This window comes from Actinoplanes sp. SE50/110, from assembly GCF_900119315.1.
Classification (GTDB): domain Bacteria; phylum Actinomycetota; class Actinomycetes; order Mycobacteriales; family Micromonosporaceae; genus Actinoplanes.
Genome location: NZ_LT827010.1, coordinates 7,744,362 through 7,858,636, shown reverse-complemented (window position 1 = coordinate 7,858,636; position 114,275 = coordinate 7,744,362). Strand labels below are relative to the sequence as shown.

Here is a 114,275-nt window from a genome sequence, read left to right as displayed (position 1 = left end):
AGCGCACGACATCATGATGTTGATCTTGCTCTGGGTCTTCTGGAAAAGAGTTGCCCGGGAGCGGCGGGAGCAGCGATCAGTTATCGGCCGCAGCGCACGACATCATGATGTTGATCTTGCTCTGGGTCTTCTGGAGGGAAGCTGCCCGGGAGTGGTGATCGATTATCGGCCGGAGCGCACGACATCCGCCTGGCAAATTTGATCTTGATCTTCCGAGGACGCACCGGCGAGCACGGTGAAGGGGCGCCTCTCGCGAGACGCCCCTTCGATTCCGTCTTCAGTTGGGGGACCGCTGTTAGTTGCTGGAGTTCGACATCATGTTCGCACCGCGCCAGGTGAACTCCGGATCGGCGGAGAACTGCACCGCGATCTTCACCAGATCCTCGGCGTAACGGTTGGCGTGGTGGCCGCAGAAAACGAGGTCACCTCCACCAGCCAGGGTCAAACGGAGCTTCCCGGCTGCATTGCAGCGGTCGCACCGTTCATCGGCTGCTGTGCCGGCCAGGCTTCCCGCTGGCGGCGTGAGAGTCGGGGTCATCGCCTTCCTCCTCTGTTCGTCACCGATGAACATGTTCCTCGGCTACTGCTAACACATGGTGCAACACTCTGCACCCTTGCGGCCTTCCCGTAGTGCCCCGGGGGGACCGAGGTCACACCGATTGCGACTAGTGTGCCGTGTTCCCAGGGTGCCACGTCAACGATCACTTCTGCACAACGGTCTGATCACCACCCGTTGATGTACGGGTGGTGACCAAACGGACACGTAATGTTGACCGATCGGTCTAGTCGAGGTAGTCGCGCAGAACCTGCGACCGTGACGGGTGCCGCAGCTTCGACATCGTCTTCGACTCGATCTGCCGGATCCGCTCACGGGTGACGCCGTAGACCTGGCCGATCTCGTCCAGGGTCCGCGGCTGCCCGTCGGTCAGGCCGAACCGCAGCCGGACCACGCCCGCCTCCCGCTCGGAGAGCGTCTGCAGCACCTGCTGGAGCTGGTCCTGCAGCAGCGAGAAGGAGACCGCGTCGACCGCGACGACCGCCTCGGAGTCCTCGATGAAGTCGCCGAGCTGGCTGTCGCCCTCGTCGCCGATCGTCTGGTCCAGCGAGATGGGCTCACGCGCGTACTGCTGGATCTCCAGCACCTTCTCCGGCGTGATGTCCATTTCCTTGGCCAGCTCCTCCGGGGTGGGCTCACGGCCCAGGTCCTGGAGCAGCTCGCGCTGGATGCGGCCGAGCTTGTTGATGACCTCGACCATGTGCACCGGGATGCGGATGGTGCGGGCCTGGTCGGCCATCGCGCGGGTGATCGCCTGCCGGATCCACCACGTCGCGTAGGTCGAGAACTTGTAGCCCTTGGTGTAGTCGAACTTCTCGACGGCGCGGATCAGGCCGAGGTTGCCCTCCTGGATCAGGTCCAGGAACGCCATGCCGCGGCCGGTGTAGCGCTTGGCCAGCGAGACCACGAGCCGCAGGTTCGCCTCGAGCAGGTGGTTCTTGGCCCGCTCGCCGTCCCGGTTGATCCACTTGAGGTCACGCTCGAAGTTGCGCTCGAGCGTCTCCTCGCCCTCCTCGGCGGCGCGCAGCCGCTCGGCGGCGTAGAGGCCGGCCTCGATCCGCTTGGCGAGCTCGACCTCCTGCTCCGCGTTGAGCAGCGGAACCTTGCCGATCTGCTTGAGGTAGGCGCGGACCGAGTCGGCCGAGGCGGTCAGCTCGGCGTCCCGGCGGGCCTGCTTGAGCGCCTCGGACTCCTCGTCGTCCCACTCGAAGTCGCCGTCGGTGGCCGAACTGGCGGCGTCGGTCGCGGCGGCCGCGACGAGCGCGGGCGGCTCCTCGACCACCACGTCCTCGATCTCGGCGGCCAGCTCCTCGGGGTCGATCTCCTCGCCCTCGGGACCCTCCTCGCCGGGCTTGGCGGCTTTCGCCGGGGCGGCCTTGGCGGTGACCGCGGCCTTCTTCGCCGGGGCCGCCTTGCGCGCGGCCGGCGTGGCCTTCGCCGGGTCGGTGGACGGGGCGGCGGCCTGCTTCGGGGCGGGCGCGGCCTTCTTCACCGGGGCGGCGGTCTTGGCGGTCGTCGCCTTCGACGCCGGGGTGGCGGAGCGGGCGGCGGCCACCTTGCGGCGGGTGCTGGCCGAGCCGTCGACCACGACCGTGATCCCGGCGTCCACCAGGCCGCGCAGAATCTTCTTGGCCTGTGCCGGGTTGACGGCGGCGGACTCGAGCGTGTGCGCGACCTGGGCCGAAGTGAGCTGCCCGCCCGCACCCTGGGCATGGGTGATCAGGGCCTCGGTGAGAGAGCGAACGTCGGCACCGTTCTGGTGGGCTTCTGTCACGAATGACCTTCCGGAGGCGATGAGATTGGGCACGGCCATGGTCCAGCGCAGCACGCCGGAGGCGAGTCTCGCCGGGTTGATGTGGGAACCCCCGGGTCACGGACCGTCCCGCAGTGAGTGTCCGTGAAGCGTGGGCAGGGGTGAATTGTAGCGCCGTCGAACGAGATCCTCCCCCCGCAGCACGCCGCCGGGGCCCGACGACCTCGTCGGCACGGGCTCTGGGCGAGAATCGTATCGGCGGAAAGGACCCATACGTGAGCGAGATTTCTCCGGGATCGACACCCGGCGAGCTGCTGGAGATCGCTGTCCGGGTGGCCCGGGAGGCGGCGGCCACGGCGAGCCGGATGCGCGGCGAGGCGATCGGCGACGTGCAGACCAAGAGCACCGACACGGACGTGGTGACCGCGGCCGACCGGGCGGTCGAGCGGCAGGTGGTGGCGGCGCTGCGGGCCGAGCGGCCGGGGGACACGGTGCTCGGCGAGGAGTACGGCGGGGCGGCCGGCGCGGCGCCCGGCGCGGTCCGCTGGATCCTCGACCCGATCGACGGCACGGTCAACTATCTGTACGGGCTGCCGCAGTACGCGGTCTCGCTGGCCGCCGAGGTCGACGGCGAGGTGGTGGCCGGCGTGGTGCGCAACGCGGCGACCGGCGACGAGTGGACCGCGACCCGCGGCGGCGGCGCCTGGCGGGACGGCCGGCGGATCAGCTGCTCCACCGAGACCGTGCTGGGGCAGGCGCTGGTCGGCACCGGATTCGGCTACGACCCTCGGCGGCGGGCCCATCAGGGCCGCGTCTTCGCCCAGATGATCACCCGTGTGCGGGACATCCGGCGCCTGGGTGCGGCATCCTTGGACCTCTGCCTCGCGGCCGAGGGCAGACTGGACGCGTTCTTCGAGAAAGGTCTCAATACGTGGGATCACGCGGCCGGTGGGCTGATCGCGGCGGAGGCCGGCATGGTCGTGTCCGGCCTGGGCGGCGCCCCGGCCGGTCCGGAGATGGTGCTGCTCGCCCCGCCGGCGCTCCATCCCGCCCTGCACGACCTGCTGGTGGAGGTGGACGCCGCCGGTGGGCCCTAGGGCCGGTCCTAGTCGTTCTCGGGCTTCTTGGTGACCGGCTTGAGGCAGGCACCCGGCGGCAGGGTCGGCTCGCCGATCTCGACCAGCGACTGGTTGACCTCGGTGGTGGTGGCCAGCTGCTGGAAGTCGCTGCCGATCACCACCTCGATCAGCTCGCCCTTGCGCTTGTCGCTGTACACCATCTTCGCCTGAGCCAGGAAGTACGCCTTGACCAGCTGCGCCTTGCCGACCGTGTCGGGGCCGAAGCGGATCTCCGCCACGCCCTTGAGCTTGCTCTTGCTCTTGCCCGGGTCCTTGACCGTGAAGCGGCGGTTCTTGAACTCGGTGGAGACGCTGTCGGCCAGGCCGGCCCGGTTGGTCCCGTTGAGGATCTGCAGGGTCACCTCGGCCGGGTCGTCGGGCAGGTGAATGTCCGCGGCCGGAGCGCCGGCGGCACACTTGCCGCCGGCCGCGATGTCCGCCTGATCGTCGCGCACCAGCGCGACGATCACGAAGACGATCGCGGCAACCGCGAGCACGCCGACGACGACGAGCGCTCGGACGCGCGCAAAACTCATGGGATTGGCTCCAGATCAGACGACCGGCCGCGGTGAGGTCGCCGCGCCTGTCGAGAGGTTAGCGTGGGTCCGCCAGCCGCGCGGAAACAGGCGATGCTTCCGGCGCGCCGACGATGATCCAGACGCTGGTACCCCTACTTTGATGTCGCCTCAGTCACATCGGGAACAATGTGCCGCCAGTGGGCGTACAACCTTGCCGCAACGGCGGTAAGGTTCCGCGCTCGCCGGGCCCGAACACGGTGTTCGCGCGAGTGTCAGAAATCGTCTGGCGGAACCGGGAACCGAAACCCTGTCATGGGCGTTACTAACGCCAAGTGACACATCGATACAGGAGAGTGAAAACCGATGGCCACCGACTACGACGCCCCGCGTCGCGATGAGGTCGACCTCGGCGAGGACAGCCTCGAGGAGCTCAAGTCCCGCCGCGCCGACTCCCAGTCCGGCGCGGTGGACGTGGACGAGGTCGAGGTGGCGGAAAGCTTCGAGCTGCCCGGTGCCGACCTCGCCGACGAGGAGCTCACCGTCAAGGTGCTGCCGATGCAGACCGACGAGTTCCGCTGCTCCCGCTGTTTCCTCGTGCACCACCGCAGCCAGCTGGCGACGGAGCGCAACGGGGAGCTGATCTGCCGCGAGTGCGCCTGACCGGCGTGCTCGCGCGCAGAGCGCCGACACCCGCCCGCGGGCGGGCCCACACGGGGATGGACACGGGGTTTGACCCTGGTGCGGTACCGGGCACAGTACCGGTGACGACGACGGGAAGGACGACGATGGATGCCACCGGCGACGACGAGGAGCTGGGCCGCACCGTTGCGGCCCTGACCGCCGACGACCTGGAGTCGTCCGGCCGTCGGCGCCTGCTCGGCCGGCTGGTGGGTGACGTGCGCCGTCGTGGCGTGGGCCGGTTGTTCAAACCCCGGGCCGCGCTGCGCTGGATGGCCGAGGTGGTCACCGACGTGGCGCCGCACATCCCGGTCCGTGACCGGGAGACGCTGCGCCGGCATTTCCCCGGCCTGGACGACGACGACCTGGCGGATCGGCTGATCCGCAACGCCGCCCGGGCCACGGCCGGCGTGGGCGCGGCCGGTGGCGGGGTGGCCGCCGTCGAGTGGGTCGCCGCGCCGGTGCTGCTGTCCGCGCCGGTGCTGCTGTCCGCCGAGACGATCGCCGTGGTCGCGATCGAGATGAAACTGATCGGCGAGCTGCACGAGCTGTACCGGGAGCCGATCCCCGGCAACGGGACCGAGCGTGCCCTCGCCCTGATCCAGTCCTGGGCCGGCCAGCGCGGGGTCAACCCGCTGGTGCCCGGGACCGGGGTGGCCAGCGTGCTGGGCACCGCCGCCCGCGGCGAGCTGCAGAAGACCCTGCTCCGCCGGTTCGGCCGCAACCTGACCTCGATGGGCCCGATGCTGACCGGCGCCGCGGTCGCCAGTTACCTCAACCGGCGGGCCACCCGCTCGATCGGCGACAAGGTGCGCGACGACCTCAGGAAGCGGGCTCTGACGAGGCCTGACCGGCCCGCGCTGGACGACTGACCGCGAGCAGCGCGGTGGCCAGCTCGACCGGCCGCCGGGTGCTGACCACCCAGTACGGCGTGGGGTCGGCCGGGTCGTCGAGCAGCACCTGCACCGCGCCGCCGATCCACGGGCGCTGCACCACGAAGGCCAGCGGGTGCGCGCCGACGCCCAGCGCCTCCCGCTTGCCCGCCGCGTCCAGGGCCACCACGTCGGCGATCACCGCGACCGGCAGTCGCGCGTCGTCGACCAGGAACTCGCCCTCGCGCACGGCCACCCGCAGCCGGCCCAGCGGGAGCGGGAGCAGGACCGCGAGCGGGACGAGCACCGCGTACGGCAGCCAGCCGGGCAGCCCGGGCAGAGCCAGCGCCACCTCGGTGCCCAGGATCGCGCCGATCAGCAGGCCCGCCGGCCACACCCACCAGGGCAGACCGAGGCGTTCCTGATAGGCCGGGGTGCTGCGGGCCGGGGACTCGGGTGTCACCCTCGAAGGGTACGGCGCGCCTCCGTACCCGGGCACGGCAGGATGGCAGGGTAGGCACCGCCCCGGAGCGTCATCGAAGTGAAGGATTCCCGCGTGAGCGACGTCGTCATCCCGGTCCGGCTGATCGACCCGGATCTGCCGCTGCCGGCCTACGCACACCCCGGTGACGCCGGCGCCGACCTGGTCGCGGCGCAGGACGTGGAGATCGCGCCGGGGGAGTGGGCCAAGATCGGCACCGGCATCGCGGTGGCCATCCCGGAGGGTTTCGTCGGGCTGGTGCACCCCCGTTCCGGTCTGGCCGCCCGCCTCGGGGTGACGGTGCTCAACGCGCCCGGTACGGTCGACGCCGGTTACCGTGGCGAAATCCTCGTCAACCTGATCAATCACGACCGGGCGCGGGCGGTGAAGATCTCCCGCGGCGACCGGATCGCCCAACTCGTGGTGCAGCGGGTGGAGCGGGCGGCGTTCCACGTGGTGGACTCGCTCGACGACACCGCCCGGGGCACGGGCGGGCACGGCTCGACCGGTGGATTCAGCGAAGGAAAGGCTGGCAGTGATGTTCTCCCGTAAGCGCGAGGGCGCCAAGCACGTACGCGCGGCCGACGCGCCGCCCTCCAAGGCGCTCGCCCAGAGCCTGGCGGCCGATGGGGAGGCCCCGGCGCCCGAGTTCGGGCCCTGGGACGTCAAGCACGCTCCGGGCGACGTGCAGCGGCTCGACCTGGGCAGCCTGCAGATCCCGGCGATCGAGGGCGTCGAGGTGCGGGTGCAGGCCAACCCGGAGGGCGGGGTCGAGCAGATCGTCCTGGTCGACGGCGAGAGCGCCCTGCAGCTCGGGGTGTTCGCGGCGCCGCGGACCGAGGGGATCTGGGACGAGGTCCGCGAGGAGATCGCCGGCGCGATGACCGCCGACGGCGTGGCGGCCCGCGAGGTGACCGGGCGGTACGGCACCGAGCTGCTGGCCCGGGTCAACACCCCGGAGGGCCCGGCCGACGTGCGGTTCGTCGGGGTGGACGGCCCGCGCTGGATGGTCCGGGCGCTGTTCCAGGGTGCGGCGGCGGCCGACCCGGGCCGCGAGGGTGTGCTGGGCGTGGCGCTGGAGGGCCTGGTCGTGGTCCGCGACGACGAGCCGCGCCCGGTCCGCGAGCCGCTGCCCCTACGGCTGCCCCGGGAGATGGCCGAACAGAACCCCGCACAGCAGGTTTGACCCTCGATCGGGTTACCGTGAACACATGACCACCGAGCAGCGCACCGGCCTGCGCCGGTTCCTGGACAGGTTGACCGCGACCGACTCCGAGCTCGATGCCGAGGAGTTGCAGCGGGATGCGGTGAAGTGTGGCGCCATGCCGGCCGGGCAGTGCCGGCGTGGCCAGGTCGTTTCGGTGTCCGGCCGGTTGCGCACCGTGGCGTACACTCCACGGACCAACCTGCCCACCCTGGAGGCCGACCTCTGGGACGGCAGTGACGTGGTCACGCTGGTCTTCCTGGGCCGCCGGTCGATCGCCGGCATCGAGCCCGGGCGCCAGCTCACCGCGCGCGGCCGGATCGCGATCCGGGACGACCGCAAGGTCATCTACAACCCGTACTACGAGCTGGAGGCGCCGCGGTGACACCCGGCAACGAGCCGCGCCACGTGGCGCACGAAACCGTCGAGGAGCGGCTCGCCGAGGACATCGTCGAGGAGCTCGACCTGCACCCGGCCCCCGCTCCGGACGAGGAGGAGGCGCTCCCGCCGCTCAGCGAGCAGATCGCCGACCAACTGGGCGGGGTGCGCGGGCTGATCGAGTCCAGCATCCCGGTGCTGGCCTTCGTGCTGTTCAACGTGCTGCTCGGCGAATCGGTCGCCGGCCTGGACAAGCAGACCGCGCTGACCTGGGCGATCGTCGGCTCGGTCGGCTCGGCGGTGGCGATCGGCGGGGTCCGGCTGGCGCGCCGGCAGCCGGTCCGGCACGCGGTCAACGGGTTGTTCGGCATCGCTCTGGGTGCCTACTTCGCATGGAAGAGCGGCGACGCCAAGAACTTCTACCTGCCCGGCATCCTGCTCACCTTCGGGCAGGCGGCAGCGCTGCTGGTGTCGGTGGCCTTCCGTAAACCGCTGATCGGTTACGCCTGGGGCATCATGGCCAACAAGGGCCGGCAGGACTGGTTCGGCAACGCCCGGCTGTTCCGCACCTTCCAGTGGCTCACCCTGGTCTGGGTGGCGTCCCTGGCGCTGCGCGCCGGCATCCAGTTCTACCTGTGGAAGCTCGGCGAGGCGAACGCCCTGGGCATCGTCCGGATCCTGATCAGCTGGCCGATCTACGCCGCGACGTTCGCCTTCACCGCCTGGGCCATCCACCGGGTCACCTCGGCCCAGAAGAGCTCCTAGCCGGCGGCGCCCAGCACCACGGCGCGGATCTGGTCCTCGACCTCCGAGGTGCAGACGAAGATCAGCTCGTCGCCGGCCTCCAGCGGGTCGTCCGGCGTCGGCACCACCACGCGCTTGCCGCGCAGGATGGCCACCAGCGCGGCATCCCGCGGCATCGGCACCGAACGCAACGGCTTGCCCTCGTACGGCGCGTTGCGCGGCAGCGTGATCTCCACCAGGTTGGCCTCACCCTGCCGGAAGGTCATCAGCCGGACCAGGTCGCCGACCGTGACCGCCTCCTCGACCAGCGCGGCCATCAGGCGCGGCTTGCTGACCGCCACATCGACGCCCCACTGCTCGGTGAACAGCCACTCGTTCTCCGCCCGGTTCACCCGGGCCACCACCCGGCCGACCGCGAACTCGGTCTTGGCCAGCAGCGACACCACCAGGTTGGCCTTGTCGTCGCCGGTGGCCGCGACCACCACGTCGCAGGACGCCACGTCGGCCTCCTCCAGGCTGCTGACCTCGCAGGCGTCGGCCAGCACCCACTGGGCCTGGGGCACCCGCTCCGGGCAGAGCTGGCGCGGCTGCCGCTCGATCAGCATCACCTCGTGACCGTTGCCGATCAGCTCCTGGGCGATCGAGCGGCCCACGTTGCCGGCTCCCGCGATGGCGATCCGCATGTCAGTGCCCCTCGTTTCCGGCGCGCCCGGCGATGTCCAGGACTTTGTTCACGGTGTCGTCGGTGACCAGCGCGAAGACCTGGTCGCCGTCCTGCAGCACGGTGGACGGCTGGGCGAGCGCGGCCATCCCGAAACGCATCAGATAGGCCACCCGGGCGCCGGTGCCGTCCTCCAGCGCCTTCACCGTCCGCCCCACCCAGTCGCTGTGGATCGGCACCTCGATGATGCTGACCACGCTGGTCGGGTCGCGGAAGACCTCGTTGTGGGCCTCGGGCACCAGGTAGCGGAACATCCGGTCGGCGGCCCAGCGGATCGTCGCCACCGTCGGGATGCCGAGCCGCTCGTACACCTGGGCCCGCTTGGCGTCGTAGATCCGGGCGACCACCCGGTGCACGCCGAACGTCTCGCGGGCCAGCCGGGCCGAGATGATGTTCGAGTTGTCCCCGCTGGAGACCGCGGCGAAGGCGTCCGCCCGCTCGATCCCGGCGGCCCTCAGCACGTCCCGGTCGAAACCGATCCCGTTGACCGTGATGCCGCCGAACTCCGAGCCCAGGCGCCGGAACGCGTCGGCGTTCTGATCGATCACGGCGACTTGATGGCCCCGCGTGTCGAGGCTGTGCGCGAGCGTGGAGCCGAGCCGGCCACACCCCATGATCACCACGTGCACGGTTGGTGCCCTCCCGAATCGCCTACGGTCCCTGTTGAGCGTGCCATGCCCTTCTGCGGCGCGGTGTCCGGGGCGGGCTACGCGAAATGACGCCCGGCCGTACCCTTGGCACTCGTGGCAAGTACCACCTCCCTAGCCAAGCGGCTGCTTCTGGGCCGGCCGTTCCGTTCGGACAAGCTGCAACACACGCTGCTGCCGAAGCGGATCGCGCTGCCCGTGTTCGCCAGCGACGCCCTCTCCAGCGTGGCGTACGCACCCGACGAGATCCTGCTGACCCTCTCGATCGCCGGGGCAGGCGCCTTCGCGATCTCTCCCTGGGTGACGCTCGCGGTCGCGGTGGTGATGGTGACCGTGGTCGCCAGCTACCGGCAGAACGTGCACGCCTACCCCTCCGGCGGCGGCGACTACGAGGTGGCCACGGTCAACCTCGGGCCGCGCGCCGGGCTGGGGGTGGCCAGCGCGCTGCTGGTCGACTACATCCTCACCGTGGCGGTCTCGGTGTCGTCCGGGGTGAAGAACCTCGCCTCGGTGCTGCCCTGGGACTGGGTGGGCAACGACCGGGTCGAGATCGCGGTCGGCGCGGTGCTGCTGCTGACCGCGCTCAACCTGCGCGGCCTGCGCGAGGCCGGTCTGGCGTTCGCCATCCCGACGTACCTGTTCATCCTGGTCACCGTCGGGATGATCCTGACCGGGCTGTTCCGCGTCTACATCCTCGGCGACGACCTGCGGGCGCCCAGCGCCGGCCTGCAGATCACCGCCGAGTCCAGCCACCTCACCAGCTTCGCCTTCGTCTTCCTGTTGTTGCGGACGTTCTCGTCCGGCTGCGCGGCGCTGACCGGTGTCGAGGCGATCTCCAACGGGGTGCCCGCGTTCAAGCCGCCGAAGAGCAGGAACGCCGCGACCACGCTGATGCTGCTCGGCGGCATCGCGATCGTGATGCTGTTCGGGATCATCGCGCTGGCCCGGATGACCCACCTGCAGTACGTCGAGGACCAGACCACCCAGATCATCTCCGGGCCGGCCAACTACGAGCAGAAGACGGTCACCGCCCAGCTCGCCGAGGCCGTCTTCGGGCACGGCTCGGGCCTGGTCGTGCTGGTCGGCGCGGTCACCGCGCTGATCCTGTTCCTGGCCGCGAACACCGCCTTCAACGGCTTCCCGGTGCTCGGCTCGATCCTCGCCCAGGACCGGTACCTGCCGCGGCAGTTCCACACCCGGGGCGACCGGCTGGCGTTCAGCAACGGCATCCTGTTCCTGGCCGGCGTCGCGATCGTGCTGATCGTCGCGTTCCAGGCGGAGCCGACCCGGCTGATCCAGCTCTACATCGTCGGCGTCTTCGTGTCGTTCACCCTGTCGCAGGGTGGCATGATCCGGCACTGGAACCGGCTGCTCAAGATTCAGCGCGATCCGGAGCGCCGCCGCCAGATGATCCGCTCCCGGGCGATCAACGCGTTCGGCATGGGCCTGACCGCCGCCGTGCTGATCGTGGTGCTGATCACCAAGTTCCTGCTCGGGGCGTGGATCGCGATCGTCGCGATGATCGTGTTCTACGCCCTGATGCTGGCCATCCACCGGCACTACACCCGGGTCTCCGAGGAGCTGCAGCCGACCGAGGAACGACCGACGCTGCCCTCCCGCAACCACGCGGTGGTGCTGGTCAGCAAGGTGCACCTGCCGACGCTGCGGGCGGTCGCCTACGCCCAGGCGACCCGGCCGGACACGATCACCGCGGTCACCGTCAACGTCGACGACAAGGACACCCGGGCCATCCAGGCCGAATGGGAGCGCCGCGAGCTGCCGGTCCAGCTGACCGTCATCGACTCGCCGTACCGGGAGATCAGCAAACCGATCATCGACTACGTCAAAGGCGTGCGGCGCGCGTCACCGCGCGACGTGGTCACGGTCTTCGTTCCCGAGTACGTGGTGGGCCGCTGGTGGGAGAATCTGCTGCACAACCAGAGCGCGCTGCGGATCAAGGGCCGGTTGCTGTTCGAGCCGGGGGTGATGGTCACCAGCGTGCCGTGGCAGCTGCGGTCCAGCCAGGACCGGGACCTCGACCGCCTGGACCGTGGCCTGAGCCGGGCGCCGGCGCGGGGGCCGCGGTTCCACCCCGAGGCGACGGCCGTTCCCGATCAGCCGGCCGAGGAGAAATCGTGACGTCGCCCGTCGTCTCACCCGCTGATGATCTTGTCGAGGGCGACCGGATCGAGCTGACCGTGGGGGCGCCGGCGCACGGCGGGCACTGCGTGGCCCGTTTCGGCGGCCCGCACGGCCGGGTGGTGTTCGTCCGGCACGCGCTGCCCGGCGAACGGGTCACCGCGGAGATCACCGAACGGCACCGCGGATACCTGCGCGCCGACGCCGTCGAGATCCACGAGGCGTCGCCGGACCGGGTCACCCCGCCGTGCCCGTACGCCCACCCCGGCGGCTGCGGCGGATGTGATCTGCAGCACGTCTCCGGCGACGCCCAGCTGCGTTGGAAGACGCAGATCGTCCGCGAACAGCTGGCCCGGATGGCGAACCTGCACACCGACGACGATTTCGTCCGCGTGGAACCCCTCCCCGGCGGCCTCCTCCACTGGCGCAGCCGAGTGCGGTACGCGGTCGACGCCGCCGGCCGACCCGGGCTGCTCCAGCACCGGTCACACCAGGTAGTGCCGATCGACCGGTGCCTGATCGCCCACCCGGCCATCCAGGAACTCGACCTGCTCGCCCACCCGTGGCCGGACGCGGCCGCGCTGCAGGCGGTCGCCACCACCGGCGGCGACGTCGTCACCCAGCAACGCCCGGCCGCGACCTCCGGCGACCCGACCGCCTTCGGCGACCCCACCGAGGCTGCCGGCGGCGCCGGACTGGTCCGTCTCACCGGGCCGGAACGGGTCACCGAGGTGGCCGGCGGCCGCCGCTGGGACCTGGCGCCCGACTCGTTCTGGCAGGTCCACCCGGAAGCAGCGGCCACCCTTACCACGGCGGTGCTGGACATGCTCCGGCCGGCTCCGGGCGAGACCGCCTGGGACCTGTACGGCGGGGCGGGCCTGTTCGCGGCCGCCGTGGCCGCCCGGACCGGCGCCCGCACCACCATCGTCGAGTCGTCCGCGCTCGGCGTCGAGGCGGCCCGCCGCGCCCTGGCCGACCTGCCGTCCGTCGAGGTGGTCCAGGCCACCGTCGAGACCGCGCTGACCCGCCGCCGGATCACCGGGCCTGTCGACCTGGTGATCCTGGACCCACCGCGGTCCGGCGCCGGCGCCAAGGTCGTCCACGGCCTGGCCGCCGCCTCCCCCCGGGCGATCGCCTACGTCGCCTGCGACCCGGCGGCGCTGGCCCGGGACGTGAAGACGTTCCGCTCGCTGGGCTGGGAGCTGGCCGAGCTGCGCGCCTTCGACTGCTTCCCGATGACCCAGCATGTCGAGTGCGTCGCCCTGCTCCTGCCCGCCTGACCGCCCGGCCGGCTCGTCCCGCTCGCCGTCCCCGACCCTCCCGGCGCGCCGTCACTCGTGCTGCCGGGTCGGACTGCCCGGCCCCTCGCCGGCACCGCCGGACCGCCTGGTTCCCGGCGGCCGGCGGGACCGCCCTTTGCCGCGCCGCCGGATGGCCTGGTTCCCGGCGGCCGGCAGGGCCGCCCTTTGCCGGCGCCGCCGGATGGCCTGGTTCCCGGCGGGCGGCGGGACCGCCCTTTGCCGGCGCCGTCGCACGGCCTGGTTCCCGGCGGCCGGCCGGTTCCCCTTCGCCGGCCGGCTCCCGGTGTCGCCTCGGGGCGTGGTGACGACCGGAGGCCGGCGGAGGAACCGGGGCCGGCGGCGTGGTCCCGCGTGAGCCGCCGCTCCGGCGCGGACCGGCGCTCACGGTCGTCTCCGGGCGCGGTGCCGACCGCGTGGGCCGGCCGTGACCGGGGTCAGGGGTTGGCGCGCTCGGCCGCGGCGACAGCGTTGCGGAACAGCATGGCCACCGTGGTGGGGCCGACGCCGCCGACCCGGGGGGTGATCGCGCCGGCGACCTCGGCGCAGGACTCGTCGACGTCCGGGAGCAGGCGGCGGCCCTCGTAGCGGACGCCCGCGCCGATCACCGTGGCGCCCGGCTTCACGTGCTCCGGCTGGATGATGTGCGGGACGCCGACCGCGGCGATCAGGATCTCGGCGCGCCTGGTGTAGCGCGGCCAGTCCTTCACACCGGTGTGCACGACGGTGACGGCGGCGTTCGCGGTGGGCCGCTTCTGCGCCAGCAGCATGGCGAGCGGGCGGCCCAGGGTGGCGCCGCGGCCCAGGATGACCACCTCACGGCCGGCGACCTCGACGCCGTGGTGGGCGAGCAGCGCCTCGATCCCGGCCGGGGTGCAGGGGAGCGGGCCGGGCAGGCCGACCGCGAGACGGCCCATGTTGAGCGGGTGCATCCCGTCGACGTCCTTGTCCGGGTCGAGGGTCTGCAGGGCGGCGTCGTAGTCGAGGTGGGCCGGGATCGGATACTGGATCAGGACGCCGTGCACGCTCTTGTCGTCGTTGAACTCGGCGATGACCTGGAGCAGGTCGGCCTGGGTGACGTCGCCGGAAAGATGCCGGTGCGGGGACTCGAAGCCCAGCTCGGCGGCCTGCTTCTGCTTGATCCGGATGTATCCGGCGCTGGCGTCGTCGTCGCCGACCAGGATGGTGGCCAGGCTGGGCTGGATGCCGCGCTCCTTGAGCTTGGCGACCCGGTCGCGGACGTCGGCCAGGACGGCCTCGGCGACGGGCGCGCCGGGCAGGAGGCGGGCGCCGGTTGTCTCGGTGGTCATGTTCCTCATGCTCCTCGGCCGGGGAGCCCAGGCGGTCGACTCCCGTGACGAGCTCCCCGATGGTTCGGACCATCCTCGTGCCGCCAGTCGCTGCTTGCCTCCAGGATGCCGGATCCGCGGTCCCGGTGAAGCGGCGGGGTCATTCGACAGCCGGTGCGAACGCGCGGCGGTGGATCGCGCGCGGCGGTGGATCGCGCGCGGCGGTGGGACGTGCGCGGTGGTGGGCCGCGCACGGCGGTGGTGGGACGCGCGGCGGTGGTGGGACGCGCGGCGGTGGTGGGGGCGCGACGGTGCCCGGCCCGGCGGCTGTGGGCCGTGCGAGGCGGCCGTCGTCGGCGGTCACAGGGCGGTCGGAGGGCCGGCGAGCGGCGAAGGCGGAGCGGAAGCGGAAGCGGGGGAGGCGGCGTCGACGGCGGGTGGTGGGGTGCCGCCGGCGTGCGGGTCGTCGTCGAAGGTGGATTCGTCGAACGGCGCTTCGCCGGACAGCACCCGGGCCGCCTGGTCGCGGTCGATCTCGTGGGTCCAGGTGCCGATGAGGATGGTGGCCACCGCGTTGCCGGCGAAGTTGGTGAGGGCCCTCGCCTCGGACATCAGGCGGTCGATGCCGACGATCAGGCCGACGCCGGGAACCAGGTCGGGCCGGTGGCTCTGCAGGCCGCCGGCCAGCGTGGCGAGGCCGGCGCCGGTGACGCCGGCGGCGCCCTTGGACGCGACGATCATGAAAAGCAGCAGGCCGATCTGCTGGCCGATGGAGAGCGGCCGGTCGAGGGCGTCGGCGATGAACAGGGACGCCATGGTCAGGTAGATCGCGGTGCCGTCCAGGTTGAACGAGTATCCGGTGGGCACCACGATGCCGACCACCGGGCGGCTCACCCCGAGGTGCCCCATTTTGGCGATCAGCCGGGGCAGCGCCGATTCGGACGACGAGGTGGACAGGATGAGCAGGAATTCGCGGGCCAGGTAGCGCAGCAGCCGCCCGATCGACACTCCGGCGACCAGCCGCAGCAGCAGCCCGAGCACCAGGAAGACGAAGATCGCGCAGGTCACGTAGAAGCCGACCATGATCGCGGCGAGGCTCTTGAGCGCGGCGAAGCCGGTGGCGCCGACCAGGGCGGCCATCGCCCCGAACGCGCCGATCGGGGCCAGCCACATGATCATCGCGAGGATCCTGAAGACGACCCGCTGGGCCAGCGCCACCGCGGCGATCACCGGTTCGCCGCGGGCGCCCAGCGACTGCACGGCGAATCCGACGAGCAGCGCCACCAGCAGGGTCTGCAGCACCTGGGTGCTGGTCAGCGCGGAGATCAGGGTGTCCGGGATGATCCCGAGGACGAAGTCGACGCCGCCCTCGGCCGTTCTGCTCACCTGGGCGGTGCCGGTCTTGGCGAGTTCCTGGCTCAGGTGCAGGCCGGCGCCGGGGTGCAGGATGTTGCCGACGATCAGGCCGATCGTCAGCGCGACGGTGGACATGATCAGGAAGTAGCCGAGGGCCAGCCCGCCGACCCGGCCCACCTGGGCGGCGCGCCGGATCGAGCCGACGCCGAGCACCAGCGTGCAGAAGATCACCGGGGCGATCATCATCCGGATCAGGCCGACGAATCCGGTGCCGAGCGGCTTCAGCTTGACCGCGAAGTCGGGGAAGGCGAAGCCCACCGCGATGCCCAGGGCCATCGCGAGGAGCACGCAGAGATAGAGGAGGTGGCTGCGGTCCCGGCGCCGCGGAGCGGGGGCATCGACGGACATGCATTGATCTTACCCCTGTCTGTGAACTGAATCACAGCTCAGTGCCGGACCTCCAGCCGAACGGGGAATGTGCAGGTGCTGTGGAGGAATCGGGGCTGACCGTTCGCTCCAGGTCGCGCGCAGGCGCCACCCCGATAGACTCCTCCCTCATGAGCGACTCCCCTTCGACCCCGGCCGGCCTGCTGGCGAGCGTCACCGGTCCCGGTGCTCTCAAGCGACTGTCCGCGGAGCAGCTGACCCTGCTCGCGGCCGAGATCCGTGACTTCCTCGTGGCCAAGGTGTCGAAGACCGGGGGGCACCTCGGACCGAACCTGGGCGTGGTCGAGATGACCCTCGCCATGCACCGGGTCTTCGACTCGCCGCGCGACAAGATCCTCTTCGACACCGGCCACCAGGCGTACGTGCACAAGATCGTCACCGGCCGGCAGGACGGTTTCGACCTGCTCCGCCAGCGGGGTGGCCTGACCGGCTACCCGAGCCAGGCGGAGAGCGAGCACGACCTCATCGAGAACTCGCACGCCTCCACCGCGTTGTCCTACGCCGACGGCCTGGCCAAGGCGTTCGCGCTGCGCGGCGAGGACCGGCACGTGGTGGCCGTGGTCGGCGACGGCGCGCTCACCGGCGGCATGTGCTGGGAGGCGCTCAACAACATCGCCGCCACGAAGAACAGGCTGGTCATCGTCGTCAACGACAACGGTCGGTCGTACGCGCCGACGATCGGCGGCCTGGCCGACCACCTCTCCACGCTGCGGCTCAACCCCGGCTACGAGAAGGTGCTCGACCTGGTCAAGGACGCGCTCGGCTCGACCCCGCTGGTCGGAAAGCCGGTCTTCGAGGTGCTGCACGCGGTCAAGCGCGGGATCAAGGACGCGGTCAGCCCGCAGCCGATGTTCGAGGACCTCGGCCTGAAGTACATCGGGCCGGTCGACGGTCACGACCAGCAGGCGATGGAGTCCGCGCTGCGCCGGGCCAAGGGGTTCAACGCGCCGGTGATCGTGCACGCGGTGACCCGCAAGGGCTACGGCTACCGTCCCGCCGAGCAGGACGAGGCGGACTGCCTGCACGGCCCGGGCGCCTTCGACCCGCAGACCGGCGCGCTCACCGCCAAGCCGTCGCTCAAGTGGACCAAGGTCTTCGCCGAGGAGCTGGTGAAGATCGCCGACGAACGCCCCGACGTGGTGGGCATCACGGCCGCCATGGCCGAGCCGACCGGCATCGCCGCTCTCGCCAAGAAGTACCCCGACCGGGCGTACGACGTGGGCATCGCCGAGCAGCACGCCGCGACCAGCGCCGCGGGCCTGGCGATGGGCGGCCTGCACCCGGTGGTGGCGGTCTACGCCACCTTCCTGAACCGCGCTTTCGACCAGGTGCTGCTGGACGTCGCGATGCATCGGCTGCCGGTGACCTTCGTGCTGGACCGGGCCGGCATCACCGGGCCGGACGGCCCCAGCCACTACGGCATCTGGGACATGAGTGTCTTCGGCGCCGTCCCCGGCCTGCGCATCGCCGCCCCGCGGGACGCCGCCACCCTGCGCGAGGAACTGCGCGAGGCGGTCGCGGTCGACGACGGCCCGACCATCGTGCGGTTCCCGACCGGTGCGGTCGCCGCGGACACCCCGGCGGTGCGCCGGGTCGGTCAGGTCGACGTGCTGCGCGAGGCGGAGAAGAAGGACATCCTGCTGGTCGCGGTCGGCTCGTTCGTCGGCCTCGGGCTGGACGCCGCCGAGCGGCTCGCCGAGCAGGGGTACGGCGTGACCGTGGTCGACCCGCGCTGGGTGCGCCCGGTGCCGATCGAGCTGACCGGCCTGGCCGCCCAGCACCGCCTGGTGGTGACCCTGGAGGACGGGATCCGCGCCGGTGGTGTCGGTGACGCGGTGGCCGCCGCGCTGCGCGACGCCGGGGTGCACGTGCCGCTGCGCGATTTCGGCGTGCCGGCCGGTTTCCACCCGCACGGCACCCGGGCCGAGATCCTCGCCTCGCTGGGTCTGACCGCGCAGGACGTCGCGCGGGACGTGACCGGCTGGGTGTCCGGCCTGGACGCCGGCACGTCGGTGGCGGCCCCGGCGATCTGACCGACGCGGTGGCGAGCGTCTCCGTTATTCAACCGTTATCTTTGACGGATGGGTGCGGAGACGGTCATCGACCTCGGTCTCGACCGGGGGGTTCCGGAGTCCTACGAGCGACCCCGGCGGGCCACCGTCCCGCAGTGGTTCGCCCCGGTGCTGCTCGCCCTGCTGCTGCTGATCAGCTCCAGCGCCTCGGCCGCCCCGCCGAAACCCCCGTTCACCCCGCTGCTGCGGATCCCGATGGGCCCGGCCGATCCGTATCTGATCACCGCGGCCGGCCGCCTGGTCACCCAGACCGGCGACGTGGTCACCGCCTACGACCTGACCTCCGGGGCGCTGAGCTGGCGGGCCGGCCGGTCCACCCCGGTCCTGCGGCTGCGCACCGGCGACGGGATGCTGCTCATGCAGCCGTGGACCATCGGCGGCGCGGCGGCCGGCACCACCGCGATCTCGCTGGCCACCGGCGAGCGGCAGTGGGTCAATCCGCGCAGCGTGATCACCTTCGCGGGCAGTGACGCGCTGATCGCGGTGACCGGCACCCGGAGCCTGTCCGGCAGCGGCCGCCGGGTGCAGGGTTTGATCGAGGTGCTGGACACGCTCACCGGGGACACCCGCTGGCGGGTCCGCGTGCCGTCCACCGCGGTGGTTCTCGGGGTGCCCGGCCCGTCCGACGCCGGCGCCCGGATGCTGGTGGTCCGCGACGACCGCACGGCGGTCCTGCACGACGTGGCGGACGGCCGGGTGCTGGCCACCCGGGAGCTGCCGTCGGCGAACTACGGCCCGGACAACCCGGTGGTGGCCGGCGGCACGGTGCTGCTGCGGCATCCGGGCGTCTCCGGGATGGAGGTCTCCGCGTACGACCCGCTCACCCTGCGCCCGCTGTGGACCGAGGAGGCCGACGGCACCCTCGATGTCCGCCCGTGCGGTTTGCTGGCCTGTCTGCTCGGTGGGGGCGGGGTGCGCGCCGTCGACCCGGCCACCGGGGACCAGCGGTGGGCGCAGCGCGGCTGGCAGGCGGTCGAGCAGCGGGGCACCAGCCTGCTCGCCTACCGGGAGGCCGACGGCGCGCTGCCGGCCGCCCTGGTGGACAGCGCGACCGGCCGGGTGCTGACCGACCTGACCGGATGGCGTCCGCTGGCCGGGGCGAATCGGGCCGGCCGCCTGCTCGTCATCCGGGCGGTGCCGGACGGCGCGCGTACCATGGTCGCGGTCGCCGACCCGGTCGGCGGGCGGTTGCGCACGATCGCCGGCCTGCCGCCCGGCACCGGCGGGTGCGAGGCCGCTCCGGACCGGCTGGTCTGCCGTTCCGCGGCGGGTGAACTGGTGGTGTGGTCCTACGACGAGACGGCCGGTGCGCGCTGATCCGGTGGGCCGGAAAAGCCGTATCAGGAAGTCGTGAAAGCACGACGTACCGGGGAAAGGGTGTGCGGTGGCCCTGATCGATCTGGACCGCGTCGCCCCGCCCGGCCCGCCGCGTGCCGCGCGTCCCCCGATCCGCGCCTATCGGCGTGGCGGCCTCCTGCTTGCCCTGGTCCTGCTCACCGTGCTGGGTGGCGCCGTGCCCGCGGCCGGCATCTGCTGGCGCTATCTCGGCGCGATCACCTCGCCGCTCGCCCCGGACGGGCCGATCGAGCTGGCCGGCGGCCGGGTGTACACGGTGGGCACGGCCGGCGCTGATCCGGTGGTGACCGCCTGGAGCACGGACGACCCGCCGCGGCGGCTGTGGAGTGTCCGCGCCCCGGTCGGCGCCGGCCCGGGTGTGGTCCCGCCGTCCTCGGTGACCGTCCGTCCGGCCGGTGACGTCGCGCTGCTGACCGCCGGGGTGGCCACCACCGCGGTCGACGCCGCCTCCGGCCGGATCCGCTGGTCGTCGCCGATCGCGGTGACCGTGCTGGCCGGCAGCGGCATCGGCGTCACGGTCGACCGGGTGTTCCGCGCCGGCACGGTGTACGACCAGGCGTCCGGCGCCCCGGGCCCGCTCTACTTCTCGGCGACCGGCGAGCCGCACACCGAGCCGCCGCTGCGCACCGACGTCCGCGGCCTGGACCTGGCCGACGGGCACACCGTGTGGACGGTCGCGCCGGGCGGCGCGGTGACGGTCGACCAGGTGCCCGGGCCGGACCCGGCCGTGCTGATCACCTCGTCGGCCCGGCTCAGCCTGGTCTCCGGGCGGACCGGCGAGCCGGTGCGCCAGGCCGACCTGCCCCGGTTGTCCGGGCACGGGCCGGCCGGTGGCGCGCTGCTCGGCGACGTCGCCCTGGTCAGCTATCAGAACCCGGGCCGGCAGGTGGCGTACCGGGCGCGCACCCTGCAGCGGCTCTGGTCGCGCCCGGTGCCGGATCTGGTCGCCGACCCGGCGGACTGCCAGGGGGTGCTCTGCGACGGCGGGCACGGCAACCTGCGGGTGCTCGATCCGGGCACCGGGCAGGCCCGCTGGCGGACCGGGGAGGACGTCGACCTGGCGATCCGCGCCGGGTACGTGCTGGAGACCGACGCCGCCTCCGGTGAACCGGTCCGGCTCACCGACCCGCACACCGGGGCGACCGCGGTCGATCTGGACGGCTGGTCGGCACCGGTGGCCGGGGCGGCCGACGCGCCGCTGCTGCTGCGCCGCCGGGACGGGCACGGCGGGCAGGCGTTCGCCGCCGTGGTCCCCGGCCACGCGGCGGTCCGCGAGCTGGGCTCGGCCGGGGTCCGGCTGGGCGACTGCGACGCGGACGGGCACTATCTGGCCTGCCGCTCCCCGGAGGGACTGCGGCTCTGGGCGTACCGGATCTGAGTCGCACGGCCGCCCTTCCGGGCGTGACCTGGCTTGCGGGGTCGAAGTGCGCGGACGCTCCTCGACAGTCTCGGAGCCAATTCGATGGTCGGCTGGTGGGGACATCTTGAGACGCGGCGCAGCAGGCTCTTCCTGCTTGATCGTCATCGTCTCGGTGGACGAACCACATGGTCGGACAGGGCGATCAGCTGGTATCTGGCTAGACACCTTACCTGTGGGTCGTCGCCGACCAGGGCGGTGACGACCGGGCGGGCCTCGCCCGGTGAGTGAGCCAGGAAAGCCGGCCAGCCGGCGCCGTCCTCATCACCGCGGTCTTCGGCGACGGATTTCGTGTCCACCGACATTGTTCATGGCGCGCGGGTAGGGCGTGGACGTTGGGCTCCATCCAGCGGGCCAGAACGGCGCTCATAATTCGCCTGACCGGCTGCGGCCGGCGACACTGGGATGTCCGAATGCAACGGGGCGCCCGGCTCCCTGCTCTTCTAGCAACAGCGGAATGGTCGCCTGTTCCAGGTTCGACGGAGCCGCACTGCTTCATTGCGATGAGTCGTCAACGCTCATCAGTTGTGCACTCGGACGGCCACTCATTCGAACGTTCGTTTGAAATAGGGCGTCCACGCTGGCCGCGCCGGTAGTTGCTCTGGGCGTGACAACGCGTCGTGTGAGACACGTTCTCCTCACAAGAGGATATCAATAGACGTTTAGAGAGACTGCTCGGTGTAACAGAGATCTGCGGCGTCTGATTCTTCCTGAAGAGCTCTGTAGAACTCCTCGCGTTCACTGTCGTCCATGGTCGGCCTTACCGCTGAAGCTTCTCTGGGGTCAGCCTCCGAGCGAAAAGCAAAAACCATTCCCGGCTCAAGCGGTCCTGGTGTATCGAACTCTCGTTGCACAGCGCTCTCCGGGATCCTGTCTGGTCTTCCTCGCTGCGCCGGGATCTTCGGTGCCTGTCGCTTCTGGCGGTTGGCGAGGAGATCACGGATTGCATTCACGGCATGCTTACCCTTCGGGCAACGGAGGATCTTCGGATCAGCAACGCGTTCTAAGCGATGTCATTCCAATGAGCGACTTCACGGAGATAGACTCGCGTCCTGACTGTGCGTAGGACGATCAAGCTGACAGCCGTGACGCCTCCCACCAACCCTAACAATAGCCAGCCAGCGTCCACATCAGGAAGAGTCCAGATCCCGACTACCCCCTGATCATGAAGTGTCAGATGAGCTTCTGCCCACGCCTGCTGGCGACGTTCTAGGATATAGAGCATCGCACTCGCAACCGAAACGAATTGGGTAATGGCCAATCCGACATATGTTGCTAATGAAGATTGACGGACGCGCTCCATACTGTATCCCACCCAGGCGGCCATCGCGGCGGGTGCCGCGAGAAGGAGAGCTGCCGCATCGGACGAGACCTCGGTAACGCTGGGTCGCAAGAATGCAAAAACTGCCACGAGTGCTGTAGTCACCATGGCAACACGAGCCACGCCTCCAAGGGCGCCTGGAGGGACCTCGGCGAATTCAACGATCGAGGCTAGTGGGTCCTGGGATTTCGCGTCGATGCGGGCGAATCCGCGAGAATACAATCGAGCGTAAGGGAGGCCGGTTCGATATCGAAGCCGGAGATAGCAGGCAGCATAGCGGCCCTCCATGTCTTCCGCTCGGAGGAACTCTTGCTTCGCGGTATGCACCACTTCGTGATTGGCGACATATTGCCCGGAAGTGCCTCTCATGGAGAAGTGGTACGAAGCTGCGCGGTAGATCAATGGCATGGGAATTTTGAATTTGTACGGAAGAAGGCCGCACCGCACCCGCACCCGTTCCCTGAAATTTGCCACCAAGCCATAAATGGGCAATGTCTGGCGATACTGGAGATGAACCCTATTGGTGGGGGCGTCAACGGGCACGTCCACAGCTACCAAGTAATGTCGGGAATAATACGTGCACAGCTGCTCCAGTCGACTGCCGAATCGCCTCGCCGCAGGCGTACTCGTCAGGATGACCCCGCTCACGATGCCGCGAAACTCCTGCTCAGACGCCTGGTCCGATGCGCGCCCGCGCCTATAAACCATTCTCAGAAGCGCATTTAGAGCGAGAGGCCTTTTGGAGCGGTCGAGTAGCTCGTCCAAGGACACGTTATAAGCTTTGCTGTAGCAGGCTATTATTGCATGCGCTAGCAGGCCCCGAGTCTCGCTTTGCGGCAGAGTGGGAACGACAGCGTCGTCCGCTGAAACAACTTCGAAGGAATCCAGAAGTGTGCCCTTGCGAGCTTCGATCACGGGAACGGGTATCAGCGATGATCCCTGCGTAGAGGGCGTAAAGGTGCGGTCCAGGGCGTAATCTATAGACGTCTGACATGCTAGACTTTGATCTAGTAGTTGAATCTCGTCGTAGGCTCTGACAAGAAGTCTATTGTCGAGCAGCAATTTACTGAAAAGTACCTTGGCTTGATTGTCCTTGTATTTGGCTGCCACGGCGGCAATGCTGCGTTGGATTTCGTCATCGAGCGCATTGTCGCCTGGGTTGTCCGGCTTGGGCCTGCCGGGGCCGCCGCCCAGTCTTTGCGGCCAGGCCACGAATATCAGCGCGGCAGCAAGCAGGGCGGCGACGATGCCGAAGAAGAAACGCAAGGTTGCTTGCGCCGGACCCGGCATTTCCTCTAACGGCCCGTCGAAGATCGCCATCCATCCGAGCACCAGGGCGGCGATTACAAGAAGCGCATAAGCGATCCTCTTGGGCTTGGTGTCGAGATTCACCGCGTGCGCTCCCTCCGGCCGGTCGAATATTCCTATCGCGATAGCGTTATGGGATCAATCAACTACTTGGCGTATTGACGACCGGCAGGCGCAAGAAGAGGCAAAGCGGGCATAGTGTGGAAAGTCCCTTGATTTTCATTCGGATGGGTGCATAGCCAGTGTCTTCGTTTTTAAGTGTTGACCATGTAATCCGTCGGTTTGGTGCCGCTTGAGGAAGGCTCTTTTCCGCGCCGTTATTCGGGGTGGTCAGATGCTCGAAAGTGTCCGTACGGCCGATGCCCGATGGTTAGCGGCTTCGGAAGGAGAGGGAGCCACCCGGCAAGCGCGACCCGCTACGACCAACTCGCGGCGCGCTGCCAGAGAGTCCTAACTCTCAAGATCATTTGCAAGTGGCTATCACCTGCTTTCGAGACACGCCCTTGTAGCCTGCACGTACGCCCTCGTCTGATGGAGGAACTGCGGTGCGCGTGCTGGTGGTGGAGGACGAGCGGACGATGGCCGACGCGATCGCCCGCGGGCTGCGGCGGCACGGGATGGCCGTCGACGTCGCGTATGACGGCGCACAGGGCCACGAGATGGCCTACGTCACCCGGTACGACGTGGTGGTGCTGGACCGGGACCTGCCCGGCATGTCCGGTGACGAGATCTGCGCGGCCCTGGTCGACTCGGGTGCGCTGACCCGGGTGCTGATGCTGACCGCCAGCGCCTCGGTCGCCGACCGGGTCGAGGGCCTGCAACTGGGCGCCGACGACTACCTGCCGAAACCGTTCGCCTTCGACGAACTGGTGGCCCGGGTGCAGGCGCTGGGCCGCCGGGCCACCCCGCCCGCCCCGCCGGTCTTCACGGTCGGCAACCTGGTGCTCGATCCGGGCCGCCGGGCGGTCACCCGGGGCGAGACCCCGGTGGATCTGACCAACAAGGAGTTCGGGGTGCTGGAGGTGCTGCTCAAGGCGAGCGGCGCGGTGGTCTCCAGCGAGGAACTGCTGGAGCGGGTCTGGGACGCGAACACCGACCCGTTCACCACCACGGTCCGGGTGACCGTGATGACCCTGCGCAAGAAGCTGGGCGATCCGCCGCTGATCGACACGGTGGTCGGGGCCGGCTACCGGGTCGTGACCACATGACCGTCTATCAGGGGCAGCCGGTCCAGCACCGGGAGAGCTTCCTGCGCCGGCTGGCCCGGCCCACCCTGCGGCTGCGGCTCACCCTGCTGAACGGGATCCTGCTGGTGGCCGCCGGCGCGGTGCTGGTGGTGCTGGCCTGGTTGCTGGTCGACGAGCCGCTGCACCCGGCCGACAGGCTGCGGGTCGGGTCGAGTGTGACGCTGAACGACGGCACCACCCGGGAGGCCCGGTCCTGGCAGACCGAGACCATCGACGAGGCCTCCGACCAGTTGCTGGTCAAGGGGCTGAGCGCGCTGGTGGCGATCAGCATCATCGGGATCGCCGGCGGCTATCTGGTGACCCGCCGGGCGCTGCGGCCACTGCACCAGGTCACCCAGACCGCGCAGCGGCTCGGTGAGGAGACGCTGGACCAGCGGATCCGGTATGCCGGGGCGGACGACGAGGTGGCCGAGCTGGCCCGCACCTTCGACGCGATGCTGGACCGCCTGGCCGGCGCGTTCGAGTCGCAGAAGAGGTTCGTCGCTAACGCCTCGCACGAGTTGCGCACCCCGCTCGCGGTGATGCGCACCGAGATCGACGTGACGCTCAGCGACCCGGACGCCGACCTGGCCGAGTACCGCCGGATGGCCCGGGTCGTCCGGGACGCCTCCAGCCGGGCGAACGGGCTGGTCGACGCGCTGCTGGTGCTGGCCCGTTCGGAGGCGCAGTCCGGCCGGCGACTGGTCCGCAAGGTGCCGGCCGACCTGGCCACCAGCGTGTACAACGCGTTGTCGGCGGTGAAGGAGGAGGCCGAGCGGATGCGGCTGGAGGTCACCACGGACCTGGCCGCGGCCCCGGTGGTGGGCGACCCGAGTCTGCTGGACCGGCTGGCCGGCAACCTGATCGAGAACGCCATCCGGTACAACCACCTGCTCGGCCGGCTGTGGCTGCGCACCGTCTCGGTGGACGGGCAGGCGCGGCTGATCGTCGGCAACACCGGGCACGAGGTGGAGCAGGCCGAGGTGCCCGGGCTGTTCGAGCCCTTCCGCCGGGGCGGCTGGGAGCGGACCGGGTCGCGGGGCTCCGGCCTGGGCCTGTCGATCGTGCGGGCCGTCTGCGACGCGCACGGCGGCACGGTGTCGGCGATCGCGCTGGCCGACGGTGGCCTGGAGGTCACCGTCTCGCTGCCGGCCGCCGACACCACTCCGGTGGTGGCGGCGACCGCCAGCGTGCCGAGGGGCCGGAGCTAGCCGACCTTCTCGATTTCGGCGCGGATCGCGGGGAACTGCTTCTCCGCGGCGCTCTTGGACGTGTAGTACCACACGAGCATGCCGACGCTGCCCGAGTCGGACCAGGCGCAGACGGCGACCGGGACCGAGGAGACCTTGCCGTCGCCGCACTTGGCCGAGCCACCGAACGAGCCGGTGTCCACCGCGGTGATGTGCTCGGCCGAGAAGCCGGTCGTGCTCATGCTGGTGAAGTTGCGGTCGAGCTCGAGCTCCGGGTCGGAGATCGGCGCGGCCACCGCGATCGTCATCACCATGTTCTTCTTCACCGGGGTGCCGTAGAACGCGCCGAGCGACTTGGTGGCGCCCGGGTAGCCGTCCTTCAGACCCTCCTGCATGGTCTTGGTGATGGTGGCGAACTCGGCGGTGGTGAGTTTCGGCCGGCCGCCCAGTGTCTTCGGCTCGACGACGGTGATGTCGGCGGCCGGCTTGGCCGCGCCGCCCTCGGTGGCCTTGGTGGACGAGGTGCTGGTGGCCGTGGCGGTGCCCTTGGACTTGTCGTCCTTGGCGAGCAGGTTGATCGCGACCACGCCGCCGACGCAGAGCACCAGCACGATGGCGATCGAGATCAGCGTGATCGGCAGCGCCTTCGACTTCTTCGGCGCGGGCGGGATCGGCGGGAAGCTGGGCTGCGGCTGGCCGTAGGCGGGCTGACCGTAGGCCGGCTGCTGCTGACCGTAGGCGGGCGGCTGCTGGCCGTAAGCCGGCTGCTGCTGCCCATAGGGCGGCGGCTGCTGGCCGTAGGCCGGCTGCTGGGGCTGCGGGTAGGCGCCCGGGAACGGCTGGGTCGGCGGCAACCCCTCCTGGGGCGGCACGTTCGGGTTGGGCACGCCGGGGAACGGCTGGCCCGGGTAGGGGTCCTGCGACATCGACTAACTCCAAGTTGAGGGAACGCGCCGCAGCCTATCGGCCCGGTGTGACAAAATAACGCCCCCGCCCGGGTTACGGGCGGGGGCGTCGGAAATCGGTCAGGACCGGCGAACGTCCGCCAGCCCGTTCGGCAGGAAACGCTGACCGGTGATCTGCTCCGCGATACCGCTCCGGTCCAGGTACGGCGTGATTCCGCCGAGGTGGAACGGGTAACCGGCGCCCAGGATCATGCACAGGTCGATGTCCTGCGCCTCGGCGACGACACCCTCGTCCAGCATGATCCGGATCTCCTCGGCCAGCGCGGCGAGGGCCTTGGCCCGCACCTCGTCGCCGGTGAGCACGGTGTCGCCGACCTCGAGCAGCTTCACCACGTCGGCGTTGATCTCGTCGTCGACCAGCAGCGGCAGGCCGGCGTCGACGATCCGCTTCAGGTTGGGGCTGTCCACGTACCGCTCCGGGAAGGCGCGGTGCAGGGTCTCGCCGACGTGGTACGCCACGGCCGGGCCGACCAGCTGGAGCAGCGCGATCGGGCGCATCGGCAGGCCCATCGGGTCGAACGCCTCGTTCACCACCTCGAGCGGGGTGCCGGCGTCGACCGCCTTGAAGACCTCGCTGGTGAACCGGGTGAGCACCCGGTTGACCACGAACGCCGGGGCGTCCTTGACCAGCACCGAGGACTTCTTCAGCTCGCGGCCCACGGCGAACGCGGTGGCCAGCGTCGCGTCGTCGGTCTGCTCGCCGCGGATGATCTCCAGGAGCGGCAGGACCGCGACCGGGTTGAAGAAGTGGAAGCCGACGACCCGCTCCGGGTGCTGCAGGCCGGCCGCCATCTCGGTGATCGACAGCGAGCTGGTGTTGGTGGCGAGGATCGCCTCCGGCTTGACGATGGTCTCGAACTCGGCCCAGATCTTCTTCTTCAGGTCGAGGTTCTCGAAGACCGCCTCGATCACGAAGTCGGCGTCGGCGAACACCGACTTGTCGACCGAGCCGCTGATCAGGCCGCGCAGCTTGGCCGCGGTGCCCTCGTCCAGGCGGCGCTTGCCGACCAGCTTGTCGATCTCGCCGGTGACGTACGCCACGCCCTTGTCGACCCGCTCCTGGTCCAGGTCGGTGAGCACGACCGGGACCTGCAGGCGGCGCAGGAACAGCAGGGCGAGCTGGGAGGCCATCAGACCGGCGCCGACGATGCCGACCTTGGTGACCTTGCGCGCCAGGGACTTGTCCGGCACCCCGACCGGGCGCTTGGCGCGCCGCTGGACCAGGTCGAACGCGTACAGGCTGGCGCGGGCCTCGTCACCCATGATCAGGTCGGCGAGCGCCTCGGTCTCGGCCGCGGTGCCGTCCTCGAACGTCGCCTCCTTGGCCAGAGCCAGCAGCTCCAGAGCCTTGTTGGCGGACGGGACCGCGCCGTGCAGCTTCTCGTCGAGCTGGTTCTTGGCGAACCACAGCACGCCGTCCCACATGTCCCGGTCGATCTCCGGGCGCTCGACCGTGACCTCGCCCTTGACCACGCCGGCCGCCCAGGCCAGCGAGTCCTCGAGGAAGTCGGCGGCCTCGAACAGCGCGTCGGCGACGCCCAGCTCCCTGGCCTGCTTCGGGCGCAGCACCTTCTGGGTCAGCGGGTTCTGCAGGATGACCTGCGCCGCGCCGGCGATGCCGATCAGGTTCGGGAGCAGCTGCGAGCCGCCCCAGCCGGGGATCAGGCCGATCGCGACCTCGGGCAGGCCGAGCGCGGTCGCGCCGGAGGAGACGGTGCGGTAGTGGCAGTGCAGCGCCACCTCGAGGCCGCCGCCGAGCGCCGCGCCGTTGACGAACGCGAAGGTCGGGATGGTGCTGTTCCGGAGCCGGGCGAACACCCGGTGCCCCAGCTCGCCCAGCTCGACGGCCTGCTCCCGGGAGGAGAGCAGCGGCATGCCGGTGATGTCCGCGCCGACGCAGAAGATGTAGGGCTTGCCGGTGACCGCGATGAACGCCGGGTCCGCCGCGAGAGCCCCGGTGATCGCCTCGTCCAGCGACTGGAGCCCGGCCGGGCCGAAGCTGTTCGGCTTCTTGTGGTCGAAGCCGTTGTCCAGGGTGATCAGCGCGGCCGGCTTGTCCAGCCCGGGTACCCGGACGGAACGCAGCAGCGCCTTGGTCACTACCTCGTTCGGGTTCTCGATCACTTCTTGAAGCCTTCCCAGTTCGGGTTCTCCCAGATCACGGTGCCACCCATGCCGATACCGATGCACATCGCGTTCATGCCGTACCGGACCTCGGGGTGCTCCTCGAAGTGCCGGGCGAGCTGGGTCATCAGGCGCACGCCGGAGGAGGCGAGCGGGTGGCCCACGGCGATCGCGCCGCCCCACGGGTTGACCCGCGGGTCGTCGTCGGCGATGCCGTAGTGGTCCAGCAGGGCCAGCACCTGCACGGCGAAGGCCTCGTTCAGCTCGAACAGGCCGATGTCGTCGATGGTGAGGCCGGCCTTCTTCAGCGCCTTCTCGGTCGACGGGATCGGGCCGTAACCCATGATCTCCGGCTCGACACCCACGTAGGCGTACGACACCAGCCGCATCGCGACCGGCAGGCCGAGCTCGCGGGCGGTGGCCTCGTCGGCCAGCAGCGCCGCGGTGGCGCCGTCGTTGAGACCGGCCGCGTTGCCCGCGGTGATCCGGCCGTGCGGGCGGAACGGCGTCTTCAGCGTGGCGAGTTTCTCCAGCGAGGTCTCGCGCGGCGCCTCGTCGACGGTGGCCAGGCCCCAGCCCAGTTCGGACGAGCGGATCGCGACCGGCACCAGGTCCGGCTGCAGCTTGCCGTTGGCGTACGCCTTGGCGACCTTGAGCTGCGAGTTGAGCGCGAAGAGGTCGGTGCGCTCCTTGGTGATGTGCGGCAGCCGGTCGTGCAGGTTCTCCGCGGTCGCGCCCATCACCAGGGCGGACGGGTCGACCAGCTTCTCGGTCAGGATCCGCGGGTTCGGGTCGGCGCCCTCACCCATCGGGTGCCGGCCCATGTGCTCGACACCACCGGCGACGGCGATGTCGTACGCCCCCATCGCGATGCCGCCGGCGACGTTGGTCACCGCGGTCATCGCGCCGGCGCACATCCGGTCGACGGCGTAGCCGGGAACCGTCTTGGGCAGTCCGGCCAGCAGGGCGGCGGTCCGGCCGATGGTCAGGCCCTGGTCGCCGGTCTGGGTGGTGGCCGCGATCGCGACCTCGTCCACCCGGTCCGTGGGGAGCTGGGGATTCCGCTTGATCAGCTCTCGGATGCAGCGGATCACCAGGTCGTCGGCGCGGGTCTCGGCGTACATGCCGCCCGCCTTGCCGAACGGGGTGCGGACGCCGTCGACGAAGACGACCTCGCGTACTTCACGGGGCACAGCAAGCCTCCAATGCGGGCGTGAACCCAAATGTGTGAAGAATGCTACTCGCCAGTAACTAGCGGGTGCCAGGCCCGTGCCGAAATGTCACAGCGCCGTTTCCGCGAGCCTCACCATCGGCCAGGCGAGGCGTGGCCGGAGAGTTTCCGGGAAGAAGATAAAGATCAATTTCCAGGAGCTTTGTGCCTACGTCCGCCGGGGTCCGGATCGCCGCTCCCGCGGGGACCCTCCCGATCCGAGCAGGGCGCTGCGCGCCCAGAACGCTCAGACCGAGAGGGCGACGTCCGTGGGTGGTCGCGGTCAGTGCACGACCCTCGTGGTTCTGGAGCTCTCCAGTTTCCGTGGGTGGTCGCGGTCAGAGCACAAGACCCGCGACCGCAAGATGGTCAGTCGGTGAAGGGGGCGGGCAGGACGCCGGCGAGCTGGCCGGCGATGAGGCCGACCTGCCAGTTGCGGGCACCGAAGCCGCGCAGCGTGTCGCTCACCGTCTGCGCCGAGACCTCGTCCGGCGGCGACCAGGCCAGCCGGCGGATGAAGTCCGGACTGATCAGGTTCTCCGGGGGCAGCCGGTAGGTCTCCGCGGTGCCGACCACCACCTGGCGGCAGCGGGCCAGCCGGGCCGCGGCGATCGGATCCCGTTCGGCCCACCGGTGCGGCGGGGGCGGCCCCTCCACCGGCTGGTTCACCGGCAGCGCGTCGTCCGGCAGTGCCCGCGCCTGGTCCAGCGCGTCCAGCCAGGTCTTGACCAGCCGGCGGACCGAACGCCCGCCGAAGCCCGGGATGGCCAGCAGGGTCCGCTCATCCTTCGGATCGGCCTCGGCCGCGGCGACGATCGCCGAGTCGGGCAGCACCCGGCCGGGCGCCGAGTCCTTCCGGGCGGCGATCGCATCCCGCGCGTACCACAGCGCGCGGACCCGGGACTGCGCCCGCGCACCTCGCACCCGATGGATGCCGGAGGTGCGGCGCCACGGGTCGGGCCGGACCCGGGGCGGCCGGTCGGCGCTGGCCACCAGCGAGGCGAACTCCTCGGCTGCCCAGCCGGCCTTGCCCTGCTTGTCCAGTTCGGTGGCGAGCAGGTCGCGCAGGTCGGTGAGCAGTTCCACGTCCAGCGCCGCGTAGGTCAGCCAGGACTCCGGCAGCGGCCGGGTCGACCAGTCCGCCGCCGAGTGGTGTTTCTCCAGCGAGTAGCCGAGCAGGTGCTCGGTGAGCGCGGCCAGGCCGACCCGCTCGAACCCGGCCAGCCGGGCGGCCAGCTCGGTGTCGAACAGCCGGCGCGGCTTCATCCCCAGCTCGGCGAGGCACGGCAGGTCCTGGCTGGCGGCGTGCAGCACCCACTCGGTGTCGGCCAGGGCGGTGTCCAGGGTGCGCAGGTCGTCCAGCGGCAGCGGGTCGATCAGCACGGTGCCGGACCCGGCCCGGCGCAGCTGCACCAGGTAGGCCCGCTGGGTGTAGCGGTAGCCGGAGGCGCGTTCGGCGTCCACGGCGACGGGGCCGGAGCCGGCGGCCATCCGGGCCACCACCTCGGCCAGGCCGTCGGCGCTCTCCACCGGGGCGGGGGTGCCATCGCGGGGCGCCGTCAGGGGAACAGCCTCGGAACCGCCAGAACTCGGGTCGGGCGGCACGGCGTGCGGTCCGTCCCCTGCTGACTCCGGCGCGTCCCGACGGCGCAGGGGTGTTTCGTCGGTCACTCCGTAACCGTACGGGGGTGGCCCCCCTGCCGTGCGCAGCCGGGTCCCGGCGCGCCGATTCTCGATCGACTTCCGGGTTCAACCATTGCGCGGTTTGCTCCGTATACCCGGGTGCCACGCCGACACCACCCGGGAGGCCGTGCGGATGACCGCCACCTACGAGCCCTTCACCCCCGAGCCGCGCCGCCATCGCGCCGAGGAGTCCTGGGGCGGTCAGTACCAGCGCTGGGAGCCGGCCGCGCCGGAGCCGCGGTGGCCGCAGGAGCATCCGCAGTGGCCGGAGCAGGCGCGGTACGAGGAGCCGCGCCCGCAGTGGCAGGAGCCGCCGCGCTTCGAGGAGCCGCGCCCGCAGTGGCAGGAGCCGCCGCGCTTCGAGGCGCCCGCCCCGGCTTACGAAGCGGTGCCGGCGAAGCCCACGGCGTCGAAGGCCCGGCCGGTCGTGATCGGCCTGGTCGTCCTCCTGCTGCTGGTCATCGGCTGGCAGGCGTACCGGATCGAATCCGTGATCAAGAGCAGCAACGACCTGGCCGCCGCGGTCAGCAGCGAGCAGAACCACAGCGCGGATCTGCAGAAGTCGCTCACCGGCGTGTTCGACCCGGAGGGCATCTCCACCGCCACCCTGCCCAGCGTCTACCGGGTCCGGGCCGGCGACTTCACCGGCACCGCCTTCTCGGTCGGCACCAAGGCGAAGAGCGGCACCGCGAACCTGCTCACCAACTTCCACGTGGTCGAGTCGGTGTACAAGGCCGGCACCCGGACCGTCCAGCTGGAGCAGGGCAGCACCCGGATCAGCGCCACCATCGTCAAGGTCAGCGAGACCAAGGACCTGGCCCTGCTGGTCGCCAAGAAGACCATCAAGCCGATCAAGGTGGCCACCACCAAGGTCAAGGCCGGTCAGCAGATCGTCGTGCTGGGCAACCCGCTGGGCCTCGACGACACCGTCACCACCGGCGTGATCAGCGCGTTCCGCGAGAACGACGCGGACGGGCCGACCATCCAGTTCGACGCTCCGATCAACCCGGGCAACTCCGGCGGCCCGGTGGTCAACGCCAACCGTCAGGTGGTGGCGCTGGCCACCGCGAAGGCCCGCGACGCGGAAGGCATCGGCCTCGGCATCCCGATCGCCACCGTCTGCGCCCTGTTCGACGTCTGCTGACAGCCGGCCTCAGGTCGCCGGGGCGCGATGCCGGTCGCTCAGCGACGACACCCCGGGCGGCGGCAGGCCCGCGGTCGAGGCGAGCATCGCGCACCACCCGTACAGATGGGCCGTGACGTCGTCCGAGGTCGGCGTCCAGGACGCGCGCACCTCCAGGTCGGCGGTCGGCGCCGGCCCGGCCAGCTCGCCGAACCGGGTCGACGCGGTCTGGGTGATCGTCCCGCCGATCGCCGTGCACGCCGCCGCGTGCTGGTCCAGCGCGTCGGTCAGCCACGTCCAGGCGACCGCCGGCAGCAGCGGGTCGGTCGCCAGGTCGGCTTCCAGCTCGGCGGTGACCAGGGTGACCAGCCGCAGGTCGCCGCGCCAGGCATCGTGCCCGGCCGGGTCGTGCAGCAGGATCAGCCGGCCGCTGGCCACCTCCTCGCCGGAGCGGAGCACGGTGGCACTGAGCGCGAACGAGTACGGCGCGAGCCGCTGCGGCGCGGCGATCTCCTCGAGCAGGATCTCCGGCCGGGGCGAGTCCGCGCGCAACGCGGTCACCGCACGGGTGAACGCCTCGGGAACAGCGGAGGGGGACGCCATGGAGGAAGAGTATGCCGATCTCCGCCCGGGCCGCCCTCGCCGCGCCGCCGGGCGTCGCTCACTCACGTGGCACGATGACCCGGTGACGGTTCTCGACGATTCCCCGTTCGTCCGCGCGTGCCGCGGGCTGCCCGGCCCGCACACGCCGGTCTGGTTCATGCGGCAGGCCGGGCGCTCCCTGCCGGAGTACCGGAAGCTGCGCGAGGGGATCGGCATGCTCGACTCGTGCCGCCGCCCCGACCTGGTCACCGAGATCACCCTGCAGCCGGTCCGCCGGCACCGGGTGGACGCCGCCATCCTGTACAGCGACATCGTGGTCCCGATCGCGGCGGCCGGCGTCGATCTGGACATCGTGCCCGGCACCGGCCCGGTGGTCGCCGAGCCGATCCGCACCGCCGCCGACCTGCAGCGGCTGCGTCCGATCACCGCGGACGACGTGGACTACGTCGCCGAGGCGGTCCGGCTGCTGGTCGCCGAGCTCGGCGCCACCCCGCTGATCGGCTTCGCCGGGGCGCCGTTCACGCTGGCCAGCTATCTGATCGAGGGCGGGCCGTCACGGACCTACCTGAAGACCAAGGCGATGATGTACGCCGAGCCCGAGCTGTGGCATGCCCTGCTCGCCCGGCTGGCCGAGATCACCCTCGCCTTCCTGCGCATCCAGATCGACGCCGGGGTGAGCGCGGTCCAGCTGTTCGACTCGTGGGCCGGCGCGCTCTCCGAGGCCGACTACCGCGAGTTCGTGATGCCGCATTCGGCGCGGGTGCTGCGTGGCCTGGACGACGCCGGTGTGCCCCGGATCCACTTCGGTGTCGGCACCGGGGTGCTGCTGGAGGCGATGGGCGAGGCCGGCGCGGACGTGGTCGGCGTCGACTGGCGCACCCCGCTCGACGTGGCCAGCAAGCGCCTCGGTCCGGACAAGGCCGTGCAGGGCAACCTCGACCCGGCGATCCTGTTCGCCGGCTGGGACGTCGTCGAGCGCGAGGCCCGCCGCGTCCTCGCCCAGGGCCAGTCGGCTCCGGGTCACGTGTTCAACCTCGGCCACGGCGTCATGCCCGAGATGGACCCCGACATCCTCACCCGCCTCACCGCGCTCGTCCACGAGGCATCCGCACGCTGAGTTCATCGGCTCACAGCGGCGGACCCCGGGTGCCGGGGTGCGCGGCGGGCTGGGAGGGTGGAGGCGTGCGGAAGCGGATCGCGGTTGTCGGCGGCGGGATCGCCGGGCTGGCGGCCGCTGTCCGCCTGCGGGACGTGACGCGGGCGGACACCGAGATCATCGTGTACGAGCAGAGCGGCGCCCTGGGCGGCAAACTGCGCACCGGTGAGCTGGCCGGGCTGCGCGTCGAGCGGGGCGCCGAGTCGTTCCTGAACGGTTCGCCGGACGGTGGCCCGTCCGCGGCGGTCCGGTTCGCCCACCGGGTCGGCCTCGGTGACGCCCTGGTGCACCCGGCGGCCCAGCCGGCAGCCCTGGCGATCGGCGGGGCGCTGGCCCGGATTCCGGCCGGCACCCTGGTCGGCGTGCCCGGCGACCTGTCCGCGCTGGACGGTGTCGCCCTGCCGGAGGCGGACGCGGACGCCGACACCGGCCACCCGCTGCTCGCCGCCGGTCAGGACATCGCGGTCGGCGAGCTGGTCCGCTCGCGGTACGGCGCCGAGGTGGTGGACCGGCTGGTCGACCCGATGCTGGGCGGGGTCTACGCCGGCCGGGCGGATCGGCTGTCGCTGCGGGCCACCATGCCGCAGCTGGCCCGCACCGCGGAGACCGAGCACACCCTGCGCGGCGCGGTCCGGGCCGCGCAGGCGCTGAGCCGGCGCACCCCGGGGCAGCCGGTGTTCGCGGCCGTGGACGGCGGGATGAGCCGGTTGATCGGGGCGGCGGCGACCACGGCACGCGCCCGGATCAGTCTGGGACTGCCGGTGCGCGGGATCACCCGTACCGGCAATCGATGGCATCTGACCCTGGGGCCGGCACCGCAGCCCCAGACCGACGAGGTCGACGCCGTGATCCTGGCCGTGCCGGCGGCGCCGGCGGCCCGGTTGCTCGCGGATCTCGCGCCCGGGGCCGCGGCCGCGCTCGGCGACCTGGAGTACGCGAGCGTCGCGCTGGCCGGGATGGCGCTGCCGCCCGGCACGCGGCTGCCCGAGCTGTCCGGCTTCCTGGTGCCGCCGGGGGAGGGGACGCTGGTCAAGGCCGCGACGTTCTTCACCCGGAAATGGCCGCACCTGACCGGGCCGGACGGTCCGGTGATCGTCCGGGCGTCGCTGGGCCGGGCCGGGGAGCAGGAGCGGCTGCAGCTGAGCGACCCGGCGCTGCTGGCGATCGCGCACCGGGAGCTGAGCGAGCTGGCCGGGACGCGGCTGCCGTCGCCGACCGCGTCCTGGATCCAGCGGTGGGGCGGTGGCCTGCCGCAGTACGCGCCGGGTCATCCGGATCGCGTGGCGGCCGCGCGGGCCGCGCTGCCTGCGGGGATCGCGCTCGCCGGGGCGGCTCTCGACGGTGTCGGCATCCCCGTCTGTGTGGCCAGCGGGGAGCAGGCGGCGGACGATGTGAACAGTTACCTGGAGGCAAGTGCATGAGCGAGCAGACCAATGCGGCTCGGATCAACGAGCTGAACGCCACCATCCGCTACACGATGTGGTCGGTCTTCCGGGCGTCCAGCCCGCTGCCGGCCCTGCGCGACGAGCTGGCCGGCGAGGTCGACACCCTGTTCGAGCAGCTCGCGGCGAAGGATGTGACGATCCGCGGCACCTACGACGTGTCCGGGCTGCGCGCCGACGCCGACCTGATGATCTGGTGGCACGCCGCCGACTCGGACGACCTGCAGGAGGCGTACTCGCTGTTCCGGCGGACAGCCCTGGGCCGGCACCTGACCCCGGTCTGGTCGCAGATGGCGCTGCACCGGCCGGCCGAGTTCAACAAGAGTCACCTGCCGGCCTTCCTCGCCGGCGAGGAGGCGCGGCCCTACCTGTGCGTCTACCCGTTCGTCCGCTCCTACGAGTGGTATCTGCTGCCCGACGCCGAGCGGCGCGAGCTGCTCGCCGAGCACGGCCGGCAGGCGCGTGGCTACCCGGACGTGCGGGCCAACACGGTGGCCTCGTTCGCGCTCGGCGACTACGAGTGGATGCTCGCGTTCGAGGCCGACGAGCTGCACCGGATCGTCGACCTGATGCGTGACCTGCGGGCCTCCCGGGCGCGCCGGCACGTGCGCGAGGAGGTGCCGTTCTACACCGGCCGTCGCCGCTCGATCAGCGAGATCGCGGCTAGCCTGCCGTAGCGGGACGGGCCATGGGTACGTGGGGGATGCCGTCCTCCACGTACTCCGGGCCGGTGGGCTCGAAACCGTACCGGCGGTAGAAGCCGACCAGGTACGACTGGGCGTCCAGCACCGCCGGGCGGTGGCCGACGACCTCCAGGGCGTGCGCCATCAGCCGGCCGGCCAGTCCGGCGCCGCGGGCCGTCTTCGCGGTGACCACCCGGCCGATCCGTTCCGTCCCATGGTCATCGAGAATCCGCAGATAGGCCCGAATCTCCCGATCACGGGAGAACCATAGGTGTCGGGTACCGGGCTCGGTGTCGCGGCCGTCCAGGTCGGGGTAGGCGCAGTTCTGCTCGACCACGAACACGTCACTGCGCAGCCGGAGGATGTCGTACAGCGTGCCGGCGGGCAGGTCGCGGAAGGACGCGACCCGCAGCTCGTCATGCGGTGCGGGGTGCATCGGCACAGCGTATGCGGCGCGTCGTCACCACCGTCGCCGGTCCCGCGTTGTAGTGATGAGGCTACGGCCTGTGGAGGACGCGATGATCAAGCGCAGCAAGTTGTTCGGCAACAAGACCCGGGTGACCTTCAGCCTCCCGGCGGACGAGCCGTCCGGGGTGGTCAGTGTGGTGGGCACGTTCAACGACTGGCAGCCGGGCCGGCACGAGCTGCAGGTGCGCCGCAACGGGACCCGCACGGTCAGCGTGCCGCTGGACCCGGGGGAGTACGAATTCCGCTACCTGGCGACCGGCGGCGTGTGGTTCGACGACCCGGAGGGCAGCGAACTCCGCCTATAAGCGTTTCACCGCGTGCGGTGAGGAGATGTGCTGGAGTCCGTCAACCGACTCCCGACGAAGGGCACATCGTGGCAGACGTCAAGCTCGCGATCATCTACTACTCGGCCACCGGCACCCTGCACAGGATGGCGCAACGCCTGCAGGAGGCGGCCGAGAAGGCCGGTGCCGACGTGCGCCTGCGGCAGGTCGCCGAGCTCGCCCCGCCCGAGGCGATCGCCTCGAACGCGGCCTGGAGCCAGCACTTCGACACCACCAAGGACGAGCCGCGGGCCGCCGCGGACGACGTGGTCTGGGCCGACGCGGTGCTGTTCGGCACGCCCACCCGGTACGGCAACGTGGCCAGCCAGCTCAAGCAGTTCATCGACACGCTGGGCCCGCAGTGGGCGCAGGGACAGCTGGCGAACAAGGCGTACGCCGGGTTCACCGCGTCGATGACCGAGCACGGCGGCCAGGAGTCGACGCTGCTGGCCCTCTACAACACGATCTACCACTTCGGCGGGGTGGTGGTGGCGCCCGGCTACACCGACCCGCTGAAGTTCGCCGACGGCAATCCGTACGGCGTCTCGCACGTCACCGGCGGCTCGAACGACGCGCCGCTCACCGACGTGCAGTACGCCGCCCTCGATCACCTGGCGCGCCGCATCGTCCAGATCGGTGGCCGCCTGCGGGCCTAGTAGGTTCTGCGTATGGCCGTGGACACGCAGTACGAAGATCTTCTCCGGCGGGTGCTGGAGACCGGCACCCGCAAGAGCGACCGGACCGGGACCGGCACCCGCAGCCTTTTCGGCGAGCGGCTGCGCTACGACCTGTCCCAGGGGTTTCCGCTGGTCACGACCAAGCGGGTGCACTTCAAGTCGATCGCGGTGGAGCTGCTGTGGTTCCTGCGCGGCGAGACGAACGTGCAGTGGCTGCGCGATCAGGGCGTGACGATCTGGGACGAGTGGGCCTCGGAGTCGGGCGAGCTCGGGCCGGTCTACGGCTACCAGTGGCGGTCGTGGCCCACGCCGGACGGCCACGTGGACCAGATCTCCGAGATCCTGGACACGTTGCGTACCGATCCGGACTCGCGCCGCATGATCGTCTCGGCCTGGAACGTGGGGCAGCTCGACGAGATGGCGCTGATGCCGTGCCACGCGATGTTCCAGTTCTACGTGGCCGACGGCCGGCTGTCCTGCCAGCTCTACCAGCGCAGCGCCGACCTGTTCCTCGGCGTGCCGTTCAACATCGCGTCGTACGCGCTGCTCACCCGGATGGTCGCCGACCAGGTCGGGCTGACCCCGGGCGACTTCATCTGGGTGGGCGGCGACTGCCACATCTACGACAACCACGTCGAGCAGGTGCGCGAGCAGCTCGGCCGGCAGGCGTACCCGTTCCCGGCACTGGAGATCGCGAAGCGGCCCAGCCTCTTCGACTACGAGTACGCCGACTTCACCGTCGTCGGCTACGAGCACCACCCGGCGATCAAGGCGCCGGTCGCGGTATGAGCGTGCACCTGATCTGGGCGCAGGCGCACCGCCGGGTGATCGGGGCGGGCGGGGACATCCCCTGGCACGTGCCCGGCGAGCAGGCGATCTTCAAGGAGCGGACCGCCGGGTCGACCGTGGTGATGGGACGCGCCACCTGGGACTCGCTGCCCCGGCGGCCACTGCCGGGGCGGCGCAACGTGGTGCTCACCCGCGATCCCGGGTGGACCGGGGACGGGGCCCACGTCGTACACAGTCCGGATCTGATTGGCGAAGTTGACTTCTGGGTGATCGGCGGGGCCGCTGTCTACCAGCTGTTTCTGCCGGTCGCCGAGCACATTGTGCGGACGTCGATCGAGCTGGACGTGGAGGGCGACACCTTCGCGCCGGAGCTGGGCCCGGACTGGAAGGTGACCGCCTCCACGGGGTGGCTGACCGCGCCGAACGGGATCCGCTACGTGGTGGAGGACCTAGCTCGGGTCTAGCCTGATCGACAGGCTGTTGACGCAGTGCCGCGTGTTCTTGTCGGTGAAGCCCTCACCCCGGAACACGTGGCCCAGGTGCCCGTCGCAGCGCGCGCAGCGGATCTCGACGCGGACCATGCCGTGGGTGCGGTCCTCGATCTCCTTGACCGCGCCCGGGATCGCGTCGTCGAAGGACGGCCAGCCGCAGTGGCTGTCGAACTTCGTGTCACTGGGGTACAACTCCGCCCCGCAGCCGCGGCACCGGTACATGCCCTCGGTCTTGGTGTTCACGTACTCCCCGCTCCAGGGCGCCTCGGTGCCGGCCTGGCGGAGCACCCGGAACTCGTCCGGGTCGAGCCGGATCCGCCACTCGTCCTCGGAGGTGGGCAGGGTGGTCTCATCGGTTGCCATGCCATAAACCGTACGTCGGAACGTGTCGCACCCGGCGTGCGGCGGCGCACCGGGCCGGGCCGTTGAGCCGTCTATGGAAGCTGCATCCCCGACGTTCCGGCCGACCTTCCAGCAGGCTTTCGGCCACGGCCTCTATCTGGGCGCGCTCAGCGCGGTGGCGAGTGTCACGACGGGGGTGATCGCCACCGTGGTCTGGCCCGGGCCGGTCGGCCCGCCGGCCTGGTCCTGGGCGCTGCTGGTGCTGGCGCCGCTGGTGCTCGGCGTGGTACTCGGGATCACCCTGGGTCGACGCACCGGGGTGGAGGTCGGCAGCCGGGAGATCCGGACCTCGTCGCTGCTCGGCGAGGGCGAGGTGCCGTGGAACCGGGTGGTGGACCTGCGCGCTGAGCGGCGCGGCCGGCGCAACGTGGTCTCGGTGTATCTGGATTCCGGGGCGAGCGTGCAGCTGAACGCCCCGTACAGCGGGGGACTGTTCGCCGCCGACCCGCAGTTCGAGCTCAAGGTATTCGCTTTGTCGCATCTGTGGCGCAGCCACCGTTTCGGTGGTCTTCCGAGTTGATGACGCGCCGGAGGGTCTTTTCGGGTAAAACGGGCAATCCCCGCTAAGCTCCCGTGCGACCATGCAAACGTACGCAACAGCAACAGAACGGATACTCCTCATGAGCTTTGTTCGTCGACTGGCCGTGGGAATCCCCGCTGCCGGCGTCACCGCCTTCGCTGCGCTCGCCATCTCGTCGCCCGTCCTCGCCGCGTCCTTCGACGCCGCCCACCCGGCCGTGCACGCCAGCGCCGACCGCGGCAACGCGGGCTACGGGGCCGCATCGCCGGCGACCACCACACCGGCCGCCACCGCGCCGGCCGCCACCACACCGGCCGCCGGCGGTCCGACCGCGACCGTCGTGGCGACCACGCCGCCGGCCGCGGTCAGCCCGGCCGCCGCCAGCCCGGACACCGTCGGGGGCACCCGCGGGCACGCCGGATACGGCGAGGTGAGCCCGACCGGTGGCGCCAAGACCGTGCCGGGCGGGGTGAGCCCGACCGAGGTGCCGTCGCCGATCACCACCAAGGGCAGCGGGGTCAGCTCCGGCTCGCTGCCGCTGACCGGCCGCCCGGTGGGCGCGACCGTCGCGGTCGGCGCGGTGCTGGTGGCCGGCGGCGCGGGCGCGCTGTGGTACACCCGCCGACGCAAGTCCGCCTGATTCCGTCTATGTCCGATTTGTGAGGGTCACCCGGTTTTGTCGGGTGGCCCTCACGTTTTTCGGCCGCGCGGCCTGGTGCCCGGGCCAGACTCGTGGCGCCGGGTCCGTGCCCGCCTCGCAGCGCCACACACCCGGGTCTTCCTCGCGGCGCCACCTCCGGCTCCCCTTTCCGCGGCGCGCCCGGGTTGGTTCTTCCAGGGCGCGCGCGGAGGGTGTTTTCGCGGCGCTTGGGTTCGTCCTTCCGGGGGCACGCGCGGGCGGTCTTTTCGCGGCGCGCCTAGGTTCGTCCTTCCGGCGGCACGCAGGGCTTGTCTTCGGCGGCACGCTCGGGACTTCCTTTTGGCATAGGGTCGGGGCATGCCGAAAGCCGCTGCCGAGGAACACGAGATCGCCGGCCACCCGGTCCGCCTGAGCAGCCCCGACAAGATCGTTTTCGCCGAACGCGGCTTCACCAAACGCGACGTCTTCGAGTATTACCGTTCGGTCGGCGACGGCATCCTGCGCGCCCTCCGCGACCGACCGACCACCCTGCAACGCTTCCCCGACGGCCTGGAGGGCGAAGCGTTCTTCCAGAAGCGCATCCCCACCCGCGGCGTTCCCGAGTGGATCCGGACCGCCACCATCACCTTCCCGAGCGGCCGTACGGCGGACGAGCTCTGCCCCGCCGACCTGGCCCACGTCGCCTGGGCCGCGCAGATGGGCACCGTCGTCTTCCACCCGTGGCCGGTCCGCGGCGGCACCCCCGACCACCCCGACGAACTCCGGATCGACCTGGACCCGCAGCCCGGCCTCGGTTTCAGCGACGTGACCGCGGCCGCCGAGGTGGTCCACGAAGTCCTCGACGACCTCGGCTGGGTCGGCTTCCCCAAAACCTCCGGCGGCCGCGGCGTGCACGTGTACATCCGGATCGCCCCCCGCTGGGATTTCGTCCAGGTCCGCCGGGCCGCCATCGCCCTGGCCCGCGAGGTCGAACGCCGCCGCCCGCAGGCGATCACCACCGCCTGGTGGAAGGAGGAACGCGGCCAGCGTGTCTTCCTCGACTTCAACCAGATGGCCCGCGACCGGACAATCGCCTGCGCCTACTCCCTGCGAGCCAACCGGCGGGCCACCGTGTCCACCCCGGTGACCTGGGCCGAACTGCCCACCATCACCCCGGACGACTTCGACCTGCGCACCGTCCCCCACCGCTTCGCCACCCTGGGCGACCCACACGCCACCATCGACGACGTCCACCACGACCTCACCCCGCTCCTGGAGTGGGTCGACCGCGACGAGAAAAACGGCCTGGGCGACATGCCCTACCCCCCAGACCACCCCAAAATGCCGGGCGAACCCCCGCGAGTCCAGCCCTCCAAAAAGAACCCCGCCAACTGGCAGTCCTAACCCCCAGCTACTCTCCACGGCCGCTCTCCACGGCCGCTCTCCACGGCCGCTCTCCACGGCCGCCCGGCAGGGGCCGGCCCCACCCTCGAACCCCAGCCCTCGCACTCTTCGCCGCCGTCCCGCCCACATCCAGCGACGCTTCCACCATCGCGTGCGGCGGTGTCTTGCCGGTCGTCGCGCGTGCGTGGGTGTCCTGCCGGTTGTCACGTGCGTGTGCGGCAGTGTCTCGCCGGTCGTCGTGCGTGTGCGGCAGTGTCTCGCCAGTGGTCGTGCGTGTGCGGCAGTGTCTCGCCAGTCGTCGCGCGTGTGCGGCAGTGTCTCGCCAGTCGTCGCGCGCGTACGCGGAGCCTTCATGGTGGCCGAGCACATGCGCATATTCGATGGAAAATCTCCTCAAGGCAACCCTCAAAAATTGACGCAAACATCTTCAGGGAGCCGCCCGCAAAATATCTATTCCAGATGAAATGTCTACCATTATTAAGCTCGACCACCGCCCAGTGACCACAACGAACTCGGCGCCAACTCACCTGAGCGAGTGTCACCTGGACCACCATCACACGCCAGCCCACCAAAACAATAAAAATCCCAGCGCGCCCACACCCGACCGCAAGCCGCGCATCACCAGCTGTGTTGGGGTTGGGTGCGACCTTCCGCTTGATCACCGCTGCTGGGAGCGGCTCCGGTCGAGGCGTTGGTGTGGGAACTGAATTTGTTGGTCGCGGTGGGCTGTCAGCCGCCGCTGCTGCTGGGAGCGGCTGCGGTCGAGGCGTTGGTGTGGGAACTGAATTTGTTGGTCGCGGTGGGCTGTCAGCCGCTGCTGCTGCTGGGAGCGGCTGCGGTCGAGGCGTTGGTGTGGGAACTGAATTTGTTGGTCGCGGTGGGCTGTCAGCCGCTGCTGCTGCTGGGAGCGGCTCCGGTCGAGGCGTTGGTGTGGGAACTGAATTTGTTGGTCGCGGTGGGCTGTCAGCCGCTGCTGCTGCTGGGAGCGGCTGCGGTCGAGGCGTTGGTGTGGGAACTGAATTTGTTGGTCGCGGTGGGCTGTCAGCCGCTGCTGCTGCTGGGAGCGGCTCCGGTCGAGGCGTTGGTGTCGGAACCGAATTCGCTGGTCCCGGCCTCGCATCAGCCGCCGCTGGAGGGAGCGGTTCACCGCAAGGCGCAGGCCTCGAAACCGGACCGGCTGGCCGAAGCCGGGCACCAACCCCCTGCCGCCGTTGATCGTCCTGAGCGGTGACGGCCGCCCACGCCTCCGCCGCACTCCACCCGTTGCGGACCAGCTTCCGTGTGTGCCTTTGTCGCAATCCCCACGCGCGATGCCGCTCATGTTGCCGCCGGAATTCCTCTTTCTCCGGCGAATAATTCCGCGCCGCAGTGCGGTCCCGCATCCGCGCGACCTCAGCCCGGCTGAACAACGACAACTGCCCCACTCCCCAATTATCCCGCCCCCGAGAAGAGAAGTGTAAGGCCCGTCAAGTGCCAAAAAAAAGATTCTCGCGCCCGCACCGAGGAAACGAGTGCCGGGTGCTGGGTGGCCGACGAATATGCGGCCCCGCCGTCGCCGCGGAATGGTGGTCTGGTGCGACCAGTGGTGGCCTTCGGCGTCGGTTCAGTCGACGCGAGTTTCAGAGTATGAGTTTCATGCCGACATGCGAGGCGGTGAAGCCGAGCCGTTCGTAGAAGCGGTGCGCGGCCACCCGCTTGTTGTCCGACGTGAGCTGAACCATTGCGCAGCCGCGTTCCTCGGCCCGGGCGATCGCCCAGCGCATCATGGCCGCGCCGTGGCCGCCGCCGCGCAGGTCGGCACGGATCCGGACCGCCTCGATCTGCATCCGCCAGGCACCGCCCCGGCTCAGCCCCGGCAGGTAGGTGAGCTGGCAGGTGCCGGCCACCACCCCATCCTGGACCCCGACGATCAACTCGTTGTGCGGATCCGCGGCGATCGCCTCAAACGCCGCCCAGAGGGCCGCCCCGATCTCCGCCGGAACCTCGCCGAACCCACGACCGCGACTGATCTCATCGTCCGCGAGCAGAGCGAGTACGGCAGGAACATCTTCACGACCAGCAACCCGAAACTCCATGATCACCAGTCTCCCAGCCGCCTATCCAGCGTTCCTAGGCTGGACCACCCTAGGATCCGGCAACCCCGGGACCAAACTGCCCTACCTGCCACAACTGCGTCGAACGCGCGCTACGTCAGGCGGCTGGACCCCGAGCTTCCGCTGCTTGGGGCGTGCTGCCTGACGACCGTGAAATTCGCTGCGTGGGGGCGTGCTCCGAAGGCGGCGGGTGTGGCACCGAATGTGTGGACCTTCGGGTGTACGCGGCGCCGCCGCGCGATGGCTCGCCTGCTTCGGGTGAGCCCTGTCTTGAGGCTGAGATGTCCTAGGACGGGCCCACCCTAGGACGGCCCCACCCTAGGACGGCCCCACCCTAGGACTGGGCGATCCTAGGACGGGACCACCCTAGGACTGGGCTGCCCTAGGAGTGGGCTGCTCTAGGAGTGGTGGAACGAGCCGACGGTCAGCACCCCGTGAAGGTGGGTGTGGGCTGCCCTAGGACTGGGCTGCCCTAGGACTGAAGGCTCCTAGGACTGAGCTGTCATAGGCTGCGCCAACCTGGGTCTCGCCGCCCACCGGGTGGATGGGGCTCGCACGGTTGACCGTCGCCCCTACGTCGGCCGTCGTCTGCCCGCAGGCGCGGCTCAGCCCGACGGGCCCGCGAGTGGGGCTGCCGCTGGTCGAGACTACGGCCCTTCAGCCCGGCATTAGCGAGAACGGGAACTCGTCGTCGAGCGATGTCAGCGAAGAGCGGTAGTCCGGTCGCATCGGCAGTAAGCGGACCGGAAGCATCGACGACCGGCGGAAACCGGCCGTCGGCGGCGATCGGCGGACAGCAAGCGTCAGCAGCCGGCGGATACCGGCCGTCGGCGGCGATCGGCGGACAGCAAGCGTCAGCAGCCGGCGTATACCGGCCGTCGGCGGCGATCGGCGGACAGCGGACAGCGAGCGTCGGCAGCCGGCGGATACCGGCCATCGGGGGCGGTCAGCCGACAGCGGACAGCGGACAGCGGACGTCGGCAGCCGGCGGATACCGGCCGTCGGGGGCGGTCAGCCGACAGCGGACACCAAGTATCGGCGGCCGGCGGAATCCGACGGTCAGGAGGCGTCCACTACCGGCAGGATCCGGCCGTCGGGCGGCGGCCAGCGCACAGAAAGCGTCCGCGAACAGCGAAACCCCGTCAGCAGATCCTCGGGAGCCTTCAGCGGACGGCGAAGCCGGCCGCCAAGGGTCGCCGGTCAGCGGATCGCTGCGACCGCCCCCCAGGCAGCGCCGACGTGCCCCCAGGTCACTTGGCCGGGCAGCGCAACCCCTCCTTGGGCACGGTCAGGTTCAGCAGGTAGCCGTCGACCGCGCTGGTGATGCAGGGCGTCGACGGATACGCGGTGTGGCCCTCGCCCTCCCAGGTGAGCACGTGCCCGGTGCCCAGCATGGCGGCCAGGTGGGCGGTGTTCTCGTACGGCGTGGCCGGGTCGCCGGTGGTGCCGACGACGACGATGGGCGGGGCGCCCTTGGCGGCCCCGGTCGGGTACGGGTCGCGTTTGCCGGGCCAGTAGGTGCAGGGGAGCATGCCGATGGCGATCGGGGCGCCGAACATCGGGTATTTCTTGCGCCACTCGGACTGGTATTTGCGGACCTGGTCGACGGTGGGTGCGCCCTCGGTGTCGGAGCAGTTGACGGCCAGGTTAGCGTCGAACAGGTTGGAGTACGAGCCATCGGCCTTGCGCTCGGCGTACTGGTCGGCCAGGTCCAGGATGCCCTTGGCGTCGCCGCGGCCGAGGTCGCGGATGGCGTCGGCGAGGCTGGTCCAGCCGGTTTCGGTGTAGAGCGAGGAAATCACCCCGACGAAGATCCACCCGGCGGTGGCGCTGCGGCCGTCGCGGTATTTGACCGGGGACTTCTCCGCATTCGCCATGGCGGCGGTGACCGCGCCGCGCGGGTCGGCGGAGATCGGGCATTTCGCCGGGGTCGCCTGGCACCACTTGGTGAAGTTGCCGAAGGCCCGCTCGAATCCCTTGGCCTGGGTTTCCGAGCTGGTCACGTAATCCTCGGTGGCGTCGACCGCGCCGTCGAGGACCAGGGCCCGGACGTTCTGTGGGAACAGCTGGGCGTAGGTCGCGCCGAGCAGCGTGCCGTAGGAGAAGCCCAGGTAGGTGAGTTTCGGGTCGCCGACCGCGGCGCGCAGCGCGTCCATGTCGTGGGCGGCCTGCTCGGTGGAGAAGTTCGCCAGCTGGTCGCCGTATTTCTGGCCGCAGCCATCGGCGATCTTCTTGTTCAGCGCCGTGACCTGGTCGAACTCGGCCTGGCTGACCGGGTCGGGGTCGGAGCCGAAGCTGGCGTCCTGCTCGGCGTCCGGGATGCATTTGAGCGGGCTGGACCGGCTCACCCCGCGCGGGTCGAAGCCGACGATGTCGAACCTGTCGGTGATCTCCGTGGGCAGGCCGTTGAAACCGGGCCCGAACGACAGGTAGACGGCGAGGTCGACGCCGGAGCCACCGGGACCGCCCGGGTTGACCAGCAGCGAGCCGATCCGGTCTTTCTGCGACTTGGCGCGGATCCGGATCATGGCCAGGTCGTACGTCTGACCGGAGTCCGGTTTCGCCCAGTCGCGGGGGACCGCGACGGTGGCGCAGTCGTAGTTGACCCCGGCGGCGCCCCGGCCGACGAGTTTCGTCGGCACGTCGGGACACGGTTTCCACTGCGCGGTGCCGCCGGCCGCGGCGGCCGATGCGCCGCCGCCCGGCGTGGCCGGGTCGGTGGAACCCTCCGGCGCGAACGCCGGCAGTGTGCAACCACCGGCGGTCATGACCAGCACGGCGAGGAGTGCGAGGACCGAACGTGAGCGACGAGGCACGGCGCCACCCTAGCCGGTCCGTCTGACAGTCCCGCTCAGCGGCTGGTGAGAACCTCGGCGAGATCGAACCGGACGGGGCGCTCCAACTGCTCGTACGTGCAGGTGCGGGGCTCCCGGTCGGGCCGCCAGCGCTCGAACTGCGCGGTGTGCCGGAACCGGACGCCCTCCATGTAGTCGTAGCGGACCTCGACGACCCGTTCCGGGCGCAGCGGGACGAACGACAGGTCCTTGCCGGCGTTCCACCGGCTCACCTCGTTCTTGCGCGGGGTGCGTTCGCCCTGCTGGTGGGCGGCCCAGTCCCAGGGGTGCCCGTCGAAGCCGGTGACCAGCGGCTGCATCTGGTCGAACAGCTCCTCGCGGACCTTCATCGGGAACGAGCCGATGACCCCGACCGAGGCCAGCACGCCGCGCTCGTCGTAGAGGCCGAGCAGCAGCGAGCCGATCCGGTTCTCCGCCGACTTGTGCACCCGGTACCCGGCGACCACGCAGTCCGCGGTCCGCTTGTGCTTGATCTTGAACATGACCCGCTTGTCGGGCTGGTAGGTGAGCTCCCGTCCCTTGGCGATCAGCCCGTCCAGCCCGGCGCCCTCGAACTCCTCGAACCACCGGCGCGCGGTGTCGGTGTCATCGGTGGCCGGCGTGACGTACACCGGCGCCTCGGCCTGGCCCAACGCCTGCCGCAAGCGTTCCCGCCGCTGCTCGAAGGGCAGCTCGGTGAGGTCCTCGTCGCCGAGCGCCAGCAGGTCGAAGGCGACGAAGCTGGCCGGGGTCTGCTCCGAGAGCAGCTTGACCCGGCTGGCGGCGGGGTGGATCCGCTGCTGCAGTGCCTCGAAGTCGAGGGTGTTGCGACCGGTGTCGGCGACGATCACCTCGCCGTCGATCACCGCCCGCTCCGGGAAGTTGGCCAGGACCGCCTCGACGACCTCGGGGAAGTACCGGGTCATCGGTTTCTCGTTGCGGCTGCCGATCTCCACCTCGTCGCCGTCCCGGAAGATGATCGACCGGAAGCCGTCCCACTTGGGCTCGTAGATCAGGCCGGGCGGGATCTCCGGAACGGGCTTGGCGAGCATCGGCTTGACCGGATGCTGGATCGGCAGCTGCATCCGCTCAGTCTGCCCGGAATTCTCGTCGGGGGAAGCCTTTACCCTGCCACGGGGAGAGACTCCACTATCGATCGCATGGACTGGACACGACAGACTCGATTCTCCGACCCGGGCCGGCACCGCGAGCGGCTCGCCGCGCTGCCCGCCGACGCCGACGCGATCGGGGCCGTGGTGCGCAACCTGACCGTGCACTACCGCGCCTCCGGCATCGACTTCCCGCCGGAGCGGCTCACCGACATCGACACCCGGTGGGTGAGCCGGATGCTCGACCTGGACGAGGAGCGGTTCGGTGGCGCGCCGCTGGACGCCGACCGGCCGCTGCAGCAGCGGCTGACCGGCTGCTGCCGGGACAGCGCGCTGCTGACCGTGGCGGCGCTGCGGGCGCACCGGATCCCGGCGCGGAGCCGGATCGGGTTCGCCGGATATCTCGAACCGGATTACCACGTCGACCACGTCGTCACCGAATACCACGACGGCGAGCGGTGGATCGCCATGGATCCCGGCCTCGGCATTCCCGAGGTCGAGCTCGGCCCGGCCGGTCTGCACACCGCCGCCCAGGCCTGGCGGGCGATGCGGCGCGGCGAGATCGACCCCGGGACGTACGGGGTGGGTTTCGGTGTCCCGATCGGCGGGCCGTGGATGATCCTGCACTATCTGATGCTCGAACTGGCCCACCGGCAGGGCGACGAGCTGCTGCTCTGGGACCTGTTCGGCGAGGCGATCCCGTTTGCCGACCGGGAGTGGGCGCTGCTGCCCGCGGCGTTGCCCGCCGATCTCACCCACCTGGACGAGATCGCCGCGCTGCTGCTGGACGCCGATGCGGGAGACGACCGAGCGGAGAAGGAACTGACTGCGCGGTACGTCGATGACCCCCGGCTGCATCCGGGCGGAACCGTCTTCTGCGTCTCGCCCCGCGGCGCCCGTTACCCGGTCACCCTGACCTCAGTGCACCAGTAGCCCGACGAGTCGCTCCAGCTCGGCGGCCGGTTCCACGGTGAGGCCCATGTGGACCGGCCCGGCCCGCAGGATGGTGCTGCGCGGGGCGACCAGCCAGCGGAACCGCTCGCCGAGCCGCATCCCGGCCGAGGCGCCGCCGCCCCGGCAGGTGGCCTCCCAGGAGTCCAGGGCGGCGCGGACGGCGGGCACGTCGGCGGACGGGTCGAGGGCCAGCAGCCGGGACTCGGTCAGGTGGGTGCGGGCCGAGAGGAAGTCGTGGCGCTGGCAGTAGAGCAGCACCCCGACGTTGATCAGCTCACCGCGCTCGACCCGCGGCACGGCCTGGATCACCGCGTACTCGTAGGGGATCCTCATGGCAGCCAGGCCTCCGGACGCTCGGCGCGGCGCGCGAGGTGGTCGAGGTAGGCTTCGCGGTCGCCGTCGTCCAGCCAGTCCTGCGGGACCAGGGCGACCACCTCGGCCAGCAGGTCGCGGGTGAGCCGGGCGGCCAGCGCCGGGCCCTCGGTGGCCAGCGCGGTGGCGTACGGCTTGAGCACGTGGTCCTCCCACCGGTAGGGGCGGTGCACCACCGCCTCGGCCCGCGCCCAGTCGTGGTGGAAGTACAGGGTGGCGCCGTGGTCGATCAGCCACAGGCCGCCGTGCCAGATCAGCAGGTTCGGGTTGCGCCAGCTGCGGTCGACGTTCTCCACGTACGCGTCGAAGGCCAGCACCCGGCTGGCCAGCCCGGCCTCGACCGGGTGCGCGTTCGGGTCGTAGCCGAGCGCGCCGGGCAGGAAGTCCATCCCCAGGTTGCCGCCGGCGCTCGCCTTGATCAGCTCCTGGACCTCCTCGTCCGGCTCGGCCCGGGCGACCACCGGGTCCAGCTCGACGCGGGCCAGCTCCGGCACCGGCAGGCCGAGGCGGCGCGCCAGCTCACCGGCGATCACCTCGGCCACCAGCGCTTTCGGTCCCTGCCCGGCGCCGCGGAACTTCACCACGTACGTCCCGAGGTCGTCGGCCTCGACGACGCCGGGCAGCGAACCGCCCTCTCTCAGGGGCGTCACATACCTGATCGCGGTGACCTCACGTAGCACCGGGTCAGCTTAGTGGGCCCTGTTTCCGCAACTCGTCGACCTTGGTCATGGCGTCGCGCAGGCCGGCCAGCCACTCCTCGGTGTGCTCGCCGACCAGCCGGACGCACCAGGCCAGCGCGTCCGAGCGGGAGCGGGCCACGCCGGCGTCGACGAGCGTGTCCAGGACCTGGCGCTCGGGTTGGCGCAGCCGGGTCATCACCGGCGCGGACAGGTGCGTCCAGAGCTCGTCGGCGCTGCCGCAGCGGACGCCCCAGGCGACCTTGCGCTGGTAGCGGTGCTCGACCTGGCGGGCGACCCGGATTCGGTCGTCGCGGGTGTTCTCCCGGAACTGGGTGATCCGTCCGGCGAGGGCGGCGGCGCGGTCGGCGTCGGTGGCCTCGGCCGGCAGGTCCGGCTCGGGCAGCCGGCCCCAGATGATGATCTCGTCGCGGTCGGTGACGACCTCGGGCGGCTCGGTGAACCAGCCGTCCGGGACGGCGCCGGTGATCCAGGCGGCGGCGTCGTCGGCGGCGGGCGGGTCGGTAGGCCGGAAACGCATCTCGTCCTCCTCGGCAATCTGTGGTGATTACATGCTTACATCGCAATCACGTAAGTCGCCAGTCCGGGGAGTTGAGCAGTCGCTCAAAACGGTCTACGCTGCGATTTGAGCGGTCGCTCAAACGGGGGGCGGCCGCTCTCAACGGGAAGGGAAGATCATGGAAGACTCACGCTTCACCAGGGCGAACCTCCTGTTCGTCGGCCTGATCGCGGTGTTGGGGGTGGGGGCCTTCTTCACCGCCGTGCAATCCGGGCGGCAGGACAGCGCGTTGCTCTTCGTGGCTTTTCCGACCGTGCTGGCTGTGCTGGTGGCGCTGTATCCGACCGGCACCACCCACGGCACGGTCTTCCGCTTCACCACGGTCGCCCTGCTGGTCTGCGCCGTGCAGCTGCATGAGGGGGCGATCTGCGTGGTGCTCGCCGCACCGCTGGTCTACCTGGTCGCGCACGGCGTCACCGGGCTGGTCCGGATGTCGAAACGGCGCGGCAACCACCTGTATGCGCTGCTGCCGCTGCCCCTCCTGCTGGTCGGCAGTGCGGAGGGGACCAGCGGCGACCTCCGGATCCACCCGGACCAGTCGGTCGAGGTCACCCGCGTGGTCGCCCTCGCACCCGACCAGGTCCGCGCCGTCCTGGAGGCCGGCCCGCAGCCGACAGCCACCCGCTCGCTGCCGCTGCGCCTGCTCGACGTCCCGGTGCCCGAGCACGTGCACGGCGACGGCCTGGCCCCCGGCGACCGCTGGACCTTCGTCTACCACGGCAGCTCGCACGGCCCCGGCGGCGACATCGTCACCCGGGTCACCGATGCCGGGCCGGCCCGGGTCACCTGGAGCGTCATCGAGGACACCTCGATCACCGGCCGCTGGGTCGGGATGCGCGACGCCACCCTGACCTGGCACACCGTCCCGGCCGGCACCTCGATCACGCTGCGCGTCGACTACCGCCGCGGCCTCGACCCGAGCTGGTATTTCGGCCCGCTGCAGGACGGCCTGATGCACGCCGGCGCCGAGCACCTCCTCGACATGCTGTCGCTGCGATGACCCTCGTCCGGTACGCGTCGCTGCTGCTGCCCGCCGCGGCCCTGCTCGCGGCCGGGCGGTATCCGAAGGCGAGCCGCCAAGACCGCGCCGGTGCATTCCTCGCGTTCCTGACCACCGCCCTCGGGATCGCCGTCCTGCACGAGGTGGCCACGGCGTCCGGCTGGTGGCGGTTCGCCCCGGCCGACGGCGCCTACCGCGGGATGCCGGTCGACCTGTGGCTGGGCTGGGCCACCCTGTGGGGTCCGGTCCCCACGCTGCTGCATCGACACGTACGGCCGCAATATGCTCTTGCCGTTCTGCTCTGGCTCGACCTGATCACGATGCCGCGCCTGGAACCGCTGCTGCACCTCGGCCCGCACTGGCTGCTCGGCGAGGCGCTCGGGCTGATCCTGATCGCCCTGCCGGCGCAGCTGCTCGGGCGCTGGACGGCCACCGGCCGGCACCTGCAGCCGCGCGTCATCCTGCAGATGATCCTGTTCACCGGGCTGATCCTCTGGCTGCTGCCGACCGTCGTCTTCACCCTCGGCGACGGGGGCTGGAATCACCTGGTCGCCCTGCCCCGCTCCACGCTGACCGTTCTGGCCCAGGTGGCGGCGCTGCTCGGGGTGCCCGCGGTCGCCGCCGTGCGGGAGTTCGCGGTGCGCGGCGGCGGCACCCCGTTCCCCTGGGATCCGCCGGTGCGGCTGGTCACCACCGGGCCGTACGCGTACGTCGCCAACCCGATGCAGCTGAGCATGGTCGCCGAGCTGGCCCTGCTGGCCGGGGCCACGCACAGCCTGGCGCTGGGCGCCGCCACGCTCGGCGCGGTCGCCTTCTCGACCGCGGTCGCGGCGCCCCACGAGCACGGTGACCTCGGCGAACGGCACGGGGAGGGGTGGCGGGCGTACCGACGTGAGGTCGTCGACTGGCGGCCACGCGGACGCCCGTACAGCGCCATCGCCTCTGCTTCGATCTTCATCGACGACGACTGCGGCCCGTGCGCGGCGACCCGGGACTTCCTGCTCCGGCGCGCGCCCGTACGGTTGGCTGTCGTGCCCGCCGCCACCCACCCGACGACGCTGTGGCGAGCGCGGTACGCCGCGGACGACGGCTACTCCGCCGAGGGTGTGGCGGCGGTCGCCGCCGCGTTCGATCATCTCGGCATCGGCTGGGCGTACGCCGGATGGTTCCTGCGCCTGCCGGCGGTGACCGCGCTCGCCCAGCTGATCACCGACGCCCAGATCGCCCCACCCCACCCCGCCGGAGGACAACGGTGAGCGACACCAAACAACGGCTGCTCGACGGCGCCCTGGCCGCGGTCCGCGACCACGGCGTGACCGGGACCTCGGCCCGCACCATCGCCGCCGCGGCCGGCGTCAACCAGGCCCTGGTCTTCTACCACTACGGCTCGGTCGACGAACTGCTCGGCGCGGCCTGCCGGCAGGCCACCGAGGCGCGGGTGGCGCTCTACGCCGACCGGTTCGCCGCGGTCACCACGCTGCGCGAACTGCTGGAGGTCGGCCGCGACCTGCACACCACCGAACTGGCCCAGGGCAACGTGTCGGTGCTGGCGCAGACGCTGGCCGCGGCGCAGACCAACGAGCGGCTGGCCGAGCCGATCCGGGCCACCTTCCAGCTGTGGACCGACGAGATCGAGAAGGTGCTGCGCCGGGTGCTGGCCGGCTCGCCGATCGCCGAGGTCGCCGACGTGCCCGGGCTGGCCCAGGCGATCTCGTCGGCATTCGTCGGGCTGGAACTCTTCGAGGGCATCGACCCGGCCGGCGGGCACCGGGCCATGGAGGCGATCGACCAGCTCGCCGTGTTGGTCGAGGTGATGGACGAACTGGGTCCGCTGGCCACCCGGGTGCTGCGGTCCCGGATCAAAAAAGCCGGCAAAAAGTAGGACTCACAGGACGAAGGCGTCCGTCCAGAGCTGCCGCGAGCGACCGGACAGCGCCTCCATCAGCCCCACCGCCTGCCCGTCGGTCAGCCCGGCCACGAAGTCGACCACCGCGCGCCCGCGGGCCCGACCGATCCGCTGCGGGGTGTCCGCCGGCAGCTCCGACTCGGCCAGCTCGACCAGATCCCGCAGCCGCCGCGGCAGCCGGTCCGCCTCGTCCGGATCGGTCAGCCAGGCCAGCAACGCCTCCACCAGCGAGGACAGCAGCCGACCCTGCCCGCGCTGGTGCAGCGCCAGGTCGGGACGGGCCAGCACGAACCTGTTCTGCACGAACTTGAGCACCTGCACCTCGTGCCACTGCGCCACGGACAGCTGCACGTGCCCGCTGCGCACCGCGGCCTGCTCGGTCAACTCCACCGAGTCGACCAGCCGCCGGGTCCAGGTCGCCGAGAACGCCGCCACCCGCGCCTCGGCCTGCACCGACCCGTCGAACGGCTGGGCCAGCAGCCCGTCCACCAGCTCGGCCCGGACCAACTCCACCGCGCCGGCGAACGCGTCGTCGTCGGCGATCCAGCCCTCCTTGCGGTGCAGGCTGCGGCGCAGCGACTCGATCGCCCCGCCGGCCCGGCGCAGGTCCGTCTCGGCGCCCCACCGCTGCCACGCCATCAACTCGGTGGCGACCGCACCCTGCTGCAACACGCCGACCCGATGCACATCTTCCAGGTCATGGATGGCGTACGCGATGTCGTCGGCCGTGTCCATCACCGACGCCTCGACCGTCTGCTGCCAGTCCGCCACCCGCCCGGCGAACGGCGCCCGGGCCGCCCGCACATCGCCGACCTCGGTCGAATAGGCGCTGAACTTCGTCGAACCACCCGCCGGCTCCTCCGGGTGGGCGGCCGCCCCGCGCGGCGGCGGATCCATGAACCGGGGGTGCGGCTCCGGATAGTCGTGCCGGGTCCACGGATACTTCAGGATCGCCGCCCGGGTGGCGTTCGTCAGGTTCAACCCGATCGTGGCCTGCCCGCGGATCTCGGTGCTGGTCACGATCCGATACGACTGGGCATTGCCCTCGAAACCGTCCGGCAGGCCCAGCCGCTGCCGGGCCAGCCTGTCCAGCACCCGCTCACCCAGATGCCCGAACGGCGGGTGCCCCAGATCGTGGGCGAGCGCGGCGGCCTCCACCACATCCGGGTCACAGCCGCCCAGCTTCTCCGCCAGATCCGGCTCGGCGGCCCCGATCCGCTCGGCGATCGCCCGGGCCACCTGCGCGACCTTCAAACTGTGGGTGAGCCGGTTGTGCACCAGCAGCCCGGCCCCGCCGGGGCTGATCACCTGGGTGACCCCGGCGAGGCGGGCGAAGAACGGGGAGCTGACGATCCGGTCCCGGTCGACACGGAACGGGCTGAAAGCCAGATCGCCGGGGGCAACCGTGCTGTCGCCGAAAAGTCGCTGGGCGCGCGGATCGTCCATCCCGGGGAGATTACCGGGACTGCAGCGCGTCCAACGCGACGGCCATCGCGGCCACCAGGCGACGGTCCAGGTTCGGCTCGTGGATCGCGACCCGGTAGGTGTCCCGCAGGCCCCACTTGCGCTCCACCGAGAACGCCGGCCGGCCGTCGACCACGAAGTCGAAGTGGTACGGCAGCCAGGACAGCGAGTCCACGAAACGGCGCAGGATCGCCACGAACGCGTTCCGCTCCTGGCCGACGATCTCCGGCCAGCCCGGCTGCTCCAGCACCCAGGTCGAGCGCAGCAGTGACGCGCCGAACTTCTTGCGGAACAGGCCGATCACCACGCCGGCCGCGTCGAACACGTCGTAGGTGGCGCCCAGGTCGATCACCTGGCGGGCCTTGAAGCCCAGCACCGGCACCTGCTTGGTGTCATCGGTGTACAGGGTCACCTGCTCCTTGAACGCCAGCCGCTTCTGCTGCGCGAAGGCGAGGATGCCGGCTTCCTGCCCGTCCGGGGTCACCGCGTGGACCTCGTACTGGTTCACCATCAAACGAATGCGCTGGCGCACGATCAACTGCGACTGCGCCTGGAGGATATCGATCGTCACCGCGGCAGTGTGCCATACCCGTCATCCGCGGCATACCGGCCTTCAGGACGACCCTGCCAGGCAAATCAGCGCATGTCCGACCGCCGCTCCGGCATCTCTCCCGCGGCCGCCGCGCCGGCTCCCGTTCGCCCGCTGGCCGCGTTGGTCCCTCGTTGCTGAGGAGCACCTCAGCTACCCGGTGGGCATCGGCCGCCCGATCGGGTCAGACTGGGCGCATGGCGAAGCGTGTTCGTACCCGTACGGTGGTGGCTCTGGCGCTCGGCGCCGCGGCGGTCTGGGCCGCCCGCGACCTGCCCGCGCAGATCGGCGCGAGAGCGAGCGGCGCCCGCCGCATGCGGATGGAGTCCTCCCCGCAGTTCTCCGGCGGCAGATTCCGCAACACGGTCCCGGCCACCGAGGTCACGGCCGCGTCGATGCCGCGCCTGTTCGTCGCCGCGATGACCGACCGTGACGCCCGCCGCCCGCACCTGCCGGTCCCGGTGGTCACCCCGCCCACCGCCCCGGCCCCGGCCGACGGCCTGCACGTCACCTGGTACGGCCACTCGTCCGCCCTGGTCGAGATCGAGGGCCGCCGGGTCCTGCTCGACCCGGTCTGGAGCGACCGCTGCTCCCCGTCCCGCCTCACCGGCCCCCGCCGCCTGCACCAGCCCCCCGCCCCGTTGCGCGAGCTCCCCCCACTCGACGCGATCGTGATCTCCCACGACCACTACGACCACCTGGACATGACCAGCATCCAGCACCTGGTCGACCTGCAGGCCGCCCCGTTCCTGGTCCCCCTCGGCGTCGGCGCCCACCTGGAGCGCTGGGGCGTCCCCGAGTCCCGCATCGTCGAACTCGACTGGAACGAGTCCCACCGGATCGGCACCCTGGAGGTGATCGCCACCCCGGCCCGGCACTTCTCCGGCCGTGGCCTCAACCGCGACGAGACCCTCTGGGCCAGCTGGGTGCTGAAGGGCCCGACCCGCCGCGCCTTCTACTCCGGCGACACCGGCTATTTCCCCGGCTTCGCCGAGATCGGCGCCGAACACGGCCCGTTCGACGTCACCCTCGTGCAGGTCGGCGCCTACGGCGACGCCTGGCCCGACATCCACATGTTCCCGGAGGACGGCGTCGCCGTCCACGCCGACGTTCGCGGCGGCCTGATGATCCCGGTCCACTGGGCCACCTTCAATCTCGCTCTCCACGACTGGTCCGAACCCGCCGACCGCACCTGGGCCGAAGCCAAGGCCCGCGGCGTCAAACTGGCCATCCCCCGCCCCGGCGAACGCGTCGACGTCGACAACCCGCCCCCGGTCGACGGCTGGTGGCAGCAGATCGCCTGACCAGCGCGGCTCACCGCCCGCTGCCGGCTCGCTGTCGACGGTCGGTCGTTCGCGGCTGGCCGGCGGTCGGCACTCCGGTCGCGGTGTGCCCCGCCTGCGCGGTCCGCGCCGGGGCGCGGTGCGGGAAATTCACGATCAAGTTCCTGATGTCGTGCGCTGCGGCCGATAACCGATCGCCGCTCCCGCCGAGGGCGCCTCCGGGCTGAGCTGGCCGCTACGCGTCCAGAGCGCTCAGCCCTCCAGCGCTACATCCGCGGGTGCCCGGGGAAACCCTCCGATCCACCAAGCTGCCCCGGAGCCGATCTGGCCGGCAGCACGGCGCGACCGATACCGGCCTTCCCGGACGCTGCCATGACGGAGTGGATCCCGCCCAACCTTGCCGTTACGCCCGGGATGTTCAGGAATCCAAGGGCCGATGCCGGCGTCGGAGGTGTGCCGAGTGGCGGGTGGTGGTCAGGCGAAGGTCTCGGGGAGGGGGATGCCGAAGCGGGCGCAGAGGAGGGGGACGTCGTGGCGGTCGGCGGCTCGGGGTGGATAGCCGGTGTGCCAGGTGACGGCCCAGACGGGGGCTTCGCAGCGGACTGGGCGGCCGATGATCTCGCCGCGGCCGGAGAGGGCGGCGGCGGGGAAGGGTTCGCCGGTCAGGGCGGAGCCGTAGTGCAGCCGGCCGTCCGGGCGGGTCTCGTACAGGTGCAGGTCGATTTTGCGGCGGTCGCCGTCGTGGAGAACGAAGTTCCAGGGGCGGTCGCCGGGGGTGGGGAACAGACGGTCGACGCCCAGGGCGGCGAAGGCGCGGAACGCCCACTCCAGGTGGGTGGCCGGCAACCACAGGTCGATGTCGGAATGCTCGCGGGTCTGTTCGCCGAGCAGGGCGTCGACAGCCCACCCACCGCCGAGGCAGGCCTGCACCCGGTGCACGTCCAGCGCGTCGAACAGCGCGACGACGTCCGCGGCCGTGGAGACGTGTCGACCGGCCATCGTCCCTCCCACCACTCCTGTGTCCGCTTTGCGCATCGACGTTTTCGCGCAGGAAGGGTAACCGCCCGCCTTATCGTCCGGAACATCCCCCGTTCGGCCCACGCCTGCGGGCCCGGTTCCCGACGGACCGTCCGCCCCGAAGGATCGCGGGGAGCAGGCAGCGCGGTGGATCGCGGCGCACGGTGGTGTCGGCGCGGCCGGGGGTGGGCTGCGGGCGGGGAAGAACGGGAGGGCGCGGGTGGACAGCCCGGAACGGTGGCGGGCTCGTCGCAGCTGGGCGATCCGGATGTCGCGCGTTCAGCGGTGCGGCGGCGGGCGATCGGGTACGGATCGTCCCACGTCTCGCGCGGCCACGCGGCGGCGATCGCCGCCGGGACCTCGGTCCATCGCGGCCCGGTGGCGACGTGGTCCCGCAGGCCGGCCACAACGGTGCGGCGTGGCGGGGCGCGAGGCGAATGCGGGGGGCTGACCGCGTACGCGGCAATCGGGGTTGAGGGTTTTCAGAAGAGGCCGAGGGCGGCGGCGGTCAGGCCGGCGAGCAGGACGAGCGCGCCGGCGGCTAATCGGGCGGTGTGTGCCCAGGCGGTGCGGCGGTCCTGGCGCAGCGAGCGGCGGGTGGAGCGGGCGTCCTGCCAGGCGGCGTGGGTGCGGCCGGCGCGGTAGGCGAGGAACGGGACGGCTACGGCGGCCAGCAGGGCGCCGAGCAGGCGAGTGATCATGATGGGCTCCCGGAGTGGCGGTGGGTGAACCGCCAGTCTGGGGCGCGTCGGCCGCCGCAATCCAGAGGATTCTCGGGCAAATAGTGGCGAAAAGGCGGCGGCCGACGACGAACCACACTGTCAGTTATCGGTCACAGCCGGTACGCAGACCTGGACCGCGGCCGGGACGATCGAGGCGGAGAACCGCTTGGTGCGGGAGCGGGCGCCGCCGTCGAGCTCGTATTCGAGCTTCGACTCCAGCTTGACGTCGATCTTGCGGGCCCGGGTGGTGCGGACGAACGGAGAGCTGTCCGACCGCTTCACCGCCATCGTGCCGAGGGCGCGGGCCCATTGCAGGGCGCCCTGGGCGGTGGCGACGCCGACGTCCAGCCAGCCGTCGGTGGGGGAGGCGTCGTCGAAGGCGTGGATACCGCCGGTGATCGTGCCGACGTTGCCGATCAGGACGCAGCTGGCCGTGTCGTCGAACCAGGCGGTGCCGTCGATCTTGATGGTGGTGCGCGGGGCGTCGCCGTCGACGTGGCGGATGCCGGTCCAGACGTACGCCAGTTTGCCGAACCGGTCCTTCAGGGCACCGTCGGCGTCCTTGATCATCGCGCCGTCGAAGCCGACGCCGGCCATCACCGCGAAGTGCTCGCCGTCGACCTTGCCGAGGTCGAGACGCTTGCGGTCGCCCTCGAAGGCGATCTCCACGGCGCGTTCCATGTCGGTCGGGATGCCGAGGTTGCCGGCCAGCAGGTTGCCGGTGCCGGCCGGCATGATCGCGACCGGGGTGTCCGAGCCGGCGACCACGTCCAGGGTGCGCTGCACCATCCCGTCACCGCCCCAGACGACCAGCAGGTCCGGTTTCTCCCGGAGCGCCTTGCGGACCTGCTTCGGGGCTTTGCGGCTCTTCGGGACCTCGTACCACAGCAGTTTCTTGATGTCGTGGTCGGTGAGACGGCGGCGTAGCTCGTCCAGCCCGCCGCCCAGGGTCTTGTTCTGATGGGCAACGACGGCGATCGTGCGGGGGGTTCGCATGTCGCCGCCGTTACCCGAACCGGAGCTCTTCCATTCACCGGCCGCAGCGGTATGCCCGCCCGCCGTGATCCACTAACCGGTTTCAGAAGCGCGCGAACGACCGCACCGGCATCCGCGGCCCGTACCGCGGGGCCATCAATCCGCCCAGGGCGAGCAGGTCGCAGACCCGCCCCCGGTGGCCGCGGAACGGCTCGAGCAGCTCCAGCATCCGCTCGTCGGTGCCGCGCGGCTCGCCGGCCAGCGCGTACGCCACCGTGTTGGGGATGTGGTAGTCGCCGACGCTGACCGCGTCCGGGTCGCCGAACACCGTGCGGACCACCTCGGCGGCCGTCCACGGGCCGATCTGCGGGAGCGCCGTCATTCGCCGGGTGGCCTCGGCCGGATCGGCGCACCGCTCCAGCCGCTCGGCGACCGCGGCGGCGCGCAGCAGGGCCTGGGTGCGGCGCTGCTCGACGCCGTGCCGGTGGAACTCCCAGTACGCCGTGCCGGCGATCATCGCGGGATCGGGCGGCAGCACCAGCCCGGCCGGGCCGGGCGCGGGCTCACCGAAATGCCGGCAGATCGCCCGGTACGACCGATGGGCCTCGGTGCCGGTGACCTTCTGCTCCAGGATGGCGCGCAGCAGCCGGGGGAAGATCTGCCCGGTGGCCGGCATCCGCACCCCGGTGAACGTGCCGGCCAGTTTCGCCACCACCGGATGCCGCCGGGCCAGCTCGGGAAAGCCGGTGACGTCGTCGCGCAGGCCGGCGACGGCGTCGGCGCGGTCGAGCACCCACTCGGCGCCCGGCCCGTACCCGGTGGCCAGCAGCTCACCGGCCGCCCTGGTCAGGCAGAGGGTCGCGGCACCGGCCGGGCCGCGGAAGGCGAGCCAGAACGCGCCGTCGCGGATCGCGCCGCACGGATCGTGTTTCGGCACCAGCAGCGGGCGCACCGACGCGCCGAACTGATACCGCTCGGGCGGTGTCAGGCGCCGGGTCAGCGCAGAGGTCACCTCGAAACTGTGCCACAGAAAAGCCGATGGCCCTGTCCCCGGTGCGGGGGTCAGGGCCATCGGACGGTGATCGAACACCCGAGAAGGCTCGATCACCCGGGTGCGGAGCAATGCCCCGGGTGGAGGCCGGGCAGTCGCATGTCACGTCCGGCAGGGGGAAGGACGGCCGGCGGGCCCGAAGGGGGGTCCGGCGGTACGCGGTGGGAACGCGCGCCTCCGGTTCGGACCCGCCGGAGCGACTGTGCTCCGCGAGCTACTGCACGGGTCAGCGGACCCGGACGCGGACCACGTCGAAGGCGGGGGTCTGGTTGGCACGCTCCATCATCGGGATCCGGTGCGAGCCGTCACCGGCCCACGAGGCGCACTGCGCGGTGCCGCCCGTCGGCAGGCCCGGGACCTGGATGGTCACCGTGTCCGGGGTGCGGCCGCCCTTGCTGTCCTCGGTGGCGACGAAGAACGCCGGCACCGGGTCCGGCGCGGGCGCCTCGTTGGTGTTGGCGAGCATCCGGCAGGCGGTGTGGAAGTGGCCGCGGACGATGCCGTTCTGCAGCACGCTGGACTCGACGTAGTAACCGCCCTGGCCGGCGGCCAGGAAGCGGTCGCGGATCAGGTTGCGGGTGCTGACCTTGAGGGTGAAGGCGGTGTTCCGGTTGACCACGCGGGGCGCCTGGGTGATCAGCAGCGACGGGTTGTTGGCCGCCGAGCCGACCTCACCGAACTCGGTGCTGACGCAGCGGTCGCCCTTCTGGAAGCCGTCGTGGGCGGGCAGGTTGCTGGTCGCGCAGCTGTTGGTGAGGATGCCGAGGCCGGCACCGGGCGGCGGGGTGGTGGCACCGTTGTTGCCACCGTTGTTCTGGCCACCGTTGTTCTGGGCGCCGCCGTTGTTGTTGTTCTGACCGCCGTTGTTGTTCTGGGCGCCGCCGTTGTTGTTGTTCTGACCGCCGTTGTTGTTCTGGCCGCCGCCGCCGTTGTTGTTCTGGCCGCCGCCGTTGTTGTTGTTCTGGCCGCCGGCGTTGGTGGCCGGCGCGCTGGCCGCCTGGCTCGCCGGCGCGCCGGCGCCGTTGTTCTGGCCGCCGCCGGTGTTCTGACCGCCGGTGTTCTGACCGCCGGTGTTCTGACCGCCGGTGTTCTGACCGGCGCCGTTGTTGTTGTTCCCGCGGCGCCGGTTGTTCTGGTTGTTGCCGACGTTCTTCATCACCCAGTCGCGGCACCGGGCCCGCACCTGCGCCGTCGTCGCCACATCGGCCGACCCGTCGTCCGGATGCTGGGTGACCGTGCCGTTGTCGGTGGTGTACGTGTCGCGGCGGGTGTTGGTCGACAACTTGGTCTGCCCACCCGCCTTGAGGTTGTCGCAGGCGGCGAGCGCGGACTTGGTGTTGGGGTTGGTGCTGGCGCTCGAGATCTGCGTAACCGTCACGATGCCGCCGAACGCCGCCAGCGTGGCCGCCACGGCGATGATCCGGCGGCGTCCGCTGAACCATGTGGGTCCAGTGGCGCGCCGGTACTTTGACCTTCGCATGGGTGACACCTTTTCTCTCTCGGGGGCTACCGCGAACGGAAGATGCGCATCGTGGTGATCACGCCGACCACCAGCGCGGCAGCCAGGACGAGCAGGACTACGGTGTTGCTGAGACCCGGTACTCCACCACCGTTGCCGGCGGCGGCGATCATCTGGTTGTCGATCGGCACCGGGCCCTTCTGCCCGGGAGCGACCGGGGCGGCCGCGGTGGGCAGCGCACCGTAGTCGACGATGCCGCTGCTCTCCAGCAGGGTCATGTGCGTCATGACGAACTGGTTGGCCTGCTGGGCGAGCTTGCGGACGCTGTCGTTGCGGGTCGACGCGCGGATCGTGGCGATCGCCGGAAAGATCTTGCCGTGCGCGGCGCGCAGCCGGTCGACGTAGATCTGGTTGAACTGGCCGCCCGAGGCGTTGCGCATCTCGGCGAGCCAGCCCTGCTGGTCGCCGTTGGGCTGGTTGGGCAGGTCGATGCCGAGCTTCTTGGCGACGGCCCGGTCCAGCTCGTCCAGGACGACGTGCTGCGCCGAGATCGACTTGCCGATCTTGACGATGTTCGGGTCGTCCGACTTCTCCTGGGCCATGTTGCCGGCCGGGATCTCCCAGAGGCCGGCCAGCCGCACCTTGATCACGAAGTCTTTGTCCGCGGCACTGACCGTGCCTTTCGCGGTGTCGGTGAGCCCGGTGTTCGGCGGCACCGGAACTCCGTCGTCGGCGTGCGCGGCCCCGGCCGGCGTCAGCATGAACGCCAGCACCACGGTCGTTGCACCCACCAACCAGGACTTCATCCTCGTACCCATCGCTTTCAGTAGCTGTAGTCGCCGGCGGAATCGCTGCCGGAGGGCGGCGCCACCGGCTTCGAGATCTTGGGGAGGCAGGTGAGGTTCTTGGTACCGGTCGGCGTGACCACGAACCACTTGCCGTTGACGTTCTGGCCCTTCCACTGCCCCGGCTTCTTGTCCCCGACGTAGTGGTAGAGCGGCCAACCGGCGAGGGTCAGCTGCTTGGTGCCGTCCGCCCGGGTGACCGTGCCGACCAGTTTGGCGTCGACGTCCTTGAGGGTCGGCTTGCCGTCGTTGGTCAGCGCCGGCGGCCACACCTTGGCGCAGTCGCCGTTGCAGTTGGACTTGGCCGGGTCGTGGCCGTCGTCGTCGAAGCGGTACAGAACGAAACCGTTCTGGTTCTCCACGACCTGACCCATCCGGGCGACCGAGGTGCCGGTGAGCGACTTGGTCACCTGCTTGTCGGCGACCGGCTTGCCGGCGGCGCCGGCGCCGGAGTCGGCCGGGGCCGGGGGCGCGGTCGCCTCAGCGGTCCCGGCGACGTTCGGGTCGACCGCACCGGCGGTCGACGCGGCGCCCGGGGTCGCGGCCACGTCGGCCGCGGCGGGCTGGGCCGCGTTGCCGTAGTCGGCCGCGTTGTAGCCGGCCGGAGCGCAACCGGGCAGTGCCACGAGTGCCGCCAGCGCCACGCCGGTGACCATCAACTTCCGCTTCTCCGGTACCACTGGGCTTCCTCCAGCTGATCGACAACCCGTAGCCTTTTCCGCGCTGTAGTACGCGACCGGCGCGGCAGCGGTTGAATATTCGGGTCGATCAAATTCGGGAATTTTTGCTTGAACCATCCGGGCGTCGCGCACGTAAAAAAGGGCCCGGCCGATGCGGCCGGGCCCTTCGTGTCGAGACGATTACAGAATGCTCACCAGAGTCTCGGAACCGCCACCGGGGGTCAGTTCCTGCACCTGCACGTGGGCGATGTCGTCGCGCGGGGTGCCGGTGACCGCCTGCAGCATCAGCGGGGCCGGGTTGGCGGCGGTGCCCCAGCCCTTGGCGCCGATCGTCCAGGTGGCCACCCGCTCCGAGGTGCCGTCGCGGTGCACGATGGTCAGTGCGCACGTCTTCGGGCCCTTGAGGTTGCTGACCGCGAAGGAGATCTGCGTGCCCCAGTCCTTGGTCTCCAGGCCGACCGCCCCCCGCACGTTGGTGCGCGAGTCTGCACTGCTGTGGTTCTCGCCCGGCAGTGCGGTGCCGCCGATGCCGAGGCCGTTGCTGTCCGGCAGCGGGTCGAGCTGGTCGCTGCCGCGCTGCGCGGTGGTCGCCGGGTTCTTCGACGTGTCCGAGCCGAGCCACTTGCCGCCGGCGAAGAGTGCGCCGATGGAGAGCATGGCGAAGATGACCACGGCGGCGGCCAGCGAGTAGAGCCGCCGGCTGTTGGCCCGCTGCCGGTCCGACCGGACCTCGCGGATCATCTTGTTCAGCAGCAGGCCGTCCTGCTCCGACTTCTCGGCGGCCAGCAGGGCCTCCGCGTCCACATCGGCCAGCACGTCGGCCACCTGGACGAAGGACTCCAGCTCGAGGGCGCACTGCGGGCACTCGATCAGGTGGTCCTCGAACCGGGCGGCGTCGCGCTCGTCGAGCACGCCCAGGGCGTATGACGCGACGTCGTAGTGGTCTTCCTGTGTCATTCCGTCACCCCCCGCTGCTGCAGAGCGGTACGCAGCGCACGCAGAGCGTAATACACGCGGGACTTCGCCGTACCCAGCGGAAGGTTGAGCGCCTCGGCCGCCTCGGGCACGGTCCGCCCCCGGAAGTAGGTCTCGATCAGGATCTCCCGGTGGGAGTTGCTCAGCTGCCGGAGGGCATCCGACACGGTCATCGACTGCAGCACGCGGTCGGTGTCGTCCGCGGTGCTCGGGAAGCTCTCCAGCTCGCGGTCGTACGTCTCCGCGGGGCGCGCGTTCGCGCTGCGGTGCTCGTCGATCGCGATCCGGCGGGCCACCGTGACCAGCCACGGCCGCAGGGACTGCTGGCCCTGCGCACCGAGCCGGTGCGCGTTGCGCCAGGCCCGCAGCAGGGTCTCCTGCACGATGTCCTCGGCGCGCTGCCGGTCACCGCCGGTCAGCCGCAGCACGAACATCAGCAGCGGTCCCGCGTGCTCCTCGTACAGCAGCTTGACCAGCGTGTCCTCGTGGCTGGGGCCGCTGGCCGGCGCCTCGTGGCGGGCCGTCTGGCGGGGGATCACCGAACCGTCATCCTGTGCACCACGGCCTCCGTCAATCGCCTGCCACCTGCTCCCGGAGTGTCGCGCCATCACACGCACCCTCTCCGGCGTGAGCCGATCCTCGGCCACCGCATGCATCGATACCTCCGCCCGGACCCTTCCCCGTCGCCTGAGATACGGCTGGGGGGCCCGGCCGGGATCAAAGCCGGCGCGAGATTTTCCGGGACACTCGGTCTCAAGGGTCCTCCGCAAGTGGTGACGAACATGATGGCGCACCGGGGCGCAGGTCATGGGGGATTGATCCACGCCGATTCACGACGCCGGTAAGGCGGAATGATACTCAGTCACATCGGAGCCGAGACATGGCTCTGGAAATAATTTCGCCCGGCCGGGAGATGGCGATTTCGCTGTGTGAACGCGCGATTCCGCTGGGTGCGCGGAGATGACTTATGTGTGGCGAAAGGCGAGGTCGCCGAACCGTTCGGGGGATGTCCGGATATCCGATGGACCCTTTCGGGCGACACCCGTCCGGGAGCGCTCCCAGTTCTTGATCTTGCAGCTCCGACGCATTCGGGTTTGGTAAGCGACTGTTTACCAGCGGCGCCGGAGGGCGCGCCGGAGGTGGTGATCACCGAGGTCCGGGTCGGATGCCGGAGCACCCCGATCACATTCTTTCGCTCGCAACTTTCGTACCAGTATCTGGACGGGAGTCCTAATCAGCGGGAGGCTGCGGTGGCCAGCGCCAGAGCCCGGTGGAGTACCCGCGAGTCACCCAGCATGCCGCGCAGGCGGCGCTCCAGCCCGGCGATCGGCACCAGGTTCTGCGGGGCCCGGGGATCCTTGTACGACGAGGAGGCGAACCTCGGCAGCGTCGCCCCGGACAGCCCGGCCAGTTCGATCGCCTGATCGACGGTCAGCTCGGGGGAACACTCCACCCGGACGATCCCCGACCACGGCGCGCCGGTGGCCCCGGGCAGCCGCAGATACCAGGACCAGCCGCCCCACAGCGAGCCCAGGTGGAAGACCGGGGTGCGCTGGCCCGGACGCAGCGCGGTCACCACCGCGGTGAGGGCGGTCGGCAGATACTGCTTCTGCTGGGTCTTGATGTAGCCGATGGTGCGCGGCAGCTGACGCCGGTTGCGCAGCGGGCCGTCGACGATCAGCAGGTCGGCGCCGTCCGATCCGGTGTCCCGGGCGGCGCTGGAGATCTCGATCTCCAGCGCGGTGAGCGGCCCCTGGACCGCGGCCGGCAGCTTGCTCGCCTCACCGGTCCCGTTGATCCGGTGGATCTCGTAGCGGACCGTGCCGGCCTGCAGATCGGCGATCGACGGGCTCGCGGTGAACAACCCCCGCCCCACCCGCGCCGCCACCAGCTCGGCCACCCCGCGGCCCAGATCGCAGCGCACCACGCCGGCCGCGAAGGAGGCGGCCAGCCCGGCGTACGAGGTGCCGTCCTCCTCCGCCGTCCAGATCTGCGCGTCGTTGCGGCGCACGCCGTCGACCAGGAACACCACCCGCGGTGCCCGGGCCCCGGCCGGCACGTCGATCGGCGCCCACGCGGCGGCCGGCACCTCGACGTCGACCTCCACCTGCGCGCTGCTGGGCGAGGCCGGCCCCTCGCCGTCCCCGCCCTCGAAACTCGCCCCGTACGCCGGGTCCCACGCGTCGACGAACATCCGTGTCACAGGCCGACCCTCTCGACGTGCGCGGTCCGCGCGTCCTTGTGGACCTCGAACCGGACCGGCACCCGCTCGGCCAGCGCCTGCACGTGGGTGACCAGCCCGACCATCCGGTCGCCGCGGGCGGCCAGATTTTCCAGCGTGGCCGCCACCACGTCGAGCGTGGCGGCGTCCAGCGTGCCGAAACCCTCGTCCAGCACGATCGACTCCAGGCTGGCCGCGGTGGTGCTCATCCCGGCCAGTTGCTCGGACAGGGCCAGCGCCAGGGCCAGCGACGCCTGGAACGTCTCCCCGCCGGAGAGCGTGCGCACACCCCGGCGCAACCCGGCGTCGTGGTGGTCGATCACCGAGAACTCGCCCTTGTCGTGCATCAATTCGTACTGCCCGCCGGTGAGCTCGCGCAGGATCCGCGAGGCGCCGTCGACCAGCAGGTCCAGCGCCTCCTCCAGCAGCCAGCGCTCGAAGTTGTTGGCCCGCAGGTGACCGGCGAGCGACTTGGCCACCCGGCTCTCCCGCTGCAGCGTCATCCGCCGCTCCTGCTGCTCGCGAGCCTGCTTGTGCCGCTCCACCAGACGCTGCCAGGCGGCCTCGGCCCGCTCGGCGGCGACCGCGGCCGCCCGGATCAGGGTGGCCTCGGCGTCCTCCGGGGCGGTCGCCGGCGGCCGCACCCCGGCGGCGGTGAACAGCGCGGCGATCGCGTCCTGCGCGGCGGCCGTGGATCCGTGCGCGGACAGCACCGCGGTCTCGGCCGCGGCCCGGCGCTCCGCCCGGGCGGCGTGCTCGGCCCGGGCCCACCCGACCAGGGTCTGCCATGCACCGGCCAGGTCGTCCCGGTCGGCCGGCGGCGGGACGAACCGGGCCAGCCCGTCGCGGACCGTGTCGAAGCGTCGCCAGGCGGTCCGCTGCTGCTCCTCCGCGGCCCGGACCGCGATCTGCGCCGCACGGGCCGCGTCCCGGGCCGCGCGCACCGTGCCGGTCGCCTCCTCCAGCCGGCCCTGCAGCCGGGCCAGCTCGGCCAGCCGCTGCTCGATCACCTCGGCCCCGGGCAGCCCCTGCACCGCCTTGCGCACCTCGGCGAGCCGGGTCAGGTGATGCTCGTACTGCCCGCGCTTGCGCTCCAGGTCGCTCTCCAGGTTGCGGGCCACCGCGTCCCGCTGCTGCCAGCGGGCGGTGGCCTGCTCGGCGGCCTCGCGCGCGGCGGCGCCGGCCGCCTCGGCCAGCCGGACCGCCGACTCGCGCGGCACCTCCGGCACCACGGCGACCGGCTGCTCGCACACCGGGCAGTGGTCGCCGGCGCTCAGATGCCCGCGCAGCGCGACCGCCCGGTCCCGCTGCTGGGCGTCCCGGTAGTCCTGCCGGGCCTGCTCCAGCAGCTGCTGCGCGCCGGTGTGCTCGGACTCGGCGAGGTCGGCCGCGGCGCGCGCGTCCCGGCACTCCATCTCGGCCACCGACACCTTGCCGGCGAACCAGCCCTCCTGCTCGACCAGGCGGGACAGCTCGGTGTGCCGGTCCAGCGCCAGGCGCAGCGAACCCGGGTCGCCGGCCGCGGCCAGCTCGCCGCGGACCTTCTCCTCGGCCTCCTCGGCCTCGTGCACCGCCTGCGCCGCCCGGGCGGCGGCGTCGCGGGCCGCGGTGACGGCGCCGGTCGCCTCGTCCAGATTGTCCGGAGTACGCACCGAGGCGAGCAGTGCCAGCTCGGCGTCCAGCGTGTCCCGGGCGTCGCGGGCGGCCGACTCGGCCGCCCGGGCCTCGCGCAGCCCCGGCATCGCGGCCTCGACCGCGCCGGTCAGCTCCCGCATCCGGGCCAGGTGCCCGGCCGCCGCCTCGACCGCCTCGTCGGTGGCGTCCTGGAGGGCGGCCAGCGACTGGTCGACCATGGTCAGCTTGGTCTCGGCGGTCTTGCCCCGCTCGGCCGCCTTCTCCTGGACCCGCTCGTACATCTGCAGGCCGAGCAGGTTGATCAGGATCTGTTGCCGGACCGCCGGCTTGGCGTGCAGGAAGTCGGCGAACTGGCCCTGCGGCAGCACCACGCAGCTGGTGAACTGCTCGTAGGGCAAACCGACCGCGTGCAGCACCGCGTCGTCCATCTCGGCCGGGACGCCGGCCAGCACCTCGCCCAGGTCGGTCAGGTCCATGCCGGTGTCCAGCTTGGTCACGTCGAAGCCGGGCGGCATCAGCTGCAGGCCGGCGCCGGACGTCTTGACGTTGCCCCGGCCGTCGCGGCGCACCACCCGGGTCGCCACGTAGCGGTCACCGGCCGACTCGAAGACCAGCCGGACCCGCGCCTCGGCCGCGGACGGGGCGAGCGCGTTGCCGATCCCGCGGGCGCCACCCCAGCGCGGCACCTGGCCGTACAGCACGAAGCAGATCGCGTCCAGCACGGTCGACTTGCCCGAGCCGGTCGGGCCGACCAGCGCGAAGTAGTCGGCGTCGGTGAAGTCCACGGTGGTCTGGTCGCGGAACACCGTGAAACCGGACATGTCCAGCCGAAGGGGCCTCATTGGTTGCTGCTCACCTCGTCGTACAGCTGGTCGAAGAGCTCGCGGACACCCTCCTCGGCGTTGCCGCGACTGTCCAGGTAGTCGCCGAACAGCTCACGCGGCGACCGGCCGGCGCGCTCGGCGGCCCGGGCCCCGGTGCGCTCCGGCAGCATGTCCGGGTCGATCCGTACCTCCAACGCGTTCGGCAGCAGCTCCTGCACGTCCTCGCGCAGGCCGGGGCGGGGCGCCTCGCGCACCAGGACACGCAGCCAGGCCTCCGGAAGGTTCACCGTGGCCAGCTGTTCGAGGGTGCCGCGCACCGTGCGCAGGGTGATCGCCGAGGTCACCGGCACGTCGCGGACCTGGGCCGCCCTGTCCACGCCGACGTCGACGACCGCCACCGAGCAGACGTTCTCCTCCTCGCCGAAGTCGATGGCGAGCGGGCTGCCGCAGTAGCGCACCGGGCACGGGCCGATCACCCGCTGCGCGCGGTGCAGGTGACCGAGCGCGACGTAGTGCGTGTTCTGCGGGAAGACGGTGGAGGGCACGGCGTACCCCATGATGGTGTGCGCCTCGCGCTCACCGCCGCCGGTGCTCGCCCCGACCAGGGTCAGGTGCGAGGTGATCAGGTTGACCACGCCGGGCTCGCCGAACGGCTCGGCGAGCTTGGCGATCAGGCGCGCGATCAGATCGGCGTACGTCTGATTGGCCTCCGCCTCGGTCAACTCGTACATCTCGGCGGCGCGGATCGCGTACCGCTGGGACAGGAACGGCAACGCCACCAGCCGCCACCGCTCGCCGCCCGCGGTGGTGCCCTCGATCAGCAGGTCGCCCAGGCTGTCCCGGACCGAGCCGCGCAGCTCGATGCCGGCCGCGTCGGCCCACGGGCGCAGTGCGTCCAGCGCCTGCCCGTTGTCGTGGTTGCCGCCGATCGCCACCACCCGGGCGCCGGTCTGCCGCAGCGCGGACAGCGCGCGGGTGACCAGCCGGGTGGCGTCCGCGGTCGGCGCCGCGGTGTCGTAGAGGTCGCCGGCGACGATCACCAGGTCGGGTTTCTCCGCCCGGGCGATCTCCACCACCTGGGCGAGCACCCGGATGTGCTCGTCGTGCCGGTTGCGGCCCTTGAGAACCTTGCCGACGTGCCAGTCGGAGGTGTGCAGGATGCGCATCGCGAAACCTTAGCCCCAGGTCCTAGAACGGGATGTCGTCGTCACCGCCGGCCCGGCCGCCGATCACGGCGAACGGGTCGGCGGACTGCACGATCGAGCGCAGCGTCTCGGCCGGTGGCGGACCCGACTCCGACTTGCGGGTGGCCCACGCCGGGAACGGGAACTCGACACAGAGCGGGACCGGGATGTCCGGCTGGTTGACGAACATCGTGCCGGGCCGGGCCAGCAGCGCGCGCTGACGCATCGCCGGGGGCAGGAAGCCGTACTCCGGACGGGACGCCTCGGCCGGGTCGAGCCGGCCGACCACCCGGATCGCCGAGTTCGTGACGATCCGCCGCTCGACCTCGCTGGCGGTCTGCTGCGCGCCGATCAGGATCACGCCCAGCGACCGGCCGCGCTCGGCGATGTCGAGCAGCACCTCCTTGATCGGCGAGGAGCCCTCCCGCGGGGCGTACTTGTTCAGCTCGTCGAGGACCACGAAGAGCAGCGGGCGGCCGGTGCCGGCCTTCTCCTTCTCCTCGAACTCGCTCTTGAGCGTGACGCCGACCACGAAGCGCTGCGCGCGGTCCGGCAGGTTGTGCAGGTCGACGACGGTGACCTGGGCGCTGTCCGCGGTCTTGATCTGGTGCGGGCGGCGCTGCGCCAGGTCGCCGCGGATCAGCCGGGCCAGATCACGCTTGCTGCCGATCAGGCGGCGGGCGAACGCGTTGACCGTGCCCATGCTGACCGCGCTGCCGGCCCAGGTGGAGCGGGTCTCGTCGTCGGTGAGCTGCTCGACGATGTGGTCGACCAGATCGCCGTACGAGCCGATCCGGCGGCCGTCGATGCTGATCCCGCCCTCGGCCGGGACGGCGAAACGGTGCAGGTGGGCGGTGACCGAGTGGACCACCATGGTGTATTGCTGGCGCTCGTCGTCGGCGTCGGCGAACACGTACGGCAACAGCTTGGTGGAACAGAACTCGTCGAGCGTCCAGTAGAACGCGTCGACGCCGGTCAGCCGGCCGCTCACGTCGGGGGCGCCGGACGGGTCGCCGGGCCGCGGCGGGGCGTAGACCCGCACGTCGGTGAACGGGCTGTCGGGCAGGTCGAGCAGCTTGTAGTAGGCCCGGGTGGGGTCGTCCAGCTTCGTGTTCGGGTGGTCGAGGAAGAGCAGATCCTCGCCCTTCACGTTGAAGATCAGTGCCCGGGCGTTCGCCCCGTCGGCGCCGAGCTGGCCGGAGCGGAACACCGAGTAGAGCAGGAAGGTGGCGAAACTCGTCTTGGTGGCGACGCCGGAGATGCCGGAGATCGACACGTGCGCGCCGCGGGTGCCGTCCAGGAAGTCCGCGTTCAGGAAGACCGGGACGCCGTCGCGGCCGGTGCCCATCGGGACCCGGCGCTCCATCCGGTCGAAGTGCAGGGCGGCGTCGCGGTCCTCGCCGGAGGCGCGGTGCACGATCGCGCCCGGGGCCGGCGGAACGTAGAGCTCCGGGTCGACCCGGGTGGTGGTGATCTCGGCCGCCTCCTGGACCATCGCGGGCAGGGTGCCGTCGGCGATGGCGAACACGTCCGAGTCGAACTGGGCGCCCTCGTGCCGGGCGCGGACCTGGGTGACCACGCCGGAGATGGTCACCGGCTCGCGGTCGGGCAGATCACGCCTGGTGGTCACGACGTCGTCGAGCTGCAGGTAGCTGCCGGGGGCGACGGCCGTCCAGAACTGGAGCGGGGTCGCGTCGGCGGTGCCGAGCACCCGCCCGACGGGGGAAGTTTCGTCAGACACGGGGATCATGTTGCCTCAGCGGTATGACAAAACGCTCGGGCTACCACCGGTGGGGTCCATCCACAGAGTTATGCACAAGATCTTGATCAGCTGTGGACGACACGCGTGTAGCGGAGGAAGAGCATGTCCTCCCGGGTCAGCGCGTGCCGCAGTGACATCGGCCGCGGCGGCGTCGGCGGACCGCTCGCGATCCGGCCGGCCGAGCCGCCGGCCAGCAGCGGCGCCACCGTGAGACACAGCTCGTCGACCAGGTCGGCGGCGATCATCGAGCCGAGCAGGCCCGGCCCGCCCTCGCAGAGCAGCTGGGTGGCGCCGCGCCGGTGCAGCTCGGCCACCCCGGCGGCCAGGTCGACCCGGTCGTCGCCCAGCTCCAGCACCTCGGCCACCGCCCGGATCGGGGAATCCGGCGCGCCCCGGTGGGTGATCACGATCGGGCGGATCGGCGCGTCCGAGAAGATCAATTGCTCCGGATCCAGGTCGAGCGAACCGGAGACGATCACCATGAGCGGGAACTCGGGCAGCCCGTGCGCCACCCGCCAGGCCCGGTCCTCGGCGGTCAGGCGCAGCGCGTCGTACCGCTCGGCGCGTACCGTGCCGGCCGCCACGATCAGCGCGTCCCCGAGCATCCGCAGGGTGTCGAATACCTCCTTGTCGCCCGGGCCCTGCAACCCGGCGGAGAGGCCGTCCACGCTGACCGCGCCGTCCGCGCTGGCGATGAAATTCACCCGGAGGGTGGGCCGGTCGGCGCGCGGATAGCGCTCGACCAACCCGTCCCGGGTGTCCGGGAGGGCGCTCACTCGCCGGGTGGGCCGGTCACCGGCGGGGTCGGCTCGGCCGGCCGGTGCTGGCAGTCGCACCACGAGCCACCCTTGCAGTCGACATGCCGCCGTTCCCGGCAAGCCTCGCAAATCATTCCCCGACTCTAGTGGGCGGGAGTGTCCGACACCGGACATGGACGGGTGAAGCCGGAGCCGCGCCTGCCCGCGGTGAGTTGTGAGATCCGGCATCACCGACCGGCTTGACGGCGGGGACACGGCCGTGCAACCGGTCGGAAACGCGGAGTCGGCAGGGTGGTCAGGGGACGGCGGCACCGGGCCGTCCGCGACGGGAGGAGTCACATGTTGCTGCGGGTTCGAGTCACCCTGCCGGACCGTCCCGGCGCCCTCGGTCAGGTCGCGCGCACCCTCGGCGTGGCCGGCGCGGACATCGTCCAGGTGGTGGTGCTGGAACGTCTCGGCGGGCGGGCGGTCGACGACTTCACCGTGGTCTGGCCGGGTGCGGCCCGGGTCGACCGGCTGTTGGCCGGGCTCGCCGCGATCCCCGGGGTGCAGGTCGACGGGGTGTGGAAGGCCATCGGCGCGCCGGTCAACGGGGGCCACGACGCCGAACTGCTCGCCCAGGTGGCGGCGAACCCGGCGGACGGCCTGGCCACCCTGGTCGACGCGATGCCCGGGCTGCTGGCGGCGGACTGGGCGGCGGCCGCGGTGGTCCCGGCCGACTGGGCCAGCCGCAACGGCGGGCCCGGGACGGGACACGAGCCACAGGTGACGTACGCGAGTTGGCGGGCCCCGTCGCCGCTGCGCCTGCCCGAGGTGACCCCGCTGCGGGCCCGGCCGTTGACCGAGCCGGGCGGCGCGCGGTACGCGGTGGCGCCGTTCGGCCGGGCCGGGCTGGTCCTGGTGCTGGCCCGCACCGACGAGGCGGAGCTGCCGGCCGCGGCGTTCCACGTGACCGAGGTGGACCGGGTGGCGCAGCTGGTCCGGGCGGCCGCGGTGATCCTCGGCGACCGGCTCGACACGGTGACCGCCGCCACCGTCCGGGTGTGACGATCACAACCCGCGAAATAGCAGCTCAGGCAATACGACGGCAACAACGCCGGGGCACTCTTGAGGCAGAGCGAAAGGAGTGCCCCGCATGGCGTTGTGGCGGATCCGGGCCACGGTCGACGACCGCCCCGGCTATCTCTCCGTGCTGACCGCGAGCCTCGCCCTGAAATCGGTCAACATCCTCGCCGTCCAGGTGCACACCACCGAGGGCGGCGCGGTCGACGACTTCCTGGTCGACGCACCGGACGCGATGACCGAGGCCGACCTGCTGGCCGCGGTGACCAAGGGCCGCGGGCGGGATGCGTTCGTGACCCGTGCCGAGGCGCAGGGCCTGGCCGACCAGCCCACCCGCGCGCTCGCGATGGCCGGCCGCCTGGTGCACGAGCCCGACTCGCTCGGCGAGACGCTGGTGGCCCTGCTCGACGCGACCGACGTGCGCTGGCGTCCGCACCCGGCCTTCGACCGGCCCGGCGTGCACGGCGGTCGGATGACCCTGGCCGACCCGGCCGGCGGGTCGTACGAGGTGCTCCGCGCGCTCCCCGCGTTCACCCCCGCGGAGTACGCGCGGGCCCAGGCCCTGGTCGAGCTGGCCGCCGCGGTCACCCGCCACCAGCGGGAGAACGTGACCTTCCTGCTGCCCGACGGAGCCGAGGTGACCCTGCGCCCGGCCACCGCGGACGATCTGGCCGCCGTCGCCGAGCTGCACCGGCACTGCTCGGCCGCGGCCCTGCGGCGGCGCTATCCGGCCGGTCCGCCCACCGAGTCCCGGCTGCGCCGGCTGCTGGAGCCGGCCGGTGGGCTGACTCTGCTCGCGGTCACCACGGCCGGCCGGGTGGTGGGCACCGCCGGCCTGATCGTCGAGGGGCAGCTGGGCGAGATCACCGTGCTGGTCGAGGACGCCTGGCAGCGTCGTGGGCTGGGCACGGCGCTGCTGCGCCGGCTGCGGGCGCACGCCGAGCGGTCCGGGCTGGCCGCGCTGGTGGCGCACACCGGCGCGGACGACGTGGCGACGCTGCGCACCCTGCGCCGCCTCGGCCACGGCGAGCTGGCGCGTGACGGGGCCCTGGCCAGCGTCACCCTGCCACTGGCGGGTCAGCCGGCGTCCTTGGATACTCCCGCCACCTCCGGGTGACGGGTCAGAGGGGTGGCGGTGGGTACTGATTCAGGCCCGCCGCCACCCTCGGGGTCACCCTCGCCGGGTGCCGTGCTCCACGCAGGTGGCCGTCCAGCCGGTCGGCAGCACCTGCACCTTCATCCGGCGGCGGCACTCCGGGCAGTAACGGGGCGGCTCCAGCTCGCGGGCCGCCGCGCACCCCGTGTGATCGCCCGTGGCGGTCGCCTCGCCACACCGGTCGCAGAACATCTCAGAGGGTCGCCGACAGGGCTTTGATCGGCATCTGCAGATCCTGGAGCAGCTCCAGGTCGGCGGTGGCCGAACGGCCCAGCGTGGTCAGGTAATTCCCGACGATCATCGCGTTGATGCCGCCGAGCAGGCCGTCCCGGGTGCCCAGGTCGCCCAGCGTCAGCTCCCGGCCGCCGGCGAACCGCAGGATCGTCCGCGGCATCGCCAGCCGGAACGCGGCGATCGCCCGCAGCGCGTCCTTGCCCTCGACCACCGGCCGGTCACCGAACGGGGTGCCCGGGCGAGGGGAGAGGAAGTTCATCGGGACCTCGTGCGGGTCCAGCTCGGCGAGCTGGGCGGCGAACTCGGCGCGCTGCTCGATCGTCTCGCCCATGCCCAGGATGCCGCCGCAGCAGACCTCCATGCCGGACTCGCGGACCATCTGCAGGGTGGACCAGCGCTCCTCCCACGAATGGGTGGTCACCACGTTCGGGAAGAACGACCGGCAGGTCTCGAGATTGTGATTGTATCGATGCACGCCCATGTCGACCAGGTCGTCGACCTGCTCCTGGGAGAGCATGCCCAGGCTGGCGGCGACCTGGATGTCGACCGCCTCCCGGATCGCCTTGACGCCCTGCCGCATCTGGTCCATCAGCCGCTGGTCGGGACCGCGCACCGCGGCCACGATGCAGAACTCGGTGGCGCCCGTCGCGGCGGTCTGCTTGGCCGCCTCGACCAGGGACGGGATGTCCAGCCAGGCGGCCCGCACCGGCGACGCGAACAGGCCGGACTGCGAGCAGAAATGGCAGTCCTCCGGGCAGCCGCCGGTCTTCAGCGAGACGATGCCCTCGACCTCGACCTCCGGGCCGCACCACTTCATCCGCACATCATGAGCGAGCTGCAGGAGCTCGGGCAGGTCGTCGTCGGGCAGTCGCAGGATCTCGAGGATCCCGGCCTGATCGAGGCCGGCGCCGCCGTCGAGAACCCGGGCACGTGCCCGGTCGAGGATCTGAGGCATGTCCGTACCCTACAGACTCTCCGGCGCGGTAAGAACGGTCGGACGTGGGTGGTAGTTTCCGGTTCTCGTGATCTCCGGGGCCGATCCCGTCGATCACCGGAGGCCCCGTGATCTCCCGGGGGCCTCATGCTTGTCTGGAGGCGTTGTGGCTGACTGGTCCGAGTCGCTCGATCGCCTGGCCCGCGACCGGGCCAAGGCGGGGCTCACCCGTCACCTGCGGCCACGTCCGGCCGACGACGACGTCGTCGACCTGGCCGGAAACGATTATCTCGGCCTTTCCCGGCACGTCGCGGTGACCTCGGCGGCGCGGTCCGCGATTGCGGCGTACGGGGTGGGCGCCACCGGATCGCGCCTGGTCCGCGGCAGCACCGACGCGCACACCGCGCTGGAATCCGGGCTGGCCGGCTGGCTGGGCGCCGAGGCCGCGCTGGTCTTCTCCTCCGGCTACCTGGCCAACCTGGCCGTCGTCCGGGCCGCCGCGGCGGTCTGCGACCTGGTCGTCTCCGACGCGTACAACCACGCCTCGCTGATCGACGGCTGCAAGATCTCCGGCCGGCCGGTGGTGGTCGCCCCGCACAACGACCCGGCCGCCGTCGCCGCCATCCTCGACGCCCACCCGGGCCGCACCGCCGCGGTCGTCACCGAGTCGGTCTTCTCCGTCGACGGCGACCTCGCCCCGCTCGCCGCCCTGCACGCGGTCACCACGGCCCGCGGCGCCCTGCTGATCGTCGACGACGCGCACGCGCTCGGCCTGCTCGGCCCGGCCGGCGCCGGCGGCGTCGTGGCGGCCGGCCTCGCCGGGCAGCCCGACGTGATCGTCACCGCCACCCTGTCCAAGTCGCTGGGCGGCGCCGGCGGCGTGGTCGCCGGCCCCGCACGGGTCATCCGCCACCTGATCGACACCGGCCGCACCTTCATCTACGACACCGCCCCGCCGCCCGCCGTGGTGGCCGGCGTCCACGCCGCGATCGACCTGGCCCGGGCCGCCGACGACCGGCGGGCCACCCTGACCGCGCGCGGGCAGCGGCTCGCCGCCCGGCTGCGCGCCGCCGGCTACCCGGTCCGCGACCCGGCCGCCGGTGTCCTGTCGGTCGTCGCCCCCGGCCCGGAAGCCGCCCTCACCTGGTCCGACGACTGCCGCGACCGGGGCGTCGCGGTCGGCTGCTTCCGTCCGCCGTCCACCCCGGACGGCACCTCGCGCCTGCGCCTGACCCTCAACGCGGGCATCCCCGAGGCGGACTTCACCCGGGCCCTGGACGTGATCCTGGAGTGCGCACCGTGAACACCTCGTCGTACCCCGGGATCGCGGTCACCCCCCTGCCCCGCGGCTGGCGTAGCGGCGGCCACGGCCTCCCCGCCCCGGCGCCGGCCCGCCGGCCGGAAGGCCGGGCGTTGCTGCCGGCGCACGGCAGCGGCCACGACATGACGACACCCGCCCGACGGGACGGGCCCGCTCCGTTGCCTGTTCGCGGTGGTGGTCACGGTTTGCCGGCTTCCGCTCCGTTGCCTGTTCGCGGTGGTGGTCACGGTTTGCCGGCTTCCGCTCCGCTGACTGCTCACGGCAGTGGTCGGGATATGCCGGCAGCGGCTGCGCGTCCGGATGGGCCGGCGCCGTTGCCTGTCTACGGCAGCGGGCACCGGCTACCGCCCGGCGGGGGGTCGCCTGATGATGGCGGCGGTCGCCGTCAGGTGCCGGCCGCCGCTCTGCCCGCTCGGGGTGGTGGTCACCGCCTGCGGCCCGCGGTTCCGCCGCCCGCGCAGGGCGGTGGCTCACCGTCCTCGCCCGTTGCCGCTCCGGGCGGCTCGGACACGTCGGCCGCGGCGGAGCCTCGGTCGAGGGACACCGGGGGCTCGAAGTCGTCGGCGGGATCGCCGGGTGCGGGGGAATCCGGGCCAGGGGGCGTGGGCGATGCGGAGTCGCTGACGGGGCCTTCCGGTGCGGGGAAACCTCGGCCGGGGAGCGCGGATGCTTCGGAGCCGGTGGCGGGACCTCCGGGTGCGGGGGCACCTCGGCCGGGGAGTGCGGATGGTGCGGAGCCGGTGGCGGGATCTTCGGGTGTGGCGGGGTCGCACTCCCCGTGCGCTGGCGGGCACGGTGTGGGGGACGACGGGCGGGCTGACGGCGTACCGTCGCAGGATGTGACCGCGCCGCCCGTTGAACCTGGAAGCGACGAGACGGCCGCAGCCGTCACCGACCTGGAGGATCCGCCGCGGGCGGAGCTCGACAAGGGAGCCGCGGTCGCGAACCCACCCGGATCCTCGGGTGATGAATCGGAAATGTCGGATCCTGGAGAAGCAGGTTCGGTCGGTCGGCGACCGGCGGAAGCAGCCGGGGCGACGGGAGACGCGGAATCAGCGGCGGGCTCGGTGGGCGGCGCGGCGGGGACTTCGGAAGCAGCGGCGGGCTCGGAGGGCGACGCGGCGGGGGAGCCGGACGTCAAGGCGGCGGCTCGGCGGGCGGCCACGGCCGGTGAGTGGCACGGGATCGTGCTGGTCACCGGGACCGACACCGAGGTGGGGAAGACGATCACCACGGCGGCGGTGGCCGCGGCGGCGCAGGCGGCCGGGCTTCGGGTGGCCGTGGTGAAGCCGGGGCAGACCGGGACGATCACCGGGGAGCCGACCGATGCGGAGACGGTGACCCGGCTGGCCGGGCCGGACACGGTGAAGATGCTGGCCGAGTATCCGGAGCCGCTCGCGCCGCTGGCCGCGGCCAAGGTGGCCGATCTGCCGCCGCTGGAGCTCTACGAGGTCGTGGACGCGATCCGGGCCGAGGCGGACAAGCACGACCTGGTGCTGGTGGAGGGCGCCGGGGGGCTGCTGGTGCCGATGGGATTGCGGCCGTCCGGGGAGGCCTGGACCTTCGCCGACCTGGCGACCACGCTCGGGGCGAACGTGCTGGTGGTGGCGCGGGCGGGGCTGGGCACGCTGAACCATACGGCGCTGACGCTGGAGGCGCTGGAGCGGCGCGGCGTACCGGCGAAGGTGATCCTCGGTGCCTGGCCGGCCGATCCCGAGCTGGTGCACTGGGCGAATCTGAGCGAGCTGGTGCCGCACCTGGTCGGTGCATTGCCGGCCGGCGCCGGGTCGATGGATCCGGGGGTGTTCCGGCGGTCGGCGCCGGGCTGGCTGACTCCGGCGCTGCACGGGGTTCTGGATAATTGGCGGGTGTGGGCCGAGGAAGCGGGCTGATGCGGGCGGTCGCCGCGGCCACCGCACGCTGACGTCGAGAGGTCCGAGGATGACAAGCGAAGCGTCACCGGGGCGCAGTGCCGCCGACCGGAGCGAGGCAAGCCGGCATCAGGTGACGTTCACCCTGACGATCGACTGTGGTGGCGGCGGCATCAAGGGTTCGGTGCTGGATGACGCCGGGACGATGCGGGCGCATCCGATCCGGGTGCCGACGCCGTATCCGTTGCCGCCGGAGCTGTTCGTCAAGACTCTGGTGGATCTGGGTGGGCAGCTGCCGACCGCGGACCGGGTGACGGTCGGGATGCCGGGGATGATCCGGCACGGGGTGGTCGTGGCGACCCCGCACTATGTGACGAGGAGCGGGCCCCGCACCAGGGTCGACCCCGACCTGTTCGAGGCGTGGCGCGGGTTCGATGCGCGGACCGCGCTGGCCGAGGCGTTCGGGCTGCCCACGCTGGTGCTCAACGACGCCGAGGTGCACGGCGCCGGGGTGGTCGCCGGGACCGGGTGTGAGCTGGTGCTGACGCTGGGCACCGGGCTGGGCTGCGCGCTGTTCGACGGGGGTGAGCTGGCCCCGCATCTGGAGATGTCGCAGGCGCCGGTGCGCTGGGGGATGTCGTACGACACGTACATCGGGGAGCATGAGCGGCGCCGCCTCGGCGACGCCCTCTGGTCGCGCCGGGTCCGTAACGTGATCGACGGTCTGCGGCCGGTCTTCCTGTGGGACCGGGTCTATCTGGGCGGCGGCAACTCGCGGCTGATCACCCCGGCACAGCTGGCCCGGATGGGCGACGACGTGGTGGTGGTGCCGAACACGGCGGGCATCGTCGGCGGCGTCCGCGCGTGGACCCTGGGCCAGCGATGATCGCAGTGGCCGGCGACGGTCGGGTGGCGGGTAAGGGGCCGGCGGTGCTCCCGGCCGCTCTCCTGCTGGATTTCGGCGGGGTGCTGGCCGACGCGCCGGCCGCCCAGCGGTCCGCCTCGCCGGAGCTGGTGCTGCGGATCTACAACCTGATCAACGGGGTGCTGTCGCCCGGCCAGATTCAGCAGGCGTTCGCCTCCGGTGGCCAGGCCTATGCCCGCTGGCGCGACGAGGATGCGCCGGACGAGCTGCTCCAGGCCGAGGTCTGGGAACGTTTCGTGATCCGGGACTGGCCCCCGGCCGCGCAGGTGCCGGTCCGCGGGGCGATCGCGAGACTGAGCTACGACTGGGCGTTCCGCCCGGGCTGGGCGTTGCGGCCGGGCATCCGGGAGGCACTCGACGCGTACACCGCGGCCGGTGTCCCGCTGGCCGTGGTCAGCAACACTCTCAGCGGCGCGGCGCACCGGGACTTCCTGGCCGCGGCCGGGGTCGGTGACCTGTTCGCGGTGCAGGTCTACAGCGACGAGGCCGGGGTCCGCAAACCGAACCCGCAGATGATCTGGAATGCCACCGACGTGCTCGGGGTGGATCCGCGGGCCTGCTGGTTCGTCGGGGACAGCCGGCGCCGGGATGTGGCCTGCGCCCGCCGCGCCGACGTGGCCCGGGCGATCCTGATGCCGTCCGGCCGGCAGGATCCGCCGGGCAGCCCCGAGCCGGACGTGGTCGTCGAGGACGGCCACGAACTGGCCGAGTTGATCAGATGGTGACCTGCCAGACCGTGGTGGTGCGGATCGTGCAGCTCTCCAGCGCCTCGGTCACCGGCACGTCATAGGTCGCCCGCTTCACCAGCCCGGTCGGCAGGTAGGCGCGCCCGGGGTCGCCGACCAGCACCAGCGATCCCCGTCCGGCGGCCCGCCGCAGGTAGGGCAGCACCCGCCCGGCCATCTCCCGGCTGTAGAAGACGTCGCCGGCCAGCACCACCCCGTACCGCTCGTCGCCGTCCAGCAGGTCGCCCTCGTTGGTCTCGATCACCACTCCGTTGTCGGCGGCGTTGGCCTCGGCCGCGGCCAACGACAGCGGGTCGATGTCGTTGGCCACCACGGGCCGGGCCCCGGCCTTGGCGGCCGCGACCGCCACCAGCCCGGATCCGGTGGCCAGGTCGAGCACGCTGCGTCCGGCGACCAGGCCGGGGTCGTCGAGCAGATGCCGGGCCAGGGCCTGCCCGCCGGCCCAGGCGAACGCCCAGAACGGGGGCGGCTGCTCGGTCCCGCCGGCCTCGGTGGCCTCCCAGAGCGCGATCGGCTCGTCGGCCTGCCGGAGCCGGATCTCGGGGACGAACGGGACCGGCGCCGGCACGGTGTGGGCGCGTACGAAATCGAGTAGCACCCGACGATTGTGCCCTTTCCCTCAGTTCCGTGATCCCGGAGCCGATCAGTGGAGTCGGAACGGGTCTCGGGCGCAGGGAGGTCGGATGCCGACGCGGTGGCCGGCCGCCCTCTTCGGCGGGTGGATCCTGCTCCTCGGGGTGGGCTACGCCGCGCAACCGGCCCTGCACGGCTGGCTGGTGCTGGCCGGTGGCCTGTCCGCGCTGGGCGCCGTGCTGTTCGGCACCTACCGCAGCCAGCCGGACGACCGGGTGCCGTGGTGGCTGCTGGCCACCGCGACCGGGCTGTCCGGGGTGGGTGCCGCGCTGGGCGACGCGCCCGAGTCCGTCACCGACGAGCTGCTCTGGCTGGCGCCGGCCGGCACCGCCCTGCTGCTGCTGTCCTATCCGGCGCTGGCCGTGGCGCTGGCCGGGTTCGTGCGCCGCCGCACCGGGGCGTCCCGGGACGTTCCGGGGCTGCTCGACGCGGCGATCGTCACCTCCGGGGTGGCGCTGCTGGTCTGGACGTTCGTGATCGGCCCGCGGATGTCGGACGCGTCGGTCCGGGGGCTGGAGCAGCTGCTGCCGGTCGCCGACCTGCTCTGCCTGGGGCTGCTGATCCGGCTGGAGACGGTGCCGGGGCGGCTGGTCGCGTCCGGGTACTGGCTGGGTGCCGGCACCGGGGCGATGCTGATCGCGGACGTGTTGCGGGCGCCCGCGTACGGCCAGCTCGCGCTCTACGCGACGGCCGGGACGGCGGCGCTGATCCCGTCGATGGCGGAGCTCACCCGGCGGTCGGAGGCGCCACCGGCGGAGACCAGCCGGGGCCGGCTGGCGTTGCTGGCGGTGGCCGCGCTGGCCGCGCCGAGCGTGCTGATGGTGAAGATGTCGCAGGACGGCCAGGTCGCCGGGCTGTTCCTGGTGGCGGTGCTGAGTCTGCTGATGCTCATGCTGGTGCTGGCCCGGATGGGCGGCATCATGACCAGTCACCGGCAGGCGATGGGCCGGGAGCAGGCGCTGCGTGAGGCGTCCGCGGCGCTGGTGTCAGCCGCCGACGCGGAGGCGGTGGGTCTGGCGGTCCGGACGACGGTGGCCCAGCTGCTGCCCGGTGATGTGCCGCACGGCGTGGTGCTGGCGATCAGCATCGCGCAGTCGGAGCCGCTGTCACCGGAGGCCGCCGCGCAGGCCGCGGTGGACCGGGACACCGGTACCGCGGCCCGGCTGGTGCAGACCAGGGATGTGGACTGGGCGGTGGCGGTGCGGCTCACCCAGTTCGCCGAGACGCTGCGCTGCCCGATGGTGCTGCAGGATCGGCCGACCGGTGATCCCCTGGTCGGGGTGCTGCACGTGGGTGCGCCGACGTGGGCGTTGCGGGAGCTGCAGCGGTCGGTGGAGGTGCTGGCCGGGCAGGTGGCGCTGGCCCTGGAGCGGATCGCGCTGAGCCATCAGGTGAATCAGCGCAACAGCGAGGCGTACTTCCGGACCCTGATCCTGAACACCGCCGACGTGATCACCATTCTGGACCGGCAGGACCGGATCCGGTACGCGAGTCCGTCCGCTCTGGGGGTCTTCGGCGCCGATCCGACCGGGTACCGCCTGCCCGACGTGATCCACCCCGGTGACCAGAGCCGGCTGGAGGAGGCCCTGGCCGCGGTCCGTGGCGGGGACACCGTGCAGCAGCTGGATTTCCGGGCGGTCGGCGCCGGGCGCACCGAGGTGCTGCTGGAGATGCACTGCCGGGATCTGAGCGCGGACCCGAGCGTGGCCGGCCTGGTCGTCACCATGCGGGACGTGACCGAGCAGCGGCAGCTCGAACGGGAGCTGATCCACCAGGCGTTCCACGACGCGATGACCGGCCTGGCGAACCGGGTGCTGTTCCACGACCGGCTCAAGCACGCGCTGGCCCGCAGCGCCCGGGACGGCTCGGTGGTCGGGGTGCTCTTCATCGACCTGGACGACTTCAAGATCGTCAACGACACGCTCGGGCACGCGGTCGGCGACCAGTTGCTGATCGCGGTCGCCAACCGGCTGGCCGGGGCGTTGCGGGCGGACGACACCGCGGCCCGGCTCGGTGGTGACGAGTTCGCCGCCCTGGTGGAGAACGTGAACGACCCGGGCGCGGTCGAGGAGACCGCGACCCGGATCCTGACCGCGCTCGCCCCGTCGATCGACACCGACGCCAAGCCGCTGCACGCGGTGGCCAGCATCGGGATCACCACCACCCTGGAGGCGCAGGACGCCGACGAGCTGCTGCGCCAGGCCGACCTGGCGCTGTACGTGGCGAAGGGGGCCGGCAAGAACCAGTGGCGGCGCTACCAGCGGCATCTGCACGACGAGATGGTGGCGCGGCTGGAGCTGCGCTCGGCGCTCGACCACGCGGTCAACGAGGGCCACTTCCTGCTGCACTACCAGCCGATCGTCGACCTGGTCAGCAGTGCCGCGGTGGGCTTCGAGGCGCTGGTCCGCTGGCATCACCCGAGTCGCGGGGTGATCACCCCGGACCAGTTCATCGAGGTGGCCGAGGAGAGCGGGCTGATCGTGCCGATGGGCCGCTGGGTGCTGGAGGAGGCGCTGCGCACGGTCGCCGACTGGCGCCGGGTCCTGCCGGCCGGGCGCACCCCGTACGTCAGTGTGAACGTCTCGGTCCGGCAGTTCCGCGAGGCCGGGTTCGTCGACCAGGTCCGGGCGGCGCTGCAGCACACCGGGGTGCCGCCCGGGTCGCTGATGCTGGAGATCACCGAGACTTTGCTGATGAAGGACGACGAGGCGCGGGTCTGGGCGGATCTCGGGGTGCTGCGCGACATGGGCATCCGGATCGCGATCGACGACTTCGGGACCGGCTATTCGTCGCTGGGCTATCTGCGGCAGCATCCGATCGACGTCGTGAAGATCGACAAGACGTTCATCGACGACATGGTGACCAGCCCGCAGCTGGTCGGCGGGATCGTCAGCCTGGCCCGGTCGCTGCAGCTCACCGTGGTGGCCGAGGGGATCGAGGACCTCGACCACCGGGATCTGCTGGTGCGGATGGGCTGCCCGCTCGGGCAGGGCTTCCTGTTCTCCAGCCCGCTCGGCCCGACCGAGGTGCTGGCCTGGATGACCAGCCTGGCCGTCGCCGTCTAGTAGGGGTTGCCGGTGCCCGGCAGGCGGCCGCGCAGCAGGCCGCCGAGGCGTCCCGGCTGGCTCGCGGCCGGGTCCAGCGGCGGGCTCTCCGGTCGCCCGGCCCGGTCGGCCAGCCCGGCCACCACCTCGTGCAGCGCGTCCACCGCGCCCCGGCGCGGCCGCCAGCCCAGCTCGCCGGCGGCCCGGTCGCAGGACATCAGGGGCGCCTTGAGGGCCAGCCGCACCCAGCCGCGGTCGACCGGCTGCAGCCGCAACGTCCAGCTCAGCGCCGCGGCGCCCTCCAGTGCGAACCCGGGCACCGGCAGCGGCACCCCGCGGAACGCCTTGGCCAGCACCATCGGATCGAGCACCGGTCCGGCCGCGATGTTGAACGCGCCGCGCACGTCGGCGCGCAGCGCCCGCAGGTAGGCCTCGGCGACGTCGTCGGCGTGCACCGCCTGCAGCCGCAGCCCCGGGTGCGCCGGGATGACCGGCACCCAGCCGGGGCGCAGCAGCCGGGCGGGCAGCAGCGGGCCGGCGAAATACCGGCCGATCTCGGTGCCGGCGTCGCGCTGGAAGATCAGCCCGGGCCGCAGCCGGACGACGCGCATCATCGGATGGTCCGACTCGATCTCGTCGAGCATCCGCTCGGTCAGCACCTTGTGGCGGCTGTACGACGACTCCAGCACCCCGTTGCGCGCCCAGCTCTCCTTGACGTACGCCCATTTCGGCCCCGGCGAGTACACCCCCACCGAGGAGGCGTGCACCAGCGTGCTGACGCCGCCGCGGATCGCCGCCCGGAACACCGCGCGGCTGCCCAGCACGTTGGTCCGGTACAGCTGCCGGGTGTCGTGGCTGGGCTGGATCTGCCAGGCCAGGTTCACCACCGCGTCGGCGGTCTCGAAGATCGCGGTGAGCCGGTCCAGGGCGTCGTCCCGGCCGATGTCGACCGGGTGCCATTCCATCCCGGCGTAGGGGCCGGTGTCCTGCGGGACGCGCCGGGCGATCCCGACGGTTTCGATGTCGGGTTCGGTCCGGAGGCGGCGCAGCAGCGCGGTGCCGGCGTTGCCGGTCGCGCCCACGATGACGACACGCATGTCGTGAGCCGTACCCCGGCCACGGACTTCAAATCGGTTTCCGGCGACTATTCCCGGCCGGATTCACGCCGTTGCCCAGAAGACGGTACCGGCCCGTCGTATCGATATCCTCACCCGCGGATTGACTCAGGTCATCGGTGGAACGGCCGGCCCGGCGGCGGCGCGGGAGTCCGGCCAACGCAAAACGGCGCCACCGGTGACCCGGTGACGCCGTTTTACGGGCTGCGCAATCAGCGCTTGGCGTGGTATGCCTCGACGACGTTGCTCGGGATCCGGCCGCGCTCGGAAACCGGGTAACCGTTCTTGTTGGCCCACTCGCGAATGGCCTGGTTCTGGTCACGGCTGGACCGGCTGGTCGCGGCCGGGGCGGCGCGCCGGGCGACCGGCGGGGTGGCGCCGGAACGGCCCAGGCGGGTGGCCGCCGAGAGGAACGGTTCCAGGGCCTTGCGCAGCTTGCCGGCGTTCTTCTCGGACAGGTCGATCGTGTAGTTGACACCGTCGAGTCCGAATTCGACAGTGCGGTCGGCCTCCCCGCCGTCGAGGTCGTCGGTCAGAAGGGTAATTATCTGCTTCGCCATGTCGTGTTCGCTCCTACAGCGATGTCATTCGGGTGACGGCTGTACGCGAGCGATGGGGGGTGCCGCGAATAGTCGTCGTCCCATTCATTGTGTATCCCGCACGGCAAGCATTGCAAATTGCCCCTAGGCATGTCGCAATTCCGCTGCGCATCCACCCGGCAGCGGAGGGTGGTCTTCGCTGGTCGGAAAGACCCTGAGAAGACTCTTTTCGAACTGGTGAATGTGGGGTAACCTCACCGCTGGGAGCGCTCCCAAGGGCGGAGCCGTCCCGTAGACTCGAGCCGCCTCGTCGCCGATGCTCCGGTGCCGGGGCGGCTCGCCCCAACTATTTTCCGGCGCGGCGCAGCGCGGCCGGAGCATGTGCCGGCACCGCGGGTGAGTGTGGTGCCACCGGCTCCACCGGCTCGTAGGCTTCGCCCGGCGCCGGCCGCGGATCCGCCTCGCCCTTGTTCGGCCACAGCGACATCGCCCGCTCCGCCATCGCGGTGATCGTCAGCGACGGGTTCACCCCGAGGTTGGCCGGCACCGCCGAACCGTCCACCACGTGCAGCCCGGGGTAGTGGAAGACCCGGTGGTACGGGTCGATCACGCCGCTGTCGGCGTCCGCACCGATCGTCGCCCCGCCCAGGATGTGCGCCGTCATCGGAACGTTGAAGATGTCGCCGACCGTGCCACCGGGGAAGCCGTCGATCCGGTCCGCGATCCGCCGCACCGCCTCGTGCCCCACCGGGATCCAGGTCGGGTTCGGGTCGCCGTGTCCCGGGCTCGTCGTCAACCGGCCGCGCCGGGTGCGACGTACCGTCAGGGAATTGTCCAGGGTCTGCATCACGAGCGCGATGATCGTGCGCTCGCTCCACCGCCGCACCGACAGGGAGTGGGCCAGCACCATCGGGTGCCGGATGCAGTTGACCAGGAAGCGCAGCGGTCGCGGCAGCCGCCCGCCGCCGTCCACCAGCAGGGTGGACAGCAGGCCCATGGCGTTGCTGCCGGGCCCGTACCGGACCGGTTCGATGTGCGTGGTCGCGTCCGGGTGGAACGACGAGGTGATCGCGACGCCCCTGCTGAACGGCTCGGCCGGCACCTTCCTGGTCTCGGCGCCGAGCAGCGCCTCGGAGTTGGTGCGGGTCAGCGAGCCGATCCGGGCGGAGATCCGGGGCAGCACCCCGGTGTCGCGCATCGCGTGCAGCAACCGCTGCGTGCCGAGCGCCCCGGCGGCCAGGATCACCTGCCCGGCGGTGAAGGTGCCGTTGGCCGTCTCCACCACCCAGCCGGCGCCGTCCGGCCGGATCTTGGTGACCTCGGTGTCCGGGTGGACCGTCGCGCCCTTGCTCTCGGCCAGGTAGAGGTAGTTGACGTCGAGCCGGTTCTTGGCGCCGACCCGGCAGCCGATCATGCAGTTGCCACACTCGGTGCAGCCGGTGCGGTCCGGTCCGGCCCCGCCGAAGAACGGGTCGGGCACGGTCTTGCCGGGCTCGCCGAAGAACACCCCGACCGGGGTGCGGCGGAACGTGTGCCCGACGCCCATGTCCTCGGCCACCTGCTTGATCACCACGTCGGACGGGGTCATCGTCGGCTGGGTGGTCACCCCGAGCATCCGGGACGCCTGGTCGTAGTGCGGCTCCAGCTCCTTGGCCCAGTCGGTGATGCCGGACCAGTGCGGGTCGGCGAAGAACGGCGCGGGCGGCTGGTACAGCGTGTTGGCGTAGACCAGCGAGCCCCCGCCGACCCCGGCCGCGGACAGCACCATGATGTCCTTGAGCAGGGTGATCCGCTGGATGCCGCGCATCCCGAGCTTCGGCGCCCAGAGGAAGTTCTTCAGGTCCCATGACGTCTTGGGCAGGGTCTCGGGGGTGAAACGCCGGCCGGCCTCGAGGACGCCGACCCGGTATCCCTTCTCCGTCAGGCGCAGTGCGCTGACGCTGCCGCCGAAGCCGCTGCCCACGATCACGATGTCGTAATCCGTCATCGTGTCACCTAAGCATTACTCGCCGGTAACCGCCAGAGCCTGTTTCTACCGCCGGTAGATGGTCATCGCGTAGCCCACCTGGTCGATCGCTCTGCTCGTGTCGATCAGGCGCTGGAGCTTCACGCCGGCCAGCGCCACCCGGGAGTCGGAGACCACCAGCAGGCCGTGCACCCGGTCCTCCGGAACGCCGTACGGATCGGTGGCATTGATCCCGTAATAGGCGGGCACGCCACTGCCCTTGTAGACGAGCCACACCGGTTCACCCGGATAGTCGGTCCTCAGCTTCTGCGCCAGCCGGGCCAGGTCCTGACCCCAGTCGACGTTCGAGTCGTGCAGGTTGCGGTGGGTGTCCGCGGTGCCGCCGAACGCCTCGTTGGAGTACGGCAGGTAATAGGGGAATGTGCGCACTGAGCTGATCGCGACGAACAGGATCAATGCCGCGGTCACCCACGGAACCCGGCGGATCCGGATCAGCGCGACCGTCCCGGCCGCCACCGCGAGGAACATCGGCAGGAAGATCGCGTACCGGGTGCCGTAGTCGCGGCTGCCGGTCATCGCCACCAGCAACAGCAGCGCCGAAACCGGCAGCACGTAGACCGCCGCGGCCCGCAGCCGCGGCACGAGGATCATCGTGAGCGCGCCGGCGATCCACAGCACGAGCATCCCCAGTGGCGTCTTGATCAGCAGCGCCACCGGCAGGTAGTACCAGAGGTTGCCGCGGTAGGCCTGCCCGAGCAGGAACCCGTTGTAGGTCCGCGCCTCCAGCCGGAACTGCAGCAGCAACCCGTCCCGATACGCCTGCGGCAGCGGCAGCCACTGCACCGCGGCCGCCCGCAGCCCGTCCGGATGCGCCAGATAGTCCGGGGTCGTCCAGCGCAGATGCGGATCGACGGCCAGATAGACCACCCAGACGACGGCGACCGCGATCAACCCCACGCCGGCGGCGGCCAGGGCGCCGGCCACCAGACGCCGTCGCCGGCTCGCCGACCGCTGGGCACGCCACATCGACCAACCACAGAGCAGGGCGATCAGCGGTACGGCGGGGAGCGCGCTGGCCCGGGTCGCCAGTGCCGCCCCGAGGGCCACGCCGGCCAGCGGCAGGTAGCGGTACGCGCGTTCCCGCCCCCGCCACGCCAGCCAGAACGCGGTCAGCAGCAGACCGGCGGCCGGCACGTCCAGGGTGGCCAGCGACCCGTGCGCGATCACATCCGGGTCGAACGAGTACAGCGCCAGCGCGATCAGAGCGGCCCACGGCCCCGCCACGTCCCGCGCGAAGGCCAGCACCACCAGCCCGAACAGCAGTGTCAGCACGATGATCGGGACCCGGGCGGCGAGCAGCAGCCGGAACGGGTTGTTCCCGCTCTCGTAGAGCAGGTTGCGTCCCAGCGCGCTCTGGTCGCCCGGATACGCCGGGTCCAGCCGGTGCGCGCCGCCGAACGCCAGCCCGGTCGCCATGATCAGCTTGCCGAGCGGCGGGTGCTCGAAGTTGTAGCGCAGGCTGTGCTGCTGGGTGTACACCTCGGCGGTGGCGACGTACACCGGCTCGTCGATGGTCGGCGTCAGCTGCGTCGCCGTGGTCACCATGGCGAACGCCATCTGCCCCAGCATCGCGACCACGGCCAGCAGGAACAACAGTCGGCGACGAGGCATCGGGCAAAGATAGCCCGCCGGCCGGACCTACCCGGTGAACTCCCCCGGCGGGGTGGCGGCCGGGTCGGCGTGCTTGGCCACCTCGGCGGCGCGCAACTCGACCCGGCGAATCTTCCCGGAGATCGTCTTCGGCAGGTCGGCGAACTCCAGGCGGCGGATCCGGGCGTACGGCGGCATGTGCTTGCGGGCGTGCTCGAAGATCGCCGCGGCGGTCGTCCCGTCGGCCGCCCACCCCTCGGCGAGCAGCACGTAAGCCTTCGGCACCGCCAGCCGCACCGGGTCCGGTGAGGGCACCACGGCGGCCTCCACCACCGCCTCGTGCTCGATCAGCACGCTCTCCAGCTCGAACGGCGAGATCCGGTAGTCGGACGCCTTGAACACGTCGTCGGTCCGCCCCACATACGTGATGTAGCCGTCCGCGTCCCGCGAGGCCACGTCCCCGGTGTGGTAGTAGCCGTCGACCATCCGCTCGCCGGTCAGCACCGGGTCGCCGTGATAGCCCACCATCAGCCCCACCGGCCGCGGCTCCATCGCCACGCAGATCTCGCCCTCGTCCGCCTCCCGTCCGGTGACCGGGTCGAGCAGCGCGATCCGGAAGCCCGGCACCGGCCGCCCCATCGACCCGGCCTTGACCGGGCACCCCGGCGAGTTGGCGATCTGCACGGACGTCTCGGTCTGCCCGAACCCGTCCCGGATGGTCACCCCCCACCCGGCCTTGACCTGCTCGATCACCTCGGGGTTGAGCGGCTCGCCGGCGCCCACCGCGATCCGCGGCGGCGTCGTCAACTCGGTCAGGTCGGCCTGGATCAGCATCCGCCAGACGGTCGGCGGCGCGCAGAAACTGGTCACCCCGCAGCGCTGCATCTCGGCCATCAGCTTCCGGGCGTCGAACCGGGTGTAGTTGTAGATGAACACGCACGCCTCGGCGTTCCACGGGGCGAAGACGTTGCTCCAGGCATGCTTGGCCCAGCCGGGCGACGAGATGTTGAGGTGTACGTCGCCGGGGCGCAGCCCGATCCAGTACATCGTCGACAGGTGGCCCACCGGGTACGACACGTGGGTGTGCTCGACCAGCTTGGGCTGCGCGGTGGTGCCCGAGGTGAAATAGAGCAGCAGCGTGTCGTCGGCCCGGGTCACCGCGTCCGGCACGAACTCGGGGGCCGACGCGTACGCCGACCGGAAATCGCGCCAGCCGTCCGCCGCGCCCACCGCGATCCGGGTGACCGCCGGATCCACCTGGTCGAACTTGGCCACCGCCGAGGCCATCGCGATCACGTGCCGGGCGCCGCCGCGGGTCACCCGGGCCACCGCGTCGGCCGGGCCGAGCAGCGGGGTGGCCGGGATCAGCACCGCGCCCAGCTTCATCCCGGCGAGGATGGTCTCCCAGAGCTCCACCTGGTTGCCGAGCATCACCACGATCCGGTCGCCACGGGCCACCCCCTGGGCACGCAGCCAGTTCGCCACCCGGCTGGACCGTTCCGCCATCTCGGCGAACGAGAACCGCTGCTCGGCGCCGTCCTCCTGGACGATCCACAGCGCGGGCGCGTCGTTGCCCGCGGCGATCACGTCGAACCAGTCCAGCGCCCAGTTGAAGTGCGCCGGGCGCGGCCAGCGGAAACCGTCGTACGCCGCCTGAAGATCCTCGCGATGAGCGAGCAGGAAGTCCCGGGCCTGCCGGAAGTCGGGGTCAGCCATGGGGCCATCCTCCCGGTTGGAACAGTGGCCCGCTAGAAGCTTGTCGGAACGCGTTCGCGGGCCGCGGCCAGTCGGGCCGGATGGCCCGCGGCCTGCTGCCAGAAGCGGTACACCAGGACCAGCTCGAAGGCCAGCAGGGCCGCCCCGGCCAGCACGGTGACCCCGATGATCAGCCCGGTCAGCGGGCCGATGATGTAGACGAACATCTCGTACTCGATGCCGCTGAACAGGTGCGTCCGGATCCGGTTGCGGCGCAGCAGGGCGCCGGCCCGGCCACGGCGGGACAGCGGTGGCGCGCCGGCCTCGGCCGGCACGGCCAGCGCGCCCAGCTCGTCGACCATCGTCTGGCGCACCTTGGCCACCTGACCGCCGTTGAGATAGCGGATCAGGTCCAGGAAGATCGCGGCGGACATCAACCAGAGGTACGTCACGTCGTGGTGCCGTGCGTACTGCCCGCCGAACAGGGTCAGCGCGCAGAAGAACACCCGCACCCGGTCGAGCACGAAGTCCAGCCACTGGCCGAAGATCGTGCCGGTCCCGTTCAGCCGGGCGATCTTGCCGTCCATGCAGTCGACCACGAAGCTCAGGTGGAACAGCACCGCGCCGGCGATCAGCCAGCGGGTGTCGCCGCGGGCGAAACACACCATGGCGCCGACCCCGATCACCGTGGCGACCAGGGTCAGCACGTTCGGGGTGAGCCGGCGGTACGGGGCGATCAGGCGCACCAGCCGGGCGGCCAGCGGGTCGACCAGCAGCACGGTCCACCACGCGTCGATCGGCTTGTAGGTGCGCTCGCGGATCTCCCGCAGGGTGACTGTCACTAGGGCCCTTTCTGGTCTCCGGGGACAACGACCCGGCCCGCGTCCGGTGGCCGTCACACCCCCGGACGCGGGACGGTTCAGCCGTGCTCGCGAAGGCCGAGGCGGGCGTGCACGGCGCGCAGCGGGCGCGGTGCCCACCAGTTCCACTCCCCGGCGAGCCGCATGAACGCCGGCACCAGCACCGGCCGGACCAGCAGCGCGTCCAGGATGATCGCCAGGCTGGCGCAGAGCCCGAAGAACTGGATCAGCGACACCCCGGAGGTGAGCATCGCCAGGAACGACACGCTCAGGATGCCGGCCGCCGCGCTGATCACCCGGACGCTGCGCGACATCCCCTCGACCACCGCGGTGTGCAGGTCGGCGCCCTGTTCGTGCCGCTCGATCACCCGGGACAGCACGAACACCTCGTAGTCCATCGAGAGCCCGAACGCCACGCAGAACAGCAGCACCGGGATGGCCACCGCGAGCGGGGTCCCGGTCTGCCCGAGCAGGCCGGACAGGTGCCCGTCCTGGAAGATCCAGACCGCCACGCCGAACACCGCGCTCATCGTCAGGGTGTTCAGCAGCAATGCCTTGATCGGCAGCAGCACGCTGCCGGTCAGCAGGAACAGCAGCACGAACGTGGTCACCGCGATCAGGATCCCGGCGACCGGCAGCCGGTCGGCGATCGAGCCGGTGATGTCCACCAGCTGCGCGGCCGGTCCGGTGACCAGCGCCGGGTAGCGGCCCGGCACCGGCACGGCGCGGACCGCGCGGGCCAGGTCGGCGCCCGCGCCCGAGTACGGCTCGACGTCACTGACCACGGAGAACCAGGTGGCGTCGCCGTTGACGTACCGCGGGTCGGCGTGCCCCGGGGCGATCACGATGACGCCGTGCTGATAGGTGCCGACCATGCTGTCCACCCGGTTCACCGCGGGCAGTTCGGAGAGCCGCGCGGCGTAGTCGGCCGCCCGGATCCGCCCGTCGGTCCCGCTGCCCCAGTGCTCGGCGACCACCACGGTGGCCCCGCTGCCGGTGTCGGCGAACTGGCCGCGCACGGTGTCCGCGACCACCCGGCTCTCGGCGGTCTTCGGCAGCACCCGGTCATCGGCCACACCGAACCGCACGTGGGTGAACGGCAGCGCGAGCGCGGCCAGCACCAGGATCACCGGGGCCGCGGTGCGCACCGGGCGGCGCAGCACGAAGCCGGCCAGCCGGGCCCAGAAGGTGGAGGAGGCGCGCGGCCGGTACAGCGCCCACCGGTCGATCCGGTCGCCGAGCACGGTGAGCAGCGCCGGCAGCACCAGCAGCGCGGCACCGACCGTGGTCACCACCACGGCGATCCCGGCGTAGGCGAACGACCGCAAAAAGTACTGCGGGAAGACCATCAGGCTGCTCAGGGCCACGGCGACGGTCGCCGCGCTGAACAGGATGGTGCGACCGGCGGTACGCATGGTGTTGCCGATCGCGGTGCGCAGATCCGCCGCCGTGACCCGCTCCTCGCGGTACCGGCTCACGAACAGCAGGCTGTAGTCGACGGCCAGGCCCAGGCCCAGCGCGGTCGCCATGTTCACCGAGAAGACCGAGACGTTGGTGATCGCGGCCAGCAGCCGCAGCGTGCCCAGCGTGCTGACGATCGAGAACAGGCCGATCAGCAGCGGTGCGCCGGCCGCCCCGACGGTGCCGAAGACCAGCAGCAACAGCACCAGGGTGATCGGGATGGCGATCGACTCGGCGGTCGCCAGATCCTTGGTGACCTGGTCGTTGATGTCGTTGTTGATCTGGGTGAAGCCGCCGAACTCGACCTTGATCTGCTGGTCCTGGAAGTCCCGGCCGAGGTCTTCGTGCAGCGCGGCCACCCGGTCCGCACTCGTGTCCTCGTCGCCGTCGACGTGCACCAGGATCATGCCGGTGTCGTGGTCGCGGCCGGCCAGCTGCGGCAGGTGGTTCGCCCAGTACGAGCCGGCCACGGTCACCGCGGGGTCGGCGGCCAGCCGCTGGGTGACCCGTTGCGCGGCGGCCCGGGTGTCCGGGTCGTCGACGCTGCCGCCCGGCTTGGCGATCAGCACCACCAGGTTCGGATCGGCGGCCCGGAAGTGCTCGGACAGCACCTGCCGGCCGCGTACCGAATCGGTGTTCGGATCGTCGAAACCCCCGGTCTTGAGCGCGCTGACCACGTCCCCGCTGAACGCCACCGCGAGACCGGCGAGCAGCAGGGTGATGAGCAGGACGAGCTTGGGGAAGCGGGTGACGAACCGGGTGACCGGGCCGGCCCCGGGCGCGGCGGCGACCGGCTGGTCGCCGCCGGCCCGGGGCGGCTTGGTGGGGAGAGAGGTCATGTCCGGCGGCTGCCTCAGGCCGGCTGCGGCACGCGGGCCGGGTCGAGGTGCCGGGCCAGCAGGTCCACGGTGGTCTCGATGTCCTCGACGGTGTGCTCGGCGGTGACGAAGAACCGCAGCCGGGCCAGCCGCTCCTTGACCGCCGGATACATGATCGGGTTCGCGCTGACCCCGTTCTTGAGCAGCATGTCGGCCAGCTTCAGTGCCTTCACCGAGTCGCCGGTGATGCACGGGACCACCGGGGTGCCGGCGCTCGGCCCGGTGTCCAGCCCGGCCTGCTTGGCCAGCCGCAGGAAGGTCGCGGCCCGGTCGTGCAGCACCTTCAACCGCTGCGGCTCCTCGCGCATGATGTGCAGGGCGGCCAGTGCCGCGGCCGCGTTCGCCGGGCTCATGCCGGCGCTGAAGATGAAGCCGGGCAGCGTGTACCGCAGGTACTCGATCAGCTCGTGCCGGCCGGCGATGTAGCCGCCGCAGCTGGCCAGCGACTTGGACAGGGTGCCCATCCAGATGTCGACGTCCTTGCGGTCCACCCCGAAGTGCTCGCCGACCCCGCCGCCGCGGGCGCCGAGCACGCCGATGCTGTGCGCCTCGTCGACCATCAGCAGCGCGCCGTGCTTCTTCTTCAGCGCGATCAGCGCCGGCAGGTCACAGATGTCACCGTCCATGCTGTACACGCCCTCGACGATGATCAGCACCCGGCGGTACCGGTCGCGGATCCGGGTCAGCAGCGCGTCCAGGGCGGCCAGGTCCTGGTGCGGGAACGGCTGGCGGTTGGCACCGGAGAGCCGGCAGCCCTGCAGGATGCTGTCGTGCGCCAGCGCGTCGTGCACGATCAGGTCCTCCGGGCCGACCATGTGCCCGATGATCCCGACGTTCGTCGAGTGGCCACCGAGCAGCGAGATCGCGTCCTCGGCGCCGACCAGCGAAGCCAGGCTGCGGTCCAGCTCGTCGTGCAGCGCCCGGTTGCCGGACAGGATGCGCGCGGCCGAGACCGAGGAGCCGTACCGCTCCACCGCCTCCTTCACCGCGTAGTTGACCATCGGGTGCCCGGACAGCCCCAGGTAGTTGTAGCTGGAGAAGGAGATCAACTGACGGCCGTGCACCGAGGTGCGGGCGTTGATCACGCTGTCGTGCACGATGTAGTACGGGTTGGCCACCCCGACCCGCTCCAGGATGTTGCCGCGCGCCTCGAACTGCACGACCTCCGGGAGCTTGGTCACGTCGGCGACCTCGGGCCGGCGGACGTCCCCGGCGCGCGGCACCAGGTCCTGCACCGGCTCCGGAGCCGGAGTCGCGGCCGGGGCCGGCGCACTCACGCCTAGCGCCTGCTGGAGCAGCTGCACCAGCTCGCCGACCGTCTCGATGCCGAAGACCTGCTCCGGGGCGAGGTCGAGATCCGGCCAGCGGCGCTTGGCCGCGGCGATCAGTTCGGCCGTCATGATCGAGTCGAAGCCGAGGTCGGCGCCGAACGTCTGGTCCGGGCGCACGGTGTCCGCCGGGTAGGCGCTGATCTTGCCGACCATCGCCGCGACCTCGGTGAAGACCTGCTTGTCCTCGGTCTTGCGGGGCTGCTGGGCGGGGACCTTCGGCGGGGCCGCCTTCTCGGGCGCCTCCTTGGCGGCCGGCAGCGCCGGTGGCGCCGGTGGCGCGGCCACCACCTCGGCGACCGCTCCGGCGGCCGGCTCGGCCCCCGGCTCGGCGCCGATGTCGCGCAGTACGGCCAGTTGTTCCCGCAGCAGGGAGATGACGTCGTTCACGGGGGTCTGCGCTCCGTTCCTGATTCCGGTCGCCGGCTGAGCCTCGCGCCGGGTTGGCGGCGTCTCGCGCACCGCGGTCTCTTTTTTGCTGACAAATCGGCTTAACGACGCACTGCCCGGTGTACGACGGATCGAGTAGTGCTGAGTTGCCAGCGGCGACGGCGGGAGTGTGGCCAACGGCACACCGAGCCCCTCGAACAGCGGCGTGAGGTTCACCGGCACGCCGGCCACCGCCAGCCGTCCCAGACCCTCCAACAGGGCATATCCGTCGTCCGGCTCGGCCGGCATCAGCGCGATCGCATCCAGCCCCCGCGCCGCCGGCGTCTGCGCCGCCATGCCGAGCAGCGCGTCCCCGGCCGACACCTGGACCAGGATCTTCGCCCCGACCCGCACCGCCTGATCGATCGCGTCACGGAACAGCACCGGCGCCGAACCCTGCCGGGCCCAGAGCGCGCGCAGCGTCTCCGAGTCCGTCGGCGCGGCCGGATCCACACTGGAGACCAGTGTCCGGATCGGCTTGCGCACCGGCAGCCCGGCCACGAACTCACCGACCCGCAGATCCACCTCGGACATCAACGGCGAATGGAACGCGTGCGACACGCGCAGCGGCGCGACCGGCACATCCCGGTCCCGGCAGCGCTCGACCAGCCGGCCTACCGCGTCCCGGTGCCCGCTCGCGACGATCTGCGTCGGATGGTTGTAACAGCCCGCCCAGACCCCGTCGATCCCGATCCGCAGCTGCTCGAACCCGGCCGCGTCGATCCGCACCGCGGCCATCGTGCCGGGCGGCGGTTCCTCCCCGGAGGTCACCGCGGCGCCCCGGTCGATCAGGAACTCGATGCCGTCGTCCGGGGTCAGCGCCCCCGCGGCCACCGCGGCGGCCATCTCGCCGACGCTGTGGCCCAGCGTCACCTCCGGGGTCACCCCCATCTCGGCGAGCAGCTGGGTCATCCCGATGCCGGCCACCCCCAGGCCCGGCTGGCAGATCCGGGTCGCGCTGACCCGCTCCTCGTCACCCGGGTTCGGCGTGTCGCAGAGCAGGTCGGTGACCGGCGCGCCGGTCCGCTCGTCCACCCGGTCGGCCAGCGGCCGCACGTGCTCGGCCAGCGCCGGGAACCGGGCCACCAGATCGCGCAGCACCCCGGGACGCAGCGAGCCCTGACCCGGGTAGAGGAAGGCCAGCGACCGCTGCTCCGGCGCCAGCGGGGCGGTGCTCGCGTACAGGCCGGCGGCCAGCCGTCCGGTCGCACCGGCGGCCAGCTCGCGAGCCGCCACGGCGAGCCGCTCCGCCAACTCGGCCCGGGACCGGCACATCACCGCGAGCCGCGCGGTCAGCAGGGACCGGCTGGCCATCGTGCGGGCCACCGCGGCCGGGGTCAGCCCCGGGTCCGCGGCGATCAGGACCGACAACCTCTGGGCGTACGACGTGAGCAGCTCACCGTTGTCCGCCGAGATCAGCACCACCCACGGGCGGGTGCCGTCCGCGTCGTCACCGTCCGTCTCCGGCTCCGGGGCCTCGCTGAGCACCGCGTGCACATTGGTGCCGCCGAAGCCGAACGAGCTCACCGCGGCCCGCCGCCGGTCGTCGGCCGGCTGCGGCCACGACTTCGGCTCGGTGGTGATGGACAGACCCGCCTCGGCCAGCGGCAGCTCACTGTGCGGATCCATGGCCGCCGGCTGCGGCGGAACGGTCCGGTGGTGCAGCGCCAGCGCGGTCCGCAGCACGCCCGCGGCGCCGGCCGCCGGCAGCGTGTGCCCGATCATCGCCTTGCCCGAGGACAGGTAGCAGGGCCGGTCGGTGGCCTTGGCCCGCACCCGGCGGATCGCCTCCACCTCGACCCTGTCGCCGACCGTGGTGCCGGTGCCGTGCGCCTCCAGGAAGTCGATCGAGCCCGGCTCGACCCGGGCGTCGCGGTACGCGGCCCGCATCGCCGCCTCCTGGCCCTCGGCCTTCGGCGTCATCGGGCCGGCACCCTTGCCGTCGTTGGCGGTGCCGATGCCGTTGAGCACCGCGTAGATCCGGTCACCGGCCTCCAGTGCGTCGTCCAGCGGGCGCAGCACGGCCAGCGAACCGCCCTCACCCAGCACGAACCCGTCGGCCCGGGTGTCGAACGGGCGGCACACCCCGGCCGGCGACAGGGCGCCCACCCGGGAGAAGCCGACCAGCGCGTTCGGCGTCAGGTTGAGGAACACCCCACCGACCAGCGCCGCGCTGCACGAGCCGGTGCGCAGGTGGTTGACCGCCTCGTGCAGCGCGACCAGTGCGGAGGAACAGGCGGCGTCGATCGCGAAGGACGGGCCGCCCAGGTCGAGCAGCTCGCTCACCGTGGCCGGGGCCATGTTGAGCAGCGACCCGGCCATCGAGAACGACTGCGGCGGGTCGATCGCCAGCTTGGCCGCCTCGGCGATCGCGGCGAGCAGCGCCGGATCGTCGGCGGCGCTCGACAGCGACCCGTCGGCGAGCAGGCTCGCGGTCAGCCGGGCCCCGGTCAGATCCTTGTAGTCGGCGGTGCTGAGGCCGACGAACACCCCGGTGGTCGCCCGGTCGAACGGCCGGCGCTCCCAGCCGGCGTCCTGGACGGCCTCGCGGGCCAGGTCCACCAGGAGCCGGTGTTGCGGGTCCATGGCCTTGGCGCGCCGTGGCGGGATGCGGTGGTGCAGGGCGGCGAACTTCTCGACCTCGTCAAGAAAGGCCACCCGGTCGGTGTACGTGGAATGTGTATCGCGAAAATTCGTCGAATAGAATGTTTCGTGATTCCACCGAGCCGACGGTACGGGCCGGAATTGATGGGCCGCGGCCAGCGAGTTCGACCAGAACTCGACCACGTCGCGCGCCCCCGGAAAACGGCAGGATAGGCCGACGATGGCAATGTCCAATGGATGTTCCCCTGCTTGCGTGCCTGATGGTCCGCCGGACAGCGGCCAGGGAAGCGCTGGAAGAGCCGATGGAAGATCGTCGGCAGGTGCGCTTTGTGCCCAGAGGCTAACTCACGCCGGGATGATTTCGCGCAAGGCGACACGCGGTTTCGAAAGACCTTCTGCGGGTCTTGGCAAAAGATAGAACACCGGCACGCCACATGGTGTGATCTTGCCCTCTGAATCACTCCGGGGGAGTACTCACGTGTCGCTTCCGGCGGATCCGGACGTTGAACAGATGCAGGTCAGGGGGGATTCGGTTCACCCGTGAGTGTGTCGGTTTGGGTAAAACGCCCGCTTCGCCTAGTTTTGTGCGTCATGAAGCACACGACCATGCGGTGGCTCGCTGCAGCCGTGGCGCTGGCCGGCCTCGCCGCCTCCAGCCCCGCCCAGGCGGCCCCGTCGCAACCTCGATTCGCACCCATCCGCATGAACGCCACGGCGTACTACGGCACGCTCGACGTCATCGCCCGCGAGACGCTCGGCCTGAAGGCGCACTTCACCACCTGGGACGGCCACCCGGTCGCCGGGCTTCCCATCCAGTTCACCACCACCGGTGAACGCTTCCCGATGTGCGAGGCCACCACCGACTTCGCCGGCTGGGCCGAATGCAAGAACGGCCCGGTCCCGCCGCCGGTGTCCCTGGCGAACCTGCTGGTCAACGGCTACGACGCCGTCTGGCTCGGCAACCGCCGGTTCGCCCCGGTCAGTGCCCACAACAACATCGGCATCGGCTGACCTCCCTTCAACCAGTAGCGGCCACGGGGCGCGCCTCAGCGCGCGCCCCCGGCCCGCCAGCGCGGCCGGCTCGGCCCGCCCGCCGCGGCCAGCTCCGCTCGCCGCGGCTTAGCTCCGCTCGCCGCGGCCCAGCTCCGCCCGCCGCGGCCCGGCGGCCCCGCCCGCCCCGCCACGCTCACTGCTCTCGCTGCGTCACACGCGCCCGGCCCCGCGCAGGTCGGTGCCGACCTCGTGCAGATGACGCAGGGCCTGGCGGTAGGACTCGACGAGCCCGGTCATCTCGTAGGGAACCCCGATCTCCGCGCAGTAGCGCCGGACGATCGGCTGGGCCTTGCGCAGGTTCGGTGTCGGCATCGCCGGGAACAGGTGGTGCTCGATCTGATAGTTCAGTCCGCCCAGCGCCGCGTCGACGAGCCGGCCGCCGCGCACATTGCGTGACGTCAGGACCTGCTTGCGGAGGAAGTCCTCGGTGCCGTCCGGATGCGGCATGCCCTTGTGGTTCGGCGCGAAGGTCAGCCCCAGGTAGACGCCGAAGAGCGCCTGATGCACCACGAAGAACGCCAGCGCCTGCACGGGGCTCAGTACCAGCAGCAGTGCCGCGACGTACCCGATGAAATGTGCCGTGAGCAGCGTGAACTCCAGGCCGCGGCGTTTCACGGTGCCGTCCAGCAGGGCGCGGACACTGTCGTGTTTCAGCGAGATCCCGAGCAGGGTGAGCAGCGGGAAGAAGAACCAGGCCTGATGCCGGGTCAGGAAGCCCCTGCCGGCCGCCGCCTCGCGGGACCAGACCAGCACGCCCGGACCGACATCCGGATCGAGGTCGTCGTGGTTCGGGTTGGCGTGGTGCTTGGTGTGCTTGTCCATCCAGTACCCGTACGACATGCCGATCGCCAGGTTGCCGGCGATCAGGCCGGCCCGGGAGCTCGGCCGGTTGGTGCGGAACACCTGCCGGTGTGCCAGATCGTGCGCGACCAGCGCCACCTGGGCGTTGACCACCGCCAGCAGGACCGCCACCGCCAGCGTCCACCATGATGCGCCGAGCAGGGCGAACGCTGTCCAGCCACCGATCAGGGCGGCGGCCACCAGGCCCAGGCGCAGCGCGTAATAGCCTGGGCGGCGGCGCATCAGGCCGGCCGCGTTGATCCGGCGACTCAGCTCCGCGAAGTCACTTCCGGCGGCACGCGGCCGCTCCGTCATCGTCGTCATGCCCACCAGCCAACCGGTTCGGCGGCCCGGTTTCATCAGTGCTCACCCCCTAATCGAAGGCCGGGATCACCCCCGTTTCAGGGGTAGGGCTGGCACTACCGACAAGCGGGCGGGAACGCGGCAGGATGATGCGCATGGACTCGCGTGACTGGATCCGGAACGGGCTCCGGGCCGTGCTCGGCGGGCTGCTGGGCATTCCGCTGGCGGTGCTCAACCTGGTGCTCTTCGCGTTCTCGGTGATCGCCCTGATCCTCAGCGTGGTGCCCGGGCTCGGCTTCGTCGCGTTCCCGGCGGTGACCCGGCTGGTCCGCGCCCGGGCCGACCTGGCGCGCCGGCTCGACGGCCGGGTCGGCCTGCCGATCGCGCGACCCTACAAACCCGCACCCGAGCGCGCCCGCCTCGGCGGCTGGCGGCACTACCGGTGGATCCTCACCGACCAGGCCACCTGGCGCGACCTCGCCTGGCTGGTCCCGGGCGCATCGATCGGCGCCGTGCTCGGCGCGTTGATCATCGCGCTGCCGCTGTACGGCCTGGAGGGCATCCTGCTCGTCCCGTTGTGGGTCTGGCTCGGCACAGGGTGGTACGGATACGGGGTCATCTGGCCGTTCGACACCGTCGGCGACGCGCTGCTCTCCCTGCCGCAGGGCACGCTGTTCCTGATCATCGGGGTGGCCGCGGCACCCTACCTGCCGCGTTTCGGCGCGCTCTTCGACCGGCTGCTGCTCGCCCCGACCCGCAACGCCGAGCTGCGCCTGCGGGTCAGCCAGCTCACCGTCACCCGGGCCGACACGGTCGACGCGCAGGCGGCCGAGCTGCGCCGGATCGAGCGGGACCTGCACGACGGCGCCCAGGCCCGGCTGGTGTCGCTGGGCATGACGATCGGCCTGGCCGAGGAGATGGTCGAGGCCGACCCGCGCGGCGCGCGCCGGCTGCTGGCCGAGGCCCGGGAGAACAGCAGCGCCGCCCTGGTCGAGCTGCGGCACCTGGTACGCGGCATCCACCCGCCGGTGCTCGCCGAGCGAGGGCTCGACGGCGCGGTCCGGGCGCTGGCCCTGGCGCTGCCCATCCCGACCACTGTGGAGGCCGTGCTGCCCGGCCGGCTGGACACGCCGGTCGAGTCGGCGGCCTACTTCGCGGTGGCCGAGGCGCTGGCCAACACCACCCGGCACAGCTTTGCCCGGGTCGCCCAGGTGGAGCTCCGGCACACCGGGAACGCCCTGGTCATGCGGGTCAGCGACGACGGGCTGGGCGGCGCCGACCCGACCGGCGGCACGGGCCTGCGGGGCATCGAACGCCGCCTGGCCGCCTTCGATGGCACGATGAGCCTGTCCAGCCCACCGGGCGGACCGACCGTTGTGACCATGGAGTTGCCTTGCGTGTTGTCCTCGCCGAAGATCACGCCCTCCTCCGGGACGGGCTGACCCGCCTGCTGACCGCGCACGGCTGTGCGGTGGTGATCGCTGTCGACAATGGACCGGCGCTGCTGCCGGCCCTGGTCGAGCACCGACCGGACGTGGCCGTGGTCGACGTGCGGTTGCCGCCGACCTTCACCGACGAGGGCCTGCAGGCGGCGATCGCGGCCCGCGGCGTGCTGCCCGGCATGCCGGTGCTGGTGCTCAGCCAGCACGTCGAGCCGCTGTACGCCCGCGAGTTGCTCTCCGACCGCAGCGGCGGGGTCGGCTATCTGCTCAAGGACCGCGTCTCGCACGTCGCCCAGTTCGTCGACGCGGTCCGCCGGGTGGCCTCCGGCGGCACCGTCATGGACCCGGAGGTCGTCCACCAGCTTCTGGTCCGCCGCCGGTCTCCGCTGTCCGCCCTGACCGCCCGGGAACGCGAGGTCCTCGGGCAGATGGCCGAGGGCCGCTCGAACGGCGCGATCGCCGCCAGACTCTTCATCGGGGAGAAGGCGGTCAGCAAACACATCAACAACATCTTCACCAAGCTCGACCTGCCGCCGTCGGACGACGACAACCGCCGGGTCCTCGCCGTCCTCACCTACCTGAACCCCTAGTCCCGGCCCCCGCACCCCTGACGTGCACCCCTGACCTTCGGTGGCGCGGCCCGCCCGGAGCCGGCGACGTATGAAGGGCTGCCGGCCGGCCGGCCCGCGGGAGGAACGAGAAGCGGCGCCAGGGCCGGCCACTAGAAGGAGAGACGGGCGACGCGGCCCTGTTCGCCGGAGGCCCAGCAGGCCAGCCGGGTGCAGGCGACCGCGTCGAAGCTGCCGGTGTCGAATCGGTGCCAGGTGACCCCGGCGTTCCAGGAGATGTCGCTGCCGGTGGGGCCGACGGCGAGGGCGATCGGCCCGGCGGCCCAGGCGACGCCGGAGCGGTATTCGCCGGGCGGGGTGGTGGCGGTCGTCCAGGCACGGCCGTTGCGGGTGAAGGCGGCTCCGGCCGGGGCCGCGGCGGGAGCGGTGTAGTCACCTCCCACGGCCAGCCCGTTGCCGGAGTCGCCCGAGGAGGGGCCGTTGCGGGAGTCGCGGAAGGCGAGCCCGTAGATTCCGGCGCTGGGACCGCTCGGGATCCCGGTGGTGGTCACCTGCCACGTCCGGCCGAGGTCCCGGGAGCTGAACACCCGGGAGGTCGCGCCGCCGCCGGTGGCGAAGTAGGCGCGCCCGCCGGCCGAGACCAGGCAGGTGCCGCTGGCGGCGAAGGCGAACTCGCCGTCCTGCGCGGCCGGCATTCCGGTGTCCGGGAGGACCGACCAGGTGCGGCCGCCGTCGCCGGTGGCGAGGATCCGGAACCTGCCGCCGACCGGATCGGACAGGGCCAGGCCGTGGCGGCGGTCGAGGAAGGTGAGGCAGTCGTAGAAGGCGGCGGCGTCCTCGTTCTGGAACGAGCGGGTCCAGGTGTGGCCGCCGTCCGCGGTGGTGTAGATGCGCGAGTCGGTGCCGGTGCCGATGGTCAGGGCGACCGCGTGCCGGGCGTCGAACGCCTCGATGTCGCGGAACTGCAGGGCGGCGGCGTCGGCCGGGCCGACCGAGATCCACGTGCGGCCGCCGTCGACGGTGCGCAGAATGGTTCCGGCGCTGCCGGCCACCCAGGCGACGGTGGCGCTGACCGGGGCCAGACCGCGGAACCGCGCCGTCGTCCCGGTCGGGGTGAGTTTCCAGGAGGCGGGGGCGGCGGAGGCCGGCTGGGGAGTGGCGAGCGCCGCGACGACAGCCAGAACGATCGACAGGCTTCGTTTGAACGTCATGCTTGCACAACCTACCGAAGGCTAGTTGCCGAGTTTGGCGCGCAGGCGGACGGTGTCGGCCACGGTCCAGCCCGGCGGCGGGGCGACCGTCGCCCATCCGTCCACCGTCCCCGACTTGTAGACGTGCCCGTGTCCGGTCGGCGCCTGGTTGGCGAAGACCAGGTCGCACGTCGTCTGCCAGAACGTCACCCACGGGAACCAGTGCATGGACGGCATCACGTCCGGCCCCCGGTCGCCGCGGAGCCACGGCGGCCGCTTCCAGAGCAGGCTCCAGTTCCACCAGACGATCGGGTCGGACGAGTTCTGCAGGTACACCACCCGAGGCCGGACGCCCGCCTGGTCCCGGAGTTCCTCCGCGGTGTCCGCGAAGCCGACCGGCAGCGACGGGTACACCGGGTCCCACACCGGCGACCTGCCGGCCCGGTCCCGGGTGAGCCGCCGGTGGATCGGGTTGGCGAAGGTGGGCCCCTCCATCAGCACCCCGTCCGCCCCGTTCACCAGGCCGGCCGCGTCGCCGTAGGTGGCCTCGATCCCGTATGTGCCGAGGCTCTCACCGAACAGCAGCAGCCGGGGCCGGTGGTCGGCGGGCAGCGTCGACCAGCGCGCCCGTACCGCGGTGATCAGGGCGGACGCCGCGTCGACCACCTCGGAGCGGTCGCCGAGGAAGGCGATCCAGCTGGGCAGGTACGAGTACTGCATGGAGACCAGGGCGGTGTCGCCGGCGTACATGTATTCCAGCGACTGGGTCACCTTGTTGTCGACCCATCCGGTGCCGGTCGGGGTGAACAGCGCCACCACCGAGCGCTGGAAGGCGCCGGTCCGGTCCATCTCGCGGACGATCAGGTCGGCCCGGTCACGCATGGTGCCGGCGGAGGCGAGCCCGGCGTACAACCGGATCGGTTCCTGTGCGGGCCGGCCCACGAAATCGGTGAGCTCCTGCCGGCTGGGGGCGCTGGCGACGAAGTTGCGGCCCTGCCGGCCGAGGGTGTCCCAGCCGACCAGGGATTGCGAGCTGCCGGAGCGCAGCGCCGAGGCGGGCACGTGCACCCCGTTGCCGGTCCCGCTGTTGATCACGGCGGCGGACCGGTCGGCGACCGCGAACAGGTGGGCGACCAGCAGGCCGTCGAACGCGCCGTAGCTGAGCACGGCGACCACCACGGTGCCGGCGCAGTAGGCGGCACGGTCCGGCACGATCAGCCGGAACACCTGGGCGCAGCCGTGGGTGGCCAGCCGCAGGGCGCGGGCGATCAGCAGAAGCAGCCCGAAGGTGAGCAGGCTGGCGCCGACGGTGCGGACGATGTCGTACTCCTGGGCCGGGGCCATGCCCAGCCGCATCCGCAACTCGCGCTGCCAGCGCACGCCGAGCACCAGGCAGGTGGCGATCATCGGGAGCAGCAGCACGGCCAGCACCCGCCACCAGATCCGCACGACGCGGGGGGAGAACCGGAAGCGGAGGCGGATCAGCGCGCCGATCGCGGTGCCCAGTGCGTACCCCATCGCCGCGGTGATCCCGGCGACGACGCCCTGCAGGATGCCGGTGCGGGGGAGCAGGGACGGGGTGAAGGCGAGGCTGAAGAAGACGGCGGCCAGCCCGGCGCCGGTGAGGCTGAGCGGGGCCCGGATGATCCGCCGGGGGTTCGGGACGGGGATCGCCGCGAACGGTACGGCGGGCCGGCGGGGCCGCGGGATGCGAGCTCTCAGCGACGCGGGTGAAACCTGCATGCAGTGCTCCGATCATCGACGGGGGAACGCCGGATCCGGTTACCACTCCATCATCAGGGGTCGATGGGCGCCAGCGCGGCCGGCGTTTTGCCGCCGCGGGTTCATTCAGCCGGGGCTTCCGCTGCCGATGACAAGCAGTGAGGAGGAGGCTCGATGCGGGTACGGAACTGGATCGCGGTGGTGGTCAGCGTGCTGCTGCTGGCGGCCGCCGGCGGTATCGCGATCGTGGTGAACCGTTCGGCGCTGAACGCCGCCGACGCGGTGCATCGCGCTGACAGCACCGAGCTGGGCACCAACAACGCCACCCTGACCGGGCAGCTTCAGCTGCTGTCCGCCCAGGAGCTGGCCCAGGTGCTGGCCGAGCACGTGTTCCGGCTGAGCGCCGGCGATCCGGCGGACCAGGCCCTGCTGGTCGCGGCGGCGATCAAGAGCAGCACCTTCCAGTACGGGATGATGCTCACCGACGCGAACTTCCGGCCGCTCACCGCCAGCCGCAGCTCCGGCATGCCGCCGGTCACCGCCGCCGGCTGGGCGCCGCTGATCAAGCAGTTCAAGGCCGGCCGGCAGGTCGGCTTCTCCTCGGTGATGACCGTGGACAGGATCCCGCTGGCCGCGGTGGCGGTGCCGATCGTGGTCAGCGGCGCGATCGTCGGATTCCTGGTCGGCTTCAACCAGGTGGCCGCCACCTCGCTGCAGCACTACACCGAGCAGCTGGCCGACGAGAGCCACCGGACGGACGTGGTGGACACCGCCGGCACGATCGCCGCGAGCAGCGAGCAGGGCACGGTCGGGAAACGGATCGACGATGCGATCATCGACGCGCTGGGCCACCCCGGCACCCGGTTCGTGGAGTACCGGTCCGGGTCGGTGCCGATGATCTCGGTCCTGGTGGGCGGCCTGCCGAGCGGGTACACCTACGTCCGTACGCAGACCAAGTCGTCGTTCGACGGTGCGGTGCACCGGCGCAGTCAGACGGTCAATTTCACCCTGCTCGCCATGCTGCTGATCGGTGTGGTCGGCATCTCGGTGCTCGGTTACCGCACCCAGATCCAGCGGCGCCGGGCCGACGAGCGGTTCCAGGCACTGTTCCAGCACGCCCCGGACATCGTCACGGTGATCGACCGGGACGGCCGGATGATCTTCACGAGTCCCAGTTCGGCGGCGATCCTCGGTTTCGAGCCGGGCCTGCTGACCGGGCACAGCGTCTTCGACATGGTGCATCCCGACGATCAGTCGGCGATGCGCGAGAAGCTGACGGCGCTGGTCGCCGACCCGGCCGGGGTACTGCGCCTGCAGTGCCGGGTGCGGGCGGCCACCGGGCACTACCGATGGTTCGATTTCACCGCCTCGAACCAGATGGCCAACCCGGCCCTGAACGGCGTGGTGATCAACGCACGGGACATCTCGGAGAACCGGGCGTTCCAGGAGCGGCTGGCGCACGAGGCGCAGCACGACCCGCTGACCGGCCTGCCGAACCGGCGCCGGATGCAGGACGCGCTCAGCTCCACGCTGCGCCGCGACCCGGTGGCCGTGCTCTTCGTCGACCTGGACGGGTTCAAGCCGGTCAACGACGCGTACGGGCACGAGGCCGGCGACGAGTTGCTGCGTCAGGTGGCCGATCGGCTCAGCGGCTGCATCCGGGCCGGGGACGTGCTGGCCCGGGTCGGCGGGGACGAGTTCGTGGTGCTGATGCCCGGCGTGCTGGGCCCGAACGACGTGGCCGCGATGGCGAACCGGGTGCGGGCCGTGGTGGAGATGCCGTTCCGGATCGCCGGCCGGCACATCACCATCGGCGCCAGCGTCGGGGTGCACCTGGCCGGTCCCGCGGAGGATCCGGATTCCGCGCTGCGCGCCGCCGACCACGCTATGTACGAGATCAAGCGGTCCGGCGGGAGCCGTGCCCTGCGGGAGGCGCTGGCGAGTGTCGGGAGGCACCGCGCGCCCGACGAAGGTTAGTGCACACTGGGTGCATGAATTCTAGGGTGCTGTCCCGGCGTGATCTCGACTTCCTGCTCTACGAATGGCTCGACGTCACGTCGCTGACCGCCCGGGAGCGGTTCGCGGATCACTCCCGGGAGACGTTCGACGCGTTCCTCGACGTGTCGCAGCAGATCGCCGAGCGCGACTTCGCCCCGCACAACCGCAAGAGCGACCTGAACGAGCCGACCTTCGACGGTGAGCGCGTGACGATCATCCCGGAGGTCGGCCACGCGCTGCGGGTGTTCGCCGAGTCCGGGCTGCTCGGCGCGACCATGGACGCCGAGCACGGCGGGCTGCAGCTGCCGCACGTGGTGCAGCGCGCCTGCTTCCTCTGGTTCCAGGCGGCGAACACCGCCACCTCCGCGTACGCGATGCTCACCGGCGGCAACGCGCACCTGCTGCTCGCGCACGGCACGCAGGAGCAGATCCGGCGGTACGTGCACCCGATGATCGAGGGGCGCTACACCGGCACGATGTGCCTCTCCGAGCCGCAGGCCGGTTCGTCCCTCAGCGACGTCAGCACCAGGGCCGTACGACAGGAAGACGGCCTCTATCGGTTGACCGGCGGCAAGATGTGGATCTCCGGCGGCGATCACGAGCTCAGCGAGAACATCATCCACCTGGTGTTGGCCCGGGTCGCCGGCGCGCCGCCCGGGGTCAAGGGCCTGTCGCTGTTCATCGTGCCGAAGAAGCTGGACAGCGGCGAGCGCAACGGGGTGACGCTGGCCGGGCTCAACCACAAGATGGGTTACCGCGGGACCACCAACACCGTGCTGGCCTTCGACGATGCGCTCGGTGAGCTGGTCGGCGAGGAGGGTCGCGGCCTGCAGTACATGTTCCACATGATGAACGAGGCGCGGATCGGGGTCGGCTCCGGCGCGGTCGCTCTGGGCTACACCGGCTATCTGCACGCCCTCGCCTACGCCCGGGAGCGGCAGCAGGGGCGGCCGGTCACCGCGAAGGACCCGGCCGCGCCGCCGGTCCCGATCATCGACCACGCGGATGTACGCCGGATGCTGCTGGCCGGCAAGACCTACGTCGAGGGCGGTCTGGCGCTGGTCCTGTACGCCGCGAAACTGCTGGACGAGCCGTCCCCGGAGCACAGCCTGCTGCTCGACGTGCTGACCCCGATCGTCAAGGCGTGGCCCTCGCAGTGGTGCCGGCTCGCCGACGACCTGGCGATCCAGGTGCACGGCGGCTACGGCTACACCCGGGAGTACCCGGTCGAGCAGTTCTACCGGGACAACCGGCTGAACTCGATCCACGAGGGCACCGACGGCATCCAGGCGCTCGACCTGCTCGGCCGCAAGGTCACCATGCACGGCGGCGCCGGCCTCACCCTGCTGCTCGACCGGATCCGCGCGGTCGCCGCCGCGTCGCCCGCCGACCTCGGTGACCCGGTGCGGAAAGCCTGCGACCGGCTCGCCGCGACCACCGCGAAGCTCTGGGCCGATCCGGCGACCGCGCTGGCCAACGCCACCGCCTACCTGGACGCCGCCGGCCACCTGGTGATCGCCTGGATGTGGCTCGAACAGCTGGCGGCGGCCGGGGACCGGCCGGGCGACTTCTACGCCGGCAAGCGGCTCGCCGCGAGATACTTCGTCACCCACGAGCTGCCCCGGATCGGCCCGATGCTGGACCTGCTGGATTCGGGCGACACGCTGCTTCTCGACCTTGAGGACGCCTGGTTGGGTTAGGTTCGACGCATGGCCGGTAAAGCCACCGTCATCGAAGTCGGCGACCACGACGTCCGGGTCTCCAACCCGGACCGGGTCTACTTCCCGGAGCTCGGCGCCACCAAGCTCGACCTGGTCGAGTACTACCTGGCGGTGAGCGACGGGATCGTCCGCGCGCTGCGTGAGCGCCCCTGCATGCTGCACCGCTTCCCGGACGGCCTGGCCGGGGAGAAGGTGCACCAGAAACGGGTGCCGAACGGCGCACCGCCCTGGCTGGAGACGGTCCGGGTGACATTCCCCCGCTACCACCGGTACGCCGACGAGCTGTGCGTGACCAAGCCGGCCGACGTGATCTGGGCGGTCCAGATGTCCACCGTGGAGTTCCACCCGTGGAACTCCCGGCGGGCGGACACCGAGTGCCCGGACGAGTGGCGCATCGATCTGGACCCCATGCCGGACTGCCCGTTCGACACGGTCCGCCGGGTCGCCCCGATCGTCCGCGAGGTTCTCGACGAGCTCGGCATCGCGGGCTACCCGAAGACGTCCGGCGGCCGGGGCCTGCACATCTACGTCCGGATCGAGCCGCGGTGGGGCTTCTCCGACGTACGCCGCGCCGCGCTGGCCTTCGCCCGCGAGGTCGAGCGCCGCGCCCCGCGGGACGTCACCACCACCTGGTGGCGCAAGGACCGCGACCCGTCGGCGCTGTTCATCGACTACAACCAGAACGCCCGCGACCACACCATCGCCAGCGCCTACTCGGTCCGCGGCGTCCCGGAGGCCACCGTCTCCACCCCGATCACCTGGGACGAGATCGCCGGCGTCCAGCCGCGCGAGTTCACCATCCGCACCGTCCCGGCCCGCTTCGCCGAGCTCGGCGACCTGCACGCCACCATCGACGACGTCCACCACCGTCTGGACACCCTGCTGGAGTGGGCCGACCGTGACGAACAGGCCGGCCTGGAAACTCCCGAGGAACCGGAGGGAACCTGACCCGGACCGGACCTTGCGGCCGGTGGGCACGATCGGCTCATGCGTCAACCGTCGGAGCAGGTGCGGGCCGGGGCCGGGGTGTTCGCCCGGTCCGGGGTCCTGTTGGCCCTGATCGCCGTTCTCACCTGGGCCGGCGAGGGCGTCAACGGTGTCTGCTCCCGCGACGACGGGGCGGTTGCCGGGCTGGCGACCGGGGTCGTGATCGCGGTACTGGGTTATCCGCTGCTGCTCGTCGCCGGGTTCCGGCGCACCCGGCGTAACCGGGCCCGGCGCGGTCTGCTGATCGGCTGGTCAGCCGCCCTGCTCGTGGCTGTGGCTCTGATCCTGGCGGCAGGAGATCACGTTCGCGGGCTCCCGGCCGGCTGCCCGGTCTGACGAGTACGACCGGCGGTGCTCTCCCGGATGATCAGCTTGTGCGGGGCGCGCAGCTCCAGGGCCGGCGGCGGGGTCGGGCTGTCGATCCGTAGCAGCAGGCGTTCGACGGCGGTGGTCGCGATCATCTCCTTGTCCGGGGAGATGGTGGTGACCGACGGGTTGGCGTAGGCGCCGTCCTCGATGTCGTCGTAGCCGATCACCGCGACGTCCTCCGGCACCCGCAGCCCGCGCCCCACCAGCGTGTGGATCGCCCCGAGCGCCACCAGGTCGGAGTAGCAGAAGACGGCGTCCGGTGGGTCGGCCCGGTCGAGCAGATGGGCCATCGCCTGGGCGCCGTCCCTGCGGTTGAACCGGGGCGTGCCGATGATCAGGTCTTCGCGGGCGGCCAGCCCGCGCGCGGTGTGTGCCTCGCGGAAGCCGCGGGTGCGCAGCTGGGCCGCCTCGCCGCTGGCGTAGGGCTGGTCGCCGATCGCGGCGAGCCGCCGCCGGCCGAGGTCGAGCAGGTGTTCGGTGGCCTGGCGGGAGGCGGCCACGTCGTCGATGCCGACGTGGTCGAAGGTGCCGTCGCTGCTGCGTTCGCCGAGGACGACCAGCGGAAGGTGCGGGTCGTGGTCGGCGAGCGCCTGCTGGTCGAGGCCGAGTGGGCTGAAGATGACGCCGTCGAAGAGCAGCCGGCGGGAGCCGTGGGCGATGAACGCGCGCTCGTGTTCCGGATCGCCGTCGGTCTGGTCGATCAGCACGTTGTAGCCGCGCGCCCGGGCCGCCCGCAACACGCTCTGCAGCAGCTCGGAGAAGTACGGTGTGTCCAGGTACGGCACGACCAGTGCGATCTGCCCGGACCGCCCCTGGGCCAGGTTGCGGGCGAGCACGTTGGGCCGGTATCCGAGTTCCTCGACGGCGCGCTGCACCCGGGACCGGGTCCGTTCGGTGACGTTCGCATACCCATTGACCACGTTGGAGACGGTTCGGCTGGAAACCCCGGCCAGCTCCGCCACGTCACGTAGCGTGACTTCTCGACGCAATGTGCCCCCTCCGACCGCGCCAAGCTTCCGGCAGGTTACCCCTCGCCGTCGATGGACGTCCGTGCCTGCTGTTCGAGCACTACTCCCCGGCGTTCGAGGATCCGCTGGTCCGCCAGAGTGTGCTCCGGGTGGTCGGGTTCGGGCTGGTGCAGACCCCGGTGATGATCGGGATGGCGCTGCTCGCGGCGCCCGGCCCCGGTCACCGTGCTGTTGTTCTCGATGGCCGCGTCGTGGAACAACTTCTTCCTGCCGCTGGTGATGCTCAGCGACGACCACCTCTTCCCGCTGACCGTGGGGTTGCGGACCTGGTACATGTCCGCGATTCTCGGCAACGGCGGCGAGGCGCTGTTCACCGTGATCGTGACCGGCGCGCTGGTGGCCATCCTGCCATTGATCGCCGCCTTCCTGCTCCTGCAGCGTTACTGGCGTGGTGGCTCGACCATCGGCGCCGTCGAACAGGCTTCTTCGCTTCGGTCAGAGGGAACAACATGCTCCGTGCGCGTGTCGCATTGAATCCGGGCGCCGTCGTGGCCCCGGTCAACCGCCGGACCTTCGGCTCGTTCGTCGAACACCTGGGCCGCTGCGTCTACACCGGCATCTACGAGCCCGGCCACCCCGGCGCCGACGAGGACGGCTTCCGCACCGACGTGCTGGCGCTGGCCCGCGAGCTGGGCGTCACCACGATCCGCTACCCGGGCGGCAACTTCGTCTCCGGCTACCGCTGGGAGGACGGCGTCGGCCCGCGCGATCAGCGACCCCGCCGCCGTGACCTCGCCTGGCGCAGCATCGAGACCAACGAGGTCGGCATCGACGAGTTCGCCCGCTGGGCGCGGAAGGCCGACGTCGAGATCATGTACGCGGTCAACCTCGGCACCCGCGGCGTCCAGGAGGCGCTCGACGT

Annotated in this window: 99 protein-coding genes and 1 pseudogene (1 of these 100 only partly in view); 47 read left to right on the top strand and 53 right to left on the bottom strand. The window is 71.4% G+C overall.

The annotated features are described in order from the left end of the window. Window positions 1-295: 295 nt before the first annotated feature. On the bottom strand, window positions 296-538 hold the full coding sequence (locus ACSP50_RS35025) for a hypothetical protein (RefSeq protein ID WP_014694059.1): 243 nt from the start codon (window positions 536-538) through the stop codon (window positions 296-298). A 244-nt stretch (window positions 539-782) separates the two neighbouring features. Then, the gene (locus ACSP50_RS35020) at window positions 783-2,369 is read right to left on the bottom strand and encodes an RNA polymerase sigma factor (RefSeq protein ID WP_014694058.1); all 1,587 of its coding nucleotides are present in this window, start codon (window positions 2,367-2,369) and stop codon (window positions 783-785) included. Window positions 2,370-2,584: 215 nt separating this feature from the next. On the opposite strand from ACSP50_RS35020, the gene ACSP50_RS35015 reads away from it, so the two are divergent. Continuing rightward, window positions 2,585-3,406, top strand: coding sequence for an inositol monophosphatase family protein (locus ACSP50_RS35015; protein ID WP_014694057.1), 822 nt, complete (start codon window positions 2,585-2,587; stop codon window positions 3,404-3,406). 8 nt (window positions 3,407-3,414) lie between these two features. Here the strand turns inward: ACSP50_RS35015 and ACSP50_RS35010 are convergent, their stop codons facing one another. Next, entirely contained in the window at window positions 3,415-3,963 is a 549-nt protein-coding gene (locus ACSP50_RS35010) for a LytR C-terminal domain-containing protein (RefSeq protein ID WP_014694056.1), read from the bottom strand. Window positions 3,964-4,308: 345 nt separating this feature from the next. On the opposite strand from ACSP50_RS35010, the gene ACSP50_RS35005 reads away from it, so the two are divergent. Continuing rightward, on the top strand, window positions 4,309-4,605 hold the full coding sequence (locus tag ACSP50_RS35005; RefSeq protein ID WP_014694055.1) for a DUF4193 domain-containing protein: 297 nt from the start codon (window positions 4,309-4,311) through the stop codon (window positions 4,603-4,605). 125 nt (window positions 4,606-4,730) lie between these two features. Further along, complete coding sequence (locus ACSP50_RS35000) at window positions 4,731-5,495, top strand: hypothetical protein (RefSeq protein ID WP_014694054.1); 765 nt, start codon at window positions 4,731-4,733, stop codon at window positions 5,493-5,495. On the opposite strand, the gene ACSP50_RS34995 is transcribed toward ACSP50_RS35000, so the two are convergent. Beyond that, window positions 5,446-5,958: a DUF3093 domain-containing protein gene (locus tag ACSP50_RS34995; protein WP_014694053.1), complete on the bottom strand. Its 513-nt coding sequence runs from the start codon at window positions 5,956-5,958 to the stop codon at window positions 5,446-5,448. The genes ACSP50_RS35000 and ACSP50_RS34995 overlap by 50 nt on opposite strands. A gap of 93 nt (window positions 5,959-6,051) precedes the next feature. Between ACSP50_RS34995 and dut the strand changes: the two genes are divergently transcribed. The 4 genes from dut to ACSP50_RS34975 are packed head-to-tail and all read left to right on the top strand — an operon-like array spanning window position 6,052 to window position 8,323. Continuing rightward, window positions 6,052-6,528: a dUTP diphosphatase gene (gene dut, locus ACSP50_RS34990; protein ID WP_014694052.1), complete on the top strand. Its 477-nt coding sequence runs from the start codon at window positions 6,052-6,054 to the stop codon at window positions 6,526-6,528. Next, entirely contained in the window at window positions 6,515-7,162 is a 648-nt protein-coding gene (locus ACSP50_RS34985; RefSeq protein ID WP_014694051.1) for a DUF3710 domain-containing protein, read from the top strand. Before dut ends, ACSP50_RS34985 begins: the two co-directional genes overlap by 14 nt. A 25-nt stretch (window positions 7,163-7,187) precedes the next feature. Further along, window positions 7,188-7,565, top strand: a complete 378-nt coding sequence (locus tag ACSP50_RS34980) for an OB-fold nucleic acid binding domain-containing protein (RefSeq protein WP_014694050.1) — start codon at window positions 7,188-7,190, stop codon at window positions 7,563-7,565. Then, window positions 7,562-8,323 (top strand): DUF3159 domain-containing protein, encoded by a 762-nt coding sequence (locus ACSP50_RS34975; protein ID WP_014694049.1) that lies wholly within the window; start codon window positions 7,562-7,564, stop codon window positions 8,321-8,323. The genes ACSP50_RS34980 and ACSP50_RS34975 overlap by 4 nt, the downstream gene beginning before the upstream one ends. Here the strand turns inward: ACSP50_RS34975 and ACSP50_RS34970 are convergent. Beyond that, window positions 8,320-8,985: a TrkA family potassium uptake protein gene (locus ACSP50_RS34970; RefSeq protein WP_014694048.1), complete on the bottom strand. Its 666-nt coding sequence runs from the start codon at window positions 8,983-8,985 to the stop codon at window positions 8,320-8,322. The two genes, ACSP50_RS34975 and ACSP50_RS34970, sit on opposite strands and share 4 nt — an antisense overlap. Window position 8,986: 1 nt before the next feature. Next, on the bottom strand, window positions 8,987-9,652 hold the full coding sequence (locus ACSP50_RS34965) for a TrkA family potassium uptake protein (RefSeq protein WP_014694047.1): 666 nt from the start codon (window positions 9,650-9,652) through the stop codon (window positions 8,987-8,989). A gap of 114 nt (window positions 9,653-9,766) precedes the next feature. Between ACSP50_RS34965 and ACSP50_RS34960 the strand changes: the two genes are divergently transcribed. Together ACSP50_RS34960 and ACSP50_RS34955 are read left to right on the top strand one after the other, a co-directional pair. Further along, window positions 9,767-11,809 carry an APC family permease gene (locus ACSP50_RS34960; protein WP_014694046.1) on the top strand — a complete coding sequence of 681 codons (2,043 nt, stop codon included), beginning with the start codon at window positions 9,767-9,769 and terminating at the stop codon, window positions 11,807-11,809. Further along, the gene (locus ACSP50_RS34955; protein WP_014694045.1) at window positions 11,806-13,089 is read left to right on the top strand and encodes a class I SAM-dependent RNA methyltransferase; all 1,284 of its coding nucleotides are present in this window, start codon (window positions 11,806-11,808) and stop codon (window positions 13,087-13,089) included. The genes ACSP50_RS34960 and ACSP50_RS34955 overlap by 4 nt, the downstream gene beginning before the upstream one ends. 455 nt (window positions 13,090-13,544) lie before the next feature. Here ACSP50_RS34955 and ACSP50_RS34950 read toward each other — a convergent pair whose 3' ends face one another. Together ACSP50_RS34950 and ACSP50_RS34945 are read right to left on the bottom strand one after the other, a co-directional pair. Further along, window positions 13,545-14,417, bottom strand: a complete 873-nt coding sequence (locus tag ACSP50_RS34950; protein ID WP_014694044.1) for a bifunctional 5,10-methylene-tetrahydrofolate dehydrogenase/5,10-methylene-tetrahydrofolate cyclohydrolase — start codon at window positions 14,415-14,417, stop codon at window positions 13,545-13,547. A gap of 339 nt (window positions 14,418-14,756) precedes the next feature. Further along, window positions 14,757-16,160 carry a C4-dicarboxylate transporter DctA gene (locus tag ACSP50_RS34945; RefSeq protein WP_014694043.1) on the bottom strand — a complete coding sequence of 468 codons (1,404 nt, stop codon included), beginning with the start codon at window positions 16,158-16,160 and terminating at the stop codon, window positions 14,757-14,759. A 149-nt stretch (window positions 16,161-16,309) separates the two neighbouring features. Between ACSP50_RS34945 and dxs the strand changes: the two genes are divergently transcribed. From dxs to ACSP50_RS34930, 3 genes are all read left to right on the top strand, one after another. Continuing rightward, a complete protein-coding gene (gene dxs, locus ACSP50_RS34940) occupies window positions 16,310-18,232 on the top strand; it encodes a 1-deoxy-D-xylulose-5-phosphate synthase (protein ID WP_014694042.1) in 1,923 nt (640 codons plus the stop codon). A gap of 48 nt (window positions 18,233-18,280) precedes the next feature. Then, complete coding sequence (locus ACSP50_RS34935) at window positions 18,281-19,588, top strand: PQQ-binding-like beta-propeller repeat protein (RefSeq protein WP_014694041.1); 1,308 nt, start codon at window positions 18,281-18,283, stop codon at window positions 19,586-19,588. Window positions 19,589-19,655: 67 nt separating this feature from the next. Continuing rightward, complete coding sequence (locus ACSP50_RS34930; protein WP_014694040.1) at window positions 19,656-21,005, top strand: PQQ-binding-like beta-propeller repeat protein; 1,350 nt, start codon at window positions 19,656-19,658, stop codon at window positions 21,003-21,005. Between the two features lie 1,042 nt (window positions 21,006-22,047). Here ACSP50_RS34930 and ACSP50_RS42820 read toward each other — a convergent pair. Continuing rightward, a complete protein-coding gene (locus ACSP50_RS42820) occupies window positions 22,048-23,757 on the bottom strand; it encodes a hypothetical protein (RefSeq protein WP_014694039.1) in 1,710 nt (569 codons plus the stop codon). Window positions 23,758-24,218: 461 nt separating this feature from the next. Between ACSP50_RS42820 and ACSP50_RS34925 the strand changes: the two genes are divergently transcribed. Then, window positions 24,219-24,881, top strand: a complete 663-nt coding sequence (locus ACSP50_RS34925) for a response regulator transcription factor (protein WP_014694038.1) — start codon at window positions 24,219-24,221, stop codon at window positions 24,879-24,881. Then, window positions 24,878-26,110, top strand: a complete 1,233-nt coding sequence (locus tag ACSP50_RS34920; RefSeq protein WP_014694037.1) for a cell wall metabolism sensor histidine kinase WalK — start codon at window positions 24,878-24,880, stop codon at window positions 26,108-26,110. The genes ACSP50_RS34925 and ACSP50_RS34920 overlap by 4 nt, the downstream gene beginning before the upstream one ends. Here ACSP50_RS34920 and ACSP50_RS34915 read toward each other — a convergent pair. The 4 genes from ACSP50_RS34915 to ACSP50_RS34900 form a co-directional block, all read right to left on the bottom strand. Then, a complete protein-coding gene (locus tag ACSP50_RS34915) occupies window positions 26,107-27,015 on the bottom strand; it encodes a hypothetical protein (RefSeq protein WP_014694036.1) in 909 nt (302 codons plus the stop codon). The two genes, ACSP50_RS34920 and ACSP50_RS34915, sit on opposite strands and share 4 nt — an antisense overlap. Window positions 27,016-27,114: 99 nt before the next feature. Beyond that, window positions 27,115-29,178 (bottom strand): 3-hydroxyacyl-CoA dehydrogenase NAD-binding domain-containing protein, encoded by a 2,064-nt coding sequence (locus ACSP50_RS34910; RefSeq protein WP_014694035.1) that lies wholly within the window; start codon window positions 29,176-29,178, stop codon window positions 27,115-27,117. Then, a complete protein-coding gene (locus tag ACSP50_RS34905; protein WP_014694034.1) occupies window positions 29,175-30,371 on the bottom strand; it encodes a thiolase family protein in 1,197 nt (398 codons plus the stop codon). The genes ACSP50_RS34910 and ACSP50_RS34905 overlap by 4 nt, the downstream gene beginning before the upstream one ends. 386 nt (window positions 30,372-30,757) lie before the next feature. Then, the gene (locus ACSP50_RS34900; RefSeq protein WP_043512793.1) at window positions 30,758-32,059 is read right to left on the bottom strand and encodes a ribonuclease D; all 1,302 of its coding nucleotides are present in this window, start codon (window positions 32,057-32,059) and stop codon (window positions 30,758-30,760) included. 94 nt (window positions 32,060-32,153) lie between these two features. On the opposite strand from ACSP50_RS34900, the gene ACSP50_RS34895 reads away from it, so the two are divergent. Beyond that, window positions 32,154-33,215, top strand: a complete 1,062-nt coding sequence (locus ACSP50_RS34895; protein WP_231956779.1) for a S1C family serine protease — start codon at window positions 32,154-32,156, stop codon at window positions 33,213-33,215. Between the two features lie 9 nt (window positions 33,216-33,224). Here ACSP50_RS34895 and ACSP50_RS34890 read toward each other — a convergent pair whose 3' ends face one another. Continuing rightward, a complete protein-coding gene (locus tag ACSP50_RS34890; RefSeq protein ID WP_043512791.1) occupies window positions 33,225-33,797 on the bottom strand; it encodes a DUF3000 domain-containing protein in 573 nt (190 codons plus the stop codon). Window positions 33,798-33,879: 82 nt separating this feature from the next. Between ACSP50_RS34890 and hemE the strand changes: the two genes are divergently transcribed. The 3 genes from hemE (at window position 33,880) to hemQ (ending at window position 37,072) form a co-directional block, all read left to right on the top strand. Continuing rightward, window positions 33,880-34,914 carry a uroporphyrinogen decarboxylase gene (gene hemE, locus ACSP50_RS34885; RefSeq protein ID WP_043512788.1) on the top strand — a complete coding sequence of 345 codons (1,035 nt, stop codon included), beginning with the start codon at window positions 33,880-33,882 and terminating at the stop codon, window positions 34,912-34,914. A gap of 65 nt (window positions 34,915-34,979) precedes the next feature. Beyond that, window positions 34,980-36,374, top strand: a complete 1,395-nt coding sequence (gene hemG / locus ACSP50_RS34880; protein WP_014694029.1) for a protoporphyrinogen oxidase — start codon at window positions 34,980-34,982, stop codon at window positions 36,372-36,374. Next, window positions 36,371-37,072, top strand: coding sequence for a hydrogen peroxide-dependent heme synthase (gene hemQ / locus ACSP50_RS34875; RefSeq protein ID WP_014694028.1), 702 nt, complete (start codon window positions 36,371-36,373; stop codon window positions 37,070-37,072). The genes hemG and hemQ overlap by 4 nt, the downstream gene beginning before the upstream one ends. Here hemQ and ACSP50_RS34870 read toward each other — a convergent pair. Continuing rightward, the gene (locus ACSP50_RS34870) at window positions 37,059-37,514 is read right to left on the bottom strand and encodes a GNAT family N-acetyltransferase (protein ID WP_014694027.1); all 456 of its coding nucleotides are present in this window, start codon (window positions 37,512-37,514) and stop codon (window positions 37,059-37,061) included. The two genes, hemQ and ACSP50_RS34870, sit on opposite strands and share 14 nt — an antisense overlap. Before the next feature lie 82 nt (window positions 37,515-37,596). On the opposite strand from ACSP50_RS34870, the gene ACSP50_RS34865 reads away from it, so the two are divergent. From ACSP50_RS34865 to ACSP50_RS34850, 4 genes are all read left to right on the top strand, one after another. After that, the gene (locus ACSP50_RS34865) at window positions 37,597-37,851 is read left to right on the top strand and encodes an isoamylase early set domain-containing protein (protein WP_014694026.1); all 255 of its coding nucleotides are present in this window, start codon (window positions 37,597-37,599) and stop codon (window positions 37,849-37,851) included. A gap of 68 nt (window positions 37,852-37,919) precedes the next feature. Next, window positions 37,920-38,525, top strand: coding sequence for an NAD(P)H:quinone oxidoreductase (gene wrbA / locus ACSP50_RS34860; RefSeq protein ID WP_014694025.1), 606 nt, complete (start codon window positions 37,920-37,922; stop codon window positions 38,523-38,525). A 12-nt stretch (window positions 38,526-38,537) separates the two neighbouring features. Further along, window positions 38,538-39,335 (top strand): thymidylate synthase, encoded by a 798-nt coding sequence (locus tag ACSP50_RS34855; RefSeq protein ID WP_014694024.1) that lies wholly within the window; start codon window positions 38,538-38,540, stop codon window positions 39,333-39,335. Beyond that, entirely contained in the window at window positions 39,332-39,799 is a 468-nt protein-coding gene (locus ACSP50_RS34850; RefSeq protein ID WP_014694023.1) for a dihydrofolate reductase, read from the top strand. The genes ACSP50_RS34855 and ACSP50_RS34850 overlap by 4 nt, the downstream gene beginning before the upstream one ends. Here the strand turns inward: ACSP50_RS34850 and msrB are convergent. Further along, a complete protein-coding gene (gene msrB / locus ACSP50_RS34845) occupies window positions 39,785-40,189 on the bottom strand; it encodes a peptide-methionine (R)-S-oxide reductase MsrB (RefSeq protein ID WP_014694022.1) in 405 nt (134 codons plus the stop codon). The two genes, ACSP50_RS34850 and msrB, sit on opposite strands and share 15 nt — an antisense overlap. A gap of 73 nt (window positions 40,190-40,262) precedes the next feature. On the opposite strand from msrB, the gene ACSP50_RS34840 reads away from it, so the two are divergent. The 4 genes from ACSP50_RS34840 (at window position 40,263) to ACSP50_RS34825 (ending at window position 44,002) form a co-directional block, all read left to right on the top strand. After that, a complete protein-coding gene (locus ACSP50_RS34840) occupies window positions 40,263-40,748 on the top strand; it encodes a hypothetical protein (RefSeq protein ID WP_014694021.1) in 486 nt (161 codons plus the stop codon). Between the two features lie 100 nt (window positions 40,749-40,848). Beyond that, window positions 40,849-41,388, top strand: a complete 540-nt coding sequence (locus ACSP50_RS34835; protein WP_014694020.1) for an LPXTG cell wall anchor domain-containing protein — start codon at window positions 40,849-40,851, stop codon at window positions 41,386-41,388. Window positions 41,389-41,745: 357 nt separating this feature from the next. After that, complete coding sequence (ligD, locus tag ACSP50_RS34830) at window positions 41,746-42,771, top strand: non-homologous end-joining DNA ligase (RefSeq protein WP_014694019.1); 1,026 nt, start codon at window positions 41,746-41,748, stop codon at window positions 42,769-42,771. A 691-nt stretch (window positions 42,772-43,462) separates the two neighbouring features. Beyond that, window positions 43,463-44,002: a hypothetical protein gene (locus ACSP50_RS34825; protein ID WP_155123717.1), complete on the top strand. Its 540-nt coding sequence runs from the start codon at window positions 43,463-43,465 to the stop codon at window positions 44,000-44,002. 388 nt (window positions 44,003-44,390) lie between these two features. Here ACSP50_RS34825 and ACSP50_RS34820 read toward each other — a convergent pair whose 3' ends face one another. From ACSP50_RS34820 to ACSP50_RS34810, 3 genes are all read right to left on the bottom strand, one after another. Further along, on the bottom strand, window positions 44,391-44,846 hold the full coding sequence (locus ACSP50_RS34820; protein WP_014694017.1) for a GNAT family N-acetyltransferase: 456 nt from the start codon (window positions 44,844-44,846) through the stop codon (window positions 44,391-44,393). Window positions 44,847-46,114: 1,268 nt separating this feature from the next. Further along, entirely contained in the window at window positions 46,115-47,632 is a 1,518-nt protein-coding gene (locus tag ACSP50_RS34815; protein WP_014694016.1) for an alpha/beta hydrolase, read from the bottom strand. Between the two features lie 83 nt (window positions 47,633-47,715). Then, on the bottom strand, window positions 47,716-48,783 hold the full coding sequence (locus tag ACSP50_RS34810) for an ATP-dependent DNA ligase (RefSeq protein WP_014694015.1): 1,068 nt from the start codon (window positions 48,781-48,783) through the stop codon (window positions 47,716-47,718). Between the two features lie 75 nt (window positions 48,784-48,858). On the opposite strand from ACSP50_RS34810, the gene ACSP50_RS34805 reads away from it, so the two are divergent. Next, complete coding sequence (locus ACSP50_RS34805; RefSeq protein ID WP_014694014.1) at window positions 48,859-49,740, top strand: transglutaminase-like domain-containing protein; 882 nt, start codon at window positions 48,859-48,861, stop codon at window positions 49,738-49,740. On the opposite strand, the gene ACSP50_RS34800 is transcribed toward ACSP50_RS34805, so the two are convergent. From ACSP50_RS34800 to ACSP50_RS34790, 3 genes are read right to left on the bottom strand one after another with little or no spacing between them, the layout of a single operon-like run. Beyond that, entirely contained in the window at window positions 49,726-50,094 is a 369-nt protein-coding gene (locus ACSP50_RS34800) for a DUF3037 domain-containing protein (protein ID WP_014694013.1), read from the bottom strand. The genes ACSP50_RS34805 and ACSP50_RS34800 overlap by 15 nt on opposite strands. Further along, complete coding sequence (locus tag ACSP50_RS34795) at window positions 50,091-50,813, bottom strand: HipA family kinase (RefSeq protein ID WP_014694012.1); 723 nt, start codon at window positions 50,811-50,813, stop codon at window positions 50,091-50,093. Before ACSP50_RS34795 ends, ACSP50_RS34800 begins: the two co-directional genes overlap by 4 nt. Window positions 50,814-50,817: 4 nt before the next feature. Beyond that, window positions 50,818-51,351, bottom strand: coding sequence for a hypothetical protein (locus ACSP50_RS34790; protein WP_014694011.1), 534 nt, complete (start codon window positions 51,349-51,351; stop codon window positions 50,818-50,820). A 157-nt stretch (window positions 51,352-51,508) separates the two neighbouring features. Between ACSP50_RS34790 and ACSP50_RS34785 the strand changes: the two genes are divergently transcribed. From ACSP50_RS34785 to ACSP50_RS34775, 3 genes and pseudogenes are all read left to right on the top strand, one after another. Beyond that, complete coding sequence (locus tag ACSP50_RS34785; protein ID WP_014694010.1) at window positions 51,509-52,390, top strand: hypothetical protein; 882 nt, start codon at window positions 51,509-51,511, stop codon at window positions 52,388-52,390. Then, window positions 52,387-53,706: pseudogene (locus tag ACSP50_RS34780) on the top strand (isoprenylcysteine carboxylmethyltransferase family protein). Before ACSP50_RS34785 ends, ACSP50_RS34780 begins: the two are co-directional and overlap by 4 nt. Then, window positions 53,664-54,272, top strand: coding sequence for a TetR/AcrR family transcriptional regulator (locus ACSP50_RS34775; protein WP_369793974.1), 609 nt, complete (start codon window positions 53,664-53,666; stop codon window positions 54,270-54,272). Before ACSP50_RS34780 ends, ACSP50_RS34775 begins: the two are co-directional and overlap by 43 nt. 3 nt (window positions 54,273-54,275) lie before the next feature. On the opposite strand, the gene ACSP50_RS34770 is transcribed toward ACSP50_RS34775, so the two are convergent. Further along, the gene (locus tag ACSP50_RS34770) at window positions 54,276-55,742 is read right to left on the bottom strand and encodes a deoxyguanosinetriphosphate triphosphohydrolase family protein (RefSeq protein ID WP_014694007.1); all 1,467 of its coding nucleotides are present in this window, start codon (window positions 55,740-55,742) and stop codon (window positions 54,276-54,278) included. A 10-nt stretch (window positions 55,743-55,752) separates the two neighbouring features. Continuing rightward, entirely contained in the window at window positions 55,753-56,271 is a 519-nt protein-coding gene (locus ACSP50_RS34765) for a hypothetical protein (RefSeq protein WP_369793973.1), read from the bottom strand. Between the two features lie 275 nt (window positions 56,272-56,546). Here ACSP50_RS34765 and ACSP50_RS34760 point away from each other — a divergent pair, with 275 nt between their 5' ends. Next, on the top strand, window positions 56,547-57,653 hold the full coding sequence (locus tag ACSP50_RS34760; protein WP_014694005.1) for an MBL fold metallo-hydrolase: 1,107 nt from the start codon (window positions 56,547-56,549) through the stop codon (window positions 57,651-57,653). 453 nt (window positions 57,654-58,106) lie between these two features. Here ACSP50_RS34760 and ACSP50_RS34755 read toward each other — a convergent pair whose 3' ends face one another. The 14 genes from ACSP50_RS34755 to ACSP50_RS34690 all read right to left on the bottom strand — a co-directional run bounded on the left by ACSP50_RS34755 (window position 58,107) and on the right by ACSP50_RS34690 (window position 73,758). Continuing rightward, window positions 58,107-58,631, bottom strand: a complete 525-nt coding sequence (locus ACSP50_RS34755) for a nucleotidyltransferase domain-containing protein (protein WP_014694004.1) — start codon at window positions 58,629-58,631, stop codon at window positions 58,107-58,109. Window positions 58,632-59,131: 500 nt separating this feature from the next. After that, window positions 59,132-59,350: a hypothetical protein gene (locus ACSP50_RS34750; RefSeq protein WP_014694003.1), complete on the bottom strand. Its 219-nt coding sequence runs from the start codon at window positions 59,348-59,350 to the stop codon at window positions 59,132-59,134. A gap of 120 nt (window positions 59,351-59,470) precedes the next feature. Further along, window positions 59,471-60,367: a diacylglycerol kinase family protein gene (locus ACSP50_RS34745; protein ID WP_014694002.1), complete on the bottom strand. Its 897-nt coding sequence runs from the start codon at window positions 60,365-60,367 to the stop codon at window positions 59,471-59,473. Between the two features lie 82 nt (window positions 60,368-60,449). Next, window positions 60,450-61,418: a DNA-3-methyladenine glycosylase gene (locus ACSP50_RS34740; protein WP_014694001.1), complete on the bottom strand. Its 969-nt coding sequence runs from the start codon at window positions 61,416-61,418 to the stop codon at window positions 60,450-60,452. Window positions 61,419-61,623: 205 nt separating this feature from the next. Further along, on the bottom strand, window positions 61,624-62,877 hold the full coding sequence (locus ACSP50_RS34735) for a hypothetical protein (protein ID WP_014694000.1): 1,254 nt from the start codon (window positions 62,875-62,877) through the stop codon (window positions 61,624-61,626). 26 nt (window positions 62,878-62,903) lie between these two features. Then, window positions 62,904-63,662 (bottom strand): DUF4142 domain-containing protein, encoded by a 759-nt coding sequence (locus ACSP50_RS34730; protein WP_014693999.1) that lies wholly within the window; start codon window positions 63,660-63,662, stop codon window positions 62,904-62,906. Window positions 63,663-63,679: 17 nt separating this feature from the next. Continuing rightward, complete coding sequence (locus ACSP50_RS34725) at window positions 63,680-64,357, bottom strand: lipoprotein (protein WP_043516161.1); 678 nt, start codon at window positions 64,355-64,357, stop codon at window positions 63,680-63,682. A gap of 204 nt (window positions 64,358-64,561) precedes the next feature. Next, on the bottom strand, window positions 64,562-65,338 hold the full coding sequence (locus tag ACSP50_RS34720) for a zf-HC2 domain-containing protein (protein WP_014693997.1): 777 nt from the start codon (window positions 65,336-65,338) through the stop codon (window positions 64,562-64,564). Further along, a complete protein-coding gene (locus tag ACSP50_RS34715) occupies window positions 65,335-66,012 on the bottom strand; it encodes a sigma-70 family RNA polymerase sigma factor (RefSeq protein WP_014693996.1) in 678 nt (225 codons plus the stop codon). Before ACSP50_RS34715 ends, ACSP50_RS34720 begins: the two co-directional genes overlap by 4 nt. 578 nt (window positions 66,013-66,590) lie before the next feature. Beyond that, entirely contained in the window at window positions 66,591-67,559 is a 969-nt protein-coding gene (locus ACSP50_RS34710; protein ID WP_014693995.1) for a hypothetical protein, read from the bottom strand. After that, entirely contained in the window at window positions 67,556-70,054 is a 2,499-nt protein-coding gene (locus ACSP50_RS34705) for an AAA family ATPase (protein WP_014693994.1), read from the bottom strand. The genes ACSP50_RS34710 and ACSP50_RS34705 overlap by 4 nt, the downstream gene beginning before the upstream one ends. Further along, window positions 70,051-71,202, bottom strand: a complete 1,152-nt coding sequence (locus ACSP50_RS34700) for an exonuclease SbcCD subunit D (RefSeq protein ID WP_014693993.1) — start codon at window positions 71,200-71,202, stop codon at window positions 70,051-70,053. The genes ACSP50_RS34705 and ACSP50_RS34700 overlap by 4 nt, the downstream gene beginning before the upstream one ends. A 22-nt stretch (window positions 71,203-71,224) precedes the next feature. Continuing rightward, window positions 71,225-72,970, bottom strand: a complete 1,746-nt coding sequence (locus ACSP50_RS34695; protein ID WP_014693992.1) for an ATP-binding protein — start codon at window positions 72,968-72,970, stop codon at window positions 71,225-71,227. A 77-nt stretch (window positions 72,971-73,047) separates the two neighbouring features. Beyond that, entirely contained in the window at window positions 73,048-73,758 is a 711-nt protein-coding gene (locus ACSP50_RS34690; RefSeq protein ID WP_099343932.1) for a pyrimidine reductase family protein, read from the bottom strand. Between the two features lie 321 nt (window positions 73,759-74,079). Between ACSP50_RS34690 and ACSP50_RS34685 the strand changes: the two genes are divergently transcribed. Both ACSP50_RS34685 and ACSP50_RS34680 read left to right on the top strand, forming a co-directional pair. Further along, the gene (locus ACSP50_RS34685) at window positions 74,080-74,787 is read left to right on the top strand and encodes an amino acid-binding protein (RefSeq protein ID WP_014693990.1); all 708 of its coding nucleotides are present in this window, start codon (window positions 74,080-74,082) and stop codon (window positions 74,785-74,787) included. Between the two features lie 88 nt (window positions 74,788-74,875). Next, window positions 74,876-75,919: a GNAT family N-acetyltransferase gene (locus ACSP50_RS34680; RefSeq protein WP_014693989.1), complete on the top strand. Its 1,044-nt coding sequence runs from the start codon at window positions 74,876-74,878 to the stop codon at window positions 75,917-75,919. A gap of 232 nt (window positions 75,920-76,151) precedes the next feature. Here ACSP50_RS34680 and bioB read toward each other — a convergent pair whose 3' ends face one another. After that, complete coding sequence (gene bioB, locus ACSP50_RS34675) at window positions 76,152-77,147, bottom strand: biotin synthase BioB (RefSeq protein ID WP_014693987.1); 996 nt, start codon at window positions 77,145-77,147, stop codon at window positions 76,152-76,154. A 145-nt stretch (window positions 77,148-77,292) separates the two neighbouring features. Between bioB and ACSP50_RS34670 the strand changes: the two genes are divergently transcribed. The 4 genes from ACSP50_RS34670 (at window position 77,293) to ACSP50_RS34655 (ending at window position 81,968) form a co-directional block, all read left to right on the top strand. Continuing rightward, window positions 77,293-78,429: an 8-amino-7-oxononanoate synthase gene (locus ACSP50_RS34670; protein WP_014693986.1), complete on the top strand. Its 1,137-nt coding sequence runs from the start codon at window positions 77,293-77,295 to the stop codon at window positions 78,427-78,429. A 1,202-nt stretch (window positions 78,430-79,631) separates the two neighbouring features. After that, window positions 79,632-80,339, top strand: a complete 708-nt coding sequence (bioD, locus tag ACSP50_RS34665) for a dethiobiotin synthase (protein ID WP_043516159.1) — start codon at window positions 79,632-79,634, stop codon at window positions 80,337-80,339. 112 nt (window positions 80,340-80,451) lie between these two features. After that, window positions 80,452-81,204: an ROK family protein gene (locus tag ACSP50_RS34660; RefSeq protein ID WP_043512774.1), complete on the top strand. Its 753-nt coding sequence runs from the start codon at window positions 80,452-80,454 to the stop codon at window positions 81,202-81,204. After that, window positions 81,201-81,968, top strand: a complete 768-nt coding sequence (locus tag ACSP50_RS34655) for an HAD family hydrolase (protein ID WP_014693983.1) — start codon at window positions 81,201-81,203, stop codon at window positions 81,966-81,968. The genes ACSP50_RS34660 and ACSP50_RS34655 overlap by 4 nt, the downstream gene beginning before the upstream one ends. Here ACSP50_RS34655 and ACSP50_RS34650 read toward each other — a convergent pair. Further along, on the bottom strand, window positions 81,958-82,587 hold the full coding sequence (locus ACSP50_RS34650) for a methyltransferase (RefSeq protein ID WP_014693982.1): 630 nt from the start codon (window positions 82,585-82,587) through the stop codon (window positions 81,958-81,960). The two genes, ACSP50_RS34655 and ACSP50_RS34650, sit on opposite strands and share 11 nt — an antisense overlap. Before the next feature lie 85 nt (window positions 82,588-82,672). Between ACSP50_RS34650 and ACSP50_RS34645 the strand changes: the two genes are divergently transcribed. Beyond that, window positions 82,673-85,687, top strand: coding sequence for a bifunctional diguanylate cyclase/phosphodiesterase (locus ACSP50_RS34645; RefSeq protein ID WP_014693981.1), 3,015 nt, complete (start codon window positions 82,673-82,675; stop codon window positions 85,685-85,687). On the opposite strand, the gene ACSP50_RS34640 is transcribed toward ACSP50_RS34645, so the two are convergent. The 8 genes from ACSP50_RS34640 to ACSP50_RS34605 all read right to left on the bottom strand — a co-directional run bounded on the left by ACSP50_RS34640 (window position 85,684) and on the right by ACSP50_RS34605 (window position 100,374). After that, complete coding sequence (locus ACSP50_RS34640) at window positions 85,684-86,763, bottom strand: NAD-dependent epimerase/dehydratase family protein (RefSeq protein WP_014693980.1); 1,080 nt, start codon at window positions 86,761-86,763, stop codon at window positions 85,684-85,686. The two genes, ACSP50_RS34645 and ACSP50_RS34640, sit on opposite strands and share 4 nt — an antisense overlap. 230 nt (window positions 86,764-86,993) lie before the next feature. Continuing rightward, complete coding sequence (locus tag ACSP50_RS34635; protein ID WP_014693979.1) at window positions 86,994-87,341, bottom strand: Lsr2 family protein; 348 nt, start codon at window positions 87,339-87,341, stop codon at window positions 86,994-86,996. A gap of 325 nt (window positions 87,342-87,666) precedes the next feature. After that, window positions 87,667-89,307, bottom strand: a complete 1,641-nt coding sequence (locus ACSP50_RS34630) for an FAD-dependent oxidoreductase (protein ID WP_014693978.1) — start codon at window positions 89,305-89,307, stop codon at window positions 87,667-87,669. Between the two features lie 45 nt (window positions 89,308-89,352). Further along, complete coding sequence (locus ACSP50_RS34625; RefSeq protein ID WP_014693977.1) at window positions 89,353-90,957, bottom strand: phospholipid carrier-dependent glycosyltransferase; 1,605 nt, start codon at window positions 90,955-90,957, stop codon at window positions 89,353-89,355. Window positions 90,958-90,984: 27 nt separating this feature from the next. Beyond that, window positions 90,985-92,652: an AMP-binding protein gene (locus ACSP50_RS34620; RefSeq protein WP_014693976.1), complete on the bottom strand. Its 1,668-nt coding sequence runs from the start codon at window positions 92,650-92,652 to the stop codon at window positions 90,985-90,987. 32 nt (window positions 92,653-92,684) lie between these two features. Then, window positions 92,685-93,473, bottom strand: coding sequence for a CDP-alcohol phosphatidyltransferase family protein (locus tag ACSP50_RS34615; RefSeq protein ID WP_014693975.1), 789 nt, complete (start codon window positions 93,471-93,473; stop codon window positions 92,685-92,687). Window positions 93,474-93,550: 77 nt separating this feature from the next. Beyond that, entirely contained in the window at window positions 93,551-95,791 is a 2,241-nt protein-coding gene (locus ACSP50_RS34610; RefSeq protein ID WP_014693974.1) for an MMPL family transporter, read from the bottom strand. Window positions 95,792-95,805: 14 nt separating this feature from the next. After that, window positions 95,806-100,374: a type I polyketide synthase gene (locus ACSP50_RS34605; RefSeq protein ID WP_014693973.1), complete on the bottom strand. Its 4,569-nt coding sequence runs from the start codon at window positions 100,372-100,374 to the stop codon at window positions 95,806-95,808. A gap of 408 nt (window positions 100,375-100,782) precedes the next feature. On the opposite strand from ACSP50_RS34605, the gene ACSP50_RS34600 reads away from it, so the two are divergent. Beyond that, complete coding sequence (locus ACSP50_RS34600) at window positions 100,783-101,202, top strand: hypothetical protein (RefSeq protein WP_014693972.1); 420 nt, start codon at window positions 100,783-100,785, stop codon at window positions 101,200-101,202. Window positions 101,203-101,394: 192 nt separating this feature from the next. On the opposite strand, the gene ACSP50_RS34595 is transcribed toward ACSP50_RS34600, so the two are convergent. Continuing rightward, on the bottom strand, window positions 101,395-102,408 hold the full coding sequence (locus ACSP50_RS34595) for an acyl-CoA desaturase (RefSeq protein ID WP_043516154.1): 1,014 nt from the start codon (window positions 102,406-102,408) through the stop codon (window positions 101,395-101,397). Window positions 102,409-102,542: 134 nt separating this feature from the next. Here ACSP50_RS34595 and ACSP50_RS34590 point away from each other — a divergent pair, with 134 nt between their 5' ends. Continuing rightward, on the top strand, window positions 102,543-103,829 hold the full coding sequence (locus ACSP50_RS34590; protein WP_014693970.1) for a sensor histidine kinase: 1,287 nt from the start codon (window positions 102,543-102,545) through the stop codon (window positions 103,827-103,829). Then, entirely contained in the window at window positions 103,781-104,419 is a 639-nt protein-coding gene (locus tag ACSP50_RS34585) for a response regulator transcription factor (RefSeq protein ID WP_014693969.1), read from the top strand. Before ACSP50_RS34590 ends, ACSP50_RS34585 begins: the two co-directional genes overlap by 49 nt. A gap of 131 nt (window positions 104,420-104,550) precedes the next feature. Here the strand turns inward: ACSP50_RS34585 and ACSP50_RS34580 are convergent, their stop codons facing one another. Beyond that, window positions 104,551-105,609, bottom strand: coding sequence for an oxidoreductase (locus ACSP50_RS34580; RefSeq protein WP_014693968.1), 1,059 nt, complete (start codon window positions 105,607-105,609; stop codon window positions 104,551-104,553). Between the two features lie 21 nt (window positions 105,610-105,630). Further along, a complete protein-coding gene (locus ACSP50_RS34575) occupies window positions 105,631-107,331 on the bottom strand; it encodes an alpha/beta-hydrolase family protein (RefSeq protein ID WP_014693967.1) in 1,701 nt (566 codons plus the stop codon). 153 nt (window positions 107,332-107,484) lie between these two features. Between ACSP50_RS34575 and ACSP50_RS34570 the strand changes: the two genes are divergently transcribed. From ACSP50_RS34570 to ACSP50_RS34555, 4 genes are read left to right on the top strand one after another with little or no spacing between them, the layout of a single operon-like run. Then, on the top strand, window positions 107,485-109,287 hold the full coding sequence (locus ACSP50_RS34570) for a sensor domain-containing diguanylate cyclase (RefSeq protein WP_014693966.1): 1,803 nt from the start codon (window positions 107,485-107,487) through the stop codon (window positions 109,285-109,287). A 14-nt stretch (window positions 109,288-109,301) separates the two neighbouring features. After that, on the top strand, window positions 109,302-111,008 hold the full coding sequence (locus tag ACSP50_RS34565) for an acyl-CoA dehydrogenase (protein WP_014693965.1): 1,707 nt from the start codon (window positions 109,302-109,304) through the stop codon (window positions 111,006-111,008). A gap of 9 nt (window positions 111,009-111,017) precedes the next feature. After that, entirely contained in the window at window positions 111,018-111,977 is a 960-nt protein-coding gene (ligD, locus tag ACSP50_RS34560; RefSeq protein WP_014693964.1) for a non-homologous end-joining DNA ligase, read from the top strand. Between the two features lie 39 nt (window positions 111,978-112,016). Beyond that, window positions 112,017-112,352, top strand: coding sequence for a hypothetical protein (locus tag ACSP50_RS34555; RefSeq protein ID WP_014693963.1), 336 nt, complete (start codon window positions 112,017-112,019; stop codon window positions 112,350-112,352). Here the strand turns inward: ACSP50_RS34555 and ACSP50_RS34550 are convergent. Both ACSP50_RS34550 and ACSP50_RS42815 read right to left on the bottom strand, forming a co-directional pair. Beyond that, window positions 112,316-113,374 (bottom strand): LacI family DNA-binding transcriptional regulator, encoded by a 1,059-nt coding sequence (locus ACSP50_RS34550; protein WP_014693962.1) that lies wholly within the window; start codon window positions 113,372-113,374, stop codon window positions 112,316-112,318. The genes ACSP50_RS34555 and ACSP50_RS34550 overlap by 37 nt on opposite strands. 35 nt (window positions 113,375-113,409) lie before the next feature. After that, window positions 113,410-113,688, bottom strand: coding sequence for a hypothetical protein (locus ACSP50_RS42815; protein ID WP_155123716.1), 279 nt, complete (start codon window positions 113,686-113,688; stop codon window positions 113,410-113,412). Between ACSP50_RS42815 and ACSP50_RS34545 the strand changes: the two genes are divergently transcribed. Then, window positions 113,687-113,887: a hypothetical protein gene (locus ACSP50_RS34545; RefSeq protein WP_155123715.1), complete on the top strand. Its 201-nt coding sequence runs from the start codon at window positions 113,687-113,689 to the stop codon at window positions 113,885-113,887. The two genes, ACSP50_RS42815 and ACSP50_RS34545, sit on opposite strands and share 2 nt — an antisense overlap. Beyond that, window positions 113,863-114,275, top strand: the 5' portion of a protein-coding gene (locus tag ACSP50_RS34540; protein ID WP_014693960.1) for an alpha-N-arabinofuranosidase. The gene runs 1,096 nt beyond the window's last position; the window shows 413 of its 1,509 coding nt (coding positions 1-413); its start codon is at window positions 113,863-113,865; its stop codon lies beyond the right edge, outside the window. Before ACSP50_RS34545 ends, ACSP50_RS34540 begins: the two co-directional genes overlap by 25 nt.

Coding starts and splice junctions, on each gene's coding strand:
- ACSP50_RS35025 (WP_014694059.1), bottom strand. CDS start 538: ATGACCCCGACTCTCACGCCGCCAGCGGGAAGCCTGGCCGGCACAGCA.
- ACSP50_RS35020 (WP_014694058.1), bottom strand. CDS start 2,369: ATGGCCGTGCCCAATCTCATCGCCTCCGGAAGGTCATTCGTGACAGAA.
- ACSP50_RS35010 (WP_014694056.1), bottom strand. CDS start 3,963: ATGAGTTTTGCGCGCGTCCGAGCGCTCGTCGTCGTCGGCGTGCTCGCG.
- ACSP50_RS35005 (WP_014694055.1), top strand. CDS start 4,309: ATGGCCACCGACTACGACGCCCCGCGTCGCGATGAGGTCGACCTCGGC.
- ACSP50_RS35000 (WP_014694054.1), top strand. CDS start 4,731: ATGGATGCCACCGGCGACGACGAGGAGCTGGGCCGCACCGTTGCGGCC.
- ACSP50_RS34985 (WP_014694051.1), top strand. CDS start 6,515: ATGTTCTCCCGTAAGCGCGAGGGCGCCAAGCACGTACGCGCGGCCGAC.
- ACSP50_RS34980 (WP_014694050.1), top strand. CDS start 7,188: ATGACCACCGAGCAGCGCACCGGCCTGCGCCGGTTCCTGGACAGGTTG.
- ACSP50_RS34970 (WP_014694048.1), bottom strand. CDS start 8,985: ATGCGGATCGCCATCGCGGGAGCCGGCAACGTGGGCCGCTCGATCGCC.
- ACSP50_RS34950 (WP_014694044.1), bottom strand. CDS start 14,417: ATGACCACCGAGACAACCGGCGCCCGCCTCCTGCCCGGCGCGCCCGTC.
- ACSP50_RS34945 (WP_014694043.1), bottom strand. CDS start 16,160: ATGTCCGTCGATGCCCCCGCTCCGCGGCGCCGGGACCGCAGCCACCTC.
- dxs (WP_014694042.1), top strand. CDS start 16,310: ATGAGCGACTCCCCTTCGACCCCGGCCGGCCTGCTGGCGAGCGTCACC.
- ACSP50_RS34935 (WP_014694041.1), top strand. CDS start 18,281: ATGGGTGCGGAGACGGTCATCGACCTCGGTCTCGACCGGGGGGTTCCG.
- ACSP50_RS34920 (WP_014694037.1), top strand. CDS start 24,878: ATGACCGTCTATCAGGGGCAGCCGGTCCAGCACCGGGAGAGCTTCCTG.
- ACSP50_RS34915 (WP_014694036.1), bottom strand. CDS start 27,015: ATGTCGCAGGACCCCTACCCGGGCCAGCCGTTCCCCGGCGTGCCCAAC.
- ACSP50_RS34890 (WP_043512791.1), bottom strand. CDS start 33,797: ATGGCGTCCCCCTCCGCTGTTCCCGAGGCGTTCACCCGTGCGGTGACC.
- hemQ (WP_014694028.1), top strand. CDS start 36,371: ATGAGCGAGCAGACCAATGCGGCTCGGATCAACGAGCTGAACGCCACC.
- ACSP50_RS34870 (WP_014694027.1), bottom strand. CDS start 37,514: ATGCACCCCGCACCGCATGACGAGCTGCGGGTCGCGTCCTTCCGCGAC.
- ACSP50_RS34865 (WP_014694026.1), top strand. CDS start 37,597: ATGATCAAGCGCAGCAAGTTGTTCGGCAACAAGACCCGGGTGACCTTC.
- ACSP50_RS34855 (WP_014694024.1), top strand. CDS start 38,538: ATGGCCGTGGACACGCAGTACGAAGATCTTCTCCGGCGGGTGCTGGAG.
- ACSP50_RS34850 (WP_014694023.1), top strand. CDS start 39,332: ATGAGCGTGCACCTGATCTGGGCGCAGGCGCACCGCCGGGTGATCGGG.
- msrB (WP_014694022.1), bottom strand. CDS start 40,189: ATGGCAACCGATGAGACCACCCTGCCCACCTCCGAGGACGAGTGGCGG.
- ACSP50_RS34840 (WP_014694021.1), top strand. CDS start 40,263: ATGGAAGCTGCATCCCCGACGTTCCGGCCGACCTTCCAGCAGGCTTTC.
- ACSP50_RS34835 (WP_014694020.1), top strand. CDS start 40,849: ATGAGCTTTGTTCGTCGACTGGCCGTGGGAATCCCCGCTGCCGGCGTC.
- ligD (WP_014694019.1), top strand. CDS start 41,746: ATGCCGAAAGCCGCTGCCGAGGAACACGAGATCGCCGGCCACCCGGTC.
- ACSP50_RS34820 (WP_014694017.1), bottom strand. CDS start 44,846: ATGGAGTTTCGGGTTGCTGGTCGTGAAGATGTTCCTGCCGTACTCGCT.
- ACSP50_RS34815 (WP_014694016.1), bottom strand. CDS start 47,632: ATGACCGCCGGTGGTTGCACACTGCCGGCGTTCGCGCCGGAGGGTTCC.
- ACSP50_RS34810 (WP_014694015.1), bottom strand. CDS start 48,783: ATGCAGCTGCCGATCCAGCATCCGGTCAAGCCGATGCTCGCCAAGCCC.
- ACSP50_RS34805 (WP_014694014.1), top strand. CDS start 48,859: ATGGACTGGACACGACAGACTCGATTCTCCGACCCGGGCCGGCACCGC.
- ACSP50_RS34800 (WP_014694013.1), bottom strand. CDS start 50,094: ATGAGGATCCCCTACGAGTACGCGGTGATCCAGGCCGTGCCGCGGGTC.
- ACSP50_RS34790 (WP_014694011.1), bottom strand. CDS start 51,351: ATGCGTTTCCGGCCTACCGACCCGCCCGCCGCCGACGACGCCGCCGCC.
- ACSP50_RS34785 (WP_014694010.1), top strand. CDS start 51,509: ATGGAAGACTCACGCTTCACCAGGGCGAACCTCCTGTTCGTCGGCCTG.
- ACSP50_RS34770 (WP_014694007.1), bottom strand. CDS start 55,742: ATGGACGATCCGCGCGCCCAGCGACTTTTCGGCGACAGCACGGTTGCC.
- ACSP50_RS34765 (WP_369793973.1), bottom strand. CDS start 56,271: ATGGTGAACCAGTACGAGGTCCACGCGGTGACCCCGGACGGGCAGGAA.
- ACSP50_RS34760 (WP_014694005.1), top strand. CDS start 56,547: ATGGCGAAGCGTGTTCGTACCCGTACGGTGGTGGCTCTGGCGCTCGGC.
- ACSP50_RS34755 (WP_014694004.1), bottom strand. CDS start 58,631: ATGGCCGGTCGACACGTCTCCACGGCCGCGGACGTCGTCGCGCTGTTC.
- ACSP50_RS34750 (WP_014694003.1), bottom strand. CDS start 59,350: ATGATCACTCGCCTGCTCGGCGCCCTGCTGGCCGCCGTAGCCGTCCCG.
- ACSP50_RS34745 (WP_014694002.1), bottom strand. CDS start 60,367: ATGCGAACCCCCCGCACGATCGCCGTCGTTGCCCATCAGAACAAGACC.
- ACSP50_RS34740 (WP_014694001.1), bottom strand. CDS start 61,418: ATGGCCCTGACCCCCGCACCGGGGACAGGGCCATCGGCTTTTCTGTGG.
- ACSP50_RS34735 (WP_014694000.1), bottom strand. CDS start 62,877: ATGCGAAGGTCAAAGTACCGGCGCGCCACTGGACCCACATGGTTCAGC.
- ACSP50_RS34730 (WP_014693999.1), bottom strand. CDS start 63,662: ATGAAGTCCTGGTTGGTGGGTGCAACGACCGTGGTGCTGGCGTTCATG.
- ACSP50_RS34725 (WP_043516161.1), bottom strand. CDS start 64,357: ATGGTCACCGGCGTGGCGCTGGCGGCACTCGTGGCACTGCCCGGTTGC.
- ACSP50_RS34720 (WP_014693997.1), bottom strand. CDS start 65,338: ATGACACAGGAAGACCACTACGACGTCGCGTCATACGCCCTGGGCGTG.
- ACSP50_RS34715 (WP_014693996.1), bottom strand. CDS start 66,012: ATGCATGCGGTGGCCGAGGATCGGCTCACGCCGGAGAGGGTGCGTGTG.
- ACSP50_RS34705 (WP_014693994.1), bottom strand. CDS start 70,054: ATGAGGCCCCTTCGGCTGGACATGTCCGGTTTCACGGTGTTCCGCGAC.
- ACSP50_RS34700 (WP_014693993.1), bottom strand. CDS start 71,202: ATGCGCATCCTGCACACCTCCGACTGGCACGTCGGCAAGGTTCTCAAG.
- ACSP50_RS34695 (WP_014693992.1), bottom strand. CDS start 72,970: ATGATCCCCGTGTCTGACGAAACTTCCCCCGTCGGGCGGGTGCTCGGC.
- ACSP50_RS34685 (WP_014693990.1), top strand. CDS start 74,080: ATGTTGCTGCGGGTTCGAGTCACCCTGCCGGACCGTCCCGGCGCCCTC.
- ACSP50_RS34680 (WP_014693989.1), top strand. CDS start 74,876: ATGGCGTTGTGGCGGATCCGGGCCACGGTCGACGACCGCCCCGGCTAT.
- bioB (WP_014693987.1), bottom strand. CDS start 77,147: ATGCCTCAGATCCTCGACCGGGCACGTGCCCGGGTTCTCGACGGCGGC.
- ACSP50_RS34655 (WP_014693983.1), top strand. CDS start 81,201: ATGATCGCAGTGGCCGGCGACGGTCGGGTGGCGGGTAAGGGGCCGGCG.
- ACSP50_RS34645 (WP_014693981.1), top strand. CDS start 82,673: ATGCCGACGCGGTGGCCGGCCGCCCTCTTCGGCGGGTGGATCCTGCTC.
- ACSP50_RS34640 (WP_014693980.1), bottom strand. CDS start 86,763: ATGCGTGTCGTCATCGTGGGCGCGACCGGCAACGCCGGCACCGCGCTG.
- ACSP50_RS34635 (WP_014693979.1), bottom strand. CDS start 87,341: ATGGCGAAGCAGATAATTACCCTTCTGACCGACGACCTCGACGGCGGG.
- ACSP50_RS34630 (WP_014693978.1), bottom strand. CDS start 89,307: ATGACGGATTACGACATCGTGATCGTGGGCAGCGGCTTCGGCGGCAGC.
- ACSP50_RS34625 (WP_014693977.1), bottom strand. CDS start 90,957: ATGCCTCGTCGCCGACTGTTGTTCCTGCTGGCCGTGGTCGCGATGCTG.
- ACSP50_RS34620 (WP_014693976.1), bottom strand. CDS start 92,652: ATGGCTGACCCCGACTTCCGGCAGGCCCGGGACTTCCTGCTCGCTCAT.
- ACSP50_RS34610 (WP_014693974.1), bottom strand. CDS start 95,791: ATGACCTCTCTCCCCACCAAGCCGCCCCGGGCCGGCGGCGACCAGCCG.
- ACSP50_RS34600 (WP_014693972.1), top strand. CDS start 100,783: ATGAAGCACACGACCATGCGGTGGCTCGCTGCAGCCGTGGCGCTGGCC.
- ACSP50_RS34595 (WP_043516154.1), bottom strand. CDS start 102,408: ATGACGACGATGACGGAGCGGCCGCGTGCCGCCGGAAGTGACTTCGCG.
- ACSP50_RS34590 (WP_014693970.1), top strand. CDS start 102,543: ATGGACTCGCGTGACTGGATCCGGAACGGGCTCCGGGCCGTGCTCGGC.
- ACSP50_RS34580 (WP_014693968.1), bottom strand. CDS start 105,609: ATGACGTTCAAACGAAGCCTGTCGATCGTTCTGGCTGTCGTCGCGGCG.
- ACSP50_RS34575 (WP_014693967.1), bottom strand. CDS start 107,331: ATGCAGGTTTCACCCGCGTCGCTGAGAGCTCGCATCCCGCGGCCCCGC.
- ACSP50_RS34570 (WP_014693966.1), top strand. CDS start 107,485: ATGCGGGTACGGAACTGGATCGCGGTGGTGGTCAGCGTGCTGCTGCTG.
- ACSP50_RS34565 (WP_014693965.1), top strand. CDS start 109,302: ATGAATTCTAGGGTGCTGTCCCGGCGTGATCTCGACTTCCTGCTCTAC.
- ligD (WP_014693964.1), top strand. CDS start 111,018: ATGGCCGGTAAAGCCACCGTCATCGAAGTCGGCGACCACGACGTCCGG.
- ACSP50_RS34555 (WP_014693963.1), top strand. CDS start 112,017: ATGCGTCAACCGTCGGAGCAGGTGCGGGCCGGGGCCGGGGTGTTCGCC.
- ACSP50_RS34545 (WP_155123715.1), top strand. CDS start 113,687: ATGTCCGCGATTCTCGGCAACGGCGGCGAGGCGCTGTTCACCGTGATC.
- ACSP50_RS42815 (WP_155123716.1), bottom strand. CDS start 113,688: ATGTACCAGGTCCGCAACCCCACGGTCAGCGGGAAGAGGTGGTCGTCG.